At 41.4% G+C, this 84,197-nt stretch carries 90 protein-coding genes and 2 riboswitches (1 of these 92 running past the window's edge); of the genes, 27 read left to right on the top strand and 63 right to left on the bottom strand.

The genetic code is table 11. The annotated features are described in order from the left end of the window. Nucleotides 1-171: 171 nt before the first annotated feature. The 3 genes from ODU41_RS01980 to ODU41_RS01970 all read right to left on the bottom strand — a co-directional run bounded on the left by ODU41_RS01980 (nucleotide 172) and on the right by ODU41_RS01970 (nucleotide 4,620). Nucleotides 172-2,859, bottom strand: a complete 2,688-nt coding sequence (locus tag ODU41_RS01980; protein ID WP_398578585.1) for a cation-translocating P-type ATPase — start codon at nucleotides 2,857-2,859, stop codon at nucleotides 172-174. 475 nt (nucleotides 2,860-3,334) lie between these two features. Then, entirely contained in the window at nucleotides 3,335-3,721 is a 387-nt protein-coding gene (locus ODU41_RS01975) for a DUF1934 domain-containing protein (RefSeq protein WP_044679915.1), read from the bottom strand. A gap of 11 nt (nucleotides 3,722-3,732) precedes the next feature. Further along, on the bottom strand, nucleotides 3,733-4,620 hold the full coding sequence (locus ODU41_RS01970) for a sulfite exporter TauE/SafE family protein (RefSeq protein WP_014637620.1): 888 nt from the start codon (nucleotides 4,618-4,620) through the stop codon (nucleotides 3,733-3,735). Nucleotides 4,621-4,718: 98 nt separating this feature from the next. Here ODU41_RS01970 and ODU41_RS01965 point away from each other — a divergent pair, with 98 nt between their 5' ends. Continuing rightward, nucleotides 4,719-6,032, top strand: coding sequence for an HD domain-containing protein (locus ODU41_RS01965; RefSeq protein ID WP_398578584.1), 1,314 nt, complete (start codon nucleotides 4,719-4,721; stop codon nucleotides 6,030-6,032). Further along, nucleotides 6,022-6,831, top strand: coding sequence for a sugar-phosphatase (gene yidA / locus ODU41_RS01960; RefSeq protein ID WP_014637618.1), 810 nt, complete (start codon nucleotides 6,022-6,024; stop codon nucleotides 6,829-6,831). The genes ODU41_RS01965 and yidA overlap by 11 nt, the downstream gene beginning before the upstream one ends. Before the next feature lie 53 nt (nucleotides 6,832-6,884). Here the strand turns inward: yidA and tpiA are convergent, their stop codons facing one another. The 8 genes from tpiA to ODU41_RS01920 form a co-directional block, all read right to left on the bottom strand. After that, on the bottom strand, nucleotides 6,885-7,637 hold the full coding sequence (gene tpiA / locus ODU41_RS01955; RefSeq protein WP_014637617.1) for a triose-phosphate isomerase: 753 nt from the start codon (nucleotides 7,635-7,637) through the stop codon (nucleotides 6,885-6,887). A gap of 174 nt (nucleotides 7,638-7,811) precedes the next feature. After that, complete coding sequence (gene tuf, locus ODU41_RS01950; protein WP_012775011.1) at nucleotides 7,812-9,008, bottom strand: elongation factor Tu; 1,197 nt, start codon at nucleotides 9,006-9,008, stop codon at nucleotides 7,812-7,814. A gap of 355 nt (nucleotides 9,009-9,363) precedes the next feature. After that, complete coding sequence (locus tag ODU41_RS01945) at nucleotides 9,364-10,335, bottom strand: anti-sigma factor (RefSeq protein ID WP_161950380.1); 972 nt, start codon at nucleotides 10,333-10,335, stop codon at nucleotides 9,364-9,366. Further along, a complete protein-coding gene (locus ODU41_RS01940) occupies nucleotides 10,316-10,819 on the bottom strand; it encodes an RNA polymerase sigma factor (protein WP_105179930.1) in 504 nt (167 codons plus the stop codon). The genes ODU41_RS01945 and ODU41_RS01940 overlap by 20 nt, the downstream gene beginning before the upstream one ends. A 112-nt stretch (nucleotides 10,820-10,931) precedes the next feature. Then, nucleotides 10,932-13,628, bottom strand: coding sequence for a phosphoenolpyruvate carboxylase (gene ppc, locus ODU41_RS01935; RefSeq protein WP_105179929.1), 2,697 nt, complete (start codon nucleotides 13,626-13,628; stop codon nucleotides 10,932-10,934). Nucleotides 13,629-13,648: 20 nt separating this feature from the next. Further along, entirely contained in the window at nucleotides 13,649-14,863 is a 1,215-nt protein-coding gene (gene ftsW / locus ODU41_RS01930) for a cell division peptidoglycan polymerase FtsW (protein WP_105179928.1), read from the bottom strand. Nucleotides 14,864-14,999: 136 nt separating this feature from the next. After that, nucleotides 15,000-15,365, bottom strand: a complete 366-nt coding sequence (locus ODU41_RS01925; protein WP_105179927.1) for a DUF4430 domain-containing protein — start codon at nucleotides 15,363-15,365, stop codon at nucleotides 15,000-15,002. Next, nucleotides 15,362-15,865: a hypothetical protein gene (locus tag ODU41_RS01920; RefSeq protein ID WP_024401727.1), complete on the bottom strand. Its 504-nt coding sequence runs from the start codon at nucleotides 15,863-15,865 to the stop codon at nucleotides 15,362-15,364. Before ODU41_RS01920 ends, ODU41_RS01925 begins: the two co-directional genes overlap by 4 nt. A gap of 111 nt (nucleotides 15,866-15,976) precedes the next feature. Here ODU41_RS01920 and ODU41_RS01915 point away from each other — a divergent pair, with 111 nt between their 5' ends. The 6 genes from ODU41_RS01915 (at nucleotide 15,977) to lysS (ending at nucleotide 21,205) form a co-directional block, all read left to right on the top strand. After that, entirely contained in the window at nucleotides 15,977-16,831 is an 855-nt protein-coding gene (locus ODU41_RS01915; RefSeq protein ID WP_105179926.1) for a glycoside hydrolase family 25 protein, read from the top strand. 23 nt (nucleotides 16,832-16,854) lie between these two features. Further along, a riboswitch (TPP riboswitch) is annotated at nucleotides 16,855-16,950 on the top strand. A 57-nt stretch (nucleotides 16,951-17,007) separates the two neighbouring features. After that, a complete protein-coding gene (gene thiT, locus ODU41_RS01910; protein WP_002938477.1) occupies nucleotides 17,008-17,556 on the top strand; it encodes an energy-coupled thiamine transporter ThiT in 549 nt (182 codons plus the stop codon). 102 nt (nucleotides 17,557-17,658) lie between these two features. Beyond that, complete coding sequence (locus ODU41_RS01905) at nucleotides 17,659-18,501, top strand: DUF368 domain-containing protein (protein WP_105179925.1); 843 nt, start codon at nucleotides 17,659-17,661, stop codon at nucleotides 18,499-18,501. Continuing rightward, the gene (locus ODU41_RS01900) at nucleotides 18,501-18,983 is read left to right on the top strand and encodes an aminoacyl-tRNA deacylase (RefSeq protein ID WP_024395661.1); all 483 of its coding nucleotides are present in this window, start codon (nucleotides 18,501-18,503) and stop codon (nucleotides 18,981-18,983) included. The genes ODU41_RS01905 and ODU41_RS01900 overlap by 1 nt, the downstream gene beginning before the upstream one ends. 2 nt (nucleotides 18,984-18,985) lie before the next feature. Next, nucleotides 18,986-19,612, top strand: coding sequence for a histidine phosphatase family protein (locus ODU41_RS01895; RefSeq protein WP_002938482.1), 627 nt, complete (start codon nucleotides 18,986-18,988; stop codon nucleotides 19,610-19,612). Nucleotides 19,613-19,714: 102 nt separating this feature from the next. Then, nucleotides 19,715-21,205, top strand: coding sequence for a lysine--tRNA ligase (gene lysS, locus ODU41_RS01890; protein WP_105179924.1), 1,491 nt, complete (start codon nucleotides 19,715-19,717; stop codon nucleotides 21,203-21,205). A gap of 347 nt (nucleotides 21,206-21,552) precedes the next feature. On the opposite strand, the gene ODU41_RS01885 is transcribed toward lysS, so the two are convergent. From ODU41_RS01885 to ODU41_RS01865, 5 genes are all read right to left on the bottom strand, one after another. Continuing rightward, a complete protein-coding gene (locus ODU41_RS01885; RefSeq protein WP_238141180.1) occupies nucleotides 21,553-23,529 on the bottom strand; it encodes a GIY-YIG nuclease family protein in 1,977 nt (658 codons plus the stop codon). A 553-nt stretch (nucleotides 23,530-24,082) separates the two neighbouring features. Further along, on the bottom strand, nucleotides 24,083-25,147 hold the full coding sequence (locus tag ODU41_RS01880) for an LLM class flavin-dependent oxidoreductase (protein ID WP_105145531.1): 1,065 nt from the start codon (nucleotides 25,145-25,147) through the stop codon (nucleotides 24,083-24,085). A 123-nt stretch (nucleotides 25,148-25,270) separates the two neighbouring features. Next, nucleotides 25,271-26,518 carry an ABC transporter permease gene (locus ODU41_RS01875; protein WP_398578583.1) on the bottom strand — a complete coding sequence of 416 codons (1,248 nt, stop codon included), beginning with the start codon at nucleotides 26,516-26,518 and terminating at the stop codon, nucleotides 25,271-25,273. After that, nucleotides 26,519-27,214, bottom strand: coding sequence for an ABC transporter ATP-binding protein (locus ODU41_RS01870; protein WP_013730225.1), 696 nt, complete (start codon nucleotides 27,212-27,214; stop codon nucleotides 26,519-26,521). It lies immediately after the preceding gene. Continuing rightward, nucleotides 27,195-28,355, bottom strand: coding sequence for an efflux RND transporter periplasmic adaptor subunit (locus ODU41_RS01865; protein ID WP_398578582.1), 1,161 nt, complete (start codon nucleotides 28,353-28,355; stop codon nucleotides 27,195-27,197). The genes ODU41_RS01870 and ODU41_RS01865 overlap by 20 nt, the downstream gene beginning before the upstream one ends. 212 nt (nucleotides 28,356-28,567) lie before the next feature. Between ODU41_RS01865 and gorA the strand changes: the two genes are divergently transcribed. Continuing rightward, on the top strand, nucleotides 28,568-29,917 hold the full coding sequence (gorA, locus tag ODU41_RS01860; RefSeq protein ID WP_398578581.1) for a glutathione-disulfide reductase: 1,350 nt from the start codon (nucleotides 28,568-28,570) through the stop codon (nucleotides 29,915-29,917). 50 nt (nucleotides 29,918-29,967) lie between these two features. Here gorA and ODU41_RS01855 read toward each other — a convergent pair whose 3' ends face one another. Continuing rightward, nucleotides 29,968-30,705, bottom strand: a complete 738-nt coding sequence (locus ODU41_RS01855; protein WP_013730222.1) for a cyclase family protein — start codon at nucleotides 30,703-30,705, stop codon at nucleotides 29,968-29,970. Between the two features lie 204 nt (nucleotides 30,706-30,909). Between ODU41_RS01855 and ODU41_RS01850 the strand changes: the two genes are divergently transcribed. After that, complete coding sequence (locus tag ODU41_RS01850) at nucleotides 30,910-31,449, top strand: biotin transporter BioY (protein ID WP_105145529.1); 540 nt, start codon at nucleotides 30,910-30,912, stop codon at nucleotides 31,447-31,449. An 11-nt stretch (nucleotides 31,450-31,460) separates the two neighbouring features. On the opposite strand, the gene ODU41_RS01845 is transcribed toward ODU41_RS01850, so the two are convergent. Beyond that, complete coding sequence (locus tag ODU41_RS01845; RefSeq protein WP_004194749.1) at nucleotides 31,461-31,676, bottom strand: YdbC family protein; 216 nt, start codon at nucleotides 31,674-31,676, stop codon at nucleotides 31,461-31,463. 91 nt (nucleotides 31,677-31,767) lie between these two features. Between ODU41_RS01845 and ODU41_RS01840 the strand changes: the two genes are divergently transcribed. Continuing rightward, nucleotides 31,768-32,091 (top strand): hypothetical protein, encoded by a 324-nt coding sequence (locus ODU41_RS01840; protein ID WP_024384625.1) that lies wholly within the window; start codon nucleotides 31,768-31,770, stop codon nucleotides 32,089-32,091. Between the two features lie 20 nt (nucleotides 32,092-32,111). Here ODU41_RS01840 and ODU41_RS01835 read toward each other — a convergent pair whose 3' ends face one another. After that, on the bottom strand, nucleotides 32,112-33,398 hold the full coding sequence (locus tag ODU41_RS01835; protein ID WP_105145527.1) for a U32 family peptidase: 1,287 nt from the start codon (nucleotides 33,396-33,398) through the stop codon (nucleotides 32,112-32,114). A 186-nt stretch (nucleotides 33,399-33,584) separates the two neighbouring features. Then, entirely contained in the window at nucleotides 33,585-34,514 is a 930-nt protein-coding gene (locus tag ODU41_RS01830) for a peptidase U32 family protein (RefSeq protein ID WP_024384623.1), read from the bottom strand. A gap of 160 nt (nucleotides 34,515-34,674) precedes the next feature. Here ODU41_RS01830 and ODU41_RS01825 point away from each other — a divergent pair, with 160 nt between their 5' ends. Beyond that, complete coding sequence (locus tag ODU41_RS01825; RefSeq protein WP_044681101.1) at nucleotides 34,675-34,989, top strand: DUF3270 domain-containing protein; 315 nt, start codon at nucleotides 34,675-34,677, stop codon at nucleotides 34,987-34,989. 21 nt (nucleotides 34,990-35,010) lie between these two features. On the opposite strand, the gene nmlR is transcribed toward ODU41_RS01825, so the two are convergent. The 3 genes from nmlR to ODU41_RS01810 form a co-directional block, all read right to left on the bottom strand. Beyond that, the gene (gene nmlR, locus ODU41_RS01820; protein ID WP_044681103.1) at nucleotides 35,011-35,421 is read right to left on the bottom strand and encodes a stress response transcriptional regulator NmlR; all 411 of its coding nucleotides are present in this window, start codon (nucleotides 35,419-35,421) and stop codon (nucleotides 35,011-35,013) included. A 265-nt stretch (nucleotides 35,422-35,686) separates the two neighbouring features. Further along, nucleotides 35,687-36,151, bottom strand: a complete 465-nt coding sequence (locus ODU41_RS01815) for a phage tail protein (protein ID WP_398578580.1) — start codon at nucleotides 36,149-36,151, stop codon at nucleotides 35,687-35,689. 42 nt (nucleotides 36,152-36,193) lie between these two features. Continuing rightward, complete coding sequence (locus tag ODU41_RS01810) at nucleotides 36,194-37,129, bottom strand: manganese-dependent inorganic pyrophosphatase (protein ID WP_044673344.1); 936 nt, start codon at nucleotides 37,127-37,129, stop codon at nucleotides 36,194-36,196. Between the two features lie 137 nt (nucleotides 37,130-37,266). On the opposite strand from ODU41_RS01810, the gene ODU41_RS01805 reads away from it, so the two are divergent. Continuing rightward, nucleotides 37,267-38,964 (top strand): M3 family oligoendopeptidase, encoded by a 1,698-nt coding sequence (locus tag ODU41_RS01805; RefSeq protein ID WP_074391753.1) that lies wholly within the window; start codon nucleotides 37,267-37,269, stop codon nucleotides 38,962-38,964. A 24-nt stretch (nucleotides 38,965-38,988) separates the two neighbouring features. Here the strand turns inward: ODU41_RS01805 and ODU41_RS01800 are convergent, their stop codons facing one another. Continuing rightward, the gene (locus ODU41_RS01800) at nucleotides 38,989-39,336 is read right to left on the bottom strand and encodes a helix-turn-helix domain-containing protein (protein ID WP_029171501.1); all 348 of its coding nucleotides are present in this window, start codon (nucleotides 39,334-39,336) and stop codon (nucleotides 38,989-38,991) included. A gap of 205 nt (nucleotides 39,337-39,541) precedes the next feature. Between ODU41_RS01800 and ODU41_RS01795 the strand changes: the two genes are divergently transcribed. Continuing rightward, entirely contained in the window at nucleotides 39,542-40,081 is a 540-nt protein-coding gene (locus ODU41_RS01795) for an NADPH-dependent FMN reductase (protein ID WP_029171500.1), read from the top strand. Between the two features lie 5 nt (nucleotides 40,082-40,086). Next, nucleotides 40,087-40,929, top strand: a complete 843-nt coding sequence (locus tag ODU41_RS01790; RefSeq protein WP_044681204.1) for a VOC family protein — start codon at nucleotides 40,087-40,089, stop codon at nucleotides 40,927-40,929. A gap of 40 nt (nucleotides 40,930-40,969) precedes the next feature. Here ODU41_RS01790 and ODU41_RS01785 read toward each other — a convergent pair whose 3' ends face one another. From ODU41_RS01785 to ODU41_RS01775, 3 genes are all read right to left on the bottom strand, one after another. Continuing rightward, on the bottom strand, nucleotides 40,970-42,112 hold the full coding sequence (locus ODU41_RS01785) for a glycoside hydrolase family 3 protein (protein WP_044761223.1): 1,143 nt from the start codon (nucleotides 42,110-42,112) through the stop codon (nucleotides 40,970-40,972). Nucleotides 42,113-42,133: 21 nt separating this feature from the next. Beyond that, on the bottom strand, nucleotides 42,134-42,925 hold the full coding sequence (gene pflA / locus ODU41_RS01780) for a pyruvate formate-lyase-activating protein (protein ID WP_024401711.1): 792 nt from the start codon (nucleotides 42,923-42,925) through the stop codon (nucleotides 42,134-42,136). A 116-nt stretch (nucleotides 42,926-43,041) separates the two neighbouring features. Further along, nucleotides 43,042-44,379 (bottom strand): hemolysin family protein, encoded by a 1,338-nt coding sequence (locus ODU41_RS01775; protein ID WP_044753689.1) that lies wholly within the window; start codon nucleotides 44,377-44,379, stop codon nucleotides 43,042-43,044. Nucleotides 44,380-44,511: 132 nt separating this feature from the next. On the opposite strand from ODU41_RS01775, the gene ODU41_RS01770 reads away from it, so the two are divergent. Beyond that, entirely contained in the window at nucleotides 44,512-45,291 is a 780-nt protein-coding gene (locus tag ODU41_RS01770) for an ABC transporter ATP-binding protein (RefSeq protein ID WP_044753691.1), read from the top strand. A 15-nt stretch (nucleotides 45,292-45,306) separates the two neighbouring features. Here the strand turns inward: ODU41_RS01770 and ODU41_RS01765 are convergent, their stop codons facing one another. Next, nucleotides 45,307-45,861, bottom strand: a complete 555-nt coding sequence (locus tag ODU41_RS01765; protein WP_398578579.1) for a tRNA (mnm(5)s(2)U34)-methyltransferase — start codon at nucleotides 45,859-45,861, stop codon at nucleotides 45,307-45,309. A 9-nt stretch (nucleotides 45,862-45,870) separates the two neighbouring features. Next, nucleotides 45,871-46,389, bottom strand: a complete 519-nt coding sequence (locus tag ODU41_RS01760; protein WP_024414005.1) for a TetR/AcrR family transcriptional regulator — start codon at nucleotides 46,387-46,389, stop codon at nucleotides 45,871-45,873. A gap of 121 nt (nucleotides 46,390-46,510) precedes the next feature. Here ODU41_RS01760 and ODU41_RS01755 point away from each other — a divergent pair, with 121 nt between their 5' ends. The 4 genes from ODU41_RS01755 to nadE all read left to right on the top strand — a co-directional run bounded on the left by ODU41_RS01755 (nucleotide 46,511) and on the right by nadE (nucleotide 50,430). Then, on the top strand, nucleotides 46,511-47,329 hold the full coding sequence (locus ODU41_RS01755; protein WP_240207594.1) for a cation diffusion facilitator family transporter: 819 nt from the start codon (nucleotides 46,511-46,513) through the stop codon (nucleotides 47,327-47,329). A gap of 51 nt (nucleotides 47,330-47,380) precedes the next feature. After that, the gene (locus ODU41_RS01750) at nucleotides 47,381-48,025 is read left to right on the top strand and encodes an A24 family peptidase (protein WP_024414003.1); all 645 of its coding nucleotides are present in this window, start codon (nucleotides 47,381-47,383) and stop codon (nucleotides 48,023-48,025) included. 107 nt (nucleotides 48,026-48,132) lie between these two features. Further along, on the top strand, nucleotides 48,133-49,593 hold the full coding sequence (locus ODU41_RS01745) for a nicotinate phosphoribosyltransferase (RefSeq protein ID WP_014638479.1): 1,461 nt from the start codon (nucleotides 48,133-48,135) through the stop codon (nucleotides 49,591-49,593). Nucleotides 49,594-49,605: 12 nt separating this feature from the next. Further along, nucleotides 49,606-50,430, top strand: a complete 825-nt coding sequence (nadE, locus tag ODU41_RS01740) for an ammonia-dependent NAD(+) synthetase (RefSeq protein WP_024382384.1) — start codon at nucleotides 49,606-49,608, stop codon at nucleotides 50,428-50,430. A 41-nt stretch (nucleotides 50,431-50,471) separates the two neighbouring features. Here nadE and trpB read toward each other — a convergent pair whose 3' ends face one another. The 15 genes from trpB to ODU41_RS01665 all read right to left on the bottom strand — a co-directional run bounded on the left by trpB (nucleotide 50,472) and on the right by ODU41_RS01665 (nucleotide 63,152). Continuing rightward, nucleotides 50,472-51,647 carry a tryptophan synthase subunit beta gene (gene trpB, locus ODU41_RS01735; protein ID WP_398578578.1) on the bottom strand — a complete coding sequence of 392 codons (1,176 nt, stop codon included), beginning with the start codon at nucleotides 51,645-51,647 and terminating at the stop codon, nucleotides 50,472-50,474. Nucleotides 51,648-52,479: 832 nt separating this feature from the next. Beyond that, nucleotides 52,480-53,007, bottom strand: a complete 528-nt coding sequence (locus tag ODU41_RS01730) for a VanZ family protein (RefSeq protein ID WP_024406669.1) — start codon at nucleotides 53,005-53,007, stop codon at nucleotides 52,480-52,482. Continuing rightward, nucleotides 53,004-54,116, bottom strand: a complete 1,113-nt coding sequence (gene rlmN, locus ODU41_RS01725; protein WP_074391748.1) for a 23S rRNA (adenine(2503)-C(2))-methyltransferase RlmN — start codon at nucleotides 54,114-54,116, stop codon at nucleotides 53,004-53,006. The genes ODU41_RS01730 and rlmN overlap by 4 nt, the downstream gene beginning before the upstream one ends. 8 nt (nucleotides 54,117-54,124) lie before the next feature. Continuing rightward, complete coding sequence (locus ODU41_RS01720) at nucleotides 54,125-54,766, bottom strand: YutD-like domain-containing protein (RefSeq protein WP_074391747.1); 642 nt, start codon at nucleotides 54,764-54,766, stop codon at nucleotides 54,125-54,127. 187 nt (nucleotides 54,767-54,953) lie between these two features. Further along, entirely contained in the window at nucleotides 54,954-56,003 is a 1,050-nt protein-coding gene (locus ODU41_RS01715) for a SepM family pheromone-processing serine protease (protein ID WP_014638484.1), read from the bottom strand. After that, complete coding sequence (coaD, locus tag ODU41_RS01710) at nucleotides 55,990-56,478, bottom strand: pantetheine-phosphate adenylyltransferase (RefSeq protein WP_002939048.1); 489 nt, start codon at nucleotides 56,476-56,478, stop codon at nucleotides 55,990-55,992. The genes ODU41_RS01715 and coaD overlap by 14 nt, the downstream gene beginning before the upstream one ends. Then, nucleotides 56,468-57,007 (bottom strand): 16S rRNA (guanine(966)-N(2))-methyltransferase RsmD, encoded by a 540-nt coding sequence (rsmD, locus tag ODU41_RS01705; protein ID WP_014638485.1) that lies wholly within the window; start codon nucleotides 57,005-57,007, stop codon nucleotides 56,468-56,470. Before rsmD ends, coaD begins: the two co-directional genes overlap by 11 nt. A gap of 307 nt (nucleotides 57,008-57,314) precedes the next feature. Beyond that, nucleotides 57,315-58,037, bottom strand: a complete 723-nt coding sequence (locus ODU41_RS01700; protein WP_074391746.1) for a serine protease — start codon at nucleotides 58,035-58,037, stop codon at nucleotides 57,315-57,317. 56 nt (nucleotides 58,038-58,093) lie between these two features. Beyond that, complete coding sequence (locus tag ODU41_RS01695) at nucleotides 58,094-58,480, bottom strand: rhodanese-like domain-containing protein (protein ID WP_044678746.1); 387 nt, start codon at nucleotides 58,478-58,480, stop codon at nucleotides 58,094-58,096. Next, nucleotides 58,480-58,698, bottom strand: coding sequence for a YqgQ family protein (locus tag ODU41_RS01690; RefSeq protein WP_004194736.1), 219 nt, complete (start codon nucleotides 58,696-58,698; stop codon nucleotides 58,480-58,482). Before ODU41_RS01690 ends, ODU41_RS01695 begins: the two co-directional genes overlap by 1 nt. A gap of 324 nt (nucleotides 58,699-59,022) precedes the next feature. Further along, nucleotides 59,023-59,622 (bottom strand): response regulator transcription factor, encoded by a 600-nt coding sequence (locus tag ODU41_RS01685; protein ID WP_074391745.1) that lies wholly within the window; start codon nucleotides 59,620-59,622, stop codon nucleotides 59,023-59,025. Next, nucleotides 59,619-60,713: a sensor histidine kinase gene (locus tag ODU41_RS01680; protein WP_171841473.1), complete on the bottom strand. Its 1,095-nt coding sequence runs from the start codon at nucleotides 60,711-60,713 to the stop codon at nucleotides 59,619-59,621. Before ODU41_RS01680 ends, ODU41_RS01685 begins: the two co-directional genes overlap by 4 nt. A gap of 8 nt (nucleotides 60,714-60,721) precedes the next feature. Further along, on the bottom strand, nucleotides 60,722-61,453 hold the full coding sequence (locus ODU41_RS01675) for an ABC transporter permease (protein ID WP_074391743.1): 732 nt from the start codon (nucleotides 61,451-61,453) through the stop codon (nucleotides 60,722-60,724). Continuing rightward, nucleotides 61,450-62,328, bottom strand: coding sequence for an ABC transporter ATP-binding protein (locus tag ODU41_RS01670; RefSeq protein WP_141590614.1), 879 nt, complete (start codon nucleotides 62,326-62,328; stop codon nucleotides 61,450-61,452). The genes ODU41_RS01675 and ODU41_RS01670 overlap by 4 nt, the downstream gene beginning before the upstream one ends. 305 nt (nucleotides 62,329-62,633) lie before the next feature. Next, the gene (locus ODU41_RS01665; protein WP_024384587.1) at nucleotides 62,634-63,152 is read right to left on the bottom strand and encodes a DNA starvation/stationary phase protection protein; all 519 of its coding nucleotides are present in this window, start codon (nucleotides 63,150-63,152) and stop codon (nucleotides 62,634-62,636) included. 203 nt (nucleotides 63,153-63,355) lie between these two features. On the opposite strand from ODU41_RS01665, the gene ODU41_RS01660 reads away from it, so the two are divergent. The 4 genes from ODU41_RS01660 (at nucleotide 63,356) to ODU41_RS01645 (ending at nucleotide 66,514) form a co-directional block, all read left to right on the top strand. After that, nucleotides 63,356-63,568 (top strand): CsbD family protein, encoded by a 213-nt coding sequence (locus tag ODU41_RS01660; RefSeq protein WP_074391741.1) that lies wholly within the window; start codon nucleotides 63,356-63,358, stop codon nucleotides 63,566-63,568. A gap of 168 nt (nucleotides 63,569-63,736) precedes the next feature. Then, nucleotides 63,737-64,171 (top strand): low molecular weight protein-tyrosine-phosphatase, encoded by a 435-nt coding sequence (locus ODU41_RS01655; protein WP_024400988.1) that lies wholly within the window; start codon nucleotides 63,737-63,739, stop codon nucleotides 64,169-64,171. Between the two features lie 131 nt (nucleotides 64,172-64,302). Then, a complete protein-coding gene (locus ODU41_RS01650) occupies nucleotides 64,303-64,725 on the top strand; it encodes a hypothetical protein (protein WP_074391740.1) in 423 nt (140 codons plus the stop codon). Then, nucleotides 64,715-66,514, top strand: a complete 1,800-nt coding sequence (locus ODU41_RS01645; RefSeq protein WP_398578577.1) for an acyltransferase family protein — start codon at nucleotides 64,715-64,717, stop codon at nucleotides 66,512-66,514. Before ODU41_RS01650 ends, ODU41_RS01645 begins: the two co-directional genes overlap by 11 nt. Before the next feature lie 223 nt (nucleotides 66,515-66,737). On the opposite strand, the gene ODU41_RS01640 is transcribed toward ODU41_RS01645, so the two are convergent. The 15 genes from ODU41_RS01640 to ODU41_RS01570 form a co-directional block, all read right to left on the bottom strand. Next, nucleotides 66,738-67,391, bottom strand: a complete 654-nt coding sequence (locus tag ODU41_RS01640; RefSeq protein WP_074391738.1) for a phosphatase PAP2 family protein — start codon at nucleotides 67,389-67,391, stop codon at nucleotides 66,738-66,740. Nucleotides 67,392-67,415: 24 nt separating this feature from the next. Further along, complete coding sequence (locus ODU41_RS01635) at nucleotides 67,416-67,973, bottom strand: ECF transporter S component (RefSeq protein ID WP_029186164.1); 558 nt, start codon at nucleotides 67,971-67,973, stop codon at nucleotides 67,416-67,418. A gap of 59 nt (nucleotides 67,974-68,032) precedes the next feature. Then, nucleotides 68,033-68,248: riboswitch (FMN riboswitch) on the bottom strand. Between the two features lie 49 nt (nucleotides 68,249-68,297). Continuing rightward, the gene (locus ODU41_RS01630; protein ID WP_024400983.1) at nucleotides 68,298-68,843 is read right to left on the bottom strand and encodes a tRNA (cytidine(34)-2'-O)-methyltransferase; all 546 of its coding nucleotides are present in this window, start codon (nucleotides 68,841-68,843) and stop codon (nucleotides 68,298-68,300) included. A gap of 376 nt (nucleotides 68,844-69,219) precedes the next feature. Further along, complete coding sequence (locus ODU41_RS01625) at nucleotides 69,220-70,995, bottom strand: oligopeptide ABC transporter substrate-binding protein (RefSeq protein ID WP_161949736.1); 1,776 nt, start codon at nucleotides 70,993-70,995, stop codon at nucleotides 69,220-69,222. 420 nt (nucleotides 70,996-71,415) lie between these two features. Then, nucleotides 71,416-71,655 (bottom strand): membrane protein insertion efficiency factor YidD, encoded by a 240-nt coding sequence (gene yidD, locus ODU41_RS01620; RefSeq protein WP_024406654.1) that lies wholly within the window; start codon nucleotides 71,653-71,655, stop codon nucleotides 71,416-71,418. Further along, nucleotides 71,655-72,386 (bottom strand): pseudouridine synthase, encoded by a 732-nt coding sequence (locus ODU41_RS01615; protein ID WP_398578576.1) that lies wholly within the window; start codon nucleotides 72,384-72,386, stop codon nucleotides 71,655-71,657. Before ODU41_RS01615 ends, yidD begins: the two co-directional genes overlap by 1 nt. Beyond that, entirely contained in the window at nucleotides 72,376-72,945 is a 570-nt protein-coding gene (scpB, locus tag ODU41_RS01610; protein WP_398578575.1) for an SMC-Scp complex subunit ScpB, read from the bottom strand. The genes ODU41_RS01615 and scpB overlap by 11 nt, the downstream gene beginning before the upstream one ends. Next, a complete protein-coding gene (locus tag ODU41_RS01605; protein WP_074391736.1) occupies nucleotides 72,929-73,648 on the bottom strand; it encodes a segregation/condensation protein A in 720 nt (239 codons plus the stop codon). Before ODU41_RS01605 ends, scpB begins: the two co-directional genes overlap by 17 nt. Next, entirely contained in the window at nucleotides 73,648-74,379 is a 732-nt protein-coding gene (gene xerD / locus ODU41_RS01600) for a site-specific tyrosine recombinase XerD (protein WP_398578574.1), read from the bottom strand. Before xerD ends, ODU41_RS01605 begins: the two co-directional genes overlap by 1 nt. Next, nucleotides 74,376-74,834 carry a cyclic-di-AMP-binding protein CbpB gene (cbpB, locus tag ODU41_RS01595; protein WP_012027618.1) on the bottom strand — a complete coding sequence of 153 codons (459 nt, stop codon included), beginning with the start codon at nucleotides 74,832-74,834 and terminating at the stop codon, nucleotides 74,376-74,378. Before cbpB ends, xerD begins: the two co-directional genes overlap by 4 nt. Further along, complete coding sequence (locus ODU41_RS01590; RefSeq protein WP_024398407.1) at nucleotides 74,831-75,358, bottom strand: metallophosphoesterase; 528 nt, start codon at nucleotides 75,356-75,358, stop codon at nucleotides 74,831-74,833. The genes cbpB and ODU41_RS01590 overlap by 4 nt, the downstream gene beginning before the upstream one ends. Next, on the bottom strand, nucleotides 75,331-76,341 hold the full coding sequence (locus ODU41_RS01585; RefSeq protein ID WP_398578573.1) for a nucleoside-triphosphate diphosphatase: 1,011 nt from the start codon (nucleotides 76,339-76,341) through the stop codon (nucleotides 75,331-75,333). Before ODU41_RS01585 ends, ODU41_RS01590 begins: the two co-directional genes overlap by 28 nt. Next, nucleotides 76,338-77,132, bottom strand: coding sequence for a glutamate racemase (racE, locus tag ODU41_RS01580; RefSeq protein ID WP_024384572.1), 795 nt, complete (start codon nucleotides 77,130-77,132; stop codon nucleotides 76,338-76,340). Before racE ends, ODU41_RS01585 begins: the two co-directional genes overlap by 4 nt. A gap of 89 nt (nucleotides 77,133-77,221) precedes the next feature. Beyond that, the gene (locus tag ODU41_RS01575; RefSeq protein WP_024390108.1) at nucleotides 77,222-77,464 is read right to left on the bottom strand and encodes a YneF family protein; all 243 of its coding nucleotides are present in this window, start codon (nucleotides 77,462-77,464) and stop codon (nucleotides 77,222-77,224) included. Nucleotides 77,465-77,563: 99 nt separating this feature from the next. After that, nucleotides 77,564-78,811, bottom strand: a complete 1,248-nt coding sequence (locus ODU41_RS01570) for a diaminopimelate decarboxylase (protein ID WP_398578572.1) — start codon at nucleotides 78,809-78,811, stop codon at nucleotides 77,564-77,566. Between the two features lie 133 nt (nucleotides 78,812-78,944). On the opposite strand from ODU41_RS01570, the gene pepC reads away from it, so the two are divergent. Continuing rightward, nucleotides 78,945-80,276 carry an aminopeptidase C gene (gene pepC / locus ODU41_RS01565; RefSeq protein WP_024413982.1) on the top strand — a complete coding sequence of 444 codons (1,332 nt, stop codon included), beginning with the start codon at nucleotides 78,945-78,947 and terminating at the stop codon, nucleotides 80,274-80,276. Nucleotides 80,277-80,326: 50 nt separating this feature from the next. Here the strand turns inward: pepC and ODU41_RS01560 are convergent, their stop codons facing one another. Genes ODU41_RS01560 through ODU41_RS01550 form a run of 3 tightly spaced genes read right to left on the bottom strand, consistent with a single transcriptional unit; the run spans nucleotide 80,327 to nucleotide 82,319 of the window. Further along, the gene (locus ODU41_RS01560; RefSeq protein WP_009910586.1) at nucleotides 80,327-81,028 is read right to left on the bottom strand and encodes a Bax inhibitor-1/YccA family protein; all 702 of its coding nucleotides are present in this window, start codon (nucleotides 81,026-81,028) and stop codon (nucleotides 80,327-80,329) included. Nucleotides 81,029-81,049: 21 nt separating this feature from the next. Continuing rightward, a complete protein-coding gene (locus tag ODU41_RS01555) occupies nucleotides 81,050-81,532 on the bottom strand; it encodes an HD domain-containing protein (protein WP_014638505.1) in 483 nt (160 codons plus the stop codon). Between the two features lie 46 nt (nucleotides 81,533-81,578). Continuing rightward, complete coding sequence (locus ODU41_RS01550) at nucleotides 81,579-82,319, bottom strand: RNA methyltransferase (RefSeq protein WP_074391730.1); 741 nt, start codon at nucleotides 82,317-82,319, stop codon at nucleotides 81,579-81,581. Between the two features lie 130 nt (nucleotides 82,320-82,449). Here ODU41_RS01550 and ODU41_RS01545 point away from each other — a divergent pair, with 130 nt between their 5' ends. Further along, nucleotides 82,450-82,731 carry an acylphosphatase gene (locus ODU41_RS01545; RefSeq protein ID WP_002942735.1) on the top strand — a complete coding sequence of 94 codons (282 nt, stop codon included), beginning with the start codon at nucleotides 82,450-82,452 and terminating at the stop codon, nucleotides 82,729-82,731. A 66-nt stretch (nucleotides 82,732-82,797) separates the two neighbouring features. Further along, a complete protein-coding gene (gene yidC, locus ODU41_RS01540) occupies nucleotides 82,798-83,712 on the top strand; it encodes a membrane protein insertase YidC (protein WP_074391729.1) in 915 nt (304 codons plus the stop codon). Nucleotides 83,713-83,976: 264 nt separating this feature from the next. On the opposite strand, the gene greA is transcribed toward yidC, so the two are convergent. Further along, nucleotides 83,977-84,197, bottom strand: the 3' portion of a protein-coding gene (greA, locus tag ODU41_RS01535) for a transcription elongation factor GreA (protein WP_024384565.1). It continues 262 nt past the right edge of the window; 221 of the gene's 483 nt are visible here — the last part of the coding sequence; its start codon lies off the right edge, out of view; it ends in the stop codon at nucleotides 83,977-83,979.

The following is an 84,197-nucleotide window of genomic DNA, read 5'->3' as shown; positions in this document are numbered from 1 at the left end:
GACTAACATCAGTAACTCGTCAACCACAAAGCCCTCACTAAGATTATACACCTAGTGAGGGCTTTATGTTCGTTTTCATTATTCTGTGGGTGAGGGCGGAGCCATCATGGATGTCTTTCCCACTCCCAAGGCGAGTTAACGAAGTAATAAAAGATAAGCTGAATAACTATATTAGATAGCTTTTTCATCCAAGCCCAACTTACGTTGTACAAATTTAACAATTTCTACAACAACAACCATGAGACCTGAACCAATTACCGTTACCATCCATTGAGTTGGTGTCAAGATTGAAACCTTGAAGAAGGTATTGAATCCTGGAATCACAACAGTCGCCATCAAGAGCAAGAAGGCAGCTACGATAGACCAGTTAAAGAGTTTGTTCTTGAATGGACCAACGGTAAAGATAGATTGGTAAACAGACTTAACGTTGAAGGCATGCACCAACTGAATCAATCCAAGAGTAACATATGCCATCGTAAGAGCATCCGCATGAATGGCATGGTTATCTCCAGCATGCTCTGGGTAAAGAAGTGCAAAACCATATACGCCCAAGACAAGTGCTGTTTGAAGGATACCTTGATAGATAATCGAACTCAAGACACCACCTGAGAAGAAGCTTGAGTTACGACCACGAGGTTTGTGCTGCATAACACCTGGTTCAGCAGGTTCAACACCAAGGGCAATCGCTGGAAGTGTATCTGTTACCAAATTGATCCAAAGAAGATGAACTGGCTCCAATACGTCCCAACCAAAGAGGGTAGCAAGGAAGATACACAATACCTCAGCAGTGTTGGCTGACAAGAGATACTGGATGGTTTTTTGGATGTTTGAGAAGACTTTACGTCCTTCTTCAACCGCCACAATGATAGTTGCAAAGTTGTCATCTGCAAGGACCATATCAGAGGCACCTTTCGAAACTTCCGTACCTGTGATACCCATACCGATACCGATGTCGGCTGTCTTAAGTGATGGCGCATCGTTAACACCGTCACCAGTCATGGCAACAACCTTACCATCATTTTGCCAAGCCTTAACGATACGAACCTTATGTTCTGGAGATACACGAGCGTATACTGAGTATTGTTTGAAGACTTTCTGGAACTCTTCATCCGTCAATTCGTTGAGCTCTGCACCTGTAAATACATGGTCTTCTGTATCATTTGGATCGATGATACCAAGACGCTTTGCAATCGCCTCAGCTGTATCTTGGTGGTCACCCGTAATCATGATTGGACGGATGCCCGCTTCCTTAGCGACACGAACAGCTTCTGCCGCTTCAGGACGCTCAGGGTCAATCATACCAACCAAACCTGAGAAGACAAGGTAGTTTTCAACAACGTCAGATTCCAATTCAGGAATAGCATCAACATACTTGTATGCCATCATCAAGACACGAAGTGCTTGCTTAGCCAAGTCCTTGTTAGTTGCAAGAATGGCTTGTTTATCCGCATCGGTAATCGGACGAATTGTCCCATTTTCTTCAATTTGCGTTACACGTTTGAGCAATTGGTCTGGGGCACCTTTGACAGCTACAAAGTAATTCCCTGCAGCTTGTTGGTGAACAGTTGACATCAATTTACGTGTTGAGTCAAATGGCAATTCAGCCACACGAGGCTCCGATACCAAGACTTCACGAACGTCAAAGTTTTGATCCAAACCAAATTGAACAAGTGCCGTTTCCGTTGGGTCACCGATCAATTTACCAGTTGGGTCAACTTTTGTATCGTTGGCAAAGTTCATAACACGAAGCGTTGTATTGCTTGCATCCAAAGCTTCTTTAGCATCCACCAATTGACCATTTGTATAAACTTTTTCAACAGTCATCTGGTTCATAGTCAAAGTACCAGTCTTATCTGAAGCGATGATTTCTGTTGAACCAAGTGTTTCAACAGCAGGCAACTTACGGATGATCGAGTTACGCTTAGCCAAGACCTGTGTACCAAGCGAAAGGACAACCGTTACAATAGCTGGCAAACCTTCTGGAATGGCAGCAACCGCAAGAGCTACAGAAGTCATAAGAGCAGGCAAGATACCTTCACCACGTACGAAGACTGAAACAGCCATCGTTACCGCTGCAATTACAAGAACTGCATAAGTCAAGACTTTTGATAACTGGTGCAAGTTTTGTTTCAAAGGTGTATCTGTTTCATCTGCATTAGCAAGCATGCCAGCGATGTGCCCAACCTCTGTGTACATACCTGTATTTGTAACCACACCAAGACCACGGCCGTAAGTAACGTTAGAGTTTTGGTAGGCCATGTTGACACGGTCACCGATCGGTGCATCTTCAGCCAAAACCGCTGACAAATCTTTATCAACTGGTACAGACTCACCTGTAAGAGCTGCCTCTTCGATTTTGAGGGAGTTAGCTTCCAACAAACGCATATCGGCAGGGACAACATCACCTGCTTCAAGCAAGACGATGTCACCTGGTACCAAGTCTTTAGAATCAACTTCGACTACATGATTGTCACGAAGCGCACGCGCAACTGGGCTTGACATGTTTTTTAGCGCCTCAATGGCTGCCTCAGCTTGACCCTCTTGATAAACACCAAAGGCAGCGTTCAAGATAACCACGGCCAAGATGATAATGGCATCTGTCAAACCGTGTGAACCTTCTGTAATCACCGTCAAGATTGCTGCTGCAATCAAAATGATAATCATCAAGTCTTTGAACTGATCCAAGAATTTAGCTAAGAGTGTGCGTTTTTCACCCTCATCCAATTCGTTACGACCGTAGTCTGCTAGACGTTTGCTTGCCTCATCACTAGACAAACCGTCCAAAGAAGACCCCATGCTTGACAATACTTGCTCTTCGCTCTGTGTATAAAACAAATCGCGTTTTTGTTCTTTTGACAATTTCCTTCTCCTTCTCGGTCCCTTTTTTACCTAACAAATAAAAAAGAGACCTGTTTAATGAGAACCTCTCTTCACAGCTCAGCACTTCTATCTAGGGCTAGTTTTCTGTCACTCATCTTTATACTCTTCGAAAATCAAACTCAGGCGTTGTTGACTTGAATTGATGAACTTTAGTTCAATCTGCATCGGCGTCGCCTAGCCTAACTTTGATTTTCATTGAGTATTAGTTTTTTTTGAAATACAGTCAGTATTCCTTCAAAAAACTGCCTTGATAGACAAAAAACTATCTCTTATCTAAAAATACCTTACTTGCGAAGACAGGTTCTAAAACAAGTCTCGCTATTTAATATATTGCCGGAAACAAGTCGGATTGACGACAATATCACGGAATTTTCCGCTAGCTACTCCCTCGATTTGTTAACTATTATATCAAAAATCCCGAGAAATTCAAGAATATTTTTCTGGAAATAAGAGATTATTTCCACGAGATTTCCAAATTATAGGAAGCAAAAAGCTGCTGGTTCTCCAATCCCTTTAATTCATATTGCAACTGGACACTTTGATCCGAACGGTTTAATTGGTAACGTTTTGTATCGGTCACAAAATGCTGGATTCCTAACGGTGTAGGAATGGTCACAATAGCTTCTTTACCAGAAATGAATCGCATAATAGACTTCGGAGTGGAAAAGCGTGTCATCACTAACTCTTCTTCATCACATTTTATGACAACTTTTTCAGCTTCATCGTTACTATAAATGAGATAGATATTCCCATCTTTTTCCTTAACTTCCACTTGAAATTGCTGATCCACTACCTCAATCTGCCCGTCCAGATCAATTTCATTTCGCAAATGAATATCCATAGTTCCTCCTACTATTTTTTAATCCTAGTAACAAAGGATGAACGAAGCAGAGTAAAACCTGTATACGCTGCAATAAAGACAACTAAAATTTTCAAATTATTAATATCCAAATTCGATAGGAAGAAAGCAGCTGTCAAAACACCTAGCACCCCACCGACAATGATTCCTGGAACTCCTGGCCAGTTTACTCGTCCTGATTGGATAAACTGCTTGGCACCAGCTGTCATAATCATAGCAGCATTCAACATCATAACTGGAAGAGCAACCGCTGGACTAATTCCCATCAATGAGAAGAAAATTAACTCAGGAGCATAGTTACCCAGTCCCATACTCATCAGCATTCCCACCATAAAATCAAAGGCAATACCAACAGCCAGTTTCCAACCAGTTAAGCCCTTTACTTCATTGGTAAGATCTGCGCCAGGGTTAGTAATCATGCGATAGACCATGAAACAGGCTGCAATAATTAGTAAAATCCCAAGAATTCGTTGAACTTTCTTTGTATCCCATTTTTGAGTTACCTTGGCACCAACAAAGGCACCCGTAAATGCCGCTGCTGCCATAGCAATCAGAGTGACCATATCAACCTCAACTATCGTAATAAACAATAGCGCCTCTACTAAGACTGGTATGATGTGCGCCGTTGTCATGGTCGCTGGAATTTTACGATCGTCTTCCACCAACTTTGTCAGTTTAAACATAGTGGTTGTCGTTGCAAAGGTTCCAATCCCCAAGGTGTCTAGCAAATCAGTAACATAACCGATACCAAACCCTGTCCAAAATTTCTCTTTTAGAGAAATATCGTGCTTTTTAGCATAGGATAGAATTGTGTAAAGCATCCAAAGAATCAGGGCTACAATAAAGACCTGAATAGTTAATAAGATAATTTGATTATTCATTTCTCCATTATACCAAAAGATTCCATTGGGTACATAGCAATATCCTTGTGTTTTTAAAAAATCAGGAATTTATCTCCCTTTTTTGTTATAATGAAACTATGATAGAAAAAGTATTTCGCGATCCAGTTCATAACTATGTACATGTTGATCATGAGCTGATTTATAAACTTATCAATACAAAAGAATTTCAGCGACTACGCCGCATCAAGCAACTAGGGACTACTTCCTACACCTTCCATGGTGGTGAGCATAGCCGCTTTTCGCACTGCCTTGGCGCCTACGAAATCGCCAGACGGATTACTCAAAAATTTGAAGACAAGTATCCACAAATCTGGGATAAAAATGAGTCCCTACTGACCATGGTTGCTGCGCTACTCCATGATGTCGGACACGGAGCCTATTCTCATACCTTCGAGCGTCTATTTGATACAGACCACGAGGAAATGACCTGTGCTATTATTACTAGTCCAGAAACGGAAATCAATGCTCTGTTGAAACAAGTTTCACCTGACTTTCCAGACAAGGTTGCTAGTGTTATCAAACACACCTATCCAAATAAACAGGTCGTTCAACTCATTTCCAGCCAGATTGATGTTGACCGGATGGATTATCTATTACGAGATTCCTACTTCACAGGTGCGAACTATGGTGAATTTGACCTAACTAGGATATTACGTGTCATTCGCCCGACAGAAAATGGAATTGCCTTCAAAGAATCTGGTATGCATGCAGTAGAAGACTACGTTCTCAGCCGCTACCAGATGTACATGCAAGTCTATTTTCATCCAGCAAGCCGCTCTATGGAAGTCCTATTGCAGAATTTACTCAATCGTGCCAAACTACTATATACTGGTGAACAGGAGTTTTTTGCACGAACTTCACCTCGGCTATTACCTTTTTTTGAGCATCGTATCCGTCTAACCGACTACCTCAGTCTTGATGATGGAGTTATGAATACTTACTTTCAATCATGGATAGATGGACCAGATCGTATATTATCTGACTTAGCCCAGCGCTATATCAATAGGAAAGTGCTCAAATCCATCACTTTCAAGGCCGAAGAAGAGGAAGCTTTGGACCGCCTGCGTAGCCTGGTCGCAGATGTCGGGTTTGACCCAGAATACTATACTGCTATTCACCACAACTTTGATTTGCCGTATGACATTTACCGACCGAATGCAGAAAAGAAACGGACTCAAATTGAGATTTATCGCAAAGATGAAACCTTGGTAGAACTATCCTCTCTATCACCAATTGTCCATTCCTTATCAGGCACAATCCATGGCGATAGCCGCTTCTATTTCCCAAAAGAAATGTTAGAAGAAACAGGAATTTTCGCACCTCAAATAGCTGATTTTAACAGCCACATACATAACGATCATTTTATAATTGGAGAATCAAATGAGAATTAAACTTGTCGCCATCGATATTGATGGTACACTACTAAATAGTCAACACCAAATTACAGCTGAAGTACACTCAGCAATCCAAGAAGCAAAAAAAGCAGGCGTTAAAATTGTTATTGCTACTGGTCGCCCCATTTCCGGTGTTCAAGCAATTTTAGAAGAACTCAATCTTACAGAAGCAGGTGACTACGTCATCACTTTTAACGGTGGCTTAGTCCAAGATGCAGCAACTGGTGAGGATATTGTCAAAGATACCTTGACTTATGAGGATTATCTCGACATCGAATCTGCTGCCCGTAAACTCAAGCTCCCAATGCATGCCAGCACCAAGGATGGTATCTATACTGCCAACCGTAACATCGGTAAATACACCATTTACGAATCCACACTAGTAAGTGCACCCATTTTCTATCGCACTCCTGAAGAAATGGCTGACAAGGAAATCATCAAAACAATGATGGTTGATGAGCCAGAAATTCTTGATGCTGCTATTCCACTTCTACCGACCAGCTTGACTGAGAAGTACAACGTAGCAAAATCAGCACCATTTTATTTGGAAATCACCCCTAAAACTGTTAACAAGGGACAAGCTATCATTCATCTAGCTGAGAAGCTTGGACTAACTATGGATCAAACCATGGCCATCGGTGACCAAGAAAATGACCGTCCAATGTTGGAAGTTGTTGGTAATCCTGTTGTCATGGAAAACGGAAATCCTGAATTGAAGAAAATCGCCAAATACATTACGAAGTCAAATGATGAGAGCGGTGTAGCCCACGCTCTTAGAGAATGGGTACTGAAATAGCCTCTTAAAATATCAAAAAAAGCATCGGATTCAAAATCCGATGCTTTTTGTTATTAGAAGTTCAACAAAGCCAAGAAGCTTTCTGCTTCAAGTGATGCACCACCAACAAGCGCACCGTCAACGTCTGGACATGCCATGTATTCAGCAACGTTTGATGGGTTTACAGAACCACCATATTGAACGCGAACTTTGTCTGCAACTTCTTGACCGAAATCAGCAGCAACAACGTCACGAACAGCTTTACACATGTTTTGTGCATCATCTTTAGTAGCTGATTTACCTGTACCGATTGCCCAGATTGGCTCGTAAGCAATAACAAGTGATGCTACTTGTTCAGTAGTCAAGTCTTTCAAAGCTGCAGAAACTTGAGCACCTACGAATTCAACTGCTTTACCAGCTTCGTAAGTTTCAAGTGACTCACCACAACAGATGATTGGAGTCAAACCGTTACGGAAGATTGCATGAGCTTTTTTATTAATATCTTCATCAGTTTCGTGGAAGTAATCACGACGCTCTGAGTGACCGATAACAACATAGTTAACACCCATTTCAGCCAATACTTTTGGAGATGTTTCACCAGTGAAGGCACCAGCATCTTCAAAGTAGCAGTTTTGAGCAGCAACTTTCAATTCAGAATCTTTAGCGAACCACAAGAGAGCGTTCAAATCTACAGCTGGAGCTGCGATAGCTGCTTCAATTTTGTCGCCTGCAGGCAATTTTCCTGCAATAGCCTCAACGAATGCTTGTGCTTCTTGAGGATTTTTGTTCATTTTCCAGTTACCGGCAATGATTGGTTTACGTGACATTTCACTTACCTCTTCTATATTTATTGTACAAGGTACATTATAGCATAAACTTAACTAAGATTAAAGAATTTCTGTGCATTTTATGAATACTTACAGAAAAACTCTCTACCCGAAAGTAGAGAGTTACAATTAAGTTGTCTGACTATAATTGTTATTTCTGGGAACTCAATCGAATTAAGCTTCGATTTCTGTAACCATACCTGAACCAACAGTACGTCCACCTTCACGGATAGAGAAAGTAGTACCTTGTTCAACGGCGATTGGGTGGATCAATTCAACGTCGATAGTAACGTTATCACCAGGCATTACCATTTCAGTACCTTCTGGCAATTTGATTGAACCAGTTACGTCAGTTGTACGGAAGTAGAACTGTGGACGGTAGTTGTCGAAGAATGGAGTGTGACGTCCACCTTCTTCTTTAGTAAGGATGTAAACTTCACCTTTGAATTTAGTGTGTGGGTTGATAGAACCTGGTTTAGAGATAACTTGACCACGTTCGATTTCATCACGTTGTACACCACGAAGAAGCACACCAACGTTATCGCCGGCAAGACCTTCGTCAAGTTGTTTACGGAACATTTCAACACCAGTAACAACTGCTTTAGATTTTTCTTCTTGAAGACCAACGATTTCGATTTCGTCGTTGACACGAACAGTACCACGGTCGATACGTCCTGAAGCTACAGTACCACGACCAGTGATTGAGAATACGTCCTCGACTGGAAGCAACAATGGTTTGTCAGTGTCGCGTTCTGGTTCTGGAATGTACTCATCAACAGTGTTCATCAATTCCATAACGATGTCTTCGTACTTAGAGTCACCTTCAAGAGCTTTAAGAGCTGAACCTTGGATAACTGGAAGATCATCACCTGGGAAATCGTATTCTGAAAGAAGGTCACGGATTTCCATTTCAACCAACTCAAGCAATTCTTCATCGTCAACCAAGTCAACTTTGTTCATGAAGACGATAAGGTGTTTAACACCAACCTGACGTGAAAGAAGGATGTGCTCACGAGTTTGTGGCATTGGACCGTCAGTTGAAGCTACTACAAGGATCGCACCGTCCATCTGAGCAGCACCAGTGATCATGTTTTTAACGTAGTCCGCGTGTCCTGGAGCGTCGATGTGAGCATAGTGACGTTTTTCAGTTTCGTACTCAACGTGTGCAGTGTTGATAGTGATACCGCGCTCGCGCTCTTCTGGAGCAGCATCGATAGACGCATAGTCTTTAGGTTGGTTAACTGATGAAGGCAAGCGACGTGCCAATACAGTTGTGATAGCTGCTGTCAAAGTAGTTTTACCGTGGTCAACGTGTCCAATTGTACCAATGTTAACGTGTGGTTTACTACGATCGTATTTTTCTTTTGCCATTTTGGTAAAAGCCTCCAATAAAATATATTTTATAGATAGACAGTAGGCAATACAGTCTAACTTTACCTTACTATTCTATCAAATTGTAGCAGAATTGCAAGCATTTTCTATCGTTTTTTATTTTATCCATTTTCTGCAAGGGCTATTAGCTTCGCTTATAACTTTTTTTATCATCCCATTTTAACCTATTACTCAACTAAAAACACCTCACTTCCATAGGAATATTGATGTTACCATAGCTACAAGGTGCCACAAATACGAGACTACTGCGACAGACCTTTCTCCATTCAGTCATCCTACGACTCCCTGACAAGCCTCTTGCTATAGGTATCGAAAATATATTGACTATTTTCACTTAATGATGCAGTTGATAATAAGACTGAATAGGAATGGACGCGCCAATACTAGAAGAATAAATCCAGTCCTTGCCTTCCAACTGAGCAAAGTCTTCTGCTTTTCCTGTTAGGATAATGCCTGCGAATTCTAGCTTATCAATCTCTTCTTGTTTGGTAAAGTCAGTGCCACCAAACTTATCGACAAAGGCCTGCAAGTCATCCACAGGTATGTCCAGATACTGCGCTCGTTTCTGATCTCCCGATTCTAAGAACTCTTTCATAAAGTCCATACCTGTCATATAGTCTCCAGGCATATCCGAAAAGACTAGTTGAATATCCTCTGGATCTAACCCCAAAAGCTGCTCTGGACGATAGTAATGGGTATTCTGCTTCCCTTCTGTCCCTATCCAATACCAATTTTGCTTGAGATTGCTGGGAATCATTTGCTTGATTTCTGCCAAACTGTACTTCTTATCAAAGGAAATAGCCACTTCTACTAACTGCCCACTCATGTCTTTAAGATAATGCAATTCATTGGCAATGTCTTGAACACTCCAAACGGACTTTTTTCTATTGTAAAAAACAGGTACCTTGGTATTGGTTGTGAAATCATATAGATATTTGAAGGTATTGCCGGGTATATGCTGGGCAAAATCATAGTGACTATCAAACAGGTCATAGTAAATTTCGTGCTGACCAAAAGCCATAGGAACACCAGCTAGATCCTTATATAAATTGCAGTAAAGTTTCCCAGAAACATAACTCGTGCTTTGGATTTTAATACCGTCATGTTTTATATTTGGATAAGAGATTTCCATTAAAATAATTTGTTTCCAATTCTCACTACCTTCTCGTGCACCGACAATGATTTTTACTGTTTGAACGCCAATAAGCATTAAGATGAAGCCGATGAGCGATGATAGCCCTATTGTCTTCCATAAATTCTTCCGCTTACTCTTTTTTGTCACTTCTTCAAAAGTCCTCATAGTCATATCCTCTCTCTTCTAGTGCTTTCCTCAACTGTTTGCGTCCTCGGTAAAGGATAATTTTCACCCAACTTTGACCAGTCCCTAAGATATGGGCAACTTCTTTGACACTCATATCTTGAAAATAATAGAGGTCAATCACTTGCTGGTATTTTTCTGGCAGGTCTGCAACTGCTTGATAGAGTTCCTCATAACCTTCTTGGTCATAGACCAAAAGGTCTTCTCTTCTAAAAAACTCCTTTTGTAAAATTTCATGGTAGCGCTTGTCTCGCCTGTATTTGTCAATGTAAGCCCGAACTGCAGAACGGTAAAGCCAAGCTCTTAGTTTTTCGAAAGGAAGGACAATATCAGATTCAAGCAATTTGACTAGAACATCTTGGGCAATATCCTGACTGTCAGTTGGGCCGGCTCCTGATTTTTGCAAATAGTAGGAAATCTCCTCTGCAATACCAATAATTTCTTTTTCATATTGATCTAGTTTGATACTTATCCCCTCCTTTCACTGATAAAACGAATAAGGGATGATTTGGTTACGTTTTCTTATAATTATTATATATTTTTAGAATAGAAAAAAACAACCTCCGAAGAAGTTGTTTTATGCCTTAACCTGAGTTGCGCAAACCTGTCGCCACACCATTGATGGTAATATGAATGAGATTCTCTTGTTCTTTGCTCAATTCTCCACGACGAAGACGATGAATTAATTCAATTTGAATATAGTTGAGCACATTGAAATAAGGCATGCGATAATCAAGACTAGCTTTTAGAAACGGTAGTTCTGCTAAAAGCTCATCATTTTGCTCGATTGATAAAATGATTTCTTTGGTCAACTGCCATTCATCTAAAATGACATGGAAGATATTTCGTACCTCTTCGCTTTCACACATTTTAGCATATTCAAATGCGATATTCATATTGGATTTAGACAATACCATATCCACGTTTGATAGAAGTGAACGGAAGAATGGCCAAGATTCGTACATTTTTTGTAACTTAGACAAATTATCAGGGTGCTTATCAATAAAGCGTTTGAAACTTGAACCAACTCCATACCACCCTGGCAACATAACACGGTTTTGTGACCAGGAGAATACCCATGGAATCGCACGCAAACCACCGATTTCTGTGATGGTTTTTCGAGCCGCGGGACGTGAGCCAATGTTCAGACTTGATACTTCACGAATTGGACTAGCGGCAAAGAAATAATCATAAAAATGTGGATCGTTGAATACAAGATCTCTATAAATACGATAGCTATCTGATACAATTTCATCCATGGTTTCGCGATAGCCATCGATTTCATTTGGATCGGTAATCATTTGTGTGACCATACGGTCAAGCGTTGCAGATACCAGCATTTCTAAATTATAGTAGGCTGCGTCTTTGTTACCGTATTTATTGCCTATCACTTCGCCTTGTTCTGTCAAACGAAGCCGGTCCTTGATGGAACCAAATGGCTGAGATGTAATCGCATCGTAGGAAGGACCTCCACCACGACCAACAGTACCTCCACGACCGTGGAAGAAGGTGATGTTTACTCCGTAGTCTTGACCAATTTGCGTCAATTCATTCTGTGCTTTGTAGAGTGTCCAGCCGGAGGATAGGTAGCCACCATCCTTGTTGGAATCTGAGTAGCCTAGCATGATTTCTTGGTAGTATTTATTGCCTGCAATCCAACGTTTCGCTAAATCTAATTGCAGATATTGACGCATGGTATCAGGTGCATTATCTAAGTCCTCGATTGTCTCAAAAAGTGGAACAATCTGAACACGGGCCTTATCGACATCTACTAGACCAACTTCTTTTAATAGGACAGCTAATTCCAGCAAATCAGAAACACTCTCCGAGTGTGAAATAATATGTTGCTTGATGATTTCTTCACCTAGCTTATCTTTCAATTCACGCGCAGCAGCAAAGATAGCCAATTCTTTTTCTAATTGTTCTGACTTTGGCATGTGCGTTGCAGAAAGAATGCGTGGATCAGTTTCCAACTGTTTCAAAAGAACATGGCATTTAGCTTCTTCAGATAAACTGGAGTAGTCTTCTACGATACGGGCAGAAGCCAATAGTTCCGCAACACTCGCTTCATGAATAGAAGAGTCTTGGCGCATATCGATACTAGCTAGGTAGAAACCAAACGCTTCAACCGCTTCAAGTAATTCTGTAAAATCACCTTTCAATAGCGCCATAGATTTATTTTCAATCAAAGATTGCTTGATGGCTAATAAATCAGCTTTAAACTCGGCTACATTACTATAGCGAACATCTGACGGCTTATTGTGAACTAGATAATCTCTTGTATTTGCAAGTTTCATCTGAATATAGTGAAAAGCACGACGATAAGGCTCGTTTTCACGGTAGACAGAACTATCTTCAGATAAATCCGCCAGCATCTTAACCGCTGTAGATACATTCACAATGGAAGTTGAAAGCGAAAAATTCCGATAAAGTTTATAGAGTTGCTCATCGTAATAATTCATAATGACTTCACACTGAGTCAAGGCTGACAGCTTCAAGGTCTCCGCAGTAACAAATGGATTTCCATCACGGTCTCCCCCGATCCACATCCCCATTGTAATTGGACGAGGGTTATTTAAGGCGATTCCTTTCTCAGCAGCCAAACGTTTGTATTCCCGCTGCAACTTAGTGACAGCCTTAATAAAGGAAGAATTGTAATACTCCATAACGTTTGTGATTTCATTGGTTACCTTCAACTTCTTCTCACGAATCATATCCGTCTGCATGATAATTTCAATGTAACAACGGAGCTCATCTTCCCATTTGTTTTTATTGAGCAAGCCCAATTTTACATCGCGATAACGACGAAGCAACTCATGAATATGCTTGGTTAAATCAAGCATAGACTGGCGTTGAACCTGAGTAGGATGGGCTGTCAAGACTGGAACAACATTCAACTTTTCAAGGATTTCAGCTGCATTTTCTTGTTTGGAAACCATATCAATTGTTGTTGAAATCTTGCCAAGATAGTCTTGATCAATATTGTTTTGATGGTTGATTTCATAGGCCAAGTCAACATCTTCTGATATATTAATCAAAAGTGGCAGAACAGCAAAGTATCTAGAAATAACTGCTAGTTCATCATTATTTAACTGACTGATAATAGCAATCAATGCCTGATAATCATCCTGACGAGACAATTGAGATAATTCTACAATTTTAGCAAAAGTCTCTGCAGGCATCATTTGAGCTGCTACTTCTTCCAAAATAGATGTTAGAATCGTTACTTCTTCACGGATTGCTTCCTTGTTGTTATAGTTTTCTAATTTTTGAATAGCCATCTCCTACCTCTTTCCTATCTCTAAATTAGCGTACGCTCTATTTCTTCTTCAATTAATCGACGTTTTTCACTAGCATCAATATTCAGAACAAACCCTATCCCGATGGAAATAATCAAAAGACTCGACCCCCCCTGTGACAAGAAGGGGAAAGTTACCCCCGTTGCAGGAATAATTCCTGAAATTCCTCCGATATTGACAAATGTTTGAATCAGAAGCATACCTGCCATTCCAAGTGCCATCATCGCATTAAATGGACTACGAGCACGGACGCCTACAATAATAATTCGAATAATCAAAAAGAACAATAAGGCTAGAATTAAACTAGCTCCGACAAAACCGAGTTCTTCAATGACAATCGAAAACGCAAAGTCGGTGTGGGCCTCTGGTAGATACCCCTTTTTCTCAATCGAATTTCCCAAGCCACGTCCAAGCCATCCACCGTTACTCATCGCATAGTAAGAATGAGTCAATTGAAGACCTGAGTTGGTGGCATTACCAAATGGATCAAAATAGGCAGCAAAACGACGAGCAATATAACCAAAGAGCGGAATTTTTTCCACCGTTTCTACACCCAAAATACGAATCGTTCCTAGAATAACTGTTGAGGCGGCTACAATTCCCAAAACCGCTGTTGAAAACCAGCGATAGGCAATCCCACTCACACTAATCATCACGACCATAATCAGCACAATAATCGTCGCATTTCCCAAGTCTGGCAGTGTCGCAACTAAACCAAGGAGGAGCAGACTGACCACCCGCCAATCTGTAAACTCTTTCGGAATCCAACTTCCTTTAATCAACGATACATAATCATAAGTCCGAATATCCGCCTGTTGTTTTGCAAACTCATGTGCCAGATACCAAATGATAATTAATTTCAAATATTCCGCCGGCTGCAAGGTTCCTGCAATCGGCAGAGGAATCCAGCCATGAGCCCCGTTAATCGGAGGAAACAACCGAGAAATAGCTAACAGAAATACTTCTACCAAAATAACCGAATAGATAACAGCTTTCTTGCGTAAAAAACTTAATTTCATACGATAAATCGTATAGATTGCTACCAAGCTGACAATCCAGAATCCTGCCTGGTTAATCACTGTTCTAAATGGATTTCCACCATTAATAATTTGCGTAGCACTGGTTGTCGAATAGACCATGACCAACCCAATCACCGATAAGATGAGATAGGGAAGCAGTATGGAGTAATTCAACAACTGGCGTTTGTCAATCTTCATTGCTTATCCAACCTTCTTCGAGTATAGCTCTTATTATAGCATACTTTGTATAAAAATACTTATCACTTTCTAAGTTGCTCTGCAAACATTCGGAACTAACTTTTGTCAACAAGAAAAAGGCCGAAGCCTTTCATATCTATTCAAATGTTTCAAGATAAAATTCAATTTCATCCCCATTCGCAACTGTAAGGTCTTTCGCCCCTTTATCAGCCATTTGGCCATTAACTTTATACATCCAGTATGTATTGGTGCTCGCATCTTGGCTAACACCATCAATTTCTGTTATCAAACCATTGTCTTCTACAATGTCATGATGTTCTTTAAGTACATCCATGACACTATCACCTTCTTCCGCAGTGACTTCCTGACGATTCGCTTTGTCCTTGGTTGTAATCTGCAAAGTGACTTCGATAGCCGAGTTGTTCTGTTTCTCAGTAGTGTTTGTACAAGCAGCCAAGAAGAGCGAGAAGACAACCATCAACATAATACTAATTTTTTTCATTTATAAAATCTCCTAAAAATATAATCAATAATTGGATAAAACAAAACTGTTGAAGCAGCGTGTAAACTATCAAAGACTAAACCATTAAGCCAGAAGACGATAGGAGAAGTCCCAAACTGTGTAGCAGATAAAAAACTTATCGTTAGCCCATACAAAAAGACAAGAATCCCCGCCAGAAGACTCTGTAGCCACAAGGGAATGTTCTCTTTTTTGATAAAAGGACCGATTGCCAACCACCATATAAATTGGATAAAAGCAAAACTAAGAACTTGCCACAAAACAACTGTGCCAAATCCAAATAGCAAGCCACTCCCTACCATTACTAGTATCATCAATATCCAGCTCTCCAGCAAACTGAAATAGGACAGAACAATGAGAAAAATAGCCGTGAGAGGCTTTATATTGGGAAATGGCCCGAAAACCACCCTTAAAACAATCGTCAAAGAGGACAGAACAACTAGCTGACTAACACGTCTTACTTTTTCACTTTTGTCATGCATACCAATTTAGCCTACCCTATTCCCTTTATTATGTCAAGTTCAGATACTCTTTACTATTTCTTGAATCGTATTTTTTTGATTTTTTCATGATTTTACGGTAGAATTGAGGAGATGAGAAAGAAACTAAATCCGATGATTGTTGTTGGTTTTTTCCTATCCTTCTTTGCTCTTATTTTCATCACTGGGGTGACTGGAAATACTGTAAATAAGACGGAGGTAGCTAACGAACCCGCAGTCACACAATCAAACACCAGTACAAGTTCTAAAACAACAAATTCTAGCTCAAGTTATTACATTGCAAATGCGCTCGAAATGAAACCTATCGTCGACGTTTCTGCTTGGCAGAGACCGTCTGAAATTGACTACGATACCCTTAGCAAAAACATTTCTGGCGCAATCGTTCGTATTCAAAGTGGATCACACACTAAAAACGAAAATACTGCGACTGATAAAAATGGGTTAGATAAATCCTTTGATACCCACATTAAAGAATTCCAAGCAAGAAATATACCTGTTGCTGTCTATGTCTATGTCACAGGAAATAGCATTGAGAACATGCAGGAGGAAGCTCGAAGCTTTTATAAGGCCGCAAATAAGTACAAGCCAACCTTCTATTGGTTAGACGTTGAAGAATATACCATGGATGATATGAATGCTGGAGTGGAGGCTTTTCGAAAAGAGTTAGAAACTCTCGGCGCTAAAAACATTGGAATTTACGTCGGAACCTATTTCATGGAAGACCACAGCATCAATGTGGATAAATTTGACGCCATTTGGATTCCTACATACGGTGATGATTCCGGCTACTACAATGCCGCTCCAAATACTGACTTGGACTACGATCTTCACCAATATACCTCACGTGGTTATGTAAACGGCTTTGAGCACCACCTAGACCTCAACATTATTACTACCCTGAAGGATCCTAATGAAGTTTATCAGAAACTATTTACAACACCCGAATAAAATGATACAATCTCACTAATTACATTTACACAAAGGAGTGCTTCGGCTGAGATCGCAACTGCGAAATCCTCGAACCTGATCTAGTTAACACTAGCGTAGGAATTGTGTGCTTATAGAACGATACTGTACTCTGCTATAAACACTCCTTTGTTGACCATCTACAAAGGAGTGTTTTTATGTCCACATCAAAATTACCCATCCTAGCTGAAGTCGCTATCTTTTCTGCCATTGCCCTCGTCTTTGACAAAATCCCGCTCTTTACAATGCCCCAAGGTGGATCCGTGTCTTTAGTCATGCTTCCAATCCTACTGCTTGCTCTGCGCCACGGACTAGGGGTAGGAGTTCTTACTGGTGGTATTGTAGGAACCATTCAACTTTTCTACGGTGGCTACTTCCTAAACGTTTTTCAAGTTTTTCTTGACTACGCACTTTCTTACGCCGGAATTGGTTTAGCAGGTTTAGTGGCACCCACCCTATCCAAACAAAAAGATCTTAAAAATGCTACTCTCATCATTACTCTGGCTAGTTTTCTAGGAGGAAGCATCCGATTGTTAGCCACCTTCTTATCAGGAATTATTTTCTACGCAGACTACGCTCCAGATGGTATGCCTGTCTGGTTCTATTCCTTTACCTACAATATCAGCTATATTCTTCCTTCCACTGCAATTGCCTCTATTCTGCTCATTTTACTCTATAGAGCAAGACCAGGTTTTTACAATCTTTAACCAAAACTGCCTGCTGGATTTTATCTAACAGGCAGTCTTTTTAATTATTTTTACTTGCTTTATGCTATAATAGGAACGTTATAATACATTTTGGAGGAAATTATGGCTTCTTGGATTTCAAGAATTATTAAAGGTATGATTATCGCACTCGGCTTTATCTTACCTGGTGTCTCTGGGGGGGTACTCGCTGCTATCCTCGGAATCTATGAGCGACTAATTGGATTTTTAGCAAATATTCGAAAAGATTTCAAGGAAAACTTTCTTTATTTTGTTCCTGTAGGAATTGGTGGAATTTTGGGAATCGCACTTTTCTCTTTCCCTGTAGAATTTTTATTGCAACATTTCCAAGTCCCAGTTTTGTGGGCATTTGCGGGAGCAATCGTGGGAACTATTCCTAGCCTACTTAAAGAATCAACTCAAAAGAGCAAACGAGATAGCATTGATTTGGCTTGGTTGATTGGGACATTCATCATTTCTGGCCTCCTACTTTACAATTTGAGCGATCTTGTCGGGACACTTCCAGCTAGTTTTGCTAGTTTTGTATTGGCAGGTGTCTTGATTGCTTTAGGGGTACTTGTTCCTGGACTCAGCCCTTCAAACTTACTATTGATTTTGGGTATCTACACGCCAATGCTAAATGGTTTCAAATCACTTGATCTATTCGGTACCTTCCTACCAATCGCAATCGGTGGCGTTCTTGCAATGGTTGCATTTTCAAAAGCAATGGACCACGCTCTGAAAGTATACCATTCACGTGTTTATCACTTTATTATTGGTATCGTCTCATCTTCTACTCTCCTAATTTTGATACCACAAGCAAGTAATAAAGAGTCAATTTCCTATGCTGGAGCGAACTTTGTTACATGGATTGCTGCTATTGTCCTATTTATACTAGGAGCATGGTTAGGGCTTTGGATGAGTAAACTTGAGGAAAAATATAAATAATGGCAAAAAAGGTTAAAATAAAGAAAACCTTGGTGGACCAAATATTGGACAAGGCTAAGATCAATCATGATAGCCTTGTTTTAAATGCCTTCGAAGGTCAACTTCCACCAGGAATTGAAGAACACGAAATTTACAAAACACTGGCATTAACTGGAGATAAAACTGGACCAATTATCGGCATTGTCCCAATCACAGAACACCTGTCTGAGAAAAAATTAGCCAAGATCTCTGGCAATAAAAAAGTGAGTATGATTCCGCAAAAGGACTTGGAAATGACAACTGGCTACGTCCACGGTGCCAACAATCCTGTGGGCATTCGTCAGAAGCATAATTTCCCAATCTACATTGATCAATCTGCCCTTGAACTCGGTCACTTAATTGTTTCTGCTGGAGAAATTGGTCGGTCGATTCGAATTGACAGTCAGGTATTAGCTGATTTTGTAAAAGCTGACTTTGCCGATTTGATTGAGGGGAGGGACTAGACTTGAAAATCTACTTTGTCCGTCACGGTAAGACCGAATGGAATTTGGAAGGACGCTTTCAAGGCTATTCTGGTGATTCAGCTCTTTTGCCTGAATCTTATCAGGATTTAGAAAAGCTAGGCAAATACCTTGCTGAAATCCCCTTTGATGCTATTTATTCTAGTGATTTGCAGCGCGCACATAGCACTGCCGTAGAAATTGCAAAAGCCAATCACCATTGCCAAACCGTTCTAACCACGCAACAACTACGTGAATGGAATTTTGGAACGCTAGAAGGAAGCAAGATGGCAATTTTTCGTGCCATCTACCCCAAACAAGCCTGGGCACTCAAACATAATCTAGCACTTTTTAACAATGACTTATTTGAAGCTGAGAGCGTTCGCCAGGTAACTCAACGAATGGTGGACTTTGTCCAATCGCTGAAAGGGCAAGACATGGAAACAGTCCTCATCGTCAGCCATGGTGCCTTTCTAACCGCTTCTATCCATCGCCTGCTTGGTTTTCCACCAGCCCAACTGCGTCACCGAGGTGGTTTGGATAATGCATCGGTTACTATTTTAGAAACAAGCGATTTCGAAAACTTTACAGAATTAGCTTGGAATGATACCAGCTATAAAGCAAAACAGTAGAATTTTCTGCTGTTTTTTCCTATCCTATTAGCAATTTATACTGATTTTTTCTCTCTTCTATGATAAAATAGAAATAACAGACTTTGGAGGAATAAAATTTTTATGTCAACTGAACATTTTGAAGAATTAAATGACCAACAGATTGTCCGTCGTGAGAAAATGACGGCTCTTGCCGAACAGGGCATTGACCCATTTGGAAAACGTTTTGAGCGTTCTGCCAACTCAGCTGAATTGAAGGCCCAGTACGAAGACAAATCAAAAGAAGACTTGGAAGAATTAGGGCAAACAGCTATCATTGCAGGCCGTATTATGACCAAGCGTGGTAAGGGTAAGGCAGGTTTTGCTCACATTCAAGACCGCGAAGGCCAGATTCAGATCTACGTTCGTAAGGATGATGTTGGCGAAGAAAATTATGAAATCTTCAAAAAAGCAGACCTTGGTGACTTTATCGGTGTCGAGGGAGATGTCTTCAAGACAAACGTTGGTGAGTTGTCTATCCATGCTCGCAAGTTGACTCACCTTTCTAAAGCGCTCCGCCCATTGCCAGAAAAATTCCACGGTTTGACAGACATCGAGACCCGCTACCGCAAACGTTATTTGGACTTGATTACTAACCGCGAGAGCTTTGACCGCTTTGTGACCCGCTCAAAAATTATCTCAGAAATCCGCCGTTACCTTGACGGACTTGGTTTCTTGGAAGTAGAAACACCTGTCCTTCACAACGAAGCTGGTGGTGCTGCAGCTCGTCCATTCATTACCCACCACAATGCCCAAAACATTGACATGGTCCTTCGTATCGCGACAGAACTCCACCTCAAACGCCTGATTGTCGGCGGTATGGAACGCGTTTATGAAATCGGCCGTATCTTCCGTAACGAAGGTATGGATGCGACCCACAACCCTGAGTTCACTTCCATCGAGGTTTACCAAGCTTATGCAGACTACCAAGACATCATGGACTTGACAGAAGGCATTATCCAGCACACTGCCAAGGCTGTTGTCGGCGATGGTCCTGTGACTTATCAGGGTACTGAAATTGCTATCCATGAGCCATTCAAGCGTGTCCACATGGTTGACGCTATTAAGGAACAAACTGGCGTGGACTTCTGGCAAGAGATGAGCTTCGAGGAAGCAAAAGCCCTTGCAACTGAACACAAGGTCCCTGTGGAAAAACACCATACAGAAGTTGGTCAAATCATCAACAGCTTCTTTGAAGAATACGTTGAAGCAACTCTTATCCAACCAACCTTCGTCTATGGTCACCCAGTAGCCGTATCTCCACTGGCTAAGAAAAACGATGAAGACCCACGCTTCACAGACCGCTTCGAGCTCTTCATCATGACCAAGGAATACGGAAACGCCTTTACAGAATTGAACGACCCAATCGACCAATTGGAACGCTTTGAAGCCCAAGCCAAGGCTAAAGAACTCGGTGACGACGAAGCGACAGGCGTTGACTACGACTACATCGAAGCCCTCGAATACGGTATGCCACCAACAGGTGGACTTGGAATCGGTATTGACCGCCTCTGCATGCTCTTGACAGATACCACTACTATTCGGGATGTACTCCTATTTCCGACTATGAAGTAAGCAAGAGTAGCTTGCTAGGATTGTTTTCACTAGAATGTACCAATCGCTCTCCAGTTTCTTGGCGATTGGCTGAAAATGTCTCCCAGACCTTTTCACTCCCGACGATGAAATAAAAATTACAAACTGTTTAACACCGTTACGTAAAACACTCTTGGAAATTCCAAGAGTGTTTTTGCATGCAAAAAATCCCAACCACATGGTCAGGATTTTCAGGAGATTATGAAAAATATTTAGGATTAACTATAGTATAACTCATCCTATCAACTATCTCATCAGTCTTGGGACTGATTCTATTTTTTCATCATAAAATTATCTAAACAATTAAAATAATTGAATTGCTAGAAAATCTAATTTTTATCAATGGAGATTGATTTGCAATTCTTACAATAGGGACGAATGAATATTTTATCACTTCTTGCCTTCCATTCAAATTGGCATTGACAACATTTATAATGGACAGGAGTTTTTGAATCAATATATTCTAAAACCTGAATATTTGGATTTTTTGAGAAAACTTTATCCAAATATCTCTGCCTCCTTTTTTCCACCGAAGATTTTTGGGGATGATTTTTTACTACTGTTTTCGGCGTTAATTTTACTGTCTTTTGTTTAGCTCTCTTGTTAATAAAAATAGTTCGTTGCTTTGATTTTTCTATCTTAGAATATATTTTTTCCAAAAGAGTATTTGGAGTATCTTCATTCTGGAGAATATCAAACAATTGCTCTGAGTCAAGTGAAGAAGAAAATGCTTCAAATAGAAGTTTACTGCCAACATTTGAATTTATAATAAATTGAGTATCCTCATTAGTAGAACTTTCAAGCTTAGCAATAATTTCCTCTAATGGGATCAAAGTTGCATTTTGAATGACACTATCATTTAATCCTGTATTTTTTTCAACAGAAAGAGTAATCATAGTTGTTGAGAGGTGCCCATTAGGATAAGCTAAAATAGGTTGAAAAGGAATCTTTCTAAACAATGGAGGTATCATAATATCTTTTTCAACATAGGTAAAACCTGATTGAATTTCATCTGTCAAATCATTTTTAATAATATATTCAACAGTATCAATTATTTCATTTTTATTTGTCTGAGTTACTCTTACCGATACGACATAAGCAAAATCAGAAAAGAATGAGCTTTTACTTTTACCATATGTATTAGAAATAAAATCTATATATACCGTGTTTTCGATAGGAATTGGCGCCGCATAGTATCTTATTTCTCGATGACCTAGTTCGAATGGATGAAAGTTTTTGTGGGGTAAAATAAGTTCAAGCAATGTTTTTTTTAACGTAACAATTTGAGAAATCTGCTCGCTTATCAATTTATCATATTCTTGTTTTTCTTTTTTTACTTTGGAGTGTTCTTTTAGCAACAAATTACTATTATTTTTTAATTCCTCCAAATTAATATGAGGTATATTACTAACTTGACCAGTTGTAATATAGTCTTGATAAGCTTGTGATAATACTTCCGATTTCAAACGTTTGGAGCTAGACTTACGAATAATTTTTTTTATATTTTCTTTTATTCCCTCCAGAGCATAACTGTGTCCTCTTGAAAGTTGACGATATGTGGTAAGTTTCTCTTTTAATTGTGAGATAATTTCTTGACTTGGTCTTATTGAATACCTTTTCTCTAAATTATTTTCTCTATAGTCACTATAACTTTCATCCATATTTTCAAAGATTTTCTTTATAATTGGTAAAATTGTTAAGAAAGTGTAATTGTAGTTAAATAATGTATAGCCAGTATTCTCTTGTAAATAGTATGAAATGGTATCTAATTCCCAAAAATATTCTTGAAAATACCTATTTATTATATCTCTATTTTCTTTGGGATTGCATATAGAAGGTTGAATGGCATTTAGTAATGTTCGAGAGTTAAGCTGATTGAATCCAACAAATTGTGATTTAAAGTAATTTATATAATATAGTTCTTTAGATTCTAACTCTTCTAACGAACAAAATTCGACTACTTTCATTTTGAAATCTGTTAAAGTACATTGATGGTCAATCATATACTGAAAAATTTTACAGTAGAAAAAACTTCCATCATAAAAAGGATCTTCTCTCTCAAAAAAATAAGATAAATAAGTTGATTCTGATAATCTATTTAGAAACATAATTTTTTTTAAATGACTATCGAATCGTTTTTGAACATCTTTTGATTTTCCGATATAGATTGGCAGGATACTATTATCACCAAAAAAGTCTATGTAGAGCATATAAATTCCACATTTGTTTATTGTAGTATCTTCATTTACTTCTTCTAAAAATGGAAAGTCTAGAATCTTATTTTTTATAGCAAATATATTTTCCATATTAATCTCCATAATGATTTTTTTATATTATAGCACAAATCATTTATAGAATATTTATATAAATATTCACTTTAAAAGAATAAACAAATCATCTAAGTTAACTTTCAACTATGAAATAATTTACATACCGGTCACTATCTAATCATGCAAAAAATCCCAACCACATGGTCAGGATTTTCAGGAGATTATGAAAAATATTTAGGATTGGGAGTGAGACAGAACTCAAATAATCATAGAGAGTTCGTCAACAAGTTCATATTTCCAGTTGTTGAGCTGAAATAGTCTATCCCCAGACTGTTTCACTCCCACCCCCGCACAGCTCAAACTGTCTGGGAGACAGTTTGAGGTTGGAGATGAAGCGAACTCTGTTCGCATCAGTCGTAGAGGTCAGATGTGGAGTGTAAAACACGAATTGCTGAGATTTGCTTCGCAAATCTTATCTCCAACCTTTAACAGTCCACTGGACTGTTAAACCCAATCAACCACTGCGCTGAGATGTTGACTCCACTTTAGAGAAGTGAGGCTATTATAACGTCCCCTCCTTTTTATCTCATCAGTCTTGGGACTGATTCTCTTCTTTTTTTGCAAAATAATCTCGGACAATTGGCGCAACTTCTTTTCCGTAGAGTTCGATAGCACGGAGGACATCTTCATGTGGCATTGAGCCGATTGGGAGATGGAGGAAGAAACGGTCCAAGTCAAGTGTTTCAATAGTCTTGATAATTTTTTCAGCGACTCGTTTTGGATCTCCGACGATGGTTGCTCCTTCGTCTGTCAGAGAGTAGAGATATTGCGCCTTGGTCATCTCGCTCCAATGTGGGCGGTCTTTGGCAATATTGTCCGTAATTACTTTGGTTGGATGATAGTATTCTTCCACAGCCTTGTCATGGTCGTCTGCAATCCAACCCCAGGAATGGGCTGCAACTTTCGTTTTCTTTGGATCATGACCTGAGTTGCGAGCAACCTTGCGATAAGCATCGACTAAAGGTTTAAAGCGATGGGCACCTGCACCAATGACTGCATACACGATTGGCAAGCCTTTCTTAGCAATCTTGATGGTGGACTCTACATTGCCCCCAGTTGCTACCCAAATGGGAAAATCTTCCTGAACAGGACGTGGATAGACTGGCTTATTATCGACTGACTGGGTAAAATGCCCATCCCACTTGAGATTGGTTTCCTTGTCGATTTCCAGAAGCATATCTAGCTTTTCATCGAAGAGTTCTTCATAGTCGTGGAGATCATAACCAAACAAGGGGAAAGACTCCGTAAAGGAACCACGCCCCGCCATGATTTCCGCTCTGCCATTTGACAAAGCATCAATGGTGGTGTACTGCTGATAGAGCCTTACAGGGTCCATGGAGGAAAGGATTGAAACTGCTGATGTTAGCTTGATATGCTTGGTATTGACGGCACCAGCTGCCAGCACAATCTCAGGTGCAGAAACCGCAAAATCTTCTCGGTGATGCTCCCCAATCCCATAAACATCAAGTCCCACCGCATCAGCTAGTTCGATTTCTTTGACTAGCTGGCGAATCCGCTCGTCGTGGTTGTAAGTTTCCCCTGTTTTTTCTAGTGGAGTTGTTTCGCCAAATGTTGAAATACCTAATTCTACCATGATGTGTTCTCCTTTGAAATCACTATTTCTTAATTGATGCGTTTATTTTATCTCTAATTAGTGATAAAGTCAATTGATTTGCTCAAAATAAAACGACTAGGAAAACCTAATCGTTTCAATAGATTATTCATAGCGCAAAGCTTCAATTGGATCAAGCTTAGATGCTTTGTTGGCAGGTAGTACGCCAAATACAATACCAACTACCGCTGAGAAAGCCAGACTTCCCAGAACAACTGGAATTGAAACTTCAGCAGTTATTCTTTCTCCCATCGCCTTGCTCACATTGAGCAAGAAGACTATTGTTTGGGCAATTGCAAGACCAATCGCTCCACCAAGAGTGGTCAAGACCATGGCTTCTATCAAGAATTGCATCAAGATATTGCCTCGGGTTGCTCCAAGCGCTTTTCGAAGACCGATTTCACGAGTCCGCTCAGTTACTGACACCAGCATGATATTCATGACACCGATACCACCAACCAGCAAGGAGATACCTGCAACAGCACCGATAAATAAGGTAACACCAGACATTTGAGATTTAAACTCTTCCAACATGGCTGACATATCATAAATCTCGTATCTCGCTTCTTTCAATCCAGTCGCTTTAGTCAGGTAATCTGCAGCGGCCTGACCAACTTCTGTTGCCCGAGTAACATCTTCAACATGGACATAGATTTGAGAATTCTCTTTCATGCCTGTTTCAGCAGCCAGCTGCGTATTAGTTATGACGGCATTTCCACCTGAATTCATTCCATAAATAGCTGTCCCTGCTTTTGGATCTTTGTAAACTCCTATTACGAGATAAGCATTGCTATTGACGCTAATCGTCTGATTGAGAGAGTCCTCTATAGAACCAAACAACTTCTCAGCTAGTGCAGTATCTAGCATAATCATACGTGAAAAACGACTATAATCGTTAGCTGTAAATTGACGACCAGCTAAAATTTCATATTCTTTCACAGCAAAGTAATTCTGACTGACACCAGTAATGGTGACATTCTCTGCTTTTTTATTGCCTGAGCTGACTTCAGCCATGTTACTGATGCTGGAATAATAGCTCGATACACCATCAATCTCTAGCAATCCTTTTAAAGTAGAATCCGTCAAATCTGGCTCTTCCTCTAAAATCGGTTCTTCCGTCGATACTGTTCCAAATGGACCGAAGGCTGTGCTTGATCTGGAGAAGGCAGTAAAGTAAACTTGAACATTATTTTGATCACCAGCTAGAGACTTTTCTATGCTCTTGGACATCCCTGTACCCATGGCGACAATAATGACAACTGCAGCTACACCGATGATGATACCTAACATCGTAAGGAGCGACCTCATTTTATGAGCCATAATAGATTTGAGGGCGAATTTCCAATTTTCCATCTAAACTCCCTCCCTTCGACTATCTTCGGTAATCACTCCATCACGTAGGACGATTTTTCGTTTTGCGTAAGCAGCAATCTCAGGTTCATGGGTAACCATGATAATGGTCTTTCCTTCATTATTCAACTCTGTCAGAAGTTGCATAATCTGCTCACCTGTCTTAGTATCTAAGGCCCCTGTAGGCTCATCTGCTAAAATAATAGCCGGAGTATTGACTAGTGCACGCGCAATAGCCACCCGTTGTTTTTGACCACCAGACAATTCCGATGGTAAATGCGTCATTCGCTCTGCCAACTCGACTTTTTCAAGATATTGTTTCGCTAGTTCCTTACGTTTGCTTGATGGAACTCCAGCATAAATCAAGGGTAATTCTACATTTTGAAGAGCGTTGAGTTTCGATAAGAGGAAAAATTGTTGGAAGACGAAACCGATTTGGTCATTCCGAACCTGAGCTAATTTTTTCTCAGAAAGTTGACTGACTTCTTCACCTTCTAACCAATAGTTTCCTGAACTGGAACGATCTAAAAGCCCAATGATGTTCATCAGGGTTGATTTACCTGAACCAGAAGGTCCCATAATGGCAAGAAATTCTCCCTCTTCCACCTCTAAATCAATATCCTTTAGAACTCTGAGCTCTTGATCACCATTTTTGTAGGATTTATTGATATTCGTTAATCTAATAAGCTGGTTCTTCATTGGCTTCAACCTCTTTGCCATCTTCGAGATCCGGAGTTGGAATGGTAATAACCTTATCACCTACTGCTACGCCAGCAGTCACTTCCTGGTTCAAAGCATCTGCGTTTCCGAGAGTGACTTCCACTTTCTTAGCTTTCCCATCAACCAGGGTCCACACAAAGTTTTTATCTTCTTCTGGCACAACTGCGGACACCGGAATTAAAATGTTTTTACTTGTATTGACAACCTCAATATTTACAGAAAATCCTTGCTTCAACTCACCTAATTCACTAGTTAAAGCTGCCTTAAATGGATATTTAGCGCCTGAACCACCAGTTCCTGTTGTAGCTGCGGCACCAGCTTGATCACTAGATGGGTAGTTTGAAATATAGGTAATTTTCCCTGTCCAAGTCTTATCAGGATACACCTTGCTAGTCAGCTTGACCTCTTGATCCACTGCAATATTAGCCAAATCGTATTCTGTCAAACTACCTGTTACTTGCAAACTACCTTGGTTTACAATATGTACAACTATCTGACTAGATGTAGAGTTCTTAGAAACAGCCTTATTCACTTCAACAACTGTACCAGCAACGGTACTAGTTACTGTCGCTTCAGTTAAGGCTGTATAGGCTTTATCGACCGCAGCTTGAGCATCTGCGTACGAATCATTCAAGTCTGCCAACTGCATATCTACTGAACGTTGTGCAGTAGCAGTTGCTGCAGCATCTGTTTCTGCATCACCAGTTGTTTGAACAGTTTGACCATTGGTTCTTAAGTCTTCAATTTGGCGACCAATCTTATCACGACCACGAACAGCAGTATCCAAAGCAGACTGTAATTCTGTAGCATCATAGCGAATTAAAGGAGTACCTACTTCAACCTGAGTACCTGGAGCAACCAGAACCTCACTCAAATCCCCCTTAGAAGGATCATAGTAAACATACTGCTCATCTGCTGCGGTAATCGTTCCTGTAAGTAGCGTTGAGGAAGCAATCGAGCCCTCTTTAGCAACAGTATAGGTCATACTCATGGCTACTTCTTCTGAAGATGGTGACGACGTTAGCATATTGCTAAAAATCAAGGCCCCACCTACTAGGGCAACTGCGACTACTCCAAGGCCGCCAAACAAAGCAATTTTCGCTTTCTTTGTCTTTAACATAACAAACTCCTTTTCTTTATAAAACATACTTATTTTGTGTTGTCTATATAATACACAAATACAAAAACAAATGCAAGTTTTTTCCTAACTATTTTATAAAAAGTTCGGCAATTTTCCCACTTACATTTTTGTAAGGTAACGTAGCGGATTTTTGATTGACACACCAAAAAACGTTACAATGAATATAGTTAATGATTTTATTGGAGGAAATTATGAAAGTGTTTGATATTATCGCTATCGGAGGTGGGAGCGGAGGCATCGCTACCATGAACCGAGCTGCTATGTACGGTGCCAGGGCAGCAGTTATTGAGGGAAGCTATCTAGGAGGGACCTGTGTTAATCTTGGCTGTGTTCCCAAAAAAATTATGTGGTACGGTTCTCAAGTGGCTGAATCCATTCACCACTATGGACCAGAGTATGGTTTTACCAGCCAGGATGTAAAATTTGATTTTGCCACCTTGCGTAAAAATCGCGAAGCCTATATTGAGCGTTCACGCGCATCCTACGGTAATACTTTTAACAATAACGGAGTAGAAGTTATCCAGGGTTTCGCACGTTTTGTGGATAATCAAATGGTTGAAGTCAATGGTGAGCTGATTCGTGCAAAACACATTGTCATCGCAACTGGTGCTAAACCGGTAGTCCCTGCTATTCCTGGTAGTGAGCTAGGGATTGTATCTGACGATGTCTTTGCATGGGAAGAATTACCTTCTTCTGTGGCTGTTATTGGTGCTGGTTATATCGCTGTGGAAATGGCCAGTCTCCTACATGGACTCGGTGTCCAAACTGACCTCTTTGTTCGTGGAAATCGCCCTCTTCGTAGCTTTGATACCTACATTGTTGATGCCTTGATGGAAGAAATGCAACGTACCAACCTTCCACTCCATACCGGGAAAACTCCTGTCAGTCTTGAAAAAACTGATGATGGACAAATCCAGATTAACTTTGCTGACGGTAGTAACCATATTGCTCAGAAGGTCCTTTGGGCAATTGGACGTAAACCAAATATTGACAAACTCAACCTGGAAGCAACTAGTGTTCAACTTACTTCTTCAGGACATATTTCTGTCAATGAATACCAAGAAACAGCTGTACCAGGCATCTATGCCCTCGGTGATGTAACTGGTGAAAAAGAATTAACACCCGTTGCAATCAAGGCAGGTCGCCTTTTGGCAGAACGTTTATTTAACAATAAACCAACCGCAAAAATGGATTACACAACCATCCCAACTGTCGTCTTTTCTCACCCCGCTATCGGAACCGTTGGTCTAACTGAGGACGAAGCGATTGCCCAATACGGTCAGGACAATGTAAAAGTCTATACTTCAGCCTTTACTTCTATGTACACTGCGCTAGAAAACAATCGCCAAATGGCTAAGTTTAAATTAGTAACTGTGGGAGAAAATGAAAAAGTCGTTGGACTGCACGGCATTGGCTATGGTGTCGATGAAATGATTCAAGGATTCTCAGTTGCTATCAAAATGGGAGCTACAAAAGAAGAATTTGATGCCGTTGTCGCCATCCATCCGACAGGTTCTGAAGAATTTGTTACTATGCGTTAACTCAATTGAAAAAGTCCAGACATGAAGGTCAGCACTGTCTGGACTTTTTCTTATGGTAATATAGCAATTGCTCGCACTGGTGAACCCGAAGCCTTCTCCCAATGAGGAAAAGCGATTGAAATCAATGCACCTGTTGGCGGTACCTGATCCAAGTTTGCCAATACTTCCAACTGATAAATATCTTTTGATAGGAGATAGTATTCTTCTGGTAAACTTCCTCCGTGTTTGGCTGCCGATACTCCTGAATCGGTATCCAATGTTTCATGACCAACTGCTTTCACCTGACGTTCTTCAATCAAATATTCTAGTGCTTCATGACTCCATCCTGGTGTACGTTGAACTCCATCTTCGTCTAGATTACGAATGGCATCTTGACTAGGCCAGCGCTTTGACCAATCCGAACGAAAGGCAACAAAAGATTCTGGCGCTATCGGACCATATTCAGCCTCAAAGTCTAAAATATCCTGCTTAGTTATCTCGTAGTCATTATTTTCTATAACAGCAGCTGATTTATCAATAACGTAGAGTGGCAGGAGTAAATCTTTCAAATCAATCTCATCAAGATAACGAGCTCCTTCTACAAAATGAATCGGAGGATCAATATGGGTTCCGTACTGCCCCACAACCGTAAATTGTTCGACAAAGAAGCCATCCTTATGAGTAAATAGGGCTTTCTTTTCGAGAGCTGGTAGCGCAGGGAAATGCGGGCTCTTTTCATTGATTTGGTGAGTCAAGTCTACCCAAGTTTTAGATTTAAGAGTACGGTAAATATCAAGTAATTCTGTCATAGAAATTCTCACTTTCTTTTTTTATTATTCTAGCATAGGTATAGGTTGTTTTACATATAATTTTTTGTTTTTAACTATATAAGTTTCTTATTAGCTGTTATAAAAATCACCTATAGAGTTGTTACAGCCGATGAAAGAGCATTGACTTTCTTATCCAATCTCACTATAATTTTTGTTAACTATAAAATTTTAAGAGGATAACAAATGAAAACAACTTCTATCAAATCACTTGTTTATATCGCTATTGGAACAGCCTTAATTTCCACCCTTTCACAAATCAGTCTGTCTATCGGACCTGTACCATTTACATTACAAACCCTAGCTATCGGCTTAGTAGCTTGTCTATACAAACCCAAGGAGGCAATTACAAGTGTCAGCTTATATCTAGTTCTTGGCGCTATCGGTTTACCTGTTTTTGCTGGTTTTTCTGGTGGCTTTGCTGCACTCACAGGACCGACCTCGGGCTTTCTATGGGGGTTTCTACTCTACACTATCATCACTTCTGCCCTCACTAAATCAGACTCCTCACCAGTTACAATTTTTCTAGCCTGCCTACTTGGAACAAGTATCTGTTTCCTTCTCGGCTGTTTTGTATTTAAGCTAGTTTCAGGTTCCAGTTGGACTGACTCTATCGGATGGACTGTTCTGCCTTTCATTCTTCCTGATTTAGCTAAAATTACACTAGTCATGATTTGTCATCGTTTATTGCAACCTGTTATCAAAAAAGAAGCCTATTTTTCTTAGGCTTCTTTCATTTATTTATTAGCAAACGCATCGAGTAAAACTTGAAATTCCTCATTGCTAAGAGTGATCCCTTTCCCCATCTTGGTATGGTCAGGACTCCAGGTACGGATGTCATACTTGGCTGGTGCGCCATTAAAAGATACTCGATTAAGCTCCTTGGTCCATCCTTTATCATTTTCAGATAAGACCAATAATTTTTCTTCAATTTCAAATGTAAATTCTGCCATTTGTTACCTCCTCGCTTATCTATTCGAAAAAGCTTGTCATTTTTATAAAAATTAGATAATATAATTATATCAAGTTTGAAAGGATTATGCCATGAAGAGGTTTTTAGAAGTTATTTTCGAGCAGATCACCGTCTTTTTAGAACATGGCAAAGCTCCTAAGTCTATTGAGCCAGATAGTAAGGAAGAAATCAAGAATAACTTGGAGCTGGCTTTATATAAAAAAGCTGCAGTCCATGTCATCTATGGTGATCGTAGTTTCACAGGTGACATTGTGAAATATGATACCAATCGCCAACGGATTATCATGAAAAATTTCAAACGTCAGGTTACCAGCATTATAAAAATCGAGGACATCAAAAAAGTTACCTTGGTTCCAGATAGCATCAAGACTTCTCAACAACAAACAAAAGGCTGAAATTTCAGCCTTTTGTTTGTTTATGAACGAATAGTTAGGGATTGCCCATCTTCTTGGTAGAGGTTGATGAGGCCTGATTTGCAGGCACGGATCATGTCGCCAGGATAGATTTCACGGTCCAGCTTAATAGTTAAGAGTTCCATCGGCTTGTTGGCACGGTCAATCTTTTCTCCATTTGAATCATGCAAGTCCTGAATAGTCGTTTCAAAATGACGGAAACCTGGTCCGTAAAACTCTACTTGGTCGCCTTCGTTGATAACATTACGCTGACGAATGGTTGCAGTCATGGTTTCCTTGTCAAAGGCCACTACTTCGGCGATGAATTTGTATTCTGGAATTTTACGGCGGGCACCGAAGAGCTGTTCGTTTTCGCTCGGTGGGCTGTAGTAGAAACCTGTTGCCAATTCGCGTTGGGCAACCTTCCACATCTCATCAATCAGGTCTTGTTTGATCGCTTCAAACTTTTCTGGGCTTTCAAGATAAGCATCTACCGCAGCCTTGTAGCAGTTTGTTACGGTTGATACGTAGTGGACGGATTTCATACGGCCTTCAATTTTCAGGCTATCGACCCCATTTTCAATCATGTCTGGAATATGGTCGATCATACACATATCCACCGCAGACATGGAGAACTCCTCTGGTATTTCCCCCTTAATCGAACGGCGTTCTTCGCCAAAAGGTAGGTCGTAGAGGTTGTACTTCCAGCGGCAAGACTGGGAGCAACCACCGCGATTGGCATCGCGTTTGCTCATGTGGTTGGAGAGGACGCAGCGACCTGAGTAGGAGATACACATGGCTCCGTGAACAAAGGCTTCAATCTCAACGTCTGTCCGTTTACGGATTTCAGCCACCTCTTCCATGGTCACTTCTCGGGCTAAAACGACACGGGTCAAGCCCAATTCCTTCCAAAACTCAAAGGTTTCGTAGTTGGTAGATGATGCCTGGGTTGACAGGTGGATTTCAAGACCTGGTGCTTCGGTTGCACAGATAACGATAAGGGCTGGGTCGGAAACGATAACCGCATCCAAGCCCATGTCTCGTAGTTCACGGAACCAGGCTCCCGCTCCTTCTTCATTGCCTTCGTGGGTGACCATGTTGGCAGCTACATAGACCTTGGCACCACGGGCATGGGCATATTCGATCCCTTCCCGCATCTCATCCATGGTAAAGTTCCCTGCACGGCTACGCAGACCGTAGGCCTGGCCACCGACAAAGACAGCATCAGCACCATAATCAATGGCTACCTTCAATTTCTCCAAAGTCCCAGCAGGTGACAAGACCTCGGGACGCTTTAATGTTTTTGACATAATAAACTTCTTTCTATTTGCGACGGTTTCCACGTGAAAACGATACTTTTTCATGTGGAAACCTAGTGCAGAGTCTAGAAAATCGCCCAAAGGCGTTTTCGTGCTCTGACCTTACATAGTAAGTGACAGAGCTAACTCTGCCAGGATAGAGTAAGTAAAATAATAAATATATGATTAAACTGAAACTTATTTGACTTTATTACGATCAAATTCGTAGAAGCCTGTATCCAAGCCACGCTCTGCGGGGTGGAGCTTGCGCACCTGTTCATCCAAAAGGAAGGCCTGATCATAAGTGAATTCGCCTTTTTCAATCAAATCTCTTGCTTGAACAAAAAGCTTAACAATTTCAACAAAGTTCTGACCAGGGCAATAGATGCCATCCAGTTTCCAATTATGATAACCATGTTCATCTAATTCTGACAGCTTGGTCATCATATCAATGTCATTGTTGATAAAGATATGGGTACCATGCTTGTCCTCGAAGATAGAATAGTGGCTATCTGGGTCGCTCGGCTCTGCTAAGAAAAGTCCGCGTCCACGTGACAAATCTGTCTCATCAGCCTTTGTAAAATTGTAGTAATTCTGTAACAAGGTTCGTTTAGAATGGTGAATAACAGAGGCGCCGTAGACCAAGATTTCCGCTGGCATTTCCAAGTTCTTAGCAATATCAAAGAGTTCTTCTGATGGAATCTCTCTTGCCAAAACAGCCTCTACTGCTCCATGATCTTTCCAAAAGTTAATCTGACGGCTGGAAGTCACAAAGACAGATGTATCATAGATTAGCTTGAAATTGTAGCCATCACGTTTATTGATATAGAAAATTCCAGTATCTCCGACAACCAGATAATCAACCTTGATTTCCCTCATTAGCTCCATAAACGGTTTGATATTGTCCATCATATCTTGGTGCATGAGGGCATTAGCAGCGACCGTCAATTCCTTCCCTGCGCTATGAACTAGCTCTGCTATTTCCCTGAGTTCATCATAGGTAAAATTTGTTGGGATGCGAAGGGCATGGTCCTCTTCCCCAACATAAATACGGTCAACTCCTGCTGCAAGCAGTTCTTTGACCTGCTCAATACTTTCAGCTGTTGCTGTAATGATAATTTTTTCCATAAAGATAATTATATCAAAAAGAGAAATATCTGATAAGTGACTACCTGTATTTTAATGTTCAGACTTTTCTAATCTTTCTCTTGTAACATTATTGTAATATAAATGACATAAAAATTCAGCAATGTTATGGTATTCTTTAAGGAGCAGAAAAGGAGACGATATGGCATTAAGACACTATCAGTCCCATGAGTACCAGTACGAAGAGTATATCCCGAAAGAGAAAAAGGCTAATTTTCAAACCTATCAGGCAAAAAATACCAATAAAGAACGTCTAAAGGAATTGTTGTTTTTTGTTAATATCGCATTTTTTAGTTTGATAACAGTCATCGCTAGTTATGTCTATCTATCCATAGGCATTCCTGTTTTTATTGCCATCATATTGGCAAGTGCGACGGGTTTTCTTGGACTACGTTTGGTTCAAATTGGGCTAAAGAAGAAATTTAAACCCAAACAAGTTATAAGAAAAAATGAATAATGAATTATAAAGGCAGAGAAGTTATCCTCTGCCTTTTTTGAATGAACTACTGCCGTCTGTAAACAATTGATTCTCTGCACCTCTTAATGTAGTCTGGTAATTCTCTATTTTATAATCTAAACGATCTAGAGCTTGCTGAATTTCCGACAAGCGTGACCGCAATTCTTCCTGCTCTTCTTTTAGTAAATCGATCCGAGCTTCCACTGTACTATCTCCAGCCTGCACCAAGCCCATGTACTCAATCAAGCGCTCAATAGACATACCAGCACTCCTAAAACAGCGGATAAATTCTAAAATGGCTACATCATTTTCCACAAAATCTCTTACTCCAGAAGATTTTCTTGCAATTTTGGGAATAAGTCCTATCCGTTCATAGTAGCGAATGGTATCGGCTGATAGACCCGTCACTTGACTAACTTCTTTGATATTCATTCCAAGATCCCTTCTATATTTCGCTTATTATAGTCTTTTAGTTTACTTTTAGTACTCGCTTCAAAGGTTTGGAGAACCTTTGAAGGCTGGAGATAGTGCGAACCACGTTCGCTTCAAAAGCCACAGGCATAACTGGAGTTAGGCAAGGTGAGTTAACGACGTAATAAAAGATAAACTAAATGACGATATTTCGCTTATTATACACCTTGAAGTCCACTCCAAGTCAAGCCATTTTTAAAAAATCTGGGAAATCCCAGATTCTTGCTTACAAATATTCTCCCTTGACCACAAAGAAGGTGCCACGAATTTCGCCTGCTAGTTTGGAGCGTTGGCGGGCAAACTTGAATTTGCCTTCAAATTCTTTGGGAATATCAATGCCATCTGACAATTTGAAACCGACCGCTCGTTTGCCTCCTTCTTCTAGCGTATAGAGGACATTGACAGCCAGACCATTGTCATAAAAAACAAATGACCAAAGAATACCGTCTACCTCAAGCTGAGCGACATTGAGTGGAGTATAAGGAAAAACCATGTCCCGCTCTGCCAAGACCTTCTCGATGAAGGGCAGGATTTCAGGCTGTTCTTCCGGCGTAAAGACCACGAACTCCTGCTTATATTTGTTCCAGAAATAGCGGGCTTCATTGGCACGCAGACCGGCCAAGACTTCTGCGACTGGGCTGGTTTCCAAGCCCGTCGTTTCGACTTCTTTGAAATTAACTGTGTAGGACATCGTTTCTCCTTTAGTAAAAAAGCACCCGAAGGTGCTAGGTATTTACGCATTAAACGCTTCTGTCAACTGTGGCACCACTTGTTTCTTACGTGAAACGGCACCTGCAAGGAAAGCGTGGTTGTTTTCCAACTTGAAGTTGAAGGCTGCCTCCACCTTGTCCATGTTGCTACCGAGCGCAAGGATTTCAGAGTTTGAGTTAACGATGTCCGTAATCATCAAAACAAAGTCAGAGTAACCATTTGCTGCTGATGCGGCAGTCATAGCTGCTTCGATTTCTTCTTGGCGTTCCAAGACTTCTGCAATATCCACTGTGTTGACCTGTGCCACACGCACGTCATTTCCGTTCAAACCAAAGGTTTTTGCATCGATGTCAATCAATTCTTCTGCTGACTTGCTGGCAAGGTTGGTTCCTGCTTTCAAGAGTGCCAAGCCGTATTCTTCCAAGTTCACACCAGCAATTTCAGCCAATTCAGCTGCTACTTGTGGATCTGTTGCATGAGTAGTTGGCGATTTGAGCAAGAGTGTATCTGAAATCAAACCTGATAGGAGGAGACCAGCCACTTCTTTTGGAGGTGTTACTCCATTTTCTTTGAAGGCACGGTAAACGATTGAAGATGCTGAACCTACTGGCTCCAAACGCATGTATAATGGATTTGCCGTTTCAAAGTTTGCGACACGGTGGTGGTCAATAACAGCTGCCACTTCTACATCTTTGATGTCTGCGATTGATTGTTGGAATTCATTGTGGTCTGTCAAGATGACTTGGCTAACGCCTTCTGCCTTAGCAGACTCAACCACGCGCGGTGCAGTAACACCAAAATAGTCAAGTGCAAACGCTGTTTCTTCATTTGGCGTTCCAAGTGCAACTGCTTCCGCATCACGACCAAACACTTCACGCTCCAAGTGAGCCCAACCGTATGATGATGCAATGGCATCTGTATCAGGATTTTGGTGACCAAAAACTAAAAATTTAGACATGTCTACAACCTCATTTTTCTAATAATCTCCTACATTTTACCATAAATAGAAAGACTTGTGAACATGGACGGGTCGGGATTTGCCAAACGTTTTCAAAAAGAGTAAGATAGAAGGTAGCAATACAAAAGGAGAACCATATGAAATTTTCAGACTATACCTATGTTCGTCCAGATTATGAAGCTATCAAGGCTCAATTTTCTGACCTGACAGACCAGTTGGCTCAGGAAAGTGACTTGGAAACAACTCGTACACTAGTGGCAGCCGTTACCAAATTACTCAACTTGGTCGATACCCAGTACAACCTCTGGATGATCCGCCATACTATCGACATGAACGATGAGTTCTACAATGAAGAAACCAAGTTTTGGAATGAATATTCGCCACTTTTTGAAGAATTGACCACCAACTACTACCGTGTCATTGTCCAGACGCCGTACAAGGAAGAACTGTCAGACATCTTGCCTCAAACCTTCTTCATGCAGGCAGAAAACAAGCTCAAGACCTTCTCATCTGATGTGATTCCCTTGTTCCAAAAGGAAAATGAATTGACCGATGAGTACAGTAAACTGATTGCTGGTGCAGAGATTGATTTCCAAGGTCAGACTTACAACCTGGCACAAATGGGGCCATTCGGTCAATCAACTGACCGCGAGGTCCGCAAGGCTGCATCTGCTGCCACAACTGCCTTCTTTGAAAGCAAGGAAGCTGATTTTGACCGTGTTTATGATGAATTAGTAAAAGTCCGCACAGAAATCGCCCACAAACTTGGCTTCAAGGACTATGTGGAATACGGCTACCTCAAGATGAACCGTTTCGACTACAATCGTGACATGGTCAAGGTCTACCGTGAAGAAATCCTCAAGCACATCGTACCGATTGTGCAAGATTTGCGTCAACGCCAAGCCAAACGCTTGCAAGTTCCAAGCCTCAAGCACTACGACCTCAACCTTGAGTACTTGGATGGAAATGCTATTCCTCAAGGTGACCCTGACTTTATCGTCAGCCAAGCCCAAGACATGTACCGCGAATTATCCGCTGAAACGGGCGAGTTCTTTGATTTCATGATTGAGCATGAACTCTTGGATTTGGTCGCAAAACCAGGAAAAAACAGCGGTGGCTACTGTACCTATATCCCTGACTTCAAGAGCCCATTTATCTTCTCTAACTTCAACGGAACCAGCGGTGATATTGATGTTTTGACCCACGAAGCAGGTCACGCCTTCCAAGTCTATCGTTCCCGTTGGATTCAAAGTCCAGAAGTTGTCTGGCCAACCTATGAAACCTGTGAAATCCACTCCATGTCTATGGAATTTATGACTTGGCCGTGGATGGACCGTTTCTTCAAGGAACAAGTAGATAAGTATAAATTCACCCACTTGGCAAGCGCCCTACTCTTCTTGCCTTACGGTGTCTTGGTGGACCACTTCCAGCACGAAGTCTATGAACATCCAGAAATGACACCAGCAGAACGCAAGGCAACTTGGAAAAAACTCCAAGATCTCTACTTGCCAGACCGTGACTATTCCGAGTCAGAAGCCCTCAACCGCGGTATCTTCTGGTACCGTCAAGGTCATATCTTTGCTAGCCCATTCTACTACATTGACTACACCTTGGCCCAAGTTTGTGCCCTTCAATTCTGGAAACGTACGCAGGTAGATCACGATGAAAAGGCTTGGGAAGACTACATCCGCATCTGTGATTTGGGTGGTACCAAGTCCTTCTTGCAAGTGGTTGAAGCCGCAAACCTCCAATCACCGTTCAAAGAAGGTGCCCTCGAAAGCACCGCCAAAGCTGCGGCCGAATGGTTAAATGCAGTTAAGGATGACGAACTATAAAACACAAAAATCTGAATGAACAACTCATTCAGATTTTTTTGATTTGACAAAGTTGATGTATTTTTCCCCAAAGGTTTCGATTTGCTCCAGAACCAATTTAAATTCTTGACCAATCTCGCTTAATTCATACTCCACTTTTGGTGGAACTTGGGCGTAAACCTTACGCATAATCAAGCCGTCTTCTTCTAATTGACGCAACTGCTTAGTCAAGGTTGCTTGGGAAATCCCTTCTAACCGCCGATGCAATTCATTAAATCGAATCGGTCCGTCCTCAATATGATGCAATAGCAAAATATTCCATTTCCCTGACAAGACTGTCTGCGTTGCCAAGTAAGGACAGGCATAAACATTTTTTGTATGATAATCAGGCATCAAACTCCTCCTTTTTTCCTTGAATCGCCACATTACTTTAGAAAAAGATAGTGACTATTCAAAAAAATCGTACTTGTATTTTGAACTGTATTTGCTACAATCATACCATAAACTACGAAAGTAGGAAAGAATTTTCTTAAGAGGAGGATATATGTCTCTTATCTCAACTTTCAAAAAAATCTTTACAAAGAAGGAAGAAAAACAAATGAAGAACATCTTATTTATCGTCGGTTCATTGCGTGAAGGTTCATTTAACCACCAAATGGCTAAACAAGCAGAAAGCATTTTAGAAGGTCAAGCTACTGTAAGCTACCTTGATTACAAAGATGTCCCATTGATGAACCAAGACCTTGAGACACCTGTCTTGCCAACAGTCCAAGCTGCACGCGATGCCATTATGGCAGCAGATGCCATCTGGATTTTCTCACCCGTTTACAACTTTGCTATCCCAGGTACTGTGAAAAACTTGATTGACTGGCTCAGCCGTGCCCTTGACTTGTCAGATACACGTGGTCCATCTGCCCTTCAAGACAAAATCGTTACCGTATCATCTGTTGCCAATGCTGGACATGACCAAATGTTCGCTAGCTACCAAGCTCTATTACCATTTGTTCGTATGCAAGTCGTAGGTGAATTTACAGGTACAACTGTCAACCCAGAAGCATGGGGAACTGGAGAATTGGTCTTGTCAGAGGAAGCCATTGCCGGTTTGCAGACCCAAGCTCAAGCATTGTTGGAAGCTTAATGCCTATGTACAATTCCCAATTTGAACTGGGCCATGTCGCCCTCAACGTCCGCGATTTAGAACTCCAAAGCCTGTTTTACCAACAAGTCTTGGGGCTCCAAGTTCTCTCCCAAAGCTCAAAGCAGATTGACCTTGGTGTTGGAAAAAACACCCTTGTCCGCCTGATTCAAACAGAGCAGAACGGCGAAGTCAGCCACAGCTACGGCCTCTACCACTTGGCCATTGTCCTACCAAGCCGTGAAGACCTTGGTAGCATTTTCCGCCACTTTATCGACAATAAGATTCCCCTCCAAGGTGCCAGCGACCACGGTTACAGCGAAGCCATTTACCTAGCCGACACCGAAGGCAATGGCATCGAAGTTTACCGCGACCTGCCTCAAGACACTTGGGATGTCCGCCCAGATGGCCGCATCGTCGGCATTACTGAGCCTATGGATGCTGAAACGATCTATGCTTTAGGGAAAAAAGCTGACGCAGCCTATCAGATGCCAGCTGGCAGTCGCATGGGCCATGTCCATCTATCGGTCCGAGAAAGCGTAGCTTCTAGCCGATTTTACCAAGAGGTCCTAGCTATCGAGGATAAATTCTCCGTCCCATCTGCATCCTGGTTAGCTTCTGGCGACTACCATCACCACCTAGCTGTCAATGAATGGGGAGGAAAAAATCTGAAAACCAGAAAAGAAGGCATGCCAGGACTTGCCTACTATACGGTCATTTATTCCAATCCAGAAGCTTTTGAAGCAACCTTGAATCGTGCCATTGCCGCAAACCTAAATCTTCAAAGACTAGACAATAGCGCAGCCTTTGTCGATGTGGATGGTATCAAAACCAAACTTATCTTAGAATAGAAATAAGAAAGGGAAATGCCTGAGCACTCCCTTTCTTTGTTTATTTGATCAAACCTAGATCATATTTCATTCCCAAAATCCGTTTGACGGATTGGTCAATCCGTTCCTCTGTAATAGTTCCAGCTTTTACTTGTTCGATAATATAAGGAATTTGACTGGCATAACTTGAAGACAATATCATATCTGTCCCAGCTTGAATGGTCTGCAAGGCACCTGTATCTTGATCTACAAATTGGACCAAGCCTTGCATATCAAAATCATCCGTCATAATGACACCCTCAAAACCAAGCTCATTCCGAAGAATTTTATTGATTTCAGGTGAAATGGATGATGGGACATTATCAATGGCAGGTACGATATTGTGGCTAACCATGATAGAGTCTGCACCCGCCTCAATCCCAGCCTTAAATGGAAGAAAATCATTGGCACGCAATTCTTCTAAACTACGATTGTCATAGACCAAATCCGTATGCGAATCCGCATTATCCCCATAACCCGGGAAATGCTTCAAGGTCGAAGCAAATTGTTCCTCTTTCAACAATGAAACCAATTGACCAATATAGTCTGAAGTGGTTTTCGCATCCTGTCCAATAGTCCTATCGTAGATAAAAGATGATGGATCGGTGGACAAATCCGCAACTGGGAAGAATCCTGCATAGATTCCCTCTTCCTTTAAAAGACTGGTCTTCTGCTTGGCATCCGACAAAATTTCCTCAATGCCGCCAGCTTGGTACAGTTCCAAGGGTGATGCAAAAGGTGTTTCCAGAAGTTGACTAATCCTCGTTACCGTCCCACCTTCCTCATCTGAAGCCATTAATAGCGGCACTTTTGAAAGTGATTGATAAGAAGCAATCTCTTCTTTAACTTGCTCCAGTGTCTTACCTTCAAAATCACTTGCAAATAAGATATAGCCCCCAAAATGATAGGTTTCCAATGCCTCAGTTTGTCCTGCAGATGGCATCCGAGCAAAAATCATCTGTCCGACCTTTTCTTCTAAGGTCATTTGATCTAGATAATTTGCAATCACTTTGTCCCTAGCAGATATTTCTTGGCTAGATGATGTCGTTGCAACTTTGGTTTGCTCCTTTTGTATTCGATCTCCCAAAAAGAACAAGCCTAGCATAAGCCCAATAAACAAGAGACAAGTGATACTTGTCCCTAACACATTAAATCTTTTCCGCATCAATCTCCGACCTCTTCACTATTATCCCTTAATTCTATTCAAGTACTCCTGATAGGTTTCTGTCTCCATCAATGCCTTTGCATTTTCCACTCGAGCCTTCGTTGGGGGCTTAGTCCCCTCTAGTGGATAGGGTCTGCCCAACTCACGCCACTTAAATTCACCAAGATTGTGATAAGGTAACACCTCAAAACGTTCGACATTTTTTAATGTTTTAACAAACTTACCAAGTTCAATCAAGTCCTCATCTCGGTCAGTCAAATTCGGTACCAGGACATGACGAATCCAAACAGGCTTACCAATGTCTGATAGATATTGAGCACATTCTAAAATAGTCTTGTTACTATGACCTGTCACAATGCGATGTTGCTCAGGATTCATTTCCTTAATATCAAGGAGCACCAAGTCTGTTACTTCCATAAGCTGACTATATTTTTCCAAGTAGCGTTCTGTCTTACGGAAAGTCAACGCACAGGTATCCAAAGTAGTGTGAATCCCTTTTTCTTTTGCAAGGGTAAACAGAGCAATTAAAAAATCAATCTGGATGGTTGCTTCACCACCTGAAACGGTAATACCCCCTTCTTTTCCCCAAAACATACGAAAACGCAGGGCTTCATTCAAGACATCTTCTGCCGTTCTCTCAGTCGCTGCTGGATTGACCAGATCCCAAGTATCTGGGTTATGGCAATACTGGCAACGCATGTGACAGCCCTGCATAAAGACTACAAAACGTACCCCTGGGCCATCAACCGAACCAAAACTCTCTGTTGAATGAACCAAACCTGTCACTTTACGATAATCAATTTCTGTCATCATCTCATCCTCATCATTTTATAAGACTAGTATATCACAAAAATGAAAACGCTTCTATCATTTACTTTCTTTCATAACTATCATCTTCCGTAAAAAGAAAGCTAAAAGACTAGGTTGCCCTAGTCCTTATCAGCTTCTTCTTTCTCCAGTGGTGTAATCAAGAGTTTTAATTTTGTTACGCGACCATTTTTTACCTTATCGTTAATAAGAACTAGATGGTGATCTTTACTATCCACTTCAAAGGAAACCTTTTCGTCTTGGCTCGGAATGGTACCGACCCCTGTCAGATAATAACCAGCAATCGTGTCAACGTTATCACTTTCCAACTCCATCTCAAAATGCTCATTGAAGTCATTTAAGGTCATATTTCCTTGGACGATATAGGTGTTGTCAGCAATTTCTCGGACAAAAATTTCAGTCTTATCGGTCTCATCATCGATTTCCCCGACAATTTCTTCCAGCAAATCTTCCAAGGTAACGAGACCTGCAACTCCACCATACTCATCTAACAAGATGGCCATTTGATTTTGGGTATTTCTCAATGATGTCAACAAATCATCCACGAAAATCGTTTCTGGAACGAAGAGAGGCTCCTGCATAATGCGGCGGATGTTGAGATTGTCAAAGCCATTACTGAAAGCTTCTGACAAGATTTTCTTGGTATGAATCAGACCAATGATATTGTCCTTATCGCCATCATAAACAGGGATACGTGAAAAATTCTGCTTGAGGATAGCTGCCATAATGGTTGCTGTATCATCCTCAATATCCACCATGAAAGCATCCGTACGAGGAACCATTACTTCACGTGCCATCAGCTCATCTAAAGAGAACACACCTTGAAGCATTTCGATTTCTTCGGCATCTAAGGTTTTCTCACTCTTTGTCAAAATATATTCAATTTCATCCCGTGTCATCTGCTCATCCGCATCATCAAAATTCATAGGAGTAATACGGCTGATAAGATTCGTTGCAGCTGATAATAACCACACGAACGGACTCACAATTTTTCCAAGGAAAATAATCACAGGTGCAGTGACTACTGCCAGATTTTCCTTCATATTCATGGCAATCCGCTTAGGGTACAATTCACCAAGAACGATTGAAACGAAAGTCAACATAGCCAGTGCAAGCCAGTATCCTGCAGTTTGCGCTGTTGTTGAATTCCCCATCCATTTGGCAAATACAGCTCCCAAATCATTAGCCAAGCTGGCACCTGAAAGGATGGAGATGAAAGTAATACCGACCTGAATGGTTGATAGAAAATTGTTAGGATTCTCTAAAACTTGAAGCAAGCGAATATATTTCTTCTCACCGTCTCCGGCCTTTTGTTCTACTCTTGAACGATTTAGAGAAACAAGCGCCATCTCAGAGGCTGAAAAGAAGGCATTGAACAAGGTCAATAAGAATAAAATTAACAGTTGTAAATAGATGGTCTGACTACCAGGGTCTTCCATGATGTTCTCCTATAATAAAATTTATAACATTTCCATTATACCACAAATTCTAAAAATTAACATATTTCTTGTTATAAATAGTCCCTCATGTCTGTTTATGTTACAATAATCAAAAGGAATAGGAGAACAACTATGATTATTTCGATGAAGAATGTCCACTATAAACGACAAGGTAAAACTATTTTAGAAGACATCAACTGGGAATTTAGAAAAGGCGAGCGTTGGGCTATTTTAGGGCTAAATGGGGCTGGAAAGTCAACCCTCCTTCGCATTCTAATGGCTGAGTTTTGGAAGACATCTGGTGACCTGACTGTTCTTGGAGTGGAGTTTGGTAAGGGGGATATTCCCAGCCTACGCACTAAGATTGGGGTCGTCGGCTCTTTCCTTGCCGAACGCTTTCCCATCGATTTGATAGCTGAGCAGATTGTTCTGACTGGAAAATACAAATCCTCCATCCTCTACCGTGAATACGGTCAAGCTGAATTGGATGAAGCCATAGACATGCTCAAAACCATTAAGGCTGAGCACTTGATTGGTCGGACCTATGCTAGTTTGTCACAAGGTGAACGCCAACTCCTGCTAATCGCCCGCAGTTTGATGGAAGAGCCGGCTATTTTGATTTTGGACGAGGCTACTGTGGGCTTAGACCTTTTGGCTCGCGAACGCCTGCTCCACCACATCGACCATATCTGCCAACTCCCAACGGCTCCTGCCATTATCTACGTCACCCATCATGCCGAGGAAATCACTGATAATTTCACCCATGTCCTCCTGCTCAAAGATGGCATGGTCTTGGCACAGGGACCCAAAGAAGACATCCTGACACCTGAACTCCTCAGCGATTTTTATGGCAATCAGGTGGAATTGATTGACTTGGGTGAGGGAAGATTGTTCATTAAGCCGATATTATAAAAAACAAATCCAGCCCTAGTTTGAGCTGGATTTTAATCGTTCCACCATCACCAAGAATGGTGGGGTATTGACTTGGTTGAGCGGTTTGTAGAGCATGGCTGTAAACACGGTCTGGTCTAACTGGCTGATAAAGTCTAAGACTGCATCCTTCTCATGAGCTCCGCCCTCGTGACCATAGTAAATCATGATGGCTAGACGACCACCCACCACCAGTCGGTCAAGAACTTTTTCAATAGCTTGAAGGGTGGTTGCAGGCAGGGTAATGACTGACTTGTCCGCCGAAGGTAGATAACCCAGATTGAAAATCGCTGCCTTGCATTCATCCACATACTGGTCTAGGTTTTCGTGTCCTGTCAAAACCAATTGGGCATTGGTCAAGCCAGCTTTTTCTAGTTTTTCAGCCGTTGTGGTCAGGGCTTGTTCCTGAATATCAAAGGCCACAACTTTTCCTGCTCTCTGGGCTAAAAATAGCGTGTCATGGCCATTTCCCATAGTCGCATCGACCGCTAGGTCCTGGTCAGTTAAAATCTCATCTAAAAAGGCATGGGCCATGTGTAAAGGTCTAAGCATTCTTTCTCCTCAGGTTAATAATCTTATAAAATAATCGGTCAAGGTGGCTTCATCCACCTTTTTGCGTTGCTGGAGCCACCAGCTGACTGTCTCCACAAAAGTCGTCACAACAAAATGCACCAGCAAATCCTCTGGAAGATTCCCCTTGTCCTGCATGTAATCTTCGGTCACTTTTGGAAAAATGTCGTGTTTCAACTCCGCTTCCAGTTCTCTAAGAAAATAAGCATTGCGGGACAACAAAAGGCTGGCAACACGATCTTGATTGGTCCGAAAGTGTTTGAAAATATGAACCAACAAGGTCTTCACATCCGCATCTTCACGACCTGTAAACAAGTGATGAAAGAGGTCGTGACAAAGTTCTTCTAACAGTGCTTCCTTACTGGCATAGTGAGCATAGAAAGTGGAACGCCCCACATCTGCCAGGTCAATGACATCCTGCACGCGCATATGGTCATAGCCTTTATCATTTAATAAGGTCAAAAAAGCCTGAAAAATAGCTCTTTTTGTTTTTGCAATTCGTCTATCCATTTTTCGTACATTTCAAACAATTTGTTCAGAAAAAGACAAACCGTTTCTATTGTTTCTAGTTTTTCGGCTCATTACAGTGCATAATAAACCTATAAACAGTATAACACAGAAAGGGAATCTCATGTCATCTTCTAAAAATACATTTATTGCTTTTCTCCTCAATATCAGCTTTTCTATCATCGAGTTTATCTTTGGCTGGCTCTTTGGTTCCAGCGCCATCTTAGCAGATGCTGTTCATGATTTGGGTGACGCCCTCGCCATCGGAAGCTCTGCCATCATGCAAACCTATGCCAACAAGCCTGCTGATAGGGTTTATCCCTTTGGCTACAAGAGATGGAATATTTTGGCCGCTCTCTTGACTTCTAGCATTCTGATTATCGGCTCCAGCTTAATCCTTGTGGAAAACATTCCCAATCTTTTCCATCCCCAGCATGTCAATCAAGCTGGGATGCTGGCACTTGGGATTATAGCTGTCATCATCAATTTCCTTGCTTCCCGTATTGTAAAAAATGGCCATAGCCATAATGAATCCATTCTCAGCTTGCACTTTTTAGAGGATATTTTGGGATGGCTGGCGGTCATCCTTGTTTCCATCATTCTTCAATTTACTGATTGGTACTTTCTAGACCCACTTCTCTCGCTCTGTATTGCTATCTTCATCCTCTCCAAAGCCCTGCCAAAAGCCTGGAACAATGTCAAGATTCTACTTGAAACAAGTCCGCAAGGAGTAAACCTTGAAGAAGTGAAAGGAGTCCTCCTGGCTCTTGAAAATGTCCACGAAATCACTCAACTGAATGTCTGGACCATGGATGGATATGAACATTGTGCGACTGTGACGGTCAAACTGACAAATCCTGCTGTAGCAGACAAGACCAAAGCAAAAATACGGAATTCTCTTATCACCTTCGATATTATCCAAAGCACCATCGAAATTTTGTAAAAAATTTTAAAAAACCGCACATTTTCCCTGCCCAAATACGAATAAATAGGTATGAAGACAATTATCTTATTTTTCCTTGGAGCTTCTATCGGCTCCTTCCTGGGATTGGTCATCGACCGTTTCCCTGAACAGCCCATTATCGCCCCCTCTAGTCACTGCAATGCCTGCAAGCGACGGCTCAAGGCCTGGGACTTAATTCCAGTCCTATCCCAGCTTTCGACAAAATCCAAATGCCGTTACTGCAAGGCGAAGATACCTTATTGGTATCTGGGACTAGAATTCTTAGCTGGTCTAGTTGTCCTGCTCTGCCATTTTCAAATCCTAAACCTGACCGAAACCATTCTCATCTTGGCAGGACTAGTTTTGACCATTTACGACATCAAACATCAGGAATATCCTTTTGCTGTCTGGCTTGTTTTTACTTTTATAGCTCTGGTACTCTCCCAGCTCAACTGGCTTTTCTGTGGCTTTTTGCTCTTGGCCTATCTGACTGAAAAATGGCAAATCAATATTGGTTCTGGTGACTTTCTCTATCTGGCAAGTTTGGCCTTAATATGTGGATTTACAGAACTCCTCTGGATTATCCAGATTAGTTCCCTCCTAGGGCTTCTTGTCTTCGCCATTTTCAAACCCAAGTCTATTCCCTACGTACCACTCCTTTTTCTTTCAAGTATTCCTATCATTCTGTGCATCTAAATCGAGTTTTTCTCGATTTTTTTGTTATAATAGAAGGCATATTAGAGTTCAACTCCATCAAAATAATTGGAGCGCCTTCTTGATAGGAAGGCAAAAGGAGAAACGTTATGACACTATTTAAGGATGACAGTTTAACCCTGCATACCGACCTTTATCAAATCAACATGATGCAGGTCTATTTTGACCAAAACATCCACAATAAACACGCTGTATTCGAAGTCTATTTCCGTTCACAACCTTTTAAAAATGGCTACGCTGTATTTGCCGGTTTGGAACGCGTTGTAAACTACCTCAACAATCTCAGCTTTAGCCAGACAGACATTGACTATCTGACAGAACTAGGTTATCCGCAGGATTTCCTTGATTACTTGTCCCAATTGGAAATGACTCTCACTGTCCGTTCGGCTAAGGAGGGCGACCTAGTCTACGCTAACGAACCCATTCTTCAAATCGAAGGACCATTGGCACAATGCCAACTAATCGAAACTGCCCTCTTAAACATTGTCAACTACCAAACCCTAATTGCCACAAAAGCTCGCCGTATCAAGGCTGTCATTGAAGATGAGCCCTTGATGGAATTTGGTACTCGCCGTGCCCAAGAAATGGATGCTGCTATCTGGGGTACACGGGCAGCCTTTATTGGTGGAGCATCTGCGACTTCCAATGTTCGAGCTGGCAAAATATTCGGCATCCCTGTCGCTGGTACCCACGCCCACGCCTTGGTTCAAACATACGGAGATGATTACAAGGCTTTCAAAGCCTACGCTGAAACCCATCATGACTGTGTCTTCCTCGTTGATACCTATGATACGCTTCGTATTGGTGTTCCAGCAGCCATCAAGGTTGCCAAAGAAATGGGAGATAAGATTAACTTCAAAGGGGTTCGGATTGATTCAGGCGATATGGCCTATATTTCCAAGAAAGTTCGTCAGCAATTAGATGATGCAGGTTTTACAGATGCGAAGATTTACGCATCTAATGACCTCGATGAAAATACCATCCTCAACCTCAAAATGCAAAAGGCAAAAATTGATGTCTGGGGAGTTGGTACCAAACTCATCACCGCCTACGACCAGCCTGCCTTGGGCGCTGTCTACAAGATTGTATCCATCGAAGATGAAGATGGAAATATGCGTGACACCATCAAGCTGTCTTCTAATGCGGAAAAAGTCTCCACTCCTGGTAAGAAACAGGTTTGGCGCATCACCTCCAAAGAAAAAGGAAAATCAGAAGGGGACTACATCACCTTTGCGGACACTGACGTCACACAGATGGATAATATCTATATGTTCCATCCAACTTACACCTACATCAATAAAACCATCGAGAACTTTGATGCACGTCCTCTCCTAGTTCCTATTTTCGAAAAAGGAAAACAGGTCTATGAACTTCCAAGCCTAGCGGAAATTCAAACCTATGCCAATCAAGAATTTGATAAACTCTGGGATGAATACAAACGCGTGCTCAACCCACAGCTCTATCCAGTCGACTTGGCACAAGATGTTTGGGATAATAAAATGAACCTCATCAATCGTATTCGCAAACAAACTCAGACCAAATCCATCTAAGAAAGGTATGTTATGACCCTACAGGAAACAATCATCAAAGAATTAGGTGTCAAGCCAAGCATTGACCCCAAAGAAGAAATCCGTCGCTCCATCGACTTTCTCAAAGATTACCTGAAAAAACACCCATTTTTGAAAACCTATGTCTTGGGGATTTCTGGTGGACAAGATTCGACCTTGGCTGGTCGTTTGGCCCAGCTGACTATGGAAGAAATGCGGGCGGAAACAGGTGACGATTCTTATCAATTTATCGCTATCCGCCTACCTTACGGCGTGCAAGCTGACGAGTCTGACGCCCAAGCAGCCCTAGCCTTTATTCAACCAGATGTCAGCTTAACCATCAACATCAAGGAATCAACAGATGCCATGGTGGCTGCAGTCAATGCCAATGGGCTTGCTATGTCTGATTTTAATAAGGGAAATGCTAAAGCCCGCATGCGCATGATTGCCCAATACGCTATCGCTGGTGAACGCAAGGGGGCGGTTATCGGAACCGATCATGCCGCTGAAAATATCACTGGTTTCTTTACCAAGCACGGTGATGGAGGTGCAGATATCCTGCCCCTCTTCCGCCTCAACAAACGCCAAGGAAAACAGCTTCTAGCTGAACTGGGGGCAGATGAAAAACTCTACCTCAAAGTTCCTACTGCGGACTTGGAAGAAGACAAGCCAGGTCTGGCTGATGAAGTCGCTCTTGGTGTTACCTATAACCAAATCGACGACTATCTCGAAGGTAAAACCATCGACCCTCAAGCCCAAACCATTATCGAAGGATGGTGGAACAAAACAGCCCATAAACGCCACCTGCCAATCACAATTTTTGATGATTTTTGGAAATAACAAATAACCCCTGATGATAAGCAACCGTCAGGGGATTTCTTTTATCTACTCTCCAAATAATCCGCAATAGCCGCGACATCCTTGTCTCCTCGACCGGAGACATTAATGATAATGATTTTATCTTTATCTAGTTGTGGTGCTAATCGAATAGCTTCTGCAATCGCATGAGAAGATTCAATGGCTGGAAGAATTCCTTCTGTACGACTTAAGGTCAGAAGGGCATTAACAGCCTCATCATCTGTTGCTGCGACATAATTAACACGACCAGTTTCCTTATAGTGGGCATGTTCTGGGCCAACGCCTGGATAGTCCAAGCCTGCTGAAATGGAATAAACAGGTGCTACTCCACCATTTTCATCAAAGAGGGAGATTGTCTTCATCCCATCAACCACACCAACTGTTCCCTTAGTCATAGTCGCTGCATGTAGCTCTGTATCAACACCTTTACCAGCAGCTTCTACACCGATAAGCTTGACTGGCTCATCTGGTAAATATTGAGAAAATGCACCGATGGCATTGGAACCACCACCCACACAGGCAATAACGTAGTCTGGCAAACGACCTTCTTTTTCTAAAATCTGACGGCGAGATTCTAGACTAATAATCTTTTGAAACTCATGGACAATCGTCGGATAAGGATGAGGACCGACTGCTGATCCCAAAACATAGAAGGCATCTAAATCTGCCATCCATGCACCGAATGCCGCATCAACTGCCTCTTTCAAGGTTTGAGTTCCATCCGTTACAGCATGAACACGCGCCCCCATCATCTCCATTCGAAAAACATTAAGGCGTTGGCGTTTGACATCTTCTGCCCCCATATAAACATCACAGCCCAAACCAAATCGTGCCGCAACAGCAGCCGTCGCAACCCCATGTTGACCAGCACCAGTTTCTGCAATCACTCGAGTTTTCCCCATTCTTTTTGCCAACAAAATTTGCCCCAGCACATTGTTTAACTTATGAGAGCCTAAGTGATTCAAATCTTCCCGTTTGAGATAGATTTTCGCTCCACCAAGCTCCTTGCTCAATGATTCCGCAAAATACAATGGCGTTTCACGACCAGCATAATCTTTCAGATAAGCTTGGTATTCCGCCAAAAATTCTGGATCATTGCGGTACTGTTCAAACGTTTCCTCCAACTGATCCAACAAAACCTGAATTTGCTCTGGTACAAAACTACCACCAAACTGTCCAAAATAACCTTTTTCTGTCATATAATTCCCTCTTTCAACATTCGCTACAAGAGACCAATAAGGTCAAGAGTTTAATCCTTCTTTACTTATCCTTAATTGCTACGCCATCGTTTCATATTGCTTACCTCGTAATATCTATCATCATCGAAATAGATTGCTTTTTTGATAAGAGTCCAAGACCAGACATAAGTCAAGTTAGACAAGCTGATCGTGATAAAATATAAAAGCAATCTACAAAGACAATGAAAAAGCCCACGCAGGAAAAAACATCCTGCGAGGGCGTCAATGGACACGGTGCCACCTCACTTATGGACTCGACTAGAAAAGTCCATAACTTTTTCTCCTCTAACAAGGAGGCGCACGATAAGGGGTGCGGACCGAATTCTCATTGTTTCGAATTCATCGAACCAAACTCGCTTTACTAAACCAGACAATCCATAAAATGGATACGAATGCTTGTTTGGCATCAGCCCATTTCATAAACCTCTATCATCTATTCACACCAACCATAGACTCTCTAAAGACAAAGTGTTTATTACTTTTTCTGATTACTTGTAATTATACGTTACAAAATCGAAATGGTCAAGTAATTTTTAGAAATTTTCTAAACAATTCGAAAATTCAGTTTCCATTCAGTTTCCATTGTCTGAATCCATTAAAAACTAACAAAAAGCCACTCTGCTTAAGTGACTTTCTAAAAAAACTGTACTCACAAGCGAAGCGCTTATATCAAAGATAGTTTTAACTAGTCAAGGTCATTTTTAAGGGAATACTGACTGTATTTCAAAAAATTAACGATGTGTAGCTTAAACAATAGCCTTAGATGGACATTCTGAACCTGTGACGATAGGTTCTAAGACTCCTTTTTGGAAAGGATTATCCCTCTCTTTATCAATGAATAGGTAAAATAGGCTAGTATTCCCCCCATTGTATTGGTCCATAAATCATCGATTTCAAAGACGCGTTGGGCATCAATCAGCAAATCCAGTAGTAATTGTGTGCATTCAATAAAAAGGCTGATACAAAAACTATAACGAATCACCGCTCGAAGGCTCCGCCATTCTTCCCTAAGAAACAAAAGAAGAAAAACCAGAGGGAAAAGTAGAAAAATATTAGTGATGTTTTGCAAGAAAATCCATCCTAGGTCCGCCAAACTATCTACCTTGTCCCCGTTGACGATGCTGTTGAAAGGCGTTGGTAAAAGATAGAGACGGCCGATTTGAATAATTCCTGGGGTCGAGAAATCCTTATACTGTGGGTACCAAGTCTGAGGTAGAAAACAAAGTAAAACAATAGCCAGAGCATAGGCTCCAGCTAAGGTCTTACAAATCTGTCTTCCTAGCTTGGTCAAGTTTCCATCTGCTTGGAAGAATTTTCTCATGCTCGAATACCTGCCTTTGCTTTTGCGGCTGCAATACGAGCACGTGCTTTTTCACGGTCCTTTTTGAGGGTATTGGAACGCAATTGACCACAAGCCGCATCGATATCTGTACCATGTTCCTGGCGAACAACGCAGTTGACCCCGTTTTTCTTCAAGACATCAAAGAAAGCCAAGGTCCGTTCTCTAGTTGAACGGCTGTACTGGTCATGCTCACTTACAGGGTTGTAGGGAATCAAGTTGATATAAGACAATTTTCGGATGTTCTTGGTCAAATCAGCCAATTCCTGCGCCTGTTCCACTCCATCATTGACCTCATTGAGCATGATATACTCAAAAGTCACACGGCGGTTGGTCACCTTGATATAGTCCTCAATCGCTTCAAACAAGACTTCGATTGGATAGCGACGGTTGATGCGCATGATGCTGGAACGAAGGTCGTTATTTGGCGCGTGAAGAGATACTGCCAAGTTAACCTGAACTCCCTCGCGGGCAAAATCACGGATTTTCGGTGCCAAACCAGATGTTGACACTGTGATATGACGAGCACCAATTGCCAAGCCCTTATCGTCATTGACCACACGCAAGAAGGTCATAACATTGTCATAGTTATCAAGCGGCTCACCAATCCCCATGACAACGATATGGCTAACACGCTCATTCTGGTTGCGCTCATCTAGGTATTTTTGCACCAACATAATCTGAGCTACAATCTCACCGCTGGTCAAGTCCCGTTGCTTCGGAATCAATCCAGATGCACAGAAGGTACAACCGATATTACAGCCAACTTGTGTCGTTACACAGACAGAAAGACCATAATGCTGGTGCATGAGAACTGTCTCAATCAACATGCCATCTGGCAGTTCAAAGAGGTATTTGATAGTACCGTCCTTAGACTCCTGTACAATCCGTTGTTTGAGCGGGTTAACTACAAAATTCTCTTCCAACTTTTCAATCAAAGATTTTGGCAAGTTGGTCATTTCCGCAAAGGATTGAACACGAGAACGGTAAAGCCATTCCCAAATTTGAGTGGCACGGAACTTCTTCTCTCCGTTTTCTAAAATCCAATCAACCAGATTGGCTTGACTAAATGCATAAATTGATGGTTTCATATTTCTCCCTATTTCTGGCGGATAACAAAGTTACGCTTCACTTCATTCATCTCACGCTTGCTCTGCTTACGCTCACGTTTTTGAGAACGCTCCGTTTGACTCGCCTTAACACCAGCATTCTTCATAGTAAAATGACGTTGTTCCGACTGTTTGTTCTGCTGCTTCCCTTTTTTCTGACGGTCATTGCGATTATTTTTGTTTTCTTTTGGCGCAATAGGCTCCGTCCGCTGTTGATTTCTGTTACGATTGCGAGAACGACTCCGCTTCCGACGAGGTTTATCCTCCTCCTCAGCAGGCAAGTCTTGTGGATTCGGATTGGCTAGGACGAAATAAGCACAACCAAAATTACAATACTCCGTCAAATAGTCGTCCAAGCGGCTGATTTTTAAGTCTGATTTAACATTTTTATCGTCTGTATAGAATCCCCTTAATCTCAGCTGCTCATTGCCCCAATCTCCCACGATATAATCAAACTTGAGCATGAGTTGTGAAAAACGTTGACCAAAAATCGTCTGGTCAAAAGCATTCTTGTAATCTTCCAAAAGGTCCAATTCAATATTTTCAGATACAACCTTATCTCCGACACGAGCAAAACTCGGACCAGGGTATTTATTATAGTTATACATTTCAGGTGAAATTTCTTTTTTCATTTGTCCTCCTATCTTATAAAATCTTCATACGTAAAAATTATTTGATTAATAATCTATCTGGTCAGAATCTAAATTCTCACACTTAACCTTATCATTATAACACGATTTATCTGGAAATTCTTCTACTTTACCATTTAGGAGAAATTTCTGACAATTATAATATTATTCTCTAACAAAAAAGGACGATTTACTCGCCCTTTGTTTTCTTCAAATAATCAATAGCCTCTTGAACCGTTTTCACAGGAACTACCTCAATATCCAATCCTGCTTTCTCCGCAGCTTCCTTAGCTTCTTCATAGTTAGTTTTAGCCTTTGGATCTTCCTTCAAAACTTCCACATCAACTGGATTGTTTGGTACGAAAAAGATACTTGCACCTGACTTAGCTGCCGAAATAACCTTCTTATCAGCCCCACCAATGTCACCTACTTTTCCATCCTGCTCGATAGTCCCCGTACCAGCAATAATTCGACCATCACGTAAGTCAGGCTCTGCGAGTTGAGTATAGATGGCAAGTGTAAACATCAGACCAGCACTTGGACCACCAATATCTCCCGTTTGAAAATCAATCGGAATCGAACTTTGAACCTCTGTATGATCTACGAGAGTGATGCCGATTCCGTTTTTGCCATTAGACAATTTGATAATCTTACCGTCCGCAGATTTCTCCTGGCCAGCGCTAATATAACCAACTGTTACATCACTTCCTAGTTCCAAGCCACTCACATATTTAATCAAATCAGGAGAAGACTCAAATGTTTTTCCATTGATACTCACAACAGTATCGGCAATATTAAGAACTTTTTTAAAGGTCGAATCATCCGCCAAGGCAAGTACATAGACACCAAAGAAATCAAGATTGACTTCTTTTCCTGCCAAGGTCAAACCTTGATACTTTGCCATATTTTGCGATGTCTCCATGTAAAACTGTGCTATACGGAAATACTCTTCATTGTCGGCTCCTCCTGTCATCTCTTCAGAGGAGCGAACTGTCGTATAGGGATCAAACTGAGCAGCGAATAGTTGTAAAGCTGTAGCTTGTTGGACTGATACATAGGTGAAGTTGTAAGAGCCATCCTCTTGGTCTATTTGATTGTTCACCGTTAGTACCTGACGAATATCGGCAGCTCCACCTGGACTTTCCAGATAATAAGGCAGACGAACAAAAACGGCAAACCAAATCAAAAGAGTTCCTAAAACAATAGACGCAATTAGGGTTAACTTCCTATTTTTCTTCATTCTTTCTAATCTCCTCACTAACAATTTCTGGAACATAAGGGCCTATGTCCTGTTTGAAATACAGCAATTCTCGAACCTGGCTGGATGATACGAACTTAAGCTCTGGCTTGGCGATTAAATAAATAGTTTCCAAATCTGGCGCCAACTGACGATTGTAAAAATCAAAACTTGACTCGTATTCCAAATCGGTCGCATTACGCAATCCTCGGACCAAATGTGTTACTCCATAGCGCTTAGCTACATCGACTACCAATTCATTTTCAGACAGAACGACCTCGATATTCTCCATTCCTACAAAAAGCTTCTCCAAAATGGCTTTTCTCTCCAAGCCCGTCAAGAGTCCTGCCTTTTTAGGATTGGTAAAAACTCCCACATATAATTTATCAAATAGTCCACTCGCTCGTTCAATTAAGTCCAAGTGTCCATTGGTAATGGGGTCAAATGAGCCCGTAAACAATCCAATCTTATCTGACATATACTGTTACCTTACTAATTCCGTAGAGTTTCTCTTTCCATATCCCCAGCTCTGCTATTTCTTCCGGAAGAGAGACCGCCTTATCCGTTTCGCAGACTACCATAACATCATCTGCTAGTAAGTCACGGCGACAAAGTTCTGTTATCACATCTTCAATTTCCTGCTCTGCATAAGGAGGGTCCAAGAATACCAGGTCGAAAGGACCTTCCACACTGTTCAAAGCCTGTCTAGCTTCCATTGCTAGAAGCTGAAATTTATCTGCTTCCTTAGTCATTGCAATATTTTCACGGATAATGGCTTGTGCTCGTCGATCTCGCTCAACCAGAACTGCTGACTCCATGCCACGAGATATAGCCTCGATAGATAAACCACCACTGCCGGCGTACAAGTCAAGAACTCTACCACCCTCAAAATAGGGACCAATCATATTAAACATGGCTCCACGGACCTTATCCGATGTCGGTCTGGTTGTTTTTCCATCTAACGTTTTCAGTGGTCTTCCACCATAGCTTCCCGATACAATTCTCATAAGGTATATTATAGCAAAAAATGAAGCTCGTTGCTGAAACCAAGTGCACTTCCTGCTTTCCTTTTTGCACCAACTTTTTCAACCTTCCGCCAAATACACTCTCAACCGCTATAGCAGGAAATCATTCTCGCGCTATGCAACAAAATGTTAAAAATAAAAAGCAAGGAAATTCTGTTTTACGCGAAATTCCTCACTCTTATCGTATGTATTTAAACTAGATCGTTACAAGAAAAAATTAGTGTTAAAATACAAATAGCTATTTTTTCCAGTATGCTAATACGCCATAAAGAACCAGTAGCTAAAAAGCCTACGGATTATCTGGTGAACTCTCGTCAGCTGTTGGAACTGTTTCCACTGACTCAACCAGGCTAGTTGTTGAATCTGTCGTTTCCGCCGGTGTTTCAGAAACTGTTGAAGTTTCTACCACAGGTGCTCCTTCACTAGTCGGAGGGACTGAAGTACTTGTACTAGTTGACGCCACGCTGCTTGTATACTGGCTTGTTGAACTCACACTTTGGTTTCCATATATATTTTGATTAGGTACTACATAAGATTCTTGTGAGGTCTCACTAGCTTCAGCAAGGTCCGTTGACTGACTGGTCCCTGTTTCAGATATTTTTTTCTCATCAGCTACTTTTTGGGCTGCTTCCGCCCTGACCAACTCCGCTTTTAGCTTAGCCTGTGTTTGAGCATCTGTCTGCTGTCCTACTTGCTCTTTTACTTGGTCAATCCGTTTCTGTAATGCTGCTTTTTTAGTCGCATCCGTAACCTTGTTTACTGCAGATTGTGCCTCTGCAAGTTTCTCTTCAGTATGTGTTCCTTCTAATACAATGACAGCATTCTCAGCATCCTGAAATACTGTATCAACCGTTTTTTTCTGATTGGGCGCTTGCTGTACTGTCTTTGTATCACTTGTTTCGCTTTGAGCATTTTTATACCAACTAGCGCCTAAGCTAATCAATAAAATAAGTCCCATAAAAGAAATAATGCCAATTTCTGCCAATGACAACTTTTCAAATTTCTTTTCCATATTTTTGCCCTTATCCGTCTTATTGCATAAGAAAATACTCTAGCCTACTGACAATGTTACTTAGTCGTTTTTACCTTACCATTCCATCCATTTAGACCATAGCTTAAAATATAGATTTCGTTAAAGCCCTGTTTCTTCAGATGAAGGGCTGCAGGCGTTACCAACTGACCACGATCATTCTCATAGATCAAGACAGGTCTGTCCTTACGCAAAGCAGCTGTAGACTGGCGTAATTGCTGGTAAGGAATATTTCTCGCACCTAAGATATGCTTACGATTAAACTCACTCGGATCTCGCAGGTCAATCAACTGACCTCCGTGTATCTTTTCTGCAAATTCTACATTATCAATCACCGTCGCCGCACGGCGCAATCTCCAGTAATTAAAACCCATCCAGGCTCCCAATACTGCCAAAAATACTAAAAATACCCAAAATGTTTCCATCACTCATTCTCCCTTGATTTCTGATACTCTAATTCCAAACGATGTTCACGCCTCAAAACAAGCTCTGCTTCCATATATTCCAACCGATCTAAGACACCTGCCTGATAGATTCTATTTAATTCTATCTGCATCATTTCAATATCGTAGAGACGGTTGCCCATATAGACAATTATACCAAACCGTTTGAGTAATTGTTGCACATCATAAAGTCTTTTCATAAAAAAATTGTAGCAGAATTTTAGGTGTTTTTCAATATAAAAAATCAGTTGGAATTTATGAAATGCTTAAAAAGGATTGGATAAATCACCAATATAATCCAATTCTAATATAGGCATTCAGTTTGCTTTTAGTACTCGCTCCAACTATCTGGGAGATAGTTGGAGACTGGGGATAAAGTGAACGATGTTCACGTCAAAAGCTGCAGGCATAACTGAAGTTAGGCAAAGTGAGTTCAAATAATGATAAAATTATTTGAAGTTGGAAATAAGGAAACGAAGTTTCCCCATTCGCCGAGGTAATAAAAGATAAACTGAGTGTCTATATCATAACCAACCCTTTTCCTGTGCCACCTTAACAGCAGCCGTGCGGTTTTCAGCTCCCAGCTTGGCCAAGATAGAGGTCATGTAGTTGCGGACCGTCCCGTCAGACAGATAGAGCTGGCTGGCAATTTCCTTATTGGACAATCCATTCGCCACCAATTTAAGTAGGTGACATTCTTGTTCCGTCAAGGGACTGCGTTGGGTCAGGAGAATATCCATTAGCTCTGGCGAGTACTCCTTCCGCCCCGCCAAGACCGTTTCAATGGTCCGCATAAGGTCCGAAATGGAGCGCTCTTTGAGCACATAGGCATCTACATCAGCCTTGACCGCTCGCTCAAAATAGCCTGGTCGCTTGAAGGTAGTCATGATGACAACCTTGACGGGCAGGGATTTCTCACGCACCCATTCCAGGACATCCAGCCCCGTCTTCTCAGGCATTTCAATATCTAAGAGTAGCACATCTACTGGCTCTTTTTCCAAAAGAACAATGGCCTGACTGCCATTTTCTGCCTGTAAAACAGCCTCAACCGCATCTTGAAAGGCCAAGAGCTGACAGAGGGCGTCCCGCAGCATAGCCTGGTCTTCTGCGACTAAGATTCTCATTCTACCACCTCCTCAAGCGGAATTCGTATGGACAGGCGGGTAGGCTGTGCCAGAGAAAGAAATTCCAAACTCCCCTGCACCGTCACCAGTCTATCCTTTATGGTATGCAATTCTTGACCTGTCAACTGGGCAAAGCCCACACCATTGTCTTCGTAGTACAAGACTAATTCTTGCTGGTCTTCTTCAACTATCAAACGGCACTTACTAGCCTGGCTGTGTTTGAGCAGGTTATTGCCCAACTCTCTCAACACCATGGCCAGTTTGTTCTGGACAGGCAAGCTGAGCTGCTCTGCTATTTCCCCACCCAAAACAACCAAATCCACTCCTGCCAAATCTAACATCTGCTGCAAAATCTGGAGTTCCTCTGCCACGGTGTGCTGCTTGAGGGACTGGACAATCTGGCGGACATCCTGCATGGAGTCCTTGGCTAAGGTCTGGAGCTCCTGCACTTCCTTCTTGGCCTGGTCAATCTGGTCGTGGTCCAAAAGAGTCTTGACCAGCTCCGCCTTGACGGACAGCATAGCAAAGACATGGCCCAGGGTGTCGTGCAAGTCCTGACCGATGCGGTTGCGTTCGTTCTCAGCAAGCAGGAGGTTAATGGAAGCATTTTGCTCCTGAATCCGTTGCTGGAGGGCTTCCCGCTTGGTTTCAATCCAGCTGAAAATCAGCAAGGCCAGGCCGAAAAAGTGAATGATGAGTGCAAAGGCCCGCATCTCAAAGGGGACTGGTCCAAAGAGAGCCCAGAGGATAATGACCAGCAACAAAATCCCATAGGACACCGTTCGATAGGTCGGCCGAGTTTCCTTATAATACCAGCTCAGCATATTGGATAGGTTGAAGATGAAGAGTGAAAATTGCAGATTGCACCAAAAACTCATGACGGCGATATAGCCAATCAGGTAAAACCAGCCCAGCATGGAATAGAGCTTGTGGTCCGTGTAAAAGAGAGAACAATAGACCAAGGCAAAGAGAATGGTTGCTAGAATAACCGCCGTCGGATTTGGACTATACTGGGCGTAATAAAGTGGAAAATAGAGAAAGACCATGCCCACGAAGAACATGAGTGGTATCTTTCTTTTCTCAAAAATCATGGGTCACCTCACTGCTGTTCAGATTTTCTATGAATAGCCAGAGCAATTCCTAAGAAAATTATGGCATATCCTAGGACAATTAGCAAGGATTTCCAGAGAAAAACTCCCTCTTGGGCATAGGTGGTCACCAGCTGATTAACATGGTAGCTGGGCATAAGTTTGCAAATTCGCTGTACCCAGTCAGGAAAGAGGGAGACAGGCATCCAAGAGCCACCCATGATAGCCAGAACAAAGTAGAGCAAGTTGGCCACCACCGACATGGTTTGTTCCGACTGGATTTGCACCAAAAGTAAGCCAATGGCTAGAAATACGATAGAAGTTACTAAAAGCAAGAGAGCCGAAATTCCCCATTCTTGAGCTGTCATCTCAACTCCCTTGACTAAGCCACCCACCGCAAAGACAATGGCAATGGAAGACACAAAGCAGAGCAAGACCCGCACGAGTTTGGACAGATAATATTGCCAGATTGGTAGGGGAGAATGCTGGATAAAGGTTAACCAACTATTGTTTCTATCTTCCGCCAACATCATGGGAAAGGTAAAGAGGGCAAAGCCCGACATGGAAAAACCTGTCATGGTCAGCATATAGGACTGGATAAAGGCTTTTTGCGTGGTCGCATCATCAAACTGAACCGTTGATGAAAAAATCAGGAAAAAGATAAGAGGCATCCCGATTGACAGGAGAAAAACTCCCAAACTTCTAGATAATTTGACAGCTTCTACTTTCACCAATGCTTTCATGATTCTCCCTCCCTTGTCTTGTCAAATAGACTGTTGAGCAGGGTCTTGTTCTGCACCTCTAAGTCTGAAATCCGACAGCCTGCTTCCTGCAAATTCGCCCAAACCTGCTCAATAGCTCGGGTCTTGAAGCTGACCGTGTCCTGCTTATAGCTGATGTCGTCAATCGCATCTAAGCCCTCCACCACCGTCGCAAAGCGGATTGGCAGTGCTACTTCTTTTTCCTGCTCCTCACTCCGCATGGCAAATGGCGTCGTATCCCGCAAGAGCCTACCCTGGTGCAAGACCAAAATCCGCTCCGCCGTATGCTCCACTTCCTCGATGTAGTGGCTGGTATAAAAAATGGTCACACCCTTTTCCTTCAAGTCATGTACAATCTCCCAAAAACGCTGACGGGTCGACGTATCCATGCCCGCCGTTGGCTCGTCCAAAAAGAGCAACTTGGGCTTGCCAATCAGGCAAATGACAAAGGCCAAGAGCCGCTTCTGACCACCCGATAGCTTGCCTGCCAGCTGATTTTTTTGCTCTGGGGAAAAGCGGAGCAGGCTGTCGATTTCCACATCTGTCAGACTGTCCTTGTAGATAGCTTGAAAAAAGCGGAGCAATTCCTTGACCTTCAAGTCCGTTGGAATAGCATTTTCTTGAGGTAAAACTGCTACTGTTTCTTTATTGGGCCGAGCCTGCGGAGCCAGACCGTCCAACAAAACCTTCCCTTTCGTCGCCTTTCTATCGCCCAACAAACAGGACATGAGCGTTGTCTTCCCAGCCCCGTTGGGACCAATCAAGGCCACACATTCCCCAGACTGTATCTCAAAGGAAATATCAGACAAAATGGTCCGTCCTTTGATGATTTTTTCTAGTGCTTCTACTTCTATCATCTTGCTACCTCCTACTTCTTGAACATCTTACATAGACAGTATATCTCGAAAAAGGAAGTCACACTAGAAGCCTTTGTCATGGACTGATATGACAAATGTCATATTATACTCAATGAAAATCAAAAGCAGCCTAGGAAACGAAGTTGAAGATAGAACTCTGTTACTATCTTGTTTCAAGGTAACAGGCTGAAAAGCTCCACCGGAGCTTTTCACTCATCAAGGCTCTTGACAACGGATAATGTTGATTTTCGAAGAGTATTAAATAATACAGCAAAAAAGAGTCCTACTGGGGACCCTTCATCTATTTACAACTTAGGCGCTTGACCAAGTTCTGCCTGCAACATCCAAATATGTTTTTCAATACTAGCCTTAGCCACATTGAAAATGTCGTTGGTTACGCTGTCACCTTCTTCATCACTGACATCAAATCCCTTTTGGAAAAGAGCAGCCAGATAGCGGAACACCTCTACCACACGCGCCAATTGCTCTTCAATCGTTACAGTGTAATCACCAGGAACTTCCTTGAGCTGACTATTTTCACTAAACTCTTTAAGGGTAGAAAATGGTGCCCCACCTAAGGTGATTAAACGCTCACTCATCTCATCCAAATAGCCATCAATTTCTTCCATATATTCATCCATCTTTGGATGCCAAATCATAAAGCCACGACCACGCATATACCAATGAACTTGATGGAGGATAGAATGGGCTACTGATAAATCGGCCACCGCTTGATTCAAAACAGCCTTAGAATCAGCCAGTGATGGACGCGGGCTGAAAGACGCAATTTCTGCTGGAGATTGATAATATTTTTGTTTCATCATATATCACCCTTTCTTTTATTTATAATTATTATAAATAAAAGAAGAAAAAATTGCAAGAATTATCCCTCATCCTCCTCTGACCTATTGATAAACAAATCCCTTGCTATATTAACTTATATACGTTAGACTAGTAAGTAAGAATAGTATGTGATTTTCTTTTTAGAAAATCATCGCCCCATATGTGTATATCAAGGAGGGATTTTATGTCAGAAGAAAAATTTGACGCAAAACTAGAACAGCTATCTGGCTCTGCAAAAGAGGTAATTGGTAAGCTGACCGGCGACAAGGAAATCGAAGTTGAAGGACTTGTTGAGAAAGGAATTGGCAAAGCAAAAGAGCTAGTCGAAGATGCAAAAGATGGGCTTGAAGGTGCCATTAACGGCATCAGAAATGCTTTCGACAAAGAAGAGAAATAAACAAAGAGTTCAATATAGGTAGGATTGCTCGTGCACTGTTTGATAATGAACATTACACTCAATTTGGTCTTTTACCTGTAGCCCGAACAAAAATATGCAGAGAGGGGAACTCAGACATTTACCTGTCGAGTCTGCCTTCTCTTTTCTTATGCCACGAAGGGAGAATCTATGAAAAAAATCGTTTTTGTCTGTCTTGGAAATATTTGTCGTAGCCCTATGGCTGAATTTGTCATGAAAGATTTGACAAATCAATTTCATATTGAAAGCCGTGCTACTTCAAACTGGGAACATGGTAATCCTATCTACCCTGGAACTCAGAAAATTTTCCAAAAGCACAATATTCCCTATGACCAAAATAAATCATCACAGCAAATGAGCCAGACAGATTTCGAAACATTTGATGTCATCATTGGTATGGACAGCAATAATGTCCGAGATTTACAGAAAATGGCACCAGCACATGCCCAAAATAAGATTTTTCAATTCGCAGAAAAATCCGTACCAGACCCTTGGTATACTGGAGATTTTGACGAAACCTACGAAATGGTAAAGAAAGGTTGCCAAGACTGGTTGGACAGGTTACAGTCATTTGACCAAGAATAAGATTTTTTATGTAATATTTTTGTAATATTTGTAAAAAAATGGTAAACTATTTCTGACTGAACTGATAATTTCTTACTGTATCCTAGAAAGAACTGATTAGCATCGGTCAAATCCTATGAAAGAGTAAAACGATGAAAGAGTTCAAATTACCTAGTATAAAATGGCATAATATAACAAGTCATTTCACCCGTCCAAAACTTGAAATCCTCTCCCTTATTATCATCCTCATCTGTGCCCTCTCTGTATTTACAGGGCGAATTGCCAGCAAGCAAGCCATGACTTTCAATAATGGCGCCCTGCAGTACAACGGTTATGTGGTTGCAAATAAAATGAATGGTCAAGGAAAATTGACATTTGATAATGGAGATGTCTACGAAGGACAATTTACAAATGGAATTTTCCACGGTCAAGGAACCTACACATCTGCAAGTGGGTGGGTTTATACCGGGCAATTTAAAAACGGCTATGCCGATGGAAAAGGAAAATTGACCACCGAAGGACAAGCTACCTACGAAGGAACTTTTAAACAGGGGATTTATCAATATGAAAATTAAATGGTTATCCGTTATACGTGTGATTGGATTAGTCTTTGTCCTACTCTATCATTTCTTTATCAAATATTTCCCAGGTGGCTTTGTAGGGGTTGACCTCTTCTTTACCCTGTCTGGATATTTGACAACCGCCCTTTTGATTGATGAGTTTGCAAAACATAAAAAAATAGATATTGTCAGCTTTTTCAGAAGAAGGTTCTATCGGATTATCCCCCCTCTGGTTTTAACGATTCTTTTGGTTCTTCCACTTGCTCTGCTTGTCCGCAATGATTTCATTGCCAATATCGGCAATCAGATAGCCGCTGCGCTCGGATTCATGACAAACTTCTTTGAAATTCTATCTGGTGGTAGTTACGAGAATCAATTTTCACCTCATCTATTTGTTCATACTTGGACCCTAGCCATAGAAGTTCAGTATTACCTTGTCTGGGCTGGTTTAGTTTGGTATCTGACTCGCATCTCAAAAAGTGTGGGGCAACTACGTGGATCAATTTTTCTAACATCTATAAGCCTCTTCTCGCTAAGTTTTTTAGCAATGTCTATCTCAAGTTTCTTTGTGGATAATTTCTCAACCATTTACTACTCGAGCTTTACCCATACCTTCCCATTCTTCCTCGGAAGCATTCTCGCAACCATCGCTGGTATCGGAAATACAACAACTGCCTTCCAGCAACAAGTGAATACATTGAGTATCAAACAAGCTATAGGTCTGTTTCTTGGAGGACTAGGAGTAGAACTTCTTCTTCTCTTTACTCTTCAATTCAGTTCCATCTGGACCTATCTAATTGGTTTTCTTCTATCCAGTTTAGCTACAGTAACTATGATTTTTGCTGCTCGGGTACTTCACGAGAAAACCGAAGATATCAAAGAACCTGCAATTATCCTCTTCTTTGCAAGTATTTCTTATGGTATCTACCTCTTCCATTGGCCCTTGCTCATTATCTTTACACAATTGACAAATGCCTCTATCGCTGCGGGATTATCCTTTGTTTTTTCTACTATCCTATCAACTATTTCCTTCTATATTCTAGAACCATATATTGCTGGCAAAGTAGGAAGCTTGTTTGGATTAGCAACGGACTTAAAACCATATAAAAAATGGCTTCTTGGTAGCTTTGCTTGCTTGACCATAGTTGGCTTAGGTATCTGTCTGTTTGCACCAAAATTAGGAAGTTTTGAACAAGAGAGCATGGTTAGCAATCTTTATCAAGCTCAGACCCAACTAAATACAACACGATCTGCTGCTGAAAATGCTAAAGCTACTAGTTTTGAAATTCAAAAAGGAGTTATCATCTTTGGCGATTCTGTTACTGTTCGCGCTAGTTCTGCCATACAGACCGCGCTACCAGATGCACAGATCGATGGAACTGTCAGTCGAAATCTCTCTGAAATTGCTAAATTGATAAATCTTTATAAGCAAAATAATAGCTTGAAAGAGACTGTAGTTGTAGCCCTAGGTACAAATACTACGGATAATTATCAGGAACTACTAGACCAACTAGTCAAAGATTTTCCAAAAGGACGTCGCCTTATTTTTGTCACTCCTTACGATGGAAACTTCACTCCGAGCGAATCCATTTCTTATCAAACTGGTCAATACGAGAAAGAATTGGCTGAAAAATATGATTACATTTCCATTGCAGACTGGTATCAAGTTGCAAAGGATAATCCACCAATTTGGTACAATACCGACCTTGTTCATTTCAATCTTGAAAGTAATGGAGGCGAAGTCTTCGCCCAAACGATAAAAAATGCTGTTGAAGCCGTTGCTGATGGTCCAATCAAAAACTAGATTTATACATCATCATCCTCTGAGAATTTCTCGGAGGATTTTTGCACGATTTTCCGATAAGTCCAGTGCGAACTCTAAGAAATGGCGCTGTGCCTGAGCTCAGTCTCAATAAATCTTGTGAAATAAGCCACTTCTACAAAGGACGGCAAAGCGAAGTAACGATAATCGAAAGATGACAAGTTAAAACTCCTACCTTTTACAGTAGGAGTTGGTGTCAAATTGACTATTTTTGCTTACTTTGGAAACGCCATTCAAAACGTTTCTGATCGTAAAATGGATACATCATTTGTAAAAGAGTGACGGCAAGTAGCCAACCGCCGATAATATCTGTCGGATAGTGAACCCCAATATAGATACGGGATACAGCTACCAGGATAGCAAGTAGAATCAACACGGCTTGTAGCACCAATCTAGCTATGCCTTTCTTCATCCTCTGGTGAACAATAATAACAACTGCTCCTGCAATCATCATAGTTGATGCAGTATGCCAGCTAGGAAATGAGTAACCGATGGTATCAATCAACCATTCAATACTTGGACGCGGACGTTGGTAGACATATTTCAGGGCTGTGGATGCCACACCCATCGCCGCAAAACTAGCAAGTAGGAAATAAGCTTCTATCTTCCATTTTTTATAGTAGTAAAAGATAGCAGCTAGAACCAAGGTAATAGCTAAAATAATAACTGTATTTCCTAAAACAGTAATAGAGGTCCAAAATTGACTGGCTCCACTTGGTAAATTTCCACGAATGGCAGACTGGACAGTCGAGTCAAAACCTGCTAGGGTAGTAGGATAAAATTTTACTACATAGCCCAATATCACAAAGGCCAGAGCAAAAAAAGATGCGTTTCGTAAATGGATTTGTTTATTCTTCATACAATATAGTTTACCTTATAAAGGTTAAACTTTCTTTAAAATAGGTTGGGCTGCTTTGTAACAGATATAAAATATTGCTGAAAGCACAATCCCTTGTAAAAGATTAAAAGGAAGCACCATCATCAAAAGATAGTTAGTCAGACCCAAGATTTCTTTAATATCAAAGTTTGCAAAGGCTGCATAGACAGGCACCGCATAAACGTAATTTAATACCAGCATCACTGCTGTCGAACCAATTGTTGCAACAGCGGCTGCTTTTAAATAATTTTTTATCGCTTGGTCATTTTTCCAGAAATAAGCTACTGCTAAAATGAAAACTGACATAGCTGCAATATTCATCGGTAAGCCAATAATTGTCGATGGTCCCTGATTATTTAAAATCAGTTTGAGAAAAGTTCGTACCAAAAGGATAGCAAAACTAGACTTCATATCTAGAATAAGCAGACCAAATAAAATCGGTACGAGAGAAAAATCCACTTCCAAGAAACTGGCTGTTGGAATCAGCGGAAATTTCAAGTACATGAGCAGAAAGGATACTGCTGAGAGAATGGCGATAATCGTCATTTTGCGTGTGTTTGTCATAAGGTTCCTCCAATTTTTGAAAATTGAAGAAGCGTGGAAGAGTAGGCAAAAAGCCTCCACTTCGTCTTCTCCCATCCAGACTTTACTGTCGGTTGTGGAATTGCACCACATCAGCTTTCGCTCGCAGACTACCAACGGACTATTTTGTTCTAATACTGCGTTAGCTCATCTCGACATACATTCAGTATAGTCTTCGATTCGCTGCCTAGTCTTAAAATAAGATAGCCACGTTTTACACTGCCGGTCGGGAATTGCACCCTGCCCTGAAGACTATTTCATCATACCAAAAAAGCCTTGCATTTGCAAGAGCTTGGTAAGTTTTCACTATTTTAACTTGTCCCCCTCATAGGTGTGAACCAAATCTAGACCAGCAAACTGTTGCTGCCGAAGAGCCTCATATACAATCATACACGCTGTATTAGAGACATTAAGACTACGCACATGTTCATCGTTCATTGGAATACGGATAGCTTTCTCTGGATGTTCACGCATAAAATCTTCTGGCAAGCCCTTATCTTCACGGCCAAATAAGAAATAATGAATGTTCCCATCATCATAGTCTTCATCCGAATAGGTTTTATCAGCAAATTTAGATACTAAGTGAACACGTCCTTGTTTGCTGGCATAATCCATAAATTCTGCTAAATTGTCATAAAAGCGAACATCTAACTTATCCCAATAATCTAGTCCTGCACGTTTCATCTTACGGTCATCAATTGGAAATCCCATAGGCTTAATGATATGGAGAGGACTATTGGTTGCAGCACAAGTTCGAGCAATATTGCCTGTATTCTGTGGAATCTGTGGTTCAAATAAGACAATGTGGTTTTTGGCTGTTTCTTCTATATACTCTAATGTTTCAATATTCATAAGGACCTCTCTGGTGACATTTCACTAAATACGAATACCCTTCGAAAATCAAATCCAAACCATGTCAGCTTCATTTTGCCGTATACCATGCTTGTTTTCTAGTTTCTTTTTTTGATTTTCATTGAGTAAAAAGACTCGATTGTCTCCTATGGCAAGAAAGACAAAAAAATAGCCACACTGCCCGGAGTCAAGCTCAGCAAACAGCATGGTGAATGATGATTCATTCACTTAACTCACAACAGGTTTGAGTTAAATCAATGAAATCGTGATACTATTGTAGCTTAAAGAAGGCTGAAAATCAAGAGTTTTGCCCCATTTTTTTCAAATTTTCATAGAAAATGAAAAAGGAGAGCAAATAAACTCCCCTTTCTTACATTTATTCTGCTGCAATCCCTTTTTCCGCAGTCAACTCAAGATTTTCATGGCCTGATTTACTGTCCGAACCGATATAAACGTCGTAATATTTAACGCGTTTGTTAACGGCAGTAATACTTTCACGTTCAAAGGTTGGTATTGCAAAGGCTTGCTCGAAGGCATATTCTTGCCAAGCTTTGTAGTTTTCAATATTTTTCTGTTCGTCAAATGACTCAGCAGAGGTAATTTTATTTAAAAGTGCTGTGTTTTCATCTGAAACGAAGCGAGTATAGTTGTACATAGCTTCCGGTCCCCACAATGATGTCGGGTCTGGATCTAGGCCGGCAATCCAAGCAGCAAGATAGACATCAATCCCCTCATCATTGGCAGCAATTGATTCATAGAAAGTATTGTACTCAATAGTTCTTCCTGTATAGAGTTCCACATTCAAACCAATTTCTTTCCACCATGTAAGGTATTGCTGTACCATGGTTTCTTGCGTTTCGGTTGATTTCTGTGCTGCAACACTGATGGTAAGTGGTTTTCCATCAGCATCTTCACGCATACCGTCTCCATCAACATCTTTATATCCTGCCTCATCGAGAAGTTTCTTAGCCTTTTCAGGATCATAACTATAGCCAGCTAGTTCTGAATCGTGAACATCTCCAAAGAAAGAGATAATTAGTGAGTTTGTCGGGTGATACAAGCCGTTATATAATTTCTCTCCAATCACCGCATTGTCCAACGCATATCCCATTGCTTGACGCAATTTAACATTATTCATCTTAGCATTAGGATTGGTCACATTTTTACCGCTGGTCTCATCGTACTTACCAAGATTGAAGCCAATATAATTGTAAATACCATCCAGACTACCTAGCAAAGTAATATTTGATAAGTCCTTATAAGATTCGTACTGGTCTGTTGGCATATCAGCAATATCATAATTGCCTGCTCTCATTTCTGCAACAATCGTATCTGGTGAAACAATATCAATCCTGTAACTATCTAGCTTAACTTTCCCTTTAAAGTAGTACTCATTTGGTACATAGGTCACCGACTCGCCATTGACAATTTCCTTGACCTTATAAGGGCCCATACCGACAACTTTTGCCGTACGAGAATACTCACTTGATTCCCAATCTTTGACTGCAATGTCTTTAAAAATGTGTTTCGGCATGACTAAATAAGGTACTCCCCCACCAGCATACATCATGGATGGAGACATGTCTTTCACTGAGAGAACTACCGTATAGTCATCAACCTTCTTAACGCCTGAAATTTCACTTGCTGTTCCAGCCTGAAATTCTTCAAAACCAATGATATTTGTATAGGTAGTGTCTGCACGAACCCCTGTATAGTCTGGACTAGCTAGTTGTTCGATTGTGAAAATATAATCATCGATGGTGAAGCCTTGCCCATCGGACCACTTATAGTCCTTGCCTGTCAAACTAACGGTAACTGTCTTTGCGTCTACATCAAACTCTGCCTTAGCAAGACCTGAATCGTCTAACTTACGAGCTGAATCATATCCAAACATAGAAATATCAACCATGTCTGCAAAGGTTGAGTCTACCGCCGTTTGCGATAATTCATCAATTAAGATACCGGTCGAAGGTGCCGAAGCTACCAAGGCATATTTGAGACTCCCGCCTTCGATAGTTTGTCCTTCGTTTGTCACTTCTGAGTTAAATGTCAGAGCAACATCGCTCGTCTTTTCTTTAGTTTGACAAGCTGTTAACGCTGCAATAGAAAGCAGACCGATACCAGTTAAAGCGATGTTTTTCATTCTTTTCATATCTCTACCCCATTTATTTATTTTGAATAGTATAGCACGATTTAGCATAAATATGCAACTATCTGACCAACAATATTCGCCTTTGAGTACTCTCACTTTCTTCCATTCTAACTAAAAATGATCAGGTATGAAGGTCAAGGCAAACTCCCCTCATACCTACTGCTTCTTAGTTTTTAATGATAATCCACTAAGCCCAAGACTCAATGAACTCGGATAAGTATAGTATAGTCTTGTCGGTAACAAAAAGGAGAGTCATTTGGTTTATCTTTGATTACTTTGTTAAATGGCAGACTGTACTTCACGATTGCTACCTAGTATCGTAAGTACAATGTTCAGCCTTCAGAGGCTCCCAAACCTTTTGAGAGAGTACTAAAGGCAACCTAAAAACCTATATTTATACAGAACAAAAAGTAGGTTGCCCTACTTCTGCCTATTTCTTTTCAGACTAAACCTGTCCGGCACAGGATCTTCCCCACCTTCCACAAAGGGATGACAGCGACCAATTCGAGCCAACCCCATCAAAAAGCCCTTGAGTCCATGTTTTTGTAAGGCCTCGATCATATAAGCCGAACAAGTCGGACGGTAACGACAAGAGGGGGGAAAAAGAGGAGAAATAAATTTCTGATAGAATCGGACCAAGCCGATTAATAGTCTCGTCATTATTTTTTCACAGGCTTGGTAACAGCCAAGGTATGCAGTTTGCTGATGTCTTTCTTATTGAGCTTGCGGTATTCTCCTGGGCGTAAACCAGTCAAGTCCAAATTCCCAAAACGGGTACGAGAGAGTTTGTCCACCTGTAAACCAACTGCTTCAAACATCTTCTTAACCTGGTGATTACGTCCCTCATGGATGGTCAACTCAACCACAGAACGATTTTTAACAGGGTCTACCTTGATGATCTCGTAAACAGCTGGTTTGGTTTTCTTGCCATCAATGACAACACCACGGGTCAAGGGACGCAAAACATCCTTGTTGGCAACCCCTTTGACACGCGCCAAGTACACCTTATCAATCTCATTACGAGGGTGGATCATCTCATCCGTAAAATCACCGTCATTGGTCAAAATCAAGACCCCTGACGTATCCCAGTCCAGACGACCAACAGGATAAATCCGTTCTTTGACGGTCGGCAACAAGTCCACAACAGTCTTTCTGCCCTTGTCATCTGACACACTGGAAATAACTCCACCTGGTTTATTGAGGAGGTAGTAAACCTTCTCTTCATTGTAGATTGGTTGCCCTTCTACTTCTACAATATCTCCAGACTTTATCAAAGTTCCTAGCTCACGAACCACTTGACCATTGACAGTTACTAGGCCTTGCTTAATCAATTCTTCTGCCTTACGACGACTGGCTACACCAGCGTGGGCAATGTATTTGTTAATTCTCATCTTCTAACTCATTTCTTTCTAGGAATAGCTCGGTTTCTTGCTCCACCAAGTCAAGTTCTGATACATCAGGCAATTCTTCTAGACTGTTAATCCCCATGTAGTCCAGAAAATAATCCGTTGTGACATAAAGATTTGGTCTGCCAAGTACCTCTTTCTTCCCATTCTCACGAATGAGGTCAAAAGCCTGCAATTTACTGATGGCGCCGCTAGAATTAACTCCGCGAATATCATCGACTTCAATCCGTGTAATTGGTTGCTTGTAGGCTACGATTGACAAGGTTTCTAAAAGGGCTCGTGACATGGTCTGATTGATTGGTGTTTTGGCATAGATACGCAGAAGGTTTGCATATTCTTTTTTGGTGACCAATTTGTAACGATTGGAGGATTCTAAGAGAGCCAGGCCTGATGCCTGGTCGGCCATGTATTTTTCATTGAGTTTCTCTAATTGCTGGCTAACAGCTGTGGGCTGCAATTCCAACATTTCAGCCAAATTGCGCAAACTCAAGCCATCCTCACCTGCTACAAAAAGCAGGACTTCGATTTCAGCTAAGCGATTCATCTTCACTCCTTACTAGATAAATATCTCCAAAAGTCTCTGTCTGTTCCAAGACGATTTCATGAACCTTGACCAATTCCAAAGTCGCAAGGAAGATCGTAATCATTTCATTGACATCTTGACTTTCTTGAAAAAGCTGACGGAGTTCAAGGCGTGGACCAGTCTCGAAACGACTGCGAACAAAGTCCATCATGTCTTCGATTTTATATTCATCACGGGCAATGGTCGTATGAGACTGACGGAGGCTTGCCTGTTTTTCAGCCATTACTTTAGAAAAAGCTAGGAAAATGTCAATGACGGTCTTATCCTTGGCTAATTGTACATCATCATAAATCAAATCTAATTTAGGTTTTGAAAAATAGTTCGCCCGTTCATCATGTTGCTCCCCTAATTTCTCACTAAGAAGCTTGAACTTGCGGTATTCTTCCAACTGGTCCAAGAGGTCCATTTCAGGATCATCTTCGGGATCAATTTGCTCAACAACCTTCGGTAATAACCGACGACTTTTGATGACCATCAATTGACTAGCCATGAGCATATATTCTCCCGCTACCTCTAAACGCATGGCTTGCAAGGTAGCAATGTAGGCCAAATATTGCTCAATAACCTCTGTAATCGGAACCTCGTAAATATCTACTTGATACTTGGACACCAGGTGTAGCAGGAGATCAAGTGGCCCTTCAAAATCTTTTAATTTTATATCCATTATCTAAATTTTTCCAAACTCATGCTTGTTTTCAGTCCCAACTGCTTGGCGATTTGGTCCAAGGATTTTCCTTCGTCTATCTGTTTTAGAATATACTGCTCTCGTAATTTTTGGGCTGTCCAATCAGGCTTGCCGATGGACTGGACAAATTCTGTCAGACGATTAAAAAACCATTGACGAGAATAGGTCTGTCCCTTCTTATCGAAGACATAGCGTCCAGACAGATGAGACTCCATATAGGGTATCAATTCCTTGGGCAGAGTGAGCACCCGCTTGGTTGCTCCCTTCTCAACTGTCAGGACTTGAAAATCCAGATTGACCTGCTGACTAGTCAGCTCTGCTATTTCACTAGGAGTCAGCCCTAGTATGGCAATCAAAAGAGCAATCAGTTGCCCATCAAGCCAAGGACTTTCTTGAAAGAGGAGAGTTAAATCCTCACGCTCCAGTTTCTTTTTGACGCTTGCTGGACCTGACATCGTTTGCAATTTATAAAAACGATCCAGGAGATTATTTTCATAAAGAAAGTAGAGAAATTGATTGACCGCTGACATTTTTCTTTTCTGAGCAGCAAGTTTCAAGTCTAGAAGAGACTGCTGATAGACCAATAGAGACTGTTGGCTAATCTCCCCCTTTGTTACTGTCACAAACTGCTGCAGGTCATAGGTATAGGACTTTTGGCTGTTGACACTGACCTTTTTGCTCTGGATAAAAGATTCAATCGCCTGCTTCATTTCTTGCCTTCTTTTGATGCTAGGGGGAAATTATGCAAGAGAGCATTGATTGCCTTTAAGATGGATTTTCGTGTAATGATTCCCATAAATTCTCTATTTTCCCCAAGGACGGGTAAGAAAGATTGATCTACTAGCTTGCGCATCACTTCTGTCAAATCATAATCCAGACCAACCGTCTCTTCATCTGTCTTTACAATCACAGAAATATCTCTGTTCAACTCATCATCCGATAGTTCATTTTCAGCTTGATATTTAATGATTTCCGTCAAGCCGATGGTTCCAAAAAAGCGGCCATCTTCTGTTACCACAGGTACGCGTGAATAGGTCATGTGACTGAGTAGCAGTTTTGCGTGGTCAATGTTATGCGTATCAATAATTACTGCCAATTTATCCGCCGGTGTCAAGAAAGTTTCTTCCTGGTCCAATAAAAAGGCTTCAAATTCTCTTGCAATCATCTTGAAATATCCTTTGTCAATGCTGGGTAAAGTTGGTGCTGTCGATTGTAGTAATCCACATGGAAGTGATCATCATAGATGGTCACAAGAGCATAGAGACATTCTCTGACCAAACCACGAGGTTGACTAACGGAGCCAGGATTGAGGAAGAGGGTCTTGCCACGCACTTCGGCATCAGGCACATGCAGATGCCCATACAAACAAATATCCGCATCAACTTCCTGTGCCCAATAATCCAAGCGTTGCCAGCCGTAGTTAATACCATAGAGGTGTCCATGGGTTTGGGCAATAGTCACACCATCCAATTGAGTAATGAGCTGGTCAGGGTAACCACCAAAATAGTCGCAGTTCCCATTGACCACTTGAATGCCGTCCCAAAGACTATCTTGACTATCCAGCTCCGAATCCCCATTGTGAAAGATGGCATCGACCTTGCCAAGATAGTGGTTTTTAATCTCTTCTACAATCTGTCTGTCCCCATGAGAGTCGCTCATGACTAGGATTGTTTTGCTTGCTCCTGCCATACTGGAAATGCCTCCACTAATTTTTCTAGTGCTTGTGCACGGTGGGAAATCTTATTTTTTTCTTCTAGGGTCAATTCTGCCGAGGTCTTACCTGTTTCACCTACGAGGAAAAGCGGATCATATCCAAAACCATTTTCCCCACGGAGGTCCATACCGATAAAGCCTTCCCAGTCCGCTTCGACAACCAAACTATCACGATTTGGAGCAGCCATGACCAGAGTACAATGGAATTGTGCCGAACGATCTTTCAGTTCAAAGACCATGGCCAATTCGTGCAAGAGTTTTGCATTATTGAGCTCATCTGTAGCATCTGGGCCTGAAAAACGAGCAGACCAAACTCCTGGCAAACCACCTAAAGCATCAACCTTCAAACCAGAATCATCTGCCAAGACCATCTTGCCTGTCAGCTCTGCAATGGTTTCAGCCTTGAGCCGTGCATTTTCCTCAAAAGTCATCCCTGTTTCTGCCACATCTGGCAGGTCAGGATAGTTGTTGAGGTTCTCGACCTGGTAGCCAAAACGCTCAAAAAACTTACGGAATTCCTTGGTCTTACCTTCATTTTTTGTAGCAATCAAGATGCTATCTCCTACGCTTGCCAATCCCTTGTCTTGACCGAAGAAATCTGCCGTGCTAACTCCTGATTGGGGCAGATGGACTAAGAGAAGTTTGTCATTCTCTGTTACCAGAATAGCTCCTTGGTGTTGGAGAACCTTGAACTGACGATTGTTTAACTCATTCAAAGTATCACAGGCAAATTGAAAGAGGGCAAATTCAGACTGAAGTTTGATCACTTCAATGTTGACACACTGGTTAAAGTTCTCGTCTTCATAATTGCCAGCAATGAGCTTGTCAAACAATTGACCAATCTGGTAAATTTCCTGCTCTCTCCCATTTTCACCAAATGAACCAAATAGATTGGCAAAGCTGGCTTTTCCGATAAACCAATTGTGTTCATCTCTGTATTCGTATATCTTGTCTGTCATAGTTCTACATGCTCCACATGAATATCAATGCCCATCCAGCTTTCAGCTATTTCTTTAAAAGCTGCCGGACTAGCTGTTGTGTAAAATCTGTGCTGAATATCCTTTTCGGTACGGCTGCGGTTGATTTGAAAATAATTTAATAAAACAGAAATATCCCGCGCGCACTCTGCCCCACTGTCAATCAACTTGACATCCTTGCCCATGGCATTCTGTATGATGGGGCGAAGTAGGGGATAATGGGTGCAGCCCAAAACCAAGGTGTCCACTTTCCCAACGAGTGGCCGAAGTGTCTCGTAAACAACCTTTTTGGCAAGACTGGATTGGTGGCTATTGGACTCAACCAGTGGTGCGAATTTGGGACAGGCTAGGCTGTCTACCTGCGTTTCCGGAGAAAGGGCCTGAATTTTTTCACGATAGATATCGGATTGAATGGTCATAGCCGTTCCTAAGACACCAACCTTACCAGTTTGCGTTGCCTTAATAGCTGCCGAAGCACCTGGTAAAATAACACCCAAAACAGGAATATCCAACTTTTCCTTGACTTCTTCCCAGGCTACCGCTGTTGCCGTATTGCAGGCAAAGACAATCATTTTTACATTTTTTGTCACAAGGAAATTAACCAACTGCCAAGTATATTCTCTGATTTGTTCTGCTGGACGAGGTCCATAAGGTGCCCGTGCCGAGTCCCCGATATAAACGATTTCTTCATGGGGAAGTTGGCGCATTAACTCACGCGCAACCGTTAATCCCCCCACACCTGAATCTAAAAAACCTATTGGTCGATTATCCATAATACTGAGAATAGCCAGAAAATCTGACTAGCCTTTCTTTTCTACTCAAAAAATGGGATCTGGGAATGAATATCCCAGTCCCAGTTTGATTATTTTTTCTTGCTTGCCACTTTTTGTTGGCTCTTGATTTGGCGAAGTACTTGTTGTACTTTTGCTTCGCTTGGTTTTTGACCCATTTGGCTCATCATCAAGCGCAAGGCATTTTCATCCAAAACTGGCTTGTCAGCAATGTAGTTTTCCACTTGTTTGCGTGACAAGTAAATCCCCAAGGCTACACCACCTGCAAGTGCCACAAGCACCAAAACAATTACTAAACCGATACCTAATTGCATATCAATCTCCTGATTTTCTAAAAAATAATTCATCTGGTATTGCATCGCGCAATCTCATACTGACACTATTATACCAAATTCCTCAGGCTTTTCCAAGACTTACCTGTCAAATTCAAAACCGTAAATGGTCGCGAAATAATCCTCAGGTGTTTCAGCACGACGAATCATACGCGCTGTGCCATCTTCTTGTAAAAGAATTTCAGAGGAACGCAGACGACCATTGTAGTTGTAGCCCATGGAGAAGCCGTGGGCACCACTGTCATGAATGACCAAGGTGTCACCTACTTCTGCCCGTGGTAATTCACGATTAACTGCAAACTTGTCGTTGTTCTCGCAGAGAGAACCTGCCACATCCACCACTTCGATTGGGGCATCTGGGCGCGTGATGTTGGTGATATGGTGGTAGGCACCATAGAAAGCAGGACGCATGAGGTTGGCAGCTGATGCATCGACACCAATATAAGTCCGATAGGTTTCCTTACGATGAAGGACCTTGGTAATCAAGTGACCGTGTGGAGCCAACATAAAGCGTCCCAATTCCGTAAAAATTTTCACATGTCCCATACCTGCTGGCGTGAGAATTTCCTCATAGGCTTTACGAACCCCCTCACCAATGACAGCAATGTCATTCGGCTCTTGTTCAGGACGATAGTTGACCCCAATCCCACCTGACAGGTTGATGAAGTCCAAGGTCACACCTGTTTCCTCACGGATTTCCAAGGCCAATTCAAAGAGTTGGCGAGCTAAGACAGGATAGTAATCATTGGTCACAGTATTTGAAGCCAGAAAGGCATGAATCCCAAACTCCTTGACACCAAGCTCTTTCAATTCCTTGTAGCCCTTCATGAGCTGGTCCTTGGTCATCCCAAATTTAGATTCTTCTGGATGGTCCATAATGTCCGTTCCCAGCGAGAAGACCCCACCTGGATTGTAACGCAGGCAGACCGTTTCTGGGATCCCAGCAACATTTTTTAAAAATTCAATATGCTCATAGGCATCAAGGTTAATGGTCGCCCCAACTTTTCTGGCATAGACAAATTCTTGCGCCTGGGTATCATTGGATGTGAACATGATGTCCTTAAAGCCCAATTTTTCACTCATCAGCACTTCTACATCTGTTGCACAGTCCACTCCACAGCCTTCTTCTTGAAGAATTTTTAAAATAGCTGGAGTTGGAGTCGCCTTGACCGCAAAATATTCCTTAAAGCCCTTGTTCCATGAAAAAGCTGCATTGAGGGCACGGGCCTTCTCACGAATGCCTTTTTCATCATACAAATGAAAAGGAGTCGGAAATTGCTCCGTAATGGTATCCAAAATTTCTTTACTAACAAATGGTGTCTTGGTCATGTCGCTACCTCATCAAATATTTTTCCTATTATATCACAAATATGTGAGGAACTGTAGCTTTCAACTCCACCAAATACTTGCAAAATAAATTATGAGCGCTATAATGTGATTATCATTAAAAAAGGAGTAATATATGTCAACATTAGATTTTGATTTTACAGAACGCTTGTATGCCAACTATCTAGCTAATCCAAGCCTACAGGCAACCGAAAATGCCGTTAGCCATAACGGACTTTTGAAATCCTTAGAAACACGCCAAAGCGCCATTGACAATGACTATGTCTTTTCAATCGATTTGACCAAGGACGCTGTTTCAAACCAAAAGGCTTCTGGACGTTGCTGGATGTTTGCTGCATTAAACACCTTCCGCCACAAGCTCATCTCTGACTTCAAACTGGAGAATTTTGAGCTATCACAGGCCCATACCTTCTTTTGGGATAAATATGAAAAATCCAACTGGTTCCTCGAACAAATCATTGCCACAGCTGACCAAGAAATTGGTAGCCGTAAGGTAAAATTCTTATTGGATACCCCGCAACAAGATGGCGGTCAATGGGATATGGTTGTTGCCCTATTTGAAAAATATGGTGTGGTACCGAAATCCGTCTATCCAGAATCTATCTCATCCAGTGCCAGCCGTGAGCTCAATCAGTACCTTAACAAATTGCTCCGTCAAGATGCACAAATCTTGCGAGACCTCCTTACCAAAGGAGCATCTCCGGAAGAGATTCAAACACAAAAAGAAAACTTACTTCAAGAAATCTTTAACTTCCTAGCCGTCAACCTTGGCCTCCCTCCACGCAGCTTTGATTTTGCATATAGAGATAAAGACAATGTCTATCACCGTGATACAAATGTAACACCTCAGGCATTCTACGAGAAATACGTTGGTTTGAAACTATCTGACTATGTCTCCATTATCAACGCTCCTACAACTGACAAACCCTACAATAAATCTTATACAGTCGAATTATTGGGGAACGTCGTTGGCGCGCCTGCTGTCCGTTATCTCAATGTAGAAATGAACCGGTTTAAAGAACTGGCTATTGCCCAACTCAAAGCTGGTGAGTCCGTTTGGTTTGGTTCCGATGTCGGTCAAAGTAGCAACCGTCAAACTGGTATTATGGCAACCAACACCTACGACTTCTCTTCAGGTCTGGGTATCCATTTCCATCAAGACAAGGCTGGAAGATTAGACTACTCCGAGAGCTTGATGACCCACGCTATGGTCTTAACTGGTGTTGATTTAGACGATAATGAGCAACCTCTCAAATGGAAAGTAGAAAACTCTTGGGGTGACAAGGTTGGTGACAAGGGATACTTCGTCGCATCAGATAGCTGGATGGACGAGTATACTTATCAGATTGTTGTCCGAAAAGAATTCCTCACACCAGAAGAACTAGCAGCTTATCAAGCTCAACCACAAGTCCTTTCCCCATGGGATCCAATGGGAGCTCTAGCATAACAAACGACATATAAAAAAAAGAGGACAACCCTCTTTTTTATATGTCATAATTAGTCTCTACTCAAACCACCAAAGATACGGAGTAAGTTGAGGAAGAGGTTGATGAAGTCAAGATAGAGCTGAAGCGCCATGGATACGACCCAACCTTGGCCAACATTACCACCAGTTTGTTCGAAAACATTGCGGATACGTTGGTTGTCATAAGCAATCAAACCTGAGAATACCAAAACAGAAATGATAGACATCATAAAGCTTAGACCTGAGCTACGAAGGAAGATATTAATAACACTTGCAATAATAATTCCCCATAGAGCTGCACGCAATGCCTGAGCCATACCAGAAAGATCCTTCTTCGTTGTCATCCCAATTACAGCCATGATAGCAAACATGAGAGCCGCTGACACAAAGGCAAGAACAACTGTTTCGCTGGTATAAAACATCAAGATCATGCTGATGGTAATCCCATTTGTTACTGAGTAGGCAAGAAACATTGGTAGAGCCATTGGGCTATTTTTAGCTGCCATTGCTGAAGCAGAAACAACCAAGGCAATCTGACCAATCATAATCAGCATCATGATGATGGAACCTGCACTCAGCAGACTAAGCAATAAAGATTGAAAGACGGTCACAGCCAAGAAAGAAACTAGAGCTGACAGACCAATTCCCATGGCAACCACACCATAAATTTTACCGAAGAAACGGTTGAGGGCGGTATTATCCACCTGATTAATAATAAATGAATCGTTATTCATACTATTCTCCTTTAAATCATCTTATTGAAAACGGAAGACCTTACGATTTTTCCACTTGTGTTGTAAGGGCAGACTCCACTCTCTCACAGCCCAATACTTATCCACACACGTCACAATCCAGGATTCCTTGTAGCGAGGAGGAGCGATTGTCGCACCAAACATATGCTTCACAATGATGTCTTCTTCTAGTTTATTGAGTTGAATGAGTTTCTGAGCATTGCGTTTAGCAATTCGTGGATGAACCCAAGCATGGCTCTTGTTGAATTTGGTATCTCTCCAGTCATAGAAGAATAAATCATGCAATAGACCACCACGAGCTGTTGACTTGGCATCCCAACCAAATTTTTTCGCAATCTTATAGCTTGTATAAGAGACATTGATGGAATGTTCCAAGCGCGTGGAGTGATAATGATGAGGAATCTTCCCCAATTTTTGCACCTTGGGTGTGGCAATCAAGTGCCCCACGTAATGCATGTATTCTTTATCTTGTTTATATGCAACCATTCGTTAACCTCGTTGGAATATTATACCACACTATAGTACACTTGGCTTAAATAAAGCTAAACAATAGAATGCCCGCCGCAATTGCTACATTGAGGCTTTCCGCCTGCCCTGGCATGGTAATATGGACAAGTTGATCCGCCTCATCGGCTACAAAAGTTGAAATTCCTTGACCTTCATTTCCCATGACCAAGGCAAAACTCGGATTTGGCGTAACTTCCTTATAGTCAACCGACTGACTAGAGAGGGTTGTTGCCAAGATTTCTATCTGATTGCTTTTTAAAGCAGAAAAAATAGCGGTCATCGGCATCCGATAAACTGGCAAGTGGAAATGACTCCCTTGCATGGAACGCAGAACTTTCATATTGTAAATATCTGCCGACTTATCCGATAGGAATACTCCATCAAAACCAGCTGCATCAGCTGTACGAATCATGGTACCAACATTTCCAGGGTCCTGCACATCCTCCAGAACCAAAAATTTCCCTGTTAAGACATCGGGTAAGGTCTGATTTGGTAAGGACAGTTGAGCTACTACCCCTTGCGGTGTCCGTGAGTCTGCCAAATCCTGCATAATATCTGAACTGACAACTGTTACATTGGATAAGCCAGCAACCCGATGAACATGTTCTTCTGATACCAAAATATGTTCAATAGGTACTTTGGCTGCCAAAGCCTCCTCCAACAAATGCCAACCTTCAATCAAATAAGAAGAAGTACGGTATTTTTTCTGTTGTAATTTCTTAACCTGCTTGACCAAATGATTGGCCTTTGAGCGAATGATCTCCATGAATGCCCCTTTTTCTTTTACTGCTCAGCAACTTCAATTTTCCAACGGCTAAATCAATTATCTTGATTTTTGAACAGTCTTACCCAACCATGATATAATAAAGTAAATGTCTTGTCAAAAGGAGAAACTTATGCGAAAGGTAAAAATGATTGCATCTGGTCGTGTGCAAGGAGTCGGCTTTCGTTGGTCTGTTCAATTTTTAGCTGTGGAAATAGGCGACATCTACGGCAGAGTTTGGAATAATGATGATGGAACTGTCACCATTTTAGCTCAGTCAGATAATGCTGAGAAACTTAGCCATTTTATCCATGAAATTCGGAAAGGGCCTTCTCGTATGGCCAAAGTCACCTATCTAGATGTCACCCTAGCCAACTTCGAAGACTATAAGGATTTTCAGGTGGCGTATAGATAAAACTTGTATATTTTGAACAAAAAAAGTAAAATAGAATGTATCTTGTAAAAAAAGGAATGTATCATTTTGAAAAAGAATAAACGAATTTTATTAACAGGTCTAGCCCTGTCTACGCTAGTATTTCTATCAGGATGTGTGCAGACAAAGAACGGTGTTCCTACTGGTGAAGGTTGGGTCTACAACTTCCTTGTTGCCCCAATGGGAAACCTGATTAAATTCTTCGCGGAAAACCAAGGACTCGGTTTCGGTGTTGCTATCATTATCGTGACATTGATTGTTCGTCTCTTCATCATGCCACTAGGTATTTACCAATCTTGGAAATCAACCTATCAGTCTGAGAAAATGAATTACCTCAAACCAATTTTAGGTCCAATCCAAGAACGCATGAAAAATGCAAGTTCCCAAGAAGAGCAATTGGCTGCCCAACAGGAATACTTTGCTGCTCAAAAACAATATGGTGTCAGCGTATTTGGTGGAATGGGCTGCCTTCCTATCTTGATTCAAATGCCATTCTTTACGGCACTCTTCTATGCAGCTCGTTACACGGAAGGAATCTCAGAAGCAACCTTCCTTGGCATTGATCTCGGTTCTGCAAGTCTCATTCTAACAGCTATTGCTGGTATCCTCTACTACGCTCAATCACTTCTGATGCAAGTCGGTATGGACGAAGAACAGAAGAAACAAATGAGAGCTGTGGCAATCATGAACCCATTGATGATTGTTATGTTCTCTTGGTCTTCACCTGCTGGTGTTACCCTCTACTGGGTAGTCGGTGGATTTATCGGTCTTATTCAACAAGCTCTTACAAACCTCATCTTGAAACCACGTATCCGTGCTAAGGTTGAAGAAGAATTTAAAAATAATCCTCCAAAACCATATAAATCAACTATCAAGGATGTAACTCCTAAAGCATCCGCTATCATCGAAGAAAAAACGTCGAAGAAATCAAACCGTAACGCCGGTAAACAACGTTCTAGATAAAAAATCGCAACCATCTGTTTCAGATGGTTGTTTTCTTATATAGTATGTTTAGTTTACTTGCTCCAACTATCTGGGAAATAGTTGGAGGTTGGAAATAGGGAGTGGGAAAGAGCTCAACCATTCATAGAAGAGTTCGTCAACAATTTTTCGTTTTAAGTTGTTGAGCTGAATCGAACTCTGTTCGCCTCAGTGCTCGTCGAAGAAATCAAAGATATACTAAAAGACTATACAAAAAAAAGAGAATCTTTCGACTCTCTCCACACCTTATTTCGTTTTTTCAACCTTCAAGATTTTTACATCATAGCTACCAGCAGGGGTTTCAATTGTTGCAATATCTCCTGTTTTTTTACCAATCAAAGCATGACCAATTGGGCTTTCATTTGAAATCTTGTTTGCAAAGGCATCTGCACCTGCAGCACCAACGATATGATAGACTTCTTCCTCGGTCTCACCAACTTCTTGAACAGTCACAGTCTTACCAATTG

This window comes from Streptococcus sp. 2022WUSS083 (assembly GCF_044427155.1).
GTDB lineage: Bacteria > Bacillota > Bacilli > Lactobacillales > Streptococcaceae > Streptococcus > Streptococcus hashimotonensis.
This window is presented reverse-complemented; position numbering and strand designations above follow the sequence as displayed.

Coding starts and splice junctions, on each gene's coding strand:
- ODU41_RS01805 (WP_074391753.1), top strand. CDS start 37,267: ATGAAATTTTCAGACTATACCTATGTTCGTCCAGATTATGAAGCTATC.
- yidD (WP_024406654.1), bottom strand. CDS start 71,655: ATGACGAGACTATTAATCGGCTTGGTCCGATTCTATCAGAAATTTATT.
- ODU41_RS01730 (WP_024406669.1), bottom strand. CDS start 53,007: ATGAGAAAATTCTTCCAAGCAGATGGAAACTTGACCAAGCTAGGAAGA.
- ODU41_RS01790 (WP_044681204.1), top strand. CDS start 40,087: ATGTACAATTCCCAATTTGAACTGGGCCATGTCGCCCTCAACGTCCGC.
- ODU41_RS01760 (WP_024414005.1), bottom strand. CDS start 46,389: ATGGATAGACGAATTGCAAAAACAAAAAGAGCTATTTTTCAGGCTTTT.
- ODU41_RS01655 (WP_024400988.1), top strand. CDS start 63,737: ATGAAAAAAATCGTTTTTGTCTGTCTTGGAAATATTTGTCGTAGCCCT.
- ODU41_RS01700 (WP_074391746.1), bottom strand. CDS start 58,037: ATGGAAAAGAAATTTGAAAAGTTGTCATTGGCAGAAATTGGCATTATT.
- ODU41_RS01650 (WP_074391740.1), top strand. CDS start 64,303: ATGAAAGAGTTCAAATTACCTAGTATAAAATGGCATAATATAACAAGT.
- ODU41_RS01870 (WP_013730225.1), bottom strand. CDS start 27,214: ATGAAGAACCAGCTTATTAGATTAACGAATATCAATAAATCCTACAAA.
- ODU41_RS01745 (WP_014638479.1), top strand. CDS start 48,133: ATGACACTATTTAAGGATGACAGTTTAACCCTGCATACCGACCTTTAT.
- ODU41_RS01770 (WP_044753691.1), top strand. CDS start 44,512: ATGATTATTTCGATGAAGAATGTCCACTATAAACGACAAGGTAAAACT.
- ODU41_RS01815 (WP_398578580.1), bottom strand. CDS start 36,151: ATGTCCTACACAGTTAATTTCAAAGAAGTCGAAACGACGGGCTTGGAA.
- ODU41_RS01575 (WP_024390108.1), bottom strand. CDS start 77,464: ATGCAATTAGGTATCGGTTTAGTAATTGTTTTGGTGCTTGTGGCACTT.
- ODU41_RS01550 (WP_074391730.1), bottom strand. CDS start 82,319: ATGGAGATCATTCGCTCAAAGGCCAATCATTTGGTCAAGCAGGTTAAG.
- ODU41_RS01715 (WP_014638484.1), bottom strand. CDS start 56,003: ATGAAGAAAAATAGGAAGTTAACCCTAATTGCGTCTATTGTTTTAGGA.
- ODU41_RS01905 (WP_105179925.1), top strand. CDS start 17,659: ATGGCTTCTTGGATTTCAAGAATTATTAAAGGTATGATTATCGCACTC.
- ODU41_RS01785 (WP_044761223.1), bottom strand. CDS start 42,112: ATGCGGAAAAGATTTAATGTGTTAGGGACAAGTATCACTTGTCTCTTG.
- ODU41_RS01660 (WP_074391741.1), top strand. CDS start 63,356: ATGTCAGAAGAAAAATTTGACGCAAAACTAGAACAGCTATCTGGCTCT.
- ODU41_RS01920 (WP_024401727.1), bottom strand. CDS start 15,865: ATGCATGACAAAAGTGAAAAAGTAAGACGTGTTAGTCAGCTAGTTGTT.
- ODU41_RS01975 (WP_044679915.1), bottom strand. CDS start 3,721: ATGGATATTCATTTGCGAAATGAAATTGATCTGGACGGGCAGATTGAG.
- ODU41_RS01560 (WP_009910586.1), bottom strand. CDS start 81,028: ATGAATAACGATTCATTTATTATTAATCAGGTGGATAATACCGCCCTC.
- tpiA (WP_014637617.1), bottom strand. CDS start 7,637: ATGTCACGTAAACCAATCATTGCCGGTAACTGGAAAATGAACAAAAAT.
- xerD (WP_398578574.1), bottom strand. CDS start 74,379: ATGAAGCAGGCGATTGAATCTTTTATCCAGAGCAAAAAGGTCAGTGTC.
- ODU41_RS01545 (WP_002942735.1), top strand. CDS start 82,450: ATGCGAAAGGTAAAAATGATTGCATCTGGTCGTGTGCAAGGAGTCGGC.
- rsmD (WP_014638485.1), bottom strand. CDS start 57,007: ATGAGAATTGTATCGGGAAGCTATGGTGGAAGACCACTGAAAACGTTA.
- ODU41_RS01855 (WP_013730222.1), bottom strand. CDS start 30,705: ATGACAGAATTACTTGATATTTACCGTACTCTTAAATCTAAAACTTGG.
- ODU41_RS01825 (WP_044681101.1), top strand. CDS start 34,675: ATGGCATTAAGACACTATCAGTCCCATGAGTACCAGTACGAAGAGTAT.
- cbpB (WP_012027618.1), bottom strand. CDS start 74,834: ATGATTGCAAGAGAATTTGAAGCCTTTTTATTGGACCAGGAAGAAACT.
- ODU41_RS01795 (WP_029171500.1), top strand. CDS start 39,542: ATGAAGAACATCTTATTTATCGTCGGTTCATTGCGTGAAGGTTCATTT.
- ODU41_RS01945 (WP_161950380.1), bottom strand. CDS start 10,335: ATGACTATGAGGACTTTTGAAGAAGTGACAAAAAAGAGTAAGCGGAAG.
- ODU41_RS01835 (WP_105145527.1), bottom strand. CDS start 33,398: ATGTCAAAAACATTAAAGCGTCCCGAGGTCTTGTCACCTGCTGGGACT.
- ODU41_RS01885 (WP_238141180.1), bottom strand. CDS start 23,529: ATGGAAAATATATTTGCTATAAAAAATAAGATTCTAGACTTTCCATTT.
- ODU41_RS01625 (WP_161949736.1), bottom strand. CDS start 70,995: ATGAAAAGAATGAAAAACATCGCTTTAACTGGTATCGGTCTGCTTTCT.
- ODU41_RS01765 (WP_398578579.1), bottom strand. CDS start 45,861: ATGCTTAGACCTTTACACATGGCCCATGCCTTTTTAGATGAGATTTTA.
- trpB (WP_398578578.1), bottom strand. CDS start 51,647: ATGACAGAAAAAGGTTATTTTGGACAGTTTGGTGGTAGTTTTGTACCA.
- ODU41_RS01680 (WP_171841473.1), bottom strand. CDS start 60,713: ATGATTTTTGAGAAAAGAAAGATACCACTCATGTTCTTCGTGGGCATG.
- ODU41_RS01615 (WP_398578576.1), bottom strand. CDS start 72,386: ATGAGAATTAACAAATACATTGCCCACGCTGGTGTAGCCAGTCGTCGT.
- ODU41_RS01965 (WP_398578584.1), top strand. CDS start 4,719: ATGATAGAAAAAGTATTTCGCGATCCAGTTCATAACTATGTACATGTT.
- ODU41_RS01845 (WP_004194749.1), bottom strand. CDS start 31,676: ATGGCAGAATTTACATTTGAAATTGAAGAAAAATTATTGGTCTTATCT.
- pepC (WP_024413982.1), top strand. CDS start 78,945: ATGTCAACATTAGATTTTGATTTTACAGAACGCTTGTATGCCAACTAT.
- ODU41_RS01675 (WP_074391743.1), bottom strand. CDS start 61,453: ATGAAAGCATTGGTGAAAGTAGAAGCTGTCAAATTATCTAGAAGTTTG.
- ODU41_RS01840 (WP_024384625.1), top strand. CDS start 31,768: ATGAAGAGGTTTTTAGAAGTTATTTTCGAGCAGATCACCGTCTTTTTA.
- ODU41_RS01590 (WP_024398407.1), bottom strand. CDS start 75,358: ATGGCAGGAGCAAGCAAAACAATCCTAGTCATGAGCGACTCTCATGGG.
- ODU41_RS01755 (WP_240207594.1), top strand. CDS start 46,511: ATGTCATCTTCTAAAAATACATTTATTGCTTTTCTCCTCAATATCAGC.
- ODU41_RS01720 (WP_074391747.1), bottom strand. CDS start 54,766: ATGAAAAAAGAAATTTCACCTGAAATGTATAACTATAATAAATACCCT.
- ODU41_RS01670 (WP_141590614.1), bottom strand. CDS start 62,328: ATGATAGAAGTAGAAGCACTAGAAAAAATCATCAAAGGACGGACCATT.
- ODU41_RS01865 (WP_398578582.1), bottom strand. CDS start 28,355: ATGTTAAAGACAAAGAAAGCGAAAATTGCTTTGTTTGGCGGCCTTGGA.
- scpB (WP_398578575.1), bottom strand. CDS start 72,945: ATGAATCGCTTAGCTGAAATCGAAGTCCTGCTTTTTGTAGCAGGTGAG.
- coaD (WP_002939048.1), bottom strand. CDS start 56,478: ATGTCAGATAAGATTGGATTGTTTACGGGCTCATTTGACCCCATTACC.
- ODU41_RS01695 (WP_044678746.1), bottom strand. CDS start 58,480: ATGGAAACATTTTGGGTATTTTTAGTATTTTTGGCAGTATTGGGAGCC.
- ODU41_RS01645 (WP_398578577.1), top strand. CDS start 64,715: ATGAAAATTAAATGGTTATCCGTTATACGTGTGATTGGATTAGTCTTT.
- gorA (WP_398578581.1), top strand. CDS start 28,568: ATGAAAGTGTTTGATATTATCGCTATCGGAGGTGGGAGCGGAGGCATC.
- ODU41_RS01750 (WP_024414003.1), top strand. CDS start 47,381: ATGAAGACAATTATCTTATTTTTCCTTGGAGCTTCTATCGGCTCCTTC.
- ODU41_RS01925 (WP_105179927.1), bottom strand. CDS start 15,365: ATGAAAAAAATTAGTATTATGTTGATGGTTGTCTTCTCGCTCTTCTTG.
- racE (WP_024384572.1), bottom strand. CDS start 77,132: ATGGATAATCGACCAATAGGTTTTTTAGATTCAGGTGTGGGGGGATTA.
- ODU41_RS01665 (WP_024384587.1), bottom strand. CDS start 63,152: ATGATGAAACAAAAATATTATCAATCTCCAGCAGAAATTGCGTCTTTC.
- ODU41_RS01635 (WP_029186164.1), bottom strand. CDS start 67,973: ATGACAAACACACGCAAAATGACGATTATCGCCATTCTCTCAGCAGTA.
- ODU41_RS01810 (WP_044673344.1), bottom strand. CDS start 37,129: ATGTCTAAATTTTTAGTTTTTGGTCACCAAAATCCTGATACAGATGCC.
- ODU41_RS01775 (WP_044753689.1), bottom strand. CDS start 44,379: ATGGAAGACCCTGGTAGTCAGACCATCTATTTACAACTGTTAATTTTA.
- ODU41_RS01685 (WP_074391745.1), bottom strand. CDS start 59,622: ATGAGAATCTTAGTCGCAGAAGACCAGGCTATGCTGCGGGACGCCCTC.
- ODU41_RS01555 (WP_014638505.1), bottom strand. CDS start 81,532: ATGGTTGCATATAAACAAGATAAAGAATACATGCATTACGTGGGGCAC.
- ODU41_RS01850 (WP_105145529.1), top strand. CDS start 30,910: ATGAAAACAACTTCTATCAAATCACTTGTTTATATCGCTATTGGAACA.
- thiT (WP_002938477.1), top strand. CDS start 17,008: ATGTCCACATCAAAATTACCCATCCTAGCTGAAGTCGCTATCTTTTCT.
- ftsW (WP_105179928.1), bottom strand. CDS start 14,863: ATGAAGATTGACAAACGCCAGTTGTTGAATTACTCCATACTGCTTCCC.
- pflA (WP_024401711.1), bottom strand. CDS start 42,925: ATGATGACAGAAATTGATTATCGTAAAGTGACAGGTTTGGTTCATTCA.
- ODU41_RS01605 (WP_074391736.1), bottom strand. CDS start 73,648: ATGGATATAAAATTAAAAGATTTTGAAGGGCCACTTGATCTCCTGCTA.
- ODU41_RS01880 (WP_105145531.1), bottom strand. CDS start 25,147: ATGGTAGAATTAGGTATTTCAACATTTGGCGAAACAACTCCACTAGAA.
- ODU41_RS01900 (WP_024395661.1), top strand. CDS start 18,501: ATGGCAAAAAAGGTTAAAATAAAGAAAACCTTGGTGGACCAAATATTG.
- yidA (WP_014637618.1), top strand. CDS start 6,022: ATGAGAATTAAACTTGTCGCCATCGATATTGATGGTACACTACTAAAT.
- nmlR (WP_044681103.1), bottom strand. CDS start 35,421: ATGAATATCAAAGAAGTTAGTCAAGTGACGGGTCTATCAGCCGATACC.
- ODU41_RS01915 (WP_105179926.1), top strand. CDS start 15,977: ATGAGAAAGAAACTAAATCCGATGATTGTTGTTGGTTTTTTCCTATCC.
- nadE (WP_024382384.1), top strand. CDS start 49,606: ATGACCCTACAGGAAACAATCATCAAAGAATTAGGTGTCAAGCCAAGC.
- ODU41_RS01630 (WP_024400983.1), bottom strand. CDS start 68,843: ATGAATATTGAAACATTAGAGTATATAGAAGAAACAGCCAAAAACCAC.
- ODU41_RS01970 (WP_014637620.1), bottom strand. CDS start 4,620: ATGAATAATCAAATTATCTTATTAACTATTCAGGTCTTTATTGTAGCC.
- ODU41_RS01585 (WP_398578573.1), bottom strand. CDS start 76,341: ATGACAGACAAGATATACGAATACAGAGATGAACACAATTGGTTTATC.
- ODU41_RS01570 (WP_398578572.1), bottom strand. CDS start 78,811: ATGACCAAGACACCATTTGTTAGTAAAGAAATTTTGGATACCATTACG.
- ppc (WP_105179929.1), bottom strand. CDS start 13,628: ATGGCTATTCAAAAATTAGAAAACTATAACAACAAGGAAGCAATCCGT.
- rlmN (WP_074391748.1), bottom strand. CDS start 54,116: ATGAAACCATCAATTTATGCATTTAGTCAAGCCAATCTGGTTGATTGG.
- tuf (WP_012775011.1), bottom strand. CDS start 9,008: ATGGCAAAAGAAAAATACGATCGTAGTAAACCACACGTTAACATTGGT.
- ODU41_RS01875 (WP_398578583.1), bottom strand. CDS start 26,518: ATGGAAAATTGGAAATTCGCCCTCAAATCTATTATGGCTCATAAAATG.
- ODU41_RS01800 (WP_029171501.1), bottom strand. CDS start 39,336: ATGCCTGATTATCATACAAAAAATGTTTATGCCTGTCCTTACTTGGCA.
- ODU41_RS01830 (WP_024384623.1), bottom strand. CDS start 34,514: ATGGAAAAAATTATCATTACAGCAACAGCTGAAAGTATTGAGCAGGTC.
- ODU41_RS01690 (WP_004194736.1), bottom strand. CDS start 58,698: ATGAAAAGACTTTATGATGTGCAACAATTACTCAAACGGTTTGGTATA.
- lysS (WP_105179924.1), top strand. CDS start 19,715: ATGTCAACTGAACATTTTGAAGAATTAAATGACCAACAGATTGTCCGT.
- ODU41_RS01640 (WP_074391738.1), bottom strand. CDS start 67,391: ATGAAGAATAAACAAATCCATTTACGAAACGCATCTTTTTTTGCTCTG.